This is a genomic window from Streptomyces sindenensis (assembly GCF_014649035.1).
GTDB classification, from domain to species: domain Bacteria; phylum Actinomycetota; class Actinomycetes; order Streptomycetales; family Streptomycetaceae; genus Streptomyces; species Streptomyces sindenensis.
In genome coordinates this window covers 55696-169843 of sequence record NZ_BMSG01000010.1, presented here as the reverse complement: position 1 = coordinate 169843, position 114148 = coordinate 55696, and the positions used below count along the sequence as shown (strand labels likewise).

The window sequence follows — 114148 nt, the reverse complement described above, 5'->3', positions numbered from 1 at the left end:
TGTTCGGCGCGGAATTCATGATGCCCGTCGAAAGACGCCACCACATGATCGAGCACTACACCTCCCCGAAACGCCTGCACCCCCACTTCATCGGCGACTGGGAGGTACTGCTCACCCTGCGCACCACCGAGTTCACCGAGCGGCCCCACGTCGGCCAGCTGCACGACCACACCCACCGCATGGGCCTGCTGCTCGCGGCCCGGACGTCCACCCTCACCGACCACTTCTGAGAGAAGATCCCATGAAGCACGAGTACGAGGCGAAGTTCCTGGCCGTCGACGTCGCCGACCTCCAGACCAAGCTGAGCGCCCTCGGTGCCGTCCAGGCGTTCCCCCGCACTCTCCTCACCCGCAAGATCTTCGAGAACGACTCCCTCGACGGCGGAACCTGGATCCGCCTGCGGAACGAGGGCACCCGCTCGACCCTCACCCTCAAGCAGGTCACCGACGCCACGACGATCGACGGCACCAAGGAGATCGAAACCGAGGTCACCGACCTGCACGCCATGGCCGACATCCTGCGCCGGGCCGGCCTCACCGAGGTCCGGTACCAGGAGAACTACCGCGAGGAATGGCGCCTCGGAGAGGTCGCCTTCGACTTCGACACCTGGCCCGACCTCCCCACCTTCCTGGAGATCGAAGGACCCGACGAGGCATCGGTACGCCAAGCCGCCGCCCTGCTCGACCTCGACTACTCCGAGGCCCGGTTCGGCAGCGTCGATGAGATCTACACGAGCGAGTCCGGCCGCGACATCCTCGCCGAGCCCACGCTCCTGTTCTCCGAAGCCGAGAAGCAGAAGGACGCTTCTCCCACGGCCCAGGACCGTTGATCACGGAGGGAGACAAGCGATGCCGACGGTAGTCGCCCTACAGCACACGGTGATCCCCAGGATCGCCGAGTTCGCCCGAGGAGGACTGCCCGGACCGGCGGCCACCGACAACGGCAACGAGTGGGTCGACGGACCCTGCTCGCTCTACCGCGGACAGCGGTGAACGCGCGTCCTATGGATCAGCCCCGCCGGAGTCGCCACGCCACGGCAACCCGGCCGTGTAACCCGCCATAACCCGAGCAACAGAAAACCCCAGGTCACGGGCTATGTGACCTGGGGTTCAACTGAGCCGCCTTCGGGATTCGAACCCGAGACCTACGCATTACGAGTGCGTTGCTCTGGCCAACTGAGCTAAGGCGGCGCGCCCTGTCGCACTATGGTGCGATCAGCAGCGGGGCCAAGTCTACACAGTTTCCGGGGGTGCTCCGCACACGGCACCCCCGGAGGCGTTTGTGCTGGTCAGCCTGGGTCAGGTGCACTTCTTGCCGTCGGTGGGCGGGGTGCCCTCCAGGAGGTACGTGTTGATCGCCGTGTCGATGCAGTCGCTGCCCCGGCCGTACGCGGTGTGGCCGTCACCCTCGTAGGTGAGCAGGGTGCCGGAGGAGAGCTGCTCCGCGAGGGCCTCGGACCACTTGTACGGCGTGGCCGGATCGCGGGTGGTGCCGACGACGACGATCGGGGCCGCGCCCTTCGCCTCGGTGCGGTGCGGGGTGCCGGTGGCCTTCGTCGGCCAGTACGCGCAGTTCAGGGAGGCCCAGGCGAAGCCGCGCCCGAAGACCGGGGAGGCCTTCTCGAAGTCCGGGACCGCCTTCTCGACCGCGTCGGGGCCGTCGAAGGCAGGCGGCAGGTCGAGGCAGTTCACGGCCGCGTTGGCGAACATCAGGTTCGCGTACTTTCCGTTCGGCTCACGCTCGTAGTAGCTGTCGGCCAGCGAGAGGAGCCCCGAGCCGTCGCTGCGCTGCGCGCCCTCCAGCGCCTCGCGGAGCTGCGGCCAGGCCGCCTCGTCGTACATCGCGGCGATCACCCCGGTGGTGGCCAGGGACTCGGTCAGCTTCCGGTCGTCGCCGGTCGGGATCGGTTTCGCGTCCAGGTCCGTGAAGAGCTGCTTGAGGGCCGTTGCCGCGTCGGCGGTGTTCGTGGTGCCGAGCGGGCAGTCCGGCTGCTTCACACAGTCCGCGGCGAAGGACTGGAAGGCCCCCTCGAAGCCCGCGGTCTGGTCCCGGTTCATGTCGACCGCCTTCAGGGACGGGTCCATCGCCCCGTCCAGGACCAGGCGGCCGGCCCGCTGCGGGAAGAGGTCCGCGTACGTGGCGCCCAGGAAGGTGCCGTACGACGCCCCGACGTAGTGCAGCTTCTCGTCGCCGAGCAGGGCGCGCAGGACGTCCATGTCGCGGGCCGTGTCAACGGTCGAGACGTACGGCAGGATCTCGCCGGACCGCTTCTCGCAGCCCGCCGCGAATTTCTCGAAGGCGGCCGTGAGCTTCCGGACCTCCGCGTCGTCGTCCGGTGTCTGGTCGACCTGGGTGAAGGCGTCCATCTCCTTGCCCGTGAGGCACGCGACGGGCTCGCTGCGGGCCACGCCACGCGGATCGATGGCCACCATGTCGTAACGGGCCCGCACCGGAGCCGGGTAGCCGAGGGCCGCGTACCCCTGGAGATAGCCGATCGCGGAGCCGCCGGGGCCGCCCGGGTTCACCAGGAGGGAGCCGATCCGCTTGCCGGGGCCGGTGGCCTTCTTACGGGAGACGGCGAGCTCGATGTCCCCGTCGTCCGGCTTGTCGTAGTCCCTCGGCGCCTTCATCGTCGTGCACTCGAACCCCTCCACCCCGCAGTCGCGCCAGCTCAGCTTCTGCGTGTAGTACGCCGACAGCCCCTCGGGGGCCGCGGTGCCGGTGGCCGAGGCGTTCGGCGACGAGCCGCTGCCGCTGCAGCCGGAGATGAGCAGGCCGGCAGTGCCGATCCCGATGGCGAAGGTGCGGAACAGCCGCCTGGTAGTCATTCCGGGAGCGTATCCGGCGAATGACGAGTCGTCCGATTCCCTGCTCATTCGGGTGAACAGGACGGAACAGGGGCAGCCGTGCCTAAGTCCTCAGCCCGCCCGCAGCGCCATCGTCATCGCCTCCACCGCGAGCAGCGGCGCCACATTCCGGTCCATCGCCTCCCGGCAGGCGATCACGGACTCGATCCTGCGCAGGGTCTGCGCAGGCGTCGAGGACTCCGCGATCCGGTCGAGGGAGTCCTGCACATCGACATTGGCGATGGCCAGCTTCGAACCGAGCTGGAGCGCCAGCACATCGCGGTAGAACCCAGTCAGCTCGGTCAGCGCCAGGTCCAGGCTGTCGCGCTGCGTACGCGTCTTGCGGCGCTTCTGCTTGTCCTCCAGCTCCTTCATCGCCCCCGCCGTACCGCGCGGCATCCGGCCCCCGGCGACCCCGCCGAGCGCCGCCTTGAGGTCCTCGGTCTCCTTGGCGTCGACCTCCTCCGCCATCTGCTTGGCGTCGTCGGTGGCCGTGTCGATCAGCTCCTGCGCCGCCTTGAGACAGCCGCCCACATCGGCGACCCGCAGCGGAACCTTCAGCACCGCCGCCCGCCGCGCCCGCGCCCGCTCGTCCGTGGCCAGGCGGCGGGCCCGGCCGATGTGCCCCTGGGTGGCCCGCGCCGCCGCGTGCGCCCGCTCGGGGTCGACCCCGTCGCGGCGGATCAGGACGTCGGCCACGGCCTCCACCGGCGGGGTGCTCAGGGTCAGGTGCCGGCAGCGGGAACGGATCGTGGGCAGGACGTCTTCGAGCGAGGGGGCGCACAGCATCCAGACCGTGCGCGGCGCGGGCTCCTCGACGGCCTTCAGCAGCACATTGCCCGCGCCCTCGGTGAGGCGGTCGGCGTCCTCCATGACGATGACCTGCCACCGCCCGACCGCCGGGGAGAGCTGGGCGCGCCGGACCAGGTCACGGGTCTCCTTCACACCGATGGAGAGCAGGTCCGTGCGGATGACCTGGACGTCGGCGTGCGTACCGATCAGGCTCGTGTGGCAGCCGTCGCAGAAACCGCAGCCGGGTGCGCCGCCCAGCGCCCGGTCCGGGCTGGTGCACTGGAGCGCGGCGGCGAAGGCCCGCGCCGCCGTGGACCGGCCGGAACCGGGCGGTCCGGTGAACAGCCAGGCATGCGTCATCTTCGAGCCCTGGTCCAGCGGCTTGCCGTCGGACACGGAGGTGACCAGCGCATCGGCGTCCCGGGCGGCAGCGGCGAGCTGTTCCTGCACTCGGTCCTGTCCGACCAGGTCGTCCCATACGGTCATGGGTCACCGCCCTTCCGGTGGTGTCGTGCACGGCCCGCGGACCGCGGCGTCGTCGCTCTCCATTGTGGAGGACGCCACTGACAGTCCGGCCCGCCCGCCCCCGGAGGGACGGACGGGCCGGGACTTCGCCGTCGGCGGTGGGGCGGGTACGTCAGCCGCGCGGGCGGCGTCCCCGGCCGCCGCGGTCCTCGTCGTCCTGGCCACCGAGCAGTTCGTCCGCCAGGGTCGGCAGATCGTCCAGCGGGGTCTCCTCCGCCCAGTCAGGGCGGGGGCGCTTGCGGCGGCTCTGCTTCCGGTCGGGCGTCGCCCCGGCGTTCGGGTCCTCGACCTGCGGCAGCTCGCGGGTGCGCTCGTTCTCGCTCTCCGCGGGCGCGGCCGCCTGGCTCTCGTCCCGGAAGAAGCCCTGGGGCACCCGGTCGGAGGGCTGGTCGGCGGGCACGGGCGGCAGCACGGCCGTCTCGTCCGCGTCCCGGGCCTGCCGGGGGCCGGCCGGCCGCTGGTCCGTGAAGCGCGGCAGCATCGCCGTCTCGTCGTCCCCGGAAGCAGCACCGGGCACAGCTCCGGAGCCGGAACCGGAACGAGAACCCGTGCCCGTGCCCGTACCGGATCCGGAGGAACGGTCGTCCTCCGGACGCGCCGCCGGGACCGGCTGCGTGATCTCGTTCGGGTTCACGATCGGGGTGGGCACCGTGAGCTCGTTCTCCGGCACCGTCGGACCCGACGCGCCTTCGGAGCGCGAGGACGTCTCCGTACCGAACGCGGGCGACACCCGCTCGGCCTCGGCCCGCGCCGCCTCCGTACGCGCGGCCGCCTCGGCCTCCGCCCGGCGACGGGCCTCCTCGGCGCGCAGCAGGGCCTCTTCGGCCTTGCGCTGCTTCTCCAGCCGCAGCGCCTCGGCCTCCCGGCGCTGGCGAGCCTCCTCCTCGGCCTTCAGACGCAGCCGCTCCTGCTCGGCCGCGCGGACCCGCTCCTCGGCCTCCAGCCGGAGCCGGTCCTCCTCGGCGCGGCGGCGGGCCTCCTCGGCGCGCTGCCGGGCCTCCTCCGCCTGGCGTTCGGCCTCGCGGCGGCGGGCCTCCTCCAGCTCGCGCTGCTTGCGCTCCTCCTCCTCGGCGCGCAACCGGGCGAGCTGCTCCTGGCGCTCCTTCTCCAGGCGCTCCTCCTCGGCCTTGCGGGCGGCCTCCTCCTCGGCCTTGCGCCGCGCCTCCTCCTCGGCCTTGCGCCGGGCCTCCTCGATGGCCTCGATCTCGGCCTCGGAGAGCGGAAGGAGCTGGTCGAGCCGGTGACGTACGACCGTGGTGATCGACTCCGGCTCCTGGCCGGCGTCCACCACCAGATAGCGGGCCGGGTCGGCGGCGGCCAGGGTGAGGAACCCGGACCGCACCCGCTCGTGGAACTCCACCGGCTCCGACTCCAGCCGGTCCGGCGCCTCCGTGAACCGCTCCCGCGCGGTCGCCGGGTCGACGTCCAGCAGCACCGTCAGATGCGGTACGAGGCCGCTCGTCGCCCACCGCGAGATCCGGGCGATCTCGGTCGGGGCCAGGTTCCGGCCCGCGCCCTGGTAGGCCACGGACGAGTCGATGTAGCGGTCGGAGATGACGATCGCGCCGCGCTCCAGCGCCGGGCGGACGACGGAGTCGACGTGCTCGGCGCGGTCAGCGGCGTACAGCAGGGCCTCGGCCCGGTTGGAGAGACCGGCGGAGGACACGTCGAGCAGGATCGAACGCAGCCGCTTGCCGATCGGGGTGGCCCCGGGCTCGCGGGTGACGACGACCTCGTGGCCCTTGGACCGGATCCAGTCGGCGAGCGCCTCGACCTGGGTGGACTTGCCCGCTCCGTCGCCGCCCTCCAGGGCGAGGAAGAAGCCGGTCGCCGCCGGCGCGACGGCCGGTTCGTCGCCGCGCAGCGCCTCGCGCAGGTCCCGGCGCAGCGGCACGCCCGCCCGGTCGTCCGTCCTGGCGAGGACGAAGGCGGCGACGGGCAGCAGCAGCGCACCGAGCAGCATCAGGGTGAAGGCGGCCCCGCCGTGGGCGAAGACGAAGTCGCCGGCGACCAGGCGGTGCCGCCCGATCGCGGCGGCCAGCAGCGGTCCCGCGACCGCGCCGAGCGCGACGAGCACCCGGACGACGGCCTGGAGGTGCTCGGTGGTCCGGGCCTGCCGGAACGCCTCGGTCTCCTGGTCGATCAGGGTGTGCCCGGTGTTCGCGGCGACCCCGGCGGCGTAACCGGCGAGCAGGGCGACGGCGATCCCGGTCGCGGTGTCCGGCACCAGGCCGAGCGCGAGGAGCGCGAGGCCGGTGACGGCCGTGGCCAGCGCCAGCAGACGGCGGCGCGACAGGGTCGGCAGGACGTGGCGTGCGGTACGGATACCGAGAGCGGTGCCGCCGGTCAGTCCGAGGATCAGCAGCGCGAAGGTGGCCGGCCCGCCGCCCAGGTCGTAGGCGTGCAGGACGGAGACGGCCGCCGCGGCGGCGATGGCTCCGGCGACGGAGGCGCAGACCGCGACCAGCAGGGGGACGGCGCCCGTGCGGCCCTTGTCGGGGCCGGTGCCGGTGGCGGGGCGACGCAGGCCCTCCAGCGGGGAGCGCGGCCGGGGCGTCCGGTCGGCGGGGAACTCCAGGAAGTACAGGGTGGAGATGGAGGCGGAGAAGAGCCCCGCCGCGACGTAGGACCCCAGGGCCGCCTGGTGGAAGGAGAACCACTCCAGGCCCGAGCCGAGGAGGTTGCCGACCAGCGTGGCGACGAGCAGGACCGCGGCTGCTGCGGGCACGGCGAGGAAGTTCGTCCGCAGCGACAGCCGGCGCAGGGCGTCGAGGTGGTCGGGCAGGGGGCGTACGGCCGCGCCTTCGAGGGGCGGGCCGGGCAGCAGCGCCGGGGCGGCGCTGTCCTTGGCCACGGCCCACAGGCGCTCACCGGCGCCGGTCACGAAGACGGTGATGAGGATCATCATGAGCGCCTTGTCGGGCGTCCAGTCGATCCACAGCGGGGCGACGACCAGCAGCGCCAGGCGCAGCCCGTCCACCCCGATCATCAGCCATCGCCGGTCCAGCTTTCCGCCGGGCCCCGTGAGGGACGTCAAAGGTCCCAGGAGTACGGCTCCGAAGAACAGGGTGGAAAGGATCCGGGCGCCGAAGACGGCGGCGACGGCGAAGGCCGCCCCGCGGTATCCGGTGCCGAATGAGCCCTCAAGGACCGCCGCTTGCAGCGACAGCAGCACCAGCACGAGAAGGGCGAGTGCATCGCCGATACCGCCGACGAGCTGGGCGCTCCACAACCGCTTCAGCGGAGGAATGCGCAACAGTGCCCGTACGGCGCGCTCGCGTGAGTCTGCGGCAAGTGTGTCGGAGGTGGGGCTCACGACCGTTGGCTGCTCGGCTCGCGTCATCCGCCCAGCCTATCGGCAGCGGCACGGTGACTGTCGGCCCGTCCGAACATATGGACGTGGACGACTTCCGGCCAGATCTCTCACCGGCCTCTGACGCGCCGCCGCCCGGCGCCGGATCACGGGGATCGAGGCGCCGGGCGGGGTGCTGTCCGCTCGGTGCGGCCGTCAGTCGTCCGACGGGGCGGAGGACGAGGCCGTTTTCGTGGCCGTCGCCTTCTTGGCCGCGGTCTTCGTGGCCGTCGCCTTCTTGGCCGTCGTCGTCTTCTTCGCAGCGGTCTTCTTGGCGGCCGTGGTCTTGGTGGCCGTCGTCTTCTTCGCGGCCGTCTTCTTGGCCGTCGCCTTCTTCGCGGGGGCCTTCTTGGCCGTCTTCTTCTTGGCGGGCCCCTTGGCGCGCTTCTCGGCCAGCAGCTCGTAGCCGCGCTCGGGCGTGATCTCCTCGACGCTGTCGCCGGTCCGCAGCGTCGCGTTGGTCTCGCCGTCGGTGACGTACGGGCCGAAGCGGCCGTCCTTGACCACCACGGGCCGCTCGCTCACCGGGTCGGTGCCCAGTTCCTTCAGCGGGGGCTTGGCGGCGGCCCGGCCGCGCTGCTTGGGCTGGGCGTAGATCGCGAGGGCCTCTTCGAGGGTGATGTCGAAGAGCTGGTCCTCGGAGGTCAGCGACCGGGAATCGGTGCCCTTCTTCAGATACGGGCCGTACCGGCCGTTCTGCGCGGTGATCTCGACACCCTCGGCGTCCTCACCGACGACGCGCGGCAGCGACATCAGCTTGAGGGCGTCGGCGAGGGTGACCGTGTCCAGGGACATGGTCTTGAAGAGCGAGGCCGTCCGCGGCTTCACCGCGTTCTTGCCGGTCTTCGGCGTCCCCTCGGGCAGCACCTCGGTGACGTACGGGCCGTAGCGCCCGTCCTTGGCGATGATCTGGTTCCCGGTGACCGGGTCGGCACCCAGCTCGAAGTCGCCGCTGGGCTTGGCCAGCAGCTCCTCGGCCAGCTCGACGGTCAGCTCGTCGGGGGCCAGGTCGTCGGGCACGTCGGCGCGCTGGTGGCCTTCGGCGTCCTTCTCGCCCCGCTCGATGTACGGGCCGTAGCGGCCGACGCGGAGCTTGATGTCGTTGCCGACGGGGAAGGAGGAGATCTCCCGGGCGTCGATCGCGCCCAGGTCGGTGACCAGCTCCTTCAGGCCGCCGAGGTGGTCGCCGTCGCCGTTGCCCGCGTCGGACGCGGAACCCGCACCGGCCGGGTCGTCACCGGAACCGGTCGCTCCGAAGTAGAAGCGCTTCAGCCACGGTACGGACTTGGCCTCGCCCCGGGCGATGCGGTCGAGGTCGTCCTCCATCCGGGCGGTGAAGTCGTAGTCGACGAGCCGGCCGAAGTGCTTCTCCAGCAGGTTGACCACGGCGAAGGAGAGGAAGGACGGGACGAGCGCGGTGCCCTTCTTGAAGACGTAACCGCGATCCAGGATGGTCCCGATGATCGAGGCGTACGTGGAGGGGCGGCCGATCTCGCGCTCTTCCAGCTCCTTGACCAGCGAGGCCTCGGTGTAGCGGGCCGGGGGCTTGGTGGCATGCCCGTCGACCGTGATCTCGTCGGCGGTCAGCGCGTCGCCCTCGGTGACCTGCGGCAGCCGGCGCTCGCGGTCGTCCAGCTCGGCGTTCGGGTCGTCGGCGCCCTCGACGTACGCCTTCATGAAGCCGTGGAAGGTGATCGTCTTGCCGGACGCGGAGAACTCGGCGTCCCGGCCGTCGCTCGCCCGGCCGCCGATCTTGACGGTGACCGAGTTACCGGTCGCGTCCTTCATCTGGGAGGCGACGGTCCGCTTCCAGATCAGCTCGTAGAGCCGGAACTGGTCACCGGTGAGCCCGGTCTCGGCGGGGGTGCGGAAGCGGTCGCCGGAGGGGCGGATCGCCTCGTGCGCCTCCTGCGCGTTCTTGACCTTGCCGGCGTACGTGCGCGGCTTCTCGGGGAGGTAGTTCGCCCCGTACAACTGCGTGACCTGGGCCCGGGCCGCGGCGACCGCGGTGTCGGAGAGGGTCGTGGAGTCCGTACGCATATAGGTGATGAAGCCGTTCTCGTACAGCTTCTGCGCCACCTGCATGGTCGCCTTCGCACCGAAGCCCAGCTTGCGGCTCGCCTCCTGCTGGAGGGTCGTGGTCCGGAAGGGGGCGTACGGGGAGCGGCGGTACGGCTTCGACTCGACGGACCGGACCGTGAAGGCGGAATCGGCGAGCGCGGCGGCGAGCGCGCGGGCGTTCGCCTCGTCCAGGTGCAGGGTCTGGGCGGAGCCGGCCTTGAGCTGCCCGTCGGGGCCGAAGTCGCGGCCCTGGGCGATGCGGCGGCCGTCGACCGCGCTGAGGCGGGCGGTGAGGTTCGAGGGGTCGGAGGCGTCGCCGGTGCGGCCGGTGGCGAATTTTCCGGTCAGGTCCCAGTACTCGGCGGAGCGGAAGGCGATGCGCTCGCGCTCCCGCTCGACGACGAGGCGGGTGGCGACGGACTGGACGCGGCCGGCCGAGAGCTTCGGCATGACCTTCTTCCACAGGACCGGCGAGACCTCGTAGCCGTAGAGGCGGTCGAGGATGCGGCGGGTCTCCTGGGCGTCGACCATGCGCTGGTTGAGCTCGCGCGGGTTGGCGACGGCGGCCCGGATCGCGTCCTTGGTGATCTCGTGGAAGACCATCCGGTGGACCGGGACCTTGGGCCGCAGGACTTCCTGGAGGTGCCACGCGATGGCTTCGCCCTCGCGGTCCTCATCGGTGGCGAGGAAGAGTTCGTCGGACTCGGCCAGCAGCTGCTTGAGCTTCCTGACCTGGGCCTTCTTGTCCGCGTTGACGACATAGATGGGCTGGAAGTCGTGCTCGACGTCCACGCCGAGGCGGCGGACCTCGCCGGTGTACTCGTCCGGGACCTCGGCCGCGCCGTTCGGGAGGTCGCGGATGTGCCCGACGCTCGCCTCGACGACGTATCCGGGGCCGAGATAGCCCTTGATCGTCTTCGCCTTGGCAGGCGACTCGACGATGACGAGTCGGCGGCCGCCCTGTGCGGTCTCGCTGGTCGGGGACAACTTCGCTCTTCTCTCCGGTCGACACTCGGTGGGCATCCGGGGCGGCGTCTGACGCTGCCCGCGGTGCTGTCGCTGCGGAGTGTGACGGTACAACCCGCCCCCGTGTCAAACGGCAAAAGCCCGCAACGGCCACTCGAACGGTAACCCGACTTCCGCCATTCCTGCCGCCCGGACCGCCGGGTCCGCGTCGCGCGGGGCTTCGGCCTGCGGCTTTTCGGAGACGGTCGCGGTGTCCGCCGGGAGACCTGTCGGCCGGGGCCTCGCCCGGCCGGGAGCGGGGATCAGACGTGCGCGAGGACCCACACACCGAGGCCGAGGAAAACTACGCCGAAGAGCGTCGTGAGTGCGGTGGAGGCGACCGGGCTCACACCGTGCGCCACCGGCGCGCGGTGCAGGGCTCGCGCCCCTGTCCAGATCAGGAGGGCGGCGCCGAACAGTGACAGGGCCGTACCCGCGAAGACTGCGGTGGCGCTCTCCATCTCGTACCCCTAGACCCTCGCGTGACCCGTCGCACGACTCGTCGGGGAGCCGCCCGGGACGGGCCGGCCCGGCCCGTCGGAGCCGGACCTGGGCGGTCCGGCACGGGGAGGTTGTCACCCGGGGGCGTCGCCCACACGAACCCCGGGTGAACAGCACTCCCCCGCCGACCGGCAAAACTCCTTCGGCGGTACGCGGGAGGGGTGGGGCCGGGGCGGGACGGGGCCCGGGGCCGGCTCGGTGCCCCGGTGACCGGAATGTGCGGGCCCGGGCGCGCCGCGCGGGGGCGTGGGCACGAACACGCTGGTTAATAAGGAGAGCGCACCCCGGACAACGGCCACCACGGACCGGTACCGGAAGACGCCCGAGCCGCACCGGCGCGGCGGCCGAGCGCTCGTCCCTCCGGCGCGGCCGCCCTACTCCTCCGGCGCGGCCGCCCTACTCCTCCCGCGCCGCGACGCCGGACGCCGGCTCCAGGAAGCCCTCCTCGACCAGCAGCCGGATCGCCTGCGGTGTGCGGTCGCGCAGGAGCACCGGGTCCTCCGCCATCAACTGCGCGATGGCGTCCAGGATCCGCCCGGCGGGCAGCGACCCGTCGCACACGCCCGCGAACCCGGCGGCCACCGCGTCGACCTTGGTCGCCCGCATCATGCCCCGGTGCTGACGCAGCACCACATGCTCGGGGTCCTCCGCCCCCGGCAGGCCGACCTGCTCCTGGACGACCTCGGCGGCAAGGGCGAAGTGCCCGGCGAGCAGAGCCGCGTCGTCCTGGTCGCGGAGGTAGTCCTGGCGGGCGAAGTGTTCCTCCACCGCCCGGCCCAGCGGCTGCTGCACCGCGTGCGGCCACTCCTCCACGACGATCGAGGGATTCCCGGCCGCCGCCGCGGCGGACTTGCGCAGGGTGATCCAGCCGAACCCGACGGAGGTCGTCCCCCGGGCCTCGAACTCGTCGAGCCACGCCTCGTACCGCTCGTCGTACTCGGCGGGGTCGCTGCGGTGGTCGCCGCTGTCCCGCAGCCACAGCTCGGCGTACTGCGTGACGTCCTGGACCTCGCGCTGGACGATCCAGGCGTCGCAGCCGTACGGCACCCAGGAGCGCAGCCGGTCCTGCCACTCCTCGCCCTCCACGTGCTGCCAGTTGGCGAGGAACTGGGCGTAACCCCCCTCGTTCAGATGGTCGCCCGCCTGCTGCACGAGCGTGCGGCACAGGTCGTCGCCGCCCATGCCGCCGTCCCGGTAGGTGAGACGGGCACCGGGCGAGATGACGAAGGGCGGGTTGGAGACGATCAGGTCGAACGTGTCGGAGCCCACCGGCTCGAAGAGGGACCCCTCGCGCAGATCGGCCGGGGCGGCGCCGGACAGGGCGAGGGTGAGCCGGGTGAACTCCAGGGCACGGGGGTTGAGGTCGGTGGCGGTGACCCGGATCGCGTGCTGGGCGGCGTGGAGCGCCTGGATGCCGGAGCCCGTACCGAGGTCGAGCGCCGAGGCGACCGGCGTACGCACGGTGATCCCGGCGAGGGTGGTGGAGGCTCCGCCGACGCCGAGGACGACACCCTCCTCGCGCGAGCCGATCCCGCCCGCGCCGCCGACCGCGCAGCCGAGGTCGGACACGATGAACCAGTCCTCGCCGTCCGGCCCTCCGTACGGCCGTACGTCGACGCACGCACGGATCTCCCCGTCCGCACCGCCTTCGCGGGTCACCCAGCCGTCCGCGACGCACTCGTCCAGCGGAAGGGCTCCGCGGGCCCGCTGCTCGGTGACCGGGCGCTGCAGAAGGAACAGCCGCACCAGCGTGTCGAGCGGAGTATCGCCCCGGGTGGCCCGCAGGGCGGGGACGGTCTCGCTGCGCGCGAGGGCGGCGTAGGCGGGCGCGCCGAGGCGGTCGAGGAGCCCGTCCGCGGTGAAGTCCGCGGCGAGCAGGGCCTCACGGAGGGCGGCGGCGTGGTCGGGTGCGGGAAGGCTGCTCTTACTCACCCTCCCATTGTGTCCGGTCCCACCGACAACGGCAGCGGCCCGGACACCCACCGGGTGTCCGGGCCGTCAGCGGGAGAGCAGCGCTCAGGACTTCTTCTCCGAGGATTCCTTCTCCGCCGACTCCTTGTCCGCGGAGCCCTTGTCCTCGGATTCCTTGTCCGCGGAGTCCTTGCCGTCGGACTCCTCCTTGTCGGGGGCCGAGCCCTCCGGGGACGCGTCGTCGCCGGCGTCGGCCGACCCGGAACCGGAGGGGCCGGTGGAAGCGGTCTGCTTCTGGCAGCCCTCCTGCTTCGACATCGCGACACCGACTTCGCCGGACTGGAGCTTCCTCAGCGCCTTGTCACCACCGGAGCTGATCTTGTTCAGCTCGTCGGCGATGGTCTTCAGTCCGTCGGCGAACTTGCTCTGGTCCTTGGTGTCGAGTGCGTCGACCTGGGTCTTGAGGTCGGCGTACGCCTTGGAGGAGGCGTTGAGCTCCTTCACCGCCGCCTTCTGCGTGGCCTCACCACCGTCGACGGGCGGCGGACCGGCCGAGTCCACAGCCGTACCCAGCGCCTTGTACGCCTCGGACATCTCCTGGAAGGCGACCGAGTCGGCCTTCTGGACGTCGGCGGGCTTGTTGTTGTCGCCGGTCTTCTCGAGGATCGACGCGTTGGCGTTGTTGATCTTCTGGAGTTGCGGCTGAACCTGGTCGCAGACCTTCTTGGCCCAGTCGTTGACCTTGTTGTCGCTGTCGTCGCTGCAGCCCGACAGCGTCAGCACGAGTACCGCACCGCCGGACAGTGCGGCTGCAAGCTTCTTGTTCACCGGATCGGTCCCTTCCAAGGCTCTCGGCCCGGAACTTACACGGCGAGGGAGCGACAGCCGGGTGCCGGTCATCCTTTATGCACCCTTTTGAAGCCATTTGCATCAAGGGAAATGAGGGAGATGCCACTCACGAAGAGAACCGCACGCGCGAGCGGTCACTCATCCGAATGAAGGGTTCCGCGTTGGCGGTGTCCGGCAGAAACGCATCCGCACGCCGAAGGAGGCCGGACGAGGGCGCCCTCTGGGCGGGGACGGCCGGAAGCCCCGGCAGAACGGTGGGCGGACGGTACGTCAGTACGGTCCATCCGCCCACCTTTTGATCACACGTCACCTCGCTGTCACAGTCACCTCGCTGTCACAAGTCACCTCTCTGTCACACGCACACGTCGCCTTACAGCGAGGCCGACACCGGCCCCCGCCCCTCCCCGACCCCCTGCCGGCGGGTCACGGAGCCGCCGCCGGATCCGGCGCGGGGGCCGAGGGGCCACCGCCCGGTGCGCCGTCCCCCGAGGCGTCGTCGTCGCCCACGGCGATGCCCCGCCGCTTGGAGACGTACACCGCGGCGACGATGATCCCGATGGCGACGACGGCCACCAGCGCCCGCACCCAGGGGTTCGCGTCCGCGCCGTAGCTGAACTGCACGATCGCCGGGGCGATGAGCAGGGCGACCAGGTTCATCACCTTGAGGAGCGGGTTGATCGCCGGGCCCGCCGTGTCCTTGAACGGGTCGCCGACCGTGTCGCCGATGACGGTCGCGGCATGGGCCTCGCTGCCCTTGCCGCCGTGGTGGCCGTCCTCGACGAGCTTCTTGGCGTTGTCCCAGGCGCCGCCGGAGTTGGCGAGGAACACCGCCATCAGCGTTCCGGCGCCGATCGCTCCGGCGAGGTACGAACCGAGCGCGCCGACGCCGAGGGTGAAGCCGACCGCGATCGGCGCCAGCACCGCGAGGAGCCCGGGTGTGGCCAGTTCACGGAGGGCGTCGCGGGTGCAGATGTCGACGACGCGCCCGTACTGCGGCTTCTCGGAGTAGTCCATGATCCCGGGACGCTCGCGGAACTGCCGCCTGACCTCGTAGACCACGGATCCGGCGGACCGGGACACCGCGTTGATGGCGAGCCCGGAGAACAGGAAGACGACCGCCGCGCCCAGGATCAGGCCGACGAGGTTGTTGGGCTGCGAGATGTCCAGGCTCAGCCCGAGCTCGCCCGCCCCGGCCCCGACGTCGTCCACCGCCGTCGCGATGGCGTCGCGGTAGGACCCGAAGAGCGCGGCGGCCGCGAGCACGGCGGTGGCGATGGCGATGCCCTTGGTGATGGCCTTGGTCGTGTTGCCGACCGCGTCCAGGTCGGTGAGCACCTGGGCACCGGCCCCCGTGACGTCGCCGGACATCTCGGCGATGCCCTGGGCGTTGTCGGAGACCGGGCCGAAGGTGTCCATGGCCACGATGACGCCCACCGTGGTGAGGAGCCCCGTTCCGGCGAGCGCGACCGCGAAGAGCGCCAGCATGATCGACGTACCGCCCAGCAGGAACGCCCCGTAGACGCCGAGGCCGATCAGCAGCGCGGTGTAGACGGCCGACTCCAGACCGATGGAGATGCCCGCGAGCACGACGGTGGCCGGGCCGGTCAGCGAGGACTTGCCGATGTCCCGGACGGGGCGGCGGTTGGTCTCGGTGAAGTACCCGGTGAGCTGCTGGATGAGCGCGGCCAGGACGATCCCGATGGCCACCGCGACCAGCGCGAAGACTCGCGGATCGCCGCCGTGCGCGGTGATCGCCCCGTCGGTGACCCCGTCCAGCTCGGCGTACGAGGACGGCAGGTAGGCGAAGGCGGCCACGGCCACGAGGCCGAGCGAGATCAGCGCGGAGATGAAGAAGCCGCGGTTGATCGCGGTCATCCCGCTGCGGTCGGCACGGCGCGGGGCGACCGCGAAGATCCCGATCATCGCGGTGACGACACCGATCGCGGGGACCATCAGAGGGAAGGCGAGACCGGAGTCCCCGAACGCGGCCGTACCGAGGATCAGCGCGGCGACGAGCGTCACGGCGTACGACTCGAAGAGGTCGGCGGCCATGCCCGCGCAGTCGCCGACGTTGTCGCCCACGTTGTCGGCGATGGTGGCGGCGTTACGCGGATCGTCCTCCGGGATGCCCTGCTCCACCTTGCCCACCAGGTCGGCGCCCACGTCCGCGGCCTTGGTGAAGATCCCGCCACCGACCCTCATGAACATCGCGATGAGCGCCGCACCGAGGCCGAACCCCTCCAGCACCTTGGGCGCGTCGGCGGCATAGACGAGCACCACACAGGAGGCCCCGAGCAGACCGAGTCCCACCGTGATCATTCCGACCACACCACCGGTACGGAAAGCGATCTTCATCGCTCTGTGCGAGACGGAGGTGAGATCCTTTTCCGGTTCGCCTTCCGCCGGAGTCGCCTCCCGCGCGGCTGCGGCAACCCGCACATTGCTCCGGACGGCGAGCCGCATGCCGATGTATCCGGTCGCCGCCGAGAAAAGAGCACCCACCAGGAAGAAGAGGGAACGCCCGGCACGCTGCGACCAGTTGTCGGCCGGCAACAGGAACAGCAGGAAGAACACGACGACGGAGAAGACACCCACCGTGCGCAGTTGCCGGGCCAGATAGGCGTTCGCACCCTCCTGGACCGCCGCGGCGATCTCCTTCATCCGTTCGGTGCCCTCACCGGCCGCCAGGACCTGGCGTACGAGCAGCTGGGCGACGATCAGCGCGGCGACGGCGACGACCGCCACGACGATGACGATCAGCCGGTTGCCGTCGGTGAGTACCGCCGCCGCGAGGGAAGCGGGTCGGTCGGAAAGTGCGGATTCTTGCGTCAGTACTGCCATTGGGGTGGTGAAGAACTCCGCCATACGTCCTCCTTGACGCTCAGCGCTCAAGTCGTGGACGGATTGTAGGGAGCGGAACCTGATCAAAACAGTGGGTGGGAAGAGAATTGATCGCGCTCCCCCCAACGCCGAAAGATCAGCGGAGTGATTCTGCTCGAATGCAGTAATGAGGCAGAAGCATTACCCGGAAACCTTCGACGGATCCTCGTCGAGCCCTCAAGGAAAAAGGCCCTGCTCAGCAGGGCCCGGAAAACGAAACATCACGCCGCTCGTATAGCTCTCGCGTGGCTCTCGCATGGCTGGAGACGCACGGGCCGAGCTTCGGGAGCGCGGGCCCAGGGGCACGGGTGCCGGCACGGGCACGGCTATCGGCACAGGAACGGATGACGGATGTAGGACGGAGGTAGGTAGACCCGGGCCCGGCCACAGGCAGACACGATCGTGAGCCTCACGACCAGACCGCGGGCTTCAGGAGCGCGAGGCAACCTCGGGGCCAGGCCACAACCTCAGGGCCGGGCTCCACAGCCCGAGCCCGCACCGCGGCCTCAGGGGCTTACCACGGCGGCGGCTGTGGGCCAGCTCATGCGGATCACTCCGCCCCCCGCACCGGAACGAACCTCCACGTCGTCGACGAGTCCGCTGATGACCGCGAGGCCCATCTCGTCCTCGCCCTCACCGTCGGCCTCGGAGTCGGGCCGCGCGGACCCCGCTCCGGACCCACCGGAGGCGTCACCCGCCCCGGACTCGGCCGGATCGGCGCCGGGGCCGGGAACGCTGTCCCCGACCTCGATGGAGAACGCCTTCTCCTCCTCGGTCAGCGCGACGCTGACCGGCGCGGTGATGCCGTGACTGCGGTGCAGTCCGACAGCGCGGCTGCACGCCTCTCCGACGGCGAGCCTGACCTCGTCGAGCACCGCCTCGTCCACGCCGGCCCGGCGCGCCACGGCGGCCGCCACCAGGCGGGCCGTCCTGACATGTTCAGGCTGGGCGCTGAAGCGGAGTTCAACGGTGGCCATGCCATCCCCCTCGAACGTTCGGGCGTACGCCTCAGGGGGCCCGGGCGTGTCGCCCGGCACCCCTGCTCTTCTCCTCCGGAAGCCGACAAGCCGACAGCCGACCCGAGGGGTCGACCGCCTGCCCGTCGCGGCCCATGCGCTGCCGCTGCCGGCCTGTTCACCGCCTGCCGACCGGCCTGGAGGCCGATCCGCTCCGACCTCAGTCGGTGGCGGCGACAGCCTCGTCGACCGTGGTGTGAATCGGAAACACCTTGGTCAGACCCGTGATCCGGAAGATCTTGAGAATGCGCTCCTGGTTGCAGACCAGGCGCAGCGAGCCCTCATGGGCCCGGACACGCTTCAAGCCACCCACGAGCACGCCGAGGCCGGTGGAGTCGAGGAAGTCGACGCCTTCCATGTCGACAACCAGGTGGTAGCTGCCGTCATTCACCAACTCGACCAACTGCTCGCGCAGCTTGGGCGCGGTATACACATCAATCTCGCCACCGACCTCGACGACCGTACGGTCGCCACCAGGCCCGGACACATTGCGAGTCGACAGGGACAGGTCCACGGATCCTCCAGCACCTTGCTATCGAGCGGTCGCCCCTCGGTCTCCCCGACGGAGGCCAGGGGACGGATCGCCAGCCGCGATGGCATTCAATCATTTACCAGCAGCCATGCACGACGCCTTGGGACCATTGTCCGTCACGCCAGTGACACACTCGGTGCCGATGGCCAAGAATCACCGTCCCGGACGACCAGCCGAGAGCAGGGGCTCGCGCCCCTCTCCCGCCATGATCCTCGACCGGCTCGCCGCAGGGGCGGGCCGGGCCGCGCGCATCACTCATACGGAGCACTTGCCCCCGAGATCGGGAACCCATGCCATCTGGCCGGATCGCGTGCGGCCAGAAGTGATCTCGGCGATCGAAGAAGCCGGGATCGACCATCCGTGGGCGCATCAGGCAGCCGCGGCCGAGCACGCTCTGGACGGCGATTCGGTCGTGATCGCCACCGGCACGGCCTCCGGGAAGTCCCTCGCGTACCTGGCGCCGGTCCTGAGCACCCTCCTGGACGGCTCCGAGGCCCCGAACGGCCGCGGGGCCACCGCCCTGTACCTCGCCCCCACCAAGGCCCTGGCAGCCGATCAGCGGCGCTCGGTGAAGGCCCTCGCGGCCCCGCTCGGCAACGCCGTCCGGCCCGCGGTCTACGACGGCGACACCCCGGTCGAGGAACGCGAATGGGTCCGGCAGTACGCCAACTACGTCCTGACCAACCCCGACATGCTGCACCGCGGCATCCTGCCCTCCCATCCCCGCTGGTCCTCGTTCCTGCGCGCCCTGCGGTTCGTCGTGATCGACGAGTGCCACACCTACCGGGGCGTCTTCGGATCCCATGTCGCCCAGGTACTGCGCCGCCTGCGCCGCCTGTGTGCCCGTTACGGGGCCGATCCGGTCTTCCTGCTCGCCTCGGCCACGTCGGCTGACCCCGCGGTCGCAGCCGGACGCCTGACGGGCCTGCCGGTCGTCGAGGTGTCCGACGACGCATCCCCGCGCGGCGAGCTGGTCTTCGCCCTGTGGGAGCCCCCGCTGACCGACCTGCACGGCGAGAAGGGCGCCCCCGTACGCCGTACCGCGACGGCCGAGACCGCCGACCTGCTCACCGACCTGACCCTCCAGGGCGTCCGCTCGGTCGCCTTCGTACGTTCCCGGCGCGGCGCGGAACTGATCTCGGTGATCGCCAAGGAACGCCTCGCGGAGGTCGACCGCTCGCTGCCGAAGCGGGTCGCCGCCTATCGCGGGGGCTACCTTCCCGAGGAGCGCCGGGCCCTGGAGCGGGCGCTGCACTCCGGCGAACTGCTCGGCCTGGCGGCCACCACCGCCCTGGAGCTCGGCATCGACGTCTCCGGCCTCGACTCGGTGGTCATCTGCGGCTACCCGGGCACACGGGCCTCCCTCTGGCAGCAGGCGGGCCGCGCCGGCCGCTCGGGGCAGGGCGCCCTGGCCGTCCTCGTGGCCCGGGACGACCCGCTGGACACCTATCTGGTGCACCACCCCGAGGCGCTGTTCCGGCAGCCCGTCGAGTCGACGGTGCTGGACCCGGACAACCCCTACGTCCTGGCCCCCCACCTCTGCGCCGCAGCTGCCGAACTCCCGCTCACCGAAGCGGACATCGCCCTCTTCGGCCCCGCCGTGCCCGGACTGCTGCCGCAACTGGAGGCGGCGAAGCTGCTGCGCCGACGGGCGTCGGGCTGGCACTGGACCCGCCGCGAACGGGCCGCCGATCTCGCCGACATCCGGGGCGGAGGCGGCCGCCCCGTCCAGATCGTCGAGGAGGGCACCGGCCGGCTGCTGGGCACCGTCGACGCGGCCGCCGCCCATACGGCCGTCCACGAGGGAGCCGTCCACCTCCACCAGGGCCGCACCCACCTGGTCCGGAAACTGGACCTGGAGGACTCCGTGGCTCTCGTCGAGCAGGCCGAACCCCCGTATTCGACGGTCGCCCGCGACACCACCGCCATCACCGTCCTGGAGACCGACACCGAGATCCCCTGGGGCCAGGGGCGGCTCTGCTACGGCTCCGTCGAGGTCACCAACCAGGTCGTCTCCTTCCTCCGCCGCAAACTGATCACCGGGGAGGTCCTGGGCGAGACCAAGCTCGACCTGCCACCCCGCACACTGCGCACCCGCGCCGTCTGGTGGACGGTGACCGAGGACCAGCTCGACGCCGCCCGCATCAATCCGGAGATCCTCGGCGGCGCCCTGCACGCCGCCGAACACGCCTCGATCGGGCTCCTCCCCCTCTTCGCCACCTGCGACCGCTGGGACATCGGCGGCGTCTCCGTACCGCTGCACCCGGACACCCTCCTGCCGACGGTCTTCGTGTACGACGGCCACCCCGGCGGCGCCGGATTCGCCGAGCGGGCCTTCCACACCGCCCGCTCCTGGCTGACGGCGACGCGGGAGGCCATCGCCTCCTGCGAGTGCGAGGCGGGGTGCCCCTCGTGCATCCAGTCCCCCAAGTGCGGCAACGGCAACGATCCCCTGCACAAACGCGGAGCCGTACGCCTGCTCACCGAACTCCTCAGAGCCGCCCCCGCGGATCCGGACGAAGCAACCGCCCCGGAGGACTGACCCGCCGAGGAGGAAGCCAACGGCCCACCACCACCCCACCGACGAGGTGTCAGGGCTCAACACGCGGCTCAGCCAGAGCATCGCCAGAAGGATCTGCCGGAGGGCGGACGGGGGTAACGGGGGTATCGGTCGGAACCCTGCCCGAAGGGCTTGCCGGAGGCCCGGCCCGGGCCCTGACGGTAGGCAGGTAGGGTCCGAACCCCGAGCGGGCGGTCACATCGGCGACCTCCCCCCGCACCGCGCAGCGAACGACCACGGCGTCCTGCGCCAGGGCCACTCCCCGGGCCGCCGCGCACGCGGCCTCCGCCCCCTCCAACGCCCGGTCCGCAGCCGCGAGAGCCGCCAGATCCGCGGCCCCGCCCGCGCGGTGACGGGCAGCCACGGCCTGTCCCAGCGCGAGCACCACGGCGAACACGGTGCACAGGCCGGCCACGGTGACAGCCGCCCAGACGGTCGCCACACCCCGGTCAGCGCCACCACCCGAGCCCCAGACCCAGACCCGACCTCGAACGCGGCCCCGGCCGACGACACCCCAGCCCCGTCTCCCGCCCATGCCCCAACACCAGCCCTCGCCCCGACCCCAGCCTCGGCTCCGGCCAACAGCGCCCCAGTCTCGGTCCGCCTCCCGGCCCCGCCCCCGGAACACACTCCACCGGCGACGCCTGTCCGGCTCCAGCCCCCAACTCCCAGCTCTCCTCGCCCTCATGGTCCGGCACCCCCCACCGTGTCCTCCGCCAGGGCGGCCGCCTCGGCGCTCAACGTCAGGGCCAGCACACCCGGCCCCCGGGTCGGCGCCTCCACCCGGACGCGCCACATGTCCCCCTCCCTCCCCAGCTCGACCCGGGCCCCCTGGGGCGCCGCGTCACGCGCGGTGTCCAGCACCGCCGTCTCCGGCTCCGAACGGGCCGCGGCCCGAGCGCCCGCCCGCGCCGCATCCACGCACCGGATCTGGTCCGCAGCGGCCAGCAACGCCCATAGCAGGGCCAGGACGAACGCCACCAGCACCGGGATCACCACAGCCGCCTCCGCGGTCACCGCGCCCCGATCGCCGACCCGGCCTCCGCCCCCGTCGCCATCCTCGGCCGGGCCCCGGGGCGACCGACGGGCGCGGCCCCGGTCGAGCCACCAGCAGAGACCTCGGTCGAGGCACCGGAGGAGGCGAGGGCCCCGAGCCCTGAACCGGGCTTCAAGGACGGGCCCCGATCCGATCTCAGAACTTCGCATCGAGCGCGTCCTCGACCAGTGACTGCAGTGCCGACAGCACCGGCCCGCTGTTCACCACCTTGTAGAGCACCGCCGCGAAGGCACACGCCGCGATCGTTATCTTCAGGAACCACTGACTCTCTGGCACATAGGTTCTGCGTGCCAGCCATCACATCCCTGAAAGGTATCTGCTAGGTGTCTGGCACCTCTGGTACGTTCATTGTCATGCCTGCCTCGTACGCCGCCGAACGCGCCGTCTCGCCCCGCGATGAGTCTGTTTCGTGGGTGGTGATCTCTTCCGAGTACGAGCTGCACGTGGAGGCGTGCGCCTTCCTGGCGAGCCTTCGAATGGCATCCCGATCAATCAACACCGAGCGCATCTACGCAGGCCGTGTTGCTCTGTATTTGTCGTACTGCGCGGACCACGGTCTGGACTGGAGGAGGCCGGGTCTGCCGTGGCTGGCCCGGTTCCTGCACTGGATGGTGGACGAGCCGTTGCCACCCAAGGGAGTCAAGGCGCAGGCGGAGCCGCGCTACCGGGAGCAGAAGACCGCCGATGCGATCATGACGACGGTCTGCGGGTTCTTGCAGTTCTGTGGCCAGCAGGGGTGGGTGAGCTCCGAGACTGTCTCTCAGCTGTCCGAGCAGAAGTACCTGTCCTACCTGCCGCCGGGCTATGACGCAGGCGAGGATGGCCAGTTCCGTACGGTGCGGGCGAAGGCGATCAAGTTCTCGGTGGCTGTCGAGGGCTACGAGTGGCTGAATGCCGACCAGTTCGCAACTCTCGTCGGCCTTACGACCCGGGCCAGAGACCGCTTCCTGGTGACGTTGCTGGGCGGTACGGGAATGCGGATCGGCGAGGCCCTGGGGCTGCGGCGTGAGGATATGCACCTGTTGTCGAATTCGGTGGGGCTGGGCTGCCAGGTCGCCGGCCCGCACGTCCACGTTCGGCGGCGGGTCAACTCCAATGGGGCTCTGGCCAAGGCCCGGATGCCCAGGTGGATCCCGGTGACGGACGAGTTGGTGACCCTCTACGCGGACTATGTGTTCGAGAGGGACAAGGTGGCCGAGGCTGCCGATGTGGACATGGTGTTCGTCAATCTGTTCCGGGCCCCTTTGGGGCGGGCGATGACGTACCACAATGCGAAGGACTTGTTCGACCGGTTGGCGAGGAGGGCGGGGTTCCCGGTTCGGCCGCACATGCTGCGGCACACCGCGGCGACCACCTGGATCCGCAACAAGACGCCGCGGGACGTGGTGCAAAACCTGATGGGGCACGTCTCGCCGTCCTCGATGGATCCGTATGTCCACGCCACGGATGAGGACAAGCGGGAGGCCGTGGAGCGGGTCGCGGCCATTCGGAAGGGCCAGGTGCAGGCGTGAGCGGGAACCTCGCGAAGGTCTTCGACATATCCGCTGAGTCCGGTGCCGACTTGAAGGAGTGGGAGGTCTGGCTGAGGTCTCAGTTGATCGAGGGCTGGCGGCCGGGCGAGTGGAACGCGGAGTCGCTGCTGTTCACGGGTGATGTCGATAGTCCGCGGACGGCCGGGTGGCTCTGCATCACCGAGGGTTGCTCGGTAGTGCAGAAGGCCCGCGCCGGAAGGTGCACGGCTTGTGCGAACGCGTTCCGGGCGAGTGGGCTGAGCGAGGAGGAATTCAAGGCCGTCTTCCGGCCGGGCCCCAACCGCAGCTACACCAATGTGGACACGTGCTCGGTGGAGCGGAACGGTGTCCGGTGTCCGCGCGAGTACCACAGCGTCGGGCTTTGCCGGGTCCACAGCATCCAGTGGATCAAGGCGAGCCGGGCTGCCTCTCGGCGCAGGCCGTTCGACGGGACGCTGGAGGAGTGGATGCGCGATATCGCCGTCCCCTTTGAGGCCCCTTTGGCCAAGTGTCGGGTTCTCGCCTGCACGCTGGAGCAGGCGGCAGCGCAGACGGGTCTGTGCCGTGTCCACACCCGGCGCTGGCGGGTGCACCAGGAGTCTGTCGACCACGTCCCGGACCTGAGTGACTGGATCGTGCACGAGACGCCGTATCTGTCCGCTCACCAGTTCTCCCTGGCCCCGCTCAGCGAGCTGGGGCGGCTGGAGGTGCTCTACGCCATCCAGCAGCGTGACCTGCGCAACCAGTTCGTGGATCCGGGTTCTCTGCGCAGCGCCATCCAGCGGCTCGTGGGAGTCCCCAGTCTGCTGGCCGGAGGGCCCGAGGTCTTCGTGCCTTCCCAACCGACGGGCAGAAACGTTGAGTCCTTGATCCGGGACATCGGCTGGACGATCAATCATGGCTACGACCAACTCCGGGGTATCGCGCCCACGGACAAGCTGGTCTGGGACATGAAGGCGGTGGGCCATCCGACAAAGTTCCGCAACGAAGGACCGCGGAACCGCAGTGGCACCGTGGACTTCTCGGTGATCAGGCAGCCCTGGCTGCGTGAGGCCGTCATGGAGTGGGCACGCTCGACCCGTCCGGCCAGCGACCGGTTCCGCAGGCATGTGCTTGGTTGCACGGTCGCCTCAAAGGTGCTGAGCCGGCTGCCGGGCGGGGGGATGGAGCCGTCTGAACTTCGGTTCGCCGAGATGAATTTGGTTGTGGACGCTTTCCGTGACCTGCGCAAGGAGGACGGCGATCTCCAGACCAGCAGCAATCGCGGTGCCCAGCTGACGGCGATGTTCACGGTGTTGGACTTCGGTCGCAGTGCGGGTCTTCTGGATGACCTGCACGGGACGTTCTCCCGGCACAGCTCGCACCGGATTGCGCGCGAGGAGCCCAACGAGGACGAGATCGGCAAGGCCATCCCGGAGTCAGTGATCCGCCAGCTGGACCCCCACCTTGAGAGGCTGGGCCGCGACTTCCCCTACCGCGGATACGCGGCGGCCGACATCGAGGCAATGCTCCAGGCCGTATACCGGGTCATGCGGGACACCGGCCGACGCCCGCGTGAGGTGGCGAGCCTGAAGCGAGACTGCTTGGAGTTCGCGGACAACGACTGCTTCCTGGTCTGGAACAACTACAAGAGCAAGCGGCATCGCCGGCGACTGCCGATCACCCGGGAGACTGCCGCGGATCTCCAGGCGTGGGTCGAGCGTCGGGAGAGCCTGGTCGCCGCGCCGGCACGAAGCAGCGCCTACCTCTTCCCGGCCATCTCCGAAACGAGCCGGTATCCGCACATGGAGTCGGGCGTCTTCTCCCGGGCACTGCGACAGTGGGTCCAGTCGCTGGAGGCGATCCATTCGGAGGGCACAGGCCGGGACGGCCTCCCGGTCCCCTTCGACCGGGAGAAGATCTTTCCCTACGCGTTCCGGCACTCCTACGCTCAGCGGCACGCAGACGCCGGGGTTCCGATCGACGTGCTCAAAGAGCTCATGGATCACAAAAGTGTCAATACCACGGCCCGGTACTACAAGGTTTCCCTCAAGCGGAAGCAGGAGGCCGTCAAGAAGATGCGGCTGCACGTCGTTGACCGCGAGGGCAACCCGGCGCCGATGGCGTCGAACAAGGCTTACGAGCTGCGGTCGGTGGCGGTGCCCTTCGGCGGGTGTGTCGAGCCGTCGAACGTGAAAGCGGGCGGCCATGCCTGCCCGATCCGTTTCCAGTGCGCCGGCTGCGGCTTCTACCGTCCCGACCCGTCCTACCTGGCGTCGATCGAGGACCAGATCCGCGACCTGAAGGCGGACAAGGAGACCGCGCTGGCGATGGGCACGGCCGAGTACGTCATCCGCAATCTGCAAGATCAGATCGACTCGTTCAAGCAGGTCGCTGAGAACATGCGCAAGCAGATCGAGAAGCTGCCGGAGCAGGAACGCGAGGAACTGATGGAGTCGGTGAAGGTCTTGAGGAAGACCAGGGCGGCCATGGGCCGCACCATGTTGCCGTTGACCGTGATCAACAGCCGGGAGTCGAGCTCGTGACCGGCAAGCGCACCCCCAGCGAGGTCCTGGCTGCATCTCGCCGCAAAGACAGCCGCGAGAAGCGGGCCAAGGTCCTGGCGGTCGTGGACGAAATGGCTGCCCGCGGCGAGACGGTCACCTTCGCGGGCGTTGCCAAGACCGCCGGGGTCTCGAACTGGCTGGTCTACGCGGAGGGGGTGCGCGAGCACATCGAAGCCGCCCGCAAGAAGCAGGAGGGCCAGCCCCGCAGGACGGCCCGGGCGGGACAGACGGCGAGTGCGGCGAGCCTGCAGACGGACCTGGAGCTGTCCCGGCAGCAGGTCACCACCCTGCGGGCCGAGCGGGACCAGCTCAAGGCCGCTCTGCAGCGGCAGTTGGGACAGCAGCTTGACCAGGTCGGCACCGCAGACCTCGTGGCACGGGTGGATGAGCTTACCCGCCAGAATGATGAACTGGTGGGCAAGACAGCCCGGCTGCGGCGGGAGAAGACCGAGCTGGAGGAGAGCCTGCGGGAGACCGAGGAGGACCTGGCAGCAGCCCGCTCCAGTCTGCGGCGGATGATCCGAGCCGAGAACGCGGGCCCTGCCCCAGCCTGATGCCGAAGTCGGCGGCGCCTAAGCGGGTCCGGACAGCGGCCTCTGGCAGGTCTCGCCGTCAGGCCAGGAGCCCGTTCTCCCCGAGGTCATGGGCCGCCGTGCGCAAAAATGCGTTGTACGCATCGCGGGCCTCCGACTGCAGGCGATCGAGGTCAGGCGTCTCTGGATCCAGACCGTCTTCTGCCAGTAGCTCGATGTAGCCCGGCGAGGGCGGCGTCAGAGGGCCGGTATCCAGGTCCTGCCCCATGTTCGCGGCGATGGCGCGGCCGGTCGCTCTGCTCAGCAGTACGCATCTCTTGGCCACCTCCTGCGCGGCGTCAGCCACTGGGCGCGTAGCGTCCAGGCGAAGGAGGACCCGCTCTCGCTGGACCTCGTTCTGTCGGTACCTGAGCGCCTTCTTCCACCGCTTGTGCGCATCCTCGATCCACTCATTGCGCTGATCTGGGAAACGCTCAACGCGTTCAAGGGGGATCAGCGTGGTGGAGAGCATCTCTAGGTAACGCCCGGATGTCTCGGCGAAGCTGGTGTAGGTGGCCCGCCGAGACTCCCGCAGCGTCCGAAAAGCCTCGGCCTTGACCTGATGGCGGGCCGTGCTGCGGGTGAGGAGGGCCGCGGCGGCACCCGTTACTGCCGTACCGAGGGCTCCGACGGTGGCACCGAGCACGGCGGCGAGTCCTGCGTCCATCGCGTCACTGTCGCGGCCAACGTATGGGCAGCGCGAGACGATGATCGGCCAACTAAGAGCTGCCTGTGCCGTCGCGTGAGTGGCGGCGCCCTACGGCCTCAGCCTTCGTGCACTGGCTGCTGTGGCCCGCGCAGTGGTCCACAACCCCCTGGTCGAGGGCCACGTGGTAGTGCTGGGCGCCGGAGGCGCAATCGACGACGAGCTGGGGGTCGCCGAGGTCCAAGCCCTGGCTGAAGCCGTTCATTACCCAGGTCAGGGGAACTGCGAGGGCCATAAAGTCGGTGGCGCGGGTGTGCTTGCGACGGCCGTCCGCGTTCTTGTGGACACAGCGGTTGGGGCGTCCCCGCAGCTCGTCGCAGATGAAGCTGATCACGCGGGTGAGGACGTCCGGACGGCGCAGGGCCTCATCGCGCAGGGCACGAACCTTGTGCTCGTCGAATTCGGGGTAGTCGCCGTCGAACAGCGTGTGGTGGTTCGGGCAGAGGGGCACGACATTGCCAAGGTGGTGGAACAAGCTGTGGCGGTGTTGCTCGGCGACGTGCGCAAACCGGTCGGGCAGGCCTTCGAGCTTGCCCTCCGCGGTCTGGCGGATCGTCGGCCAGTTGCGAATGTGCGCCATCTCCGGGCGAGGCCGGGTCGTACCGCACTCCAGACACGCCTCGCCGAAGATCTTCCTGACGGCGCGAAGCAGGACGTCGGGGTTGCTCGGCCGGTCTCCGCTTCTCGCCATACGAACACCGTAAGGCGCTGGACTGACAACCCCCATCGGTAGTGGGCGAGATGCCCTGGAGCTCAGGCTGCGGCCTCGAGCAAGTCTGGGCCTCCAGTGAGGTCCAGGAGCTTCGCGGCCAGGCCGTCGGGGCCGAGGTGGGCAAGGGCCCACAGAGCGGTCACGCGCCGGGCGGAGGCCCAGATCCCAGTGGTCGGGGGCAGGAACAGGGCTACGGCGATGCCGCGGGCGGTGAACGGGGCCGGGTCGAGATACGTCATCCCGCCGGTCCCGCACAGATACGCGCCGGCCCCGGCGGCGGTGGTGAGGTCGGCAAGCCGTTCGGATCTCTCGGGCCGGGTGGGCAGCCCGCCGGCGGTGAGGACGCGGCCCGGCCAGCCGAGGAGGTCCAGCAGGATGCGGGTGGAGGTCTCGGCGACGGTGGCGGTCCGGCCGGTGTCGAATGCGGCCCAGACCGGTTCCAGGGCCGCCTGGAGGGCGGGCCAGTGGGGGCTGGTCCGGTATTCCTGTCGGATCATCGCCTCCGTTCGCCGCCGGGCCGAGGCGGGGTCGGCGATCAGGGCGTCCCGGATGGCGGTCTGGCGGCCCTGGGGCAGGTGGGTGGGGATGGACAGCCACCGGGTCCGGTCTGGGTCCGACAGGGCGGCGAGGCGGGTGCGGTGCTGGTAGTCGCGGCGGGTGAACTGGACGTCGTCGAGGACGATCCAGGTGTCCGCCGCGAACAGCTTGGCCAGGGTGGTCAGCCTCGGGAACAGGTTGGGCTGATGCACGGCACACAGCCCGCGCGGGCCGGGCTGGTCAGGAGATGAGGCGGCTGGTGAAGCCGTCACGGATGAGGGACTCGTATGCGGCATGCACGTCCTCCGGGACGTCCTGGGCGATGGCGAAGCCCTGCTTCGGATACTCGATGACCCGCTGGAGATCGCCGACGAGCATGTCCACCACGAGCTTCTCGTCGCCGATGGACTTGAAGTAGTCGTCCAGCTCCAGGGGCTCCGACGCGCACACAATGTCGACGTCGGGCCACAGCTTGCGGGCGGTGGCGAAGGACCGCCTCTCCATATAGGGCTTGGAGACCAACAGCACCGTGGTCGGGACGATGCCGGCCGCGGCCAGCAGGTCGCGGGTGAGGGTGATGTTCTGGCCGGTGTTCGCGGCGTTCGGCTCGACGAGGATCGCGGAGTCGGGGACGCCGAGTTCGAGCGCGTGCTCGCGGAAGTGGACGGCCTCGCCGCGGGGGAAGCGGGCCCTCGTGGTGGGGCTGTTGCCGCCGGTGAACACCAGCGTCGGGAACAGGCCGCGGTGATAGAGGTCAGCGGCGGCCGCGGCGACGCCGAGATCGTGACTGCCCAGGCCGATCGCCACGTCGACGGGCCGGACCTGGTGTTGCATCTGGTGGTAGTCCCAGATCAGCTTGGTCCGGCGCCACTGGTCCTCGGTGATGGTCTGCTGGTTGTCGCCCACGCTTGTTGTCTCCCTGGTCACCGGCTGGCGGGGCCGGACGGCCCCGTGCTCATGGCCTTGATGTTCTCGATGCTGGCCAGCTGGTGGGACAGCCCGAAACGGGCGGCCATGGTCGCGGCCTTGTCGAGGACGTGAAGGCCATCATCGCGGGTCGCGGGGTCGCTCAGCAGGATGTGTCCGTGGGCGGTGTCCAGACGGACCTTCTGCATGGGGGCGTCGGTGGTGGCGGTGCCGCGGGCGACGGTAATGAAGTGCAGGGCGGAGGAGAGGTCGCCGGCGCCGCGGTGGGCCAGGGCGATTTTCTGGTGGGCCACCGACCAGTCTTCCGGTTCGGCGAGGTCCTCGAAGTCGCGGGTCGCGGCCAGCATCACGCGGGTCGCATAGTCGTGCTGGCCGTCCTTGCTCAGCGCGGTCCCCACCCACAGCCGGGACCGGGCCCGGTCCCGGCGGGAGAGCCGGTCGTCGACCGCGAGGTGCTCGTACTGGCGGGCGGCGGTCTCCAGCTTCCCGGACATCTCGGCGACCACGGCGAGGGACAGGTCGAGCTGAGCGATGCGGCGGGGGATGTCGAGCTGGGTGAACAGCGACTTGGCGGTGACATAGGAACGCTGGGCGGACAAGGGTCCGACCACGCTGCCCTGGTCGCGCTGGAGGTCGCCGAGGAGGGCGGTCGAGCGGGCGAAGAGATACAGGCCCCTGTCATCGAGCCGCAGTGGGGTGAAACGGCTGGTCCACCGGCTGATGAGGCTCTCGGCGAAGGTGAAGTCCTGCCTTGCCAGGGCGACCACGGCCCGGTCGAGGTCGTCGGTCCACGACTCGTACTCCCAGGCCAGCGGCCCAGCGGGCGTCACCCGCCGGCCCGGGGCCTCCGTCCCGGGGCGTCCGGCCTCGGACAGGAACGTCTCGAACCGCAGATGGGCGGCGGCGTCCGCGCGGGCCAGGGCCGTGTCGAGGATCGCCTGGGTGTCCGGGCGGGGCTCGGTTAACGCCTGGAGCTTCTCCCACTTGGAGACGGTCCGCACGCCGACACCGAGGTGTTCGGCGAACGCGCGGACGCTCAGCCGCAGCGCGAGCCGGAGTGCCTTGGCCTCCAGCCCGGTCCAGTGGTGCACGGTCGCCACACGTCGCTCCCTTCCCGCCGTCATCGAAGCACGGTCGGGCCGGGTGGGGAGACGCAAGTGCCACGGAAGTGCAACAGGCGGTCATTCCCCGGTGGTTGGGGCGGGGCCAGGCTGACCAGTGACATCAGTTACCGGACCTTTGGATGGTTGCGAACGATGGAGCCCCTCACCGAGCATCGCGGCGTCAGCGGCCCGGTCGTCTATGGCTTCCTGAGGCTGGTGCGGGTCTCCCGGGCCCGTCAGGACGCTCTGCACGACGCTCTGGCCGAGTACTGCCGCCGGCACGAGCTCGCCCTGCACGGGGTCTTCACCGAACGGGCGGCCGGCACCGAGCGGTCGGCCGCGTTCACCGGCCTGCTGGACGTCCTGGAACTGCACGGCACCTACGGCGTCGTCCTGCCCGCCCTCTCGCACCTCGGGCCGAAGGCGATAGCCGCCCCCCGCCAAGCCCGGATCACCACCTCCGGCGCCCGGCTGCTGCTGGTCCGCGGCCCCCGCTCGGACACCTCCGGCCCCGCCGGGGCCAGGCCCGAACGAGCCCGCCGCCGCAGTCCCGCCCCCGCCTTGGACCACGACACGTGAGGCCCCCATGCCTGAAGCGACGCAGAGGTTCTTCGACCACCGGCCCGAGTCGGTCAAAGCGGCACGTGACTTCACCACCCGGACCCTGAGGGCCTGGGGCCTGGACGAAACCGGCGACATCCGCCTGGTCGTCTCGGAACTCGCCACCAACGCGCTCGCCCACGGCAGCGACGCCGAGCACGGCTTCCTCGTCCGTCTGGAGCCCGACGACGGCGGGATCCGCCTGGAAGTCCACGACAGCCGCGACTTGCACCAGCCCCTGACCGGGCCCGCCTTCCCGGACCCGGCGGCGGACGAGACCGGCCGGGGCCTGGTGATCGTCACCGCCCTCGCCGCCCGCTGGGGCATCGATCCCCGCCGGCCGTTCGGAAAGATCGTCTGGTCCCACTTCCCCACCACCCCGTCGGCCACGACCGTCCGGGCCGTTGAAGAGGCCCAGACGTGCTGACCTGCACCGCCCCCGCAACCGGCCCGGACACCGGGCTGCTGGCCTCGCTGGGCGCCTGGACCTGGCCCGGCACCGCCGCCGACGGACAGCAGGTCGCCCACCTCCTGCTGGCCCACCGCCTCGGCCGCACCAGCCACGACACCCCCGCCGCGATCGAGGCCCGCATGCGGCACCTCGCCGAGACCCTCGGCGGTCTCGCCCGGGCCGAGGACCCGGCCCCCGAGACCCTCGGAACCCTGGCGACCGTCGGCTCACACGTCCTGCTGAGGTTCCCCGGCGCCCGCTGGGGCCTGAAACTGCCCGCCCATCCGCAGTGGACCCGACTCGTCCACGACAACGGCAGGGCCGCCCTGGTCCTCGGGCTCGACCCGCTCGCCCAGTGGGCCGACGCACCCCGCGTCGACGCCTACCTCGACGCCGCCCTCGCCCGCGGCCGACTGCTGTTCGGCTTCGCCCGTCGCACCTCCCGCACCGCCTGAACCACCCAGCCCCCATGCACCGCCCGACTCATCACCGGAGAGGGACATCGCCATGGAAATCTTCGAGCGCGCCAGGCTGGACGCCTACTTCACCAAGATCGCCACCGACTTCGCCCCCGACGAGAAGACCGCCGCCTTCCTCGTCACGCACCTGCTGCCCGAGCGGCCCTCCTTCGTCCGCGCTGTCGGGGCGATGACCGCGCTGAAGGCGGTGCTGCCCAAGCCGAAGTCCATCGACGGCGCCGCCCGGCGCGAGGTCGAGCACACCACGGTCGTCGACACCCTCACCCGCGAGCTGTTCGCCGACCCCGACACCGCCCTGGCCTACCTCGAGTCCCGGGCCGCCGGGGAGACGACCTGCCTGCTGGACGTCGGCGGCTACTTCGCCCCCACCCTCGAGATGGTCCACAGCCGCTTCACCGGACGGCTCGCCGGGGTGATCGAGGACACCGAGAACGGTCACCGCCGCTACGAGGAGCTCGACAAACTGCCCTGCCCCGTCGTCTCGGTCGCCCGGTCCCCGCTCAAGGACCCCGAAGACTTCCTCGTCGGCCAGTCCGTCGTCTTCTCCACCGAGGCCGTGATGCGCGGACGCGGCGACATCCTCCACGGCCGACCCGCCCTCGTGATCGGCTTCGGCAAGCTCGGCTCCTCCATCGCCCGACTCCTGCACGCCAAGGGCGTCCACGTCACCGTCTTCGACATCGACCCCGTCCGCCGCACCCAGGCCCTCTCCCAGGGCTTCAACGTCGCCCGCGACCGCGAGGCCGCCCTGGCCGGCGCCGGCCTCGTCCTCTGCGCGACCGGAGCGGTCTCCCTGCGGAGCGAGGACTTCGCCCACCTCCGCAACGGCACCTACATCGCCACCGTCACCAGCAGCGAGGACGAACTCGACCTCGGCGGACTGCCCGACGTCTACACCCGCACCAGTGTCGGTGACCACGTCACTCGCTACCAGACCACCGGCCACTACTTCTATCTGGCGAACGGCGGCAACGCCGTCAACTTCATCCACGGCGCCAGCGTTGGGCCGTTCATCTTCCTGGTCCAGGCCGAGATCCTCGCCGCGATCAGGATGCTCACCCGCGAAGACCTCGCCCCCGGCATCCACGAGGTCCCCGCGGCCGACCGCGCCGCCATCGCGGCGACCTGGCTCAACTACTTCAACAGGTGATCACCATGGCCATCACGGCAGACCACATCCGCACCACCCTCGCCGGCTACCTCGACCAGCACCCCGAGGCCAAGACCGAGCTCGGCGTCGTCCTCGGTCTCCTGGACGACGGCGCCGACCTCACCAGCCGCAAGACGCTGCCCGGACACGTCACCGCCGGCGCGATCCTCATCGGCCCCGACAGCCGCATCCTGCACATTCTTCACAACGCCACCGGCAAGTGGCTGCTGCCGGGCGGCCACCTTGAAGCCTCTGACGGCACCCTTCTCCAGGCCGCCGGCCGCGAGCTCACCGAGGAGACCGGCATCCCGCCCCACGTCGTCACCCCGCACAGCCAGACCCCCCTCCACATCGACGTCCACCCCATCGACGCCAACCCCGCCAAGGACGAGCCCGCCCACCACCACTTCGACTTCCGCTTCCTCTTCCGCACCACCGCCGACATCGGCGAACTCCAGACCGAAGAGGTCTCCGACGCCGCCTGGCGCGATATCGACGAGGTCACCGACCCGACCCTGCGGCACCTCATCGCCGCAGTCCTCCTCGACGCCGACAGCGACGCCGCTATGAACGGCCAGCTCCCCCTCGCGGAACCCTGGCCCATCGCGGGCGAGTGAGGGACTGACAGAACCGAGAGCCGGAGAACGAGGACGCTTCCGGCCAACCGATGAACGGCGCCTTCAGCGAAACGGCCGACACCCGGAGACTTGGGTGTCGGCCGACGGTGCGACTTCCCGGCTTATCAGGAACGCTGGGGAGTCGACTTGAGCGCGGGCTTCCGGTGCCTACTGATCAGCCGACCGGTGGGCACGGATCCACTCCACGGCGGCTTCCTCCTCTGTCGGCAGCAGTGTGTCGACCGCAGGGCCGAGCCAGCCAAACCACTCACGCTGGTCCGGGGTGAGTGGTTCTTCCGGCCGACGCCAGTCGCTCACGAACGCGAGGAGGCGGGCTGCGAGGACATCGGGATCGAAGCCGCCTTCAGGCTCTGCCTCCCACGGGCCGACGCCTGTCACCGTGAACGGCAGATCCCCGCCGAACGGCTCGGCCACGATGACGCCGCCAGAGGCCCGCCGGACCTGCGTTCGCAAGATGTACTTCCAGTTGGTTTCCGGACCGCTGGAGGACCCATTGCTCGCCTGAACGCCACCCCAGGACGGGCTCGGCTCGGCCGTCAACCTCAGCAGCGCAGTTCCGCTGAGCTCCGCACCCTCAGCAGACTCAGCCGGAACCGGAATCTCATACACGTACTCGCGGAGATCCCCCTTGGCTCGGTGGTCATCCCTGATCGTGCGGTTGAGCCAATCGTTCATGGAGCCCCCAACTTGGCGTCACTTTGGTGGTGTTGTGATGCTTTGCCAGGGTGACATACGTTGCTGACCCGCGTGGCTGCCACCGGGATACCGGCGATTCTCATGGAAGGCTCGCGAATCCGGGCCGAGCGGACACCGAACGGTTGGCGCGAGATCCTCATCAAGGACGACGCCCTCCGCCAGCGAATCGCCCCGAGCCTGTCGCGGCGGCGCCCGAGCCGGCCGTCCCGACGCTCCCCAGCAGGGGCGATCCCCCTCCGGCACAGCCACAGCCAGTCATCGGATAATCCGCCACTGCGTTCGGGTCGCCTCCTCTAGGCTCGTGATCGTGACTGGACACCTGGAGCCTCGGACGGCCAGTGAGGTCGTGGCTGAGGCGAGTGAGACGGCCCTTCAGGGACTGCAGACGTTTGAGGATCTCGTCCTCGGCATCATCGCGGAGTCGGGCCTTCCGACGGACGGCATCCTGGTCGAGCTGGGAGAGCGACATGTCCTAATGAAGAGCACCGCCTTCGCGCTCGCCAAGCTCCCCTTCGAGAAGCGGGGGCAAGCCAACTACATCTCCAAGATGATCATCGCAGGATCTGTCGGCCTCTTCGATGCAGCCCTGAACTACCTCTGGGACGAGACTGTCCTCGAGCTTCGCAAGCGTGTCGTGAACTTCGACCTCCAGTACTTCTACGAAGTCGCTGAGAAGTCCGACAACAAGCGCAAGGAGCTCAAGGACGAGGACGACCTCCCCAAGCTCGATGATCAGAAGCTGCTGAGCGGCTGCCGGGAGATCGGGCTGATCAGCGACATCGGCTTCCAGGAACTCGACCTCATCCGCTACATGCGGAACTGGGCGAGCGCGGCCCATCCCAACCAGGTCCAGCTGGACGGTCTCCAGCTGGCCCACTGGCTGGGGGCCTGCATCAAACACGCGATCACGCTGCCCTACGACCAGATCACCGCCCAGGTCAAGAAGCTCCTCGTCAAGGTCAAGGAGAAGCGGCTCGACGACGGCGCGATCAAGGAGATCAGCTCCTTCTTCGTGAACCTCCCGCCGGTCCAAGCCGACCCGCTCGCCTCCGGATTCTTCGGCCGCTACACCGACCTCACCACTGGTCCGGAGACCCTGGACAACATCCGCCGGCTCTGGCCCGAGCTCTGGAACCAGGTCTCGGACGAGGCTCGATACAACTTCGGGTTCCGACTCGGCCGGTTCCGAGCCAACGGCGACCAAGAACAGGCGGACCTCGCCCGACAGCTCATCGACCTGGTCAACGGCGCCACCTACCTCCCGTCCGAGGAGAGGGCCTGGGAGATCGACGCCGCCCTGGACGAGCTGATCGACGCCCACAACAACTGGAACAACTTCTACAACGAGCCGTCGATCGCCCGTCGCCTCCAGGAACTCGTGGGACAGCATGGCGACGTCCCGGAGGGCCTGAGCCGGAAGTACGTTCTTGGCATCGTCGAGGTCTTCCTGACCAACGGCAACGGCGTCGCCGTCAACGCTGACCCCGTCTATCGCGACCTGATCACCAGGTTCGACCCGCAACAAGCGTCACTGGCCCTGAGGGCATTCGCGGACCCCGTGATCGCCAGCAAGCTCCAATGGCCTCTCCCGCAGGAGAAGTGGACCGAGCTTCTCGGACTGATCGGGAGCAAGCTGACTGGCCGCACCGATCGCGAACTATTCGAGGCCGTTCAGGGCTTCCCTGGCCAGCCCCACCTGCTGGCGAAGGACTCGGGAATCAAGGCCCAGCTCAAGCGCTTCGAAGACTGACGAGCCAGCGGCACGTCAGCCTGGCGACCTCCAACCCCGCCCGGCAAGTGCGCGGCACCGCATCTCCGTGGTCCTCCTCGACACGGACCGCGTCGCCCTGATGGACGGCATCAGCTGAACAGCAGGCCCTGGCTGACCATGCGCAGCCGCAGCCAGGGGCCTGCGCATAGTCAGCTATCTGGAAAACCCGTACTCAGGAACAGAGTGATCAAGAGAGTCTCCGCATTGATCACCAGCGCCTGCACCGCTACCAAGTCGCCTTGCGAAGCATGCTTGACGCTCTCAAGACGCCCGCGGAGTCGCCCGAAGGTCTTCGCGAAGGCATCAACCTGACTCACGACGAGGTCGCGGGGCCCAGCGAGGTCGCGGAACAGATACCGCACTCGAAGTGAACGGGGTGGTCTGTCCTGCCCCTCCCACTCCTTGGCCGACCGCCCGTTCTCGGCATGCCAGGCGCGAACAGCATCGTCAGGGGCCGCATGCCGCAGCGCACGGTCCAGAGCCTCGACGGCGCAGTTGGCAGCCTTCTCCGCAGCCGCCGGCCCGTTTCGGTTGATGTCGTCCCACGCACCGTTCAACAGCTCTGGAATTTTGGGGTCAATTCGTCTGAGCACCACATACAAGTCGGCTACGACCTTCTGCCGAGCGGCCATCCACGGTTCGACGATCTCAGACTCGACTCGGTCCGCGCCCTCGGCAATCAGCCCAGGATCTGCATCCGTCGAGGTGAGCAGATCCGTTCCCAACAGCGAGAGATTCGTACGGCCGGTCGCCACCACCGTCGGAAGCTCGTCCTCGTCGTCAACGGCATCTGCGACGAGGTGCCGCCACGCCGCCACCGGCATGCCACTCGTCTCGCTGAGCAACCCTCGGCCAGGAGCGCGGAGAACCGCCCAGTCGGTTAGGTCGACCTGCGTCCGGCTGATCTGCGCCAAATCGGAGAACAGCGGTGAGGGAACTGGCAGTCCTCGGAGCCTGGCCTCGATTCGGCTGTTGGCCTCAAGCGCGGATCGCCAGCTGGTGAGGGCACTGGACACCGCCATCTGCTCAGCCAGCTGTGAGGTCACAGCGAACTCAGATACGGCCCGGTCCAGTGGGGTGAGCTGATCCATCAACCGCATACTCGCAGCGGCAGCAGCGGCAGCGTCACCCTGACCGCGGAACGCGCTCTGGAGCCCCGAATCTAGCCGCGCGGCCGCTTCCGCAGCGCCGGATTGCGCCCAGGCGCCCTGCGCTGAATCGAAAGCAGAATGCACCACATTGATGAACTCACGGGCCTTCGCGAAGGACGAAGCCAGACTGCCTGGTCCCAGCAGAATCCTCTCGACATCGCTGGAGAACGCGGCACCGGTCCCCCGACGAGCCCTGGGCTTCTCCTCGGCTGACTGCTGGTCCTCGCCCTTGGCCTCGTCGCCGCTTTCGGCGTCTGAACCGTCGATGTCCATCAGTGACGACCCTCCGTCTTGCAGGACCTGCCGGTCGCACTCCTCGTGATCCGCAAGGCCACCATAATCTCAACTAGACGTAAATGCGGACACACGGGACTCTCGCTCGCGTCCTCGTGCCTCATGTGACTGAACCATCTAGTGGGCGATGAACTGCGGAAAGACTTGACACCCCTAGATAATCCTCGTTCCCACCGCGTACTCGGAGGTGGTCATCCCCCGGTCGGACCGTTCGAGCCGACCCGCCCACCACGCGGACCACTTCGCCCGCCGGTCCGGCGCCCCCTTGATTGGCCGCCTCCGGCCCAGAGCACCGACGGCGCGGTCCCAGAACTTCGTTCCCATTTCATCCCCCGATGAGCATTGATGACGAGCGGGTGCCCGAACGGAACACCCTCGATTGAAAGCGAAATTGAATGACCGACAAGAACGATCGACCGGCATCCGTCGGCAACTGTCAGCGCCCATCGGCAGCCGTCGGCCACGGACCGCACACAGCCTCACCGGCCCGGGCCGCCGGTCGCGAGCAGGTCGCCGGCCAGGCCGATGATCACCGGCGCCACCCCGACCGCCAGGAAGGCGGGGAGGAAGCAGAGGCCGACCGGCGCGGTGATCAACACTCCGGCCCGTTGCGCCCGCGACACCGCGGCGGCGGCTCGCTCGGCGCGTATCGACGCGGCCAGCCTGGCGATGGGATCCGCCGCCGGGGCCCCCGTCGCGCCCGCCCGGTACAGACAGCGGGCCAGCGGCCCCGCACCCGGTATCTCCCCGAACCGGCCCCACGCCTCGGCCGGTTCGCCACCGAGACGGATCTCGACGGCGGTTCGGGCGAGCCGGTCCCCGACCGGGCCGCCGATGGACCGGCCCACCTCCTCGGCCGCCTCCCGGGGACCGGCCCCGACCGCGACACAGGCGGCCAGCAGATCCGCGGCCAGGGGAAGCTGCCCGGCGATCGCTGCGTGCTCCGGAGGGCTGTGACCGGGGCGGCCACGGGGGCGGGTTCGCTGCCACCGCCACGTCCCGTACGCCGCGGCAACCCCGACCGCGCAGCCCAGCACACCGCCGACCAGGATCCACCCGGTCAGCCAGGCCCCACCCGGAGCCGCCAACCGCCGCACGGCCTCGGAACGGCCCGGATCACCGCTCGACCGGAGCCGCGCGATCAGCCGGTCCCGCCAGCCGGACCGGGAGGCCGCGTCCATCCCCAGCAGTTGCGCGCCCCGCCCACGGACCGCCCGCTTCCGATATCTGACGGCGATCACCGCCGCCACCTGCGCCGCCGCCCCCAACGCCGCCGCCATCCCCAGGCTGTGGAGAACTTCTCCGCCCACCCCGTTCACACCGCCTCGCCTCCCCGCACGATCCGGCGGGCCCAGAACAGCCCGGCCGCCTCCAGGAACGAACCCACCGCCAGACAGGCAAGACCGCCCGGGGTGTGCAGCAGTACGCGCAAGGGCTCGGCGCCGAGGGCCGCACCCAACCCCAGACCCGCGACGGGGAGCAGCGCCAGGACCACGACCGTCGACCACGCCCCCGCCAGCTGGGCGCGCAACTCTTCCCTTCTGCGCCGGTCCTCCCGCAGCGCGGCCTCCAGACGCTCCAGCCCGGCCGCCAGGCCCGCCCCGCCGTCCACGGCCACCCGCCAGCACGCGGCCATCCCGGACAGGCCGCCCATCCCCGGGCCCTCCGCCGCCCGCCGCAGCGCGGCCGGCACATCACCGCCGAACCGTGCCGCCGCCAGCACCGCGGCCTCCGCCTCCCCCAGCCTGCTGCCGGCAGCGGTCGTCGCCGCAGGCCCCTCCTCCGCGATGCCTTCTCGCAGCGCGACCGACAACGCCTGCCCCGGCTCCCGACCGGCCCGTAACTCCCCGACCACGGCTCCGCACAGCGCCACGACCGCGATCGCTCCTCTCTCGGCCTCCCGCGCTCCGGCCCGCCTCCGCAGCCATCGGCGTACCAAAGGGACCGCAACGGCTCCCGCGACCAGAAGCAGCACCGAACTCCCCAGCACCGCGAGCAGGACCGCGCCGGGGACGCACCACCACTCCCGACGCTCTCTGGCCGTCTCGATCACGCGTCCCCAGGCCTTGATCAGACGCGACCACCAGCTCCACGACCGGCGCGGCTCGGGCGGCGCGTCCACGAACAGCACCCGCGCCCGCCGCGCGCCCGGGGCGCGCATCATCGCGAGCCACACCGCTGATCCCGCACAGAGAGCCGCCGCGTGGGCCGCATACGCCGATGTCACCGCTGTCGTAGCAGTCGCTGTCGTCGCAGCAACCGTCGCCATCGCCGTCACAGCGCACCGCCGATCAGCGACCGCAGCCGTTCCCAGCCCCGCTCCGGAACGAAACCGCCGACGCCCCAGCTCAGGGCCGGGACCGTGAAGACGAGCCCCGCGGCATCCCGTTCCAGGACGTGCACCTCGGCGACGCGTCGCTGCCCCGCGCGATCCCGTACGAGATGGACGACGACGGAGAGGGCGGCCGCCAACTGGCTGTGCAGGGCGACCCGGTCGAGGCCGGCCGCGGTGCCCAGGGCCTCCAGCCGGGCGGGGACGTGCTCGGCGGCATTCGCGTGAACGGTGCCACATCCTCCTTCGTGTCCGGTGTTCAAAGCGGCCAGCAGCTCGGTGACTTCAGCTCCGCGCACCTCGCCGACCACCAGCCGGTCGGGCCGCATGCGCAGCGCCTGCCGCACCAGATCGCGCAAGGTCACGCGGCCCGCGCCCTCCTGGTTGGCCGGGCGGGACTCCAGGCGGACGACATGCGGATGGTCCGGTCGCAGTTCGGCGGAGTCCTCGGCGAGCACGATCCGCTCGTGCACTCCGACCGCGCCCAGCAGGCTGGAGAGAAGCGTCGTCTTGCCCGCCCCGGTGCCTCCGCTGATCACATAGGAGATCCGGGCTTCCACCAGGGCCCGCAGGATCCGGTCGCCGCCCGGCGGCACCGTGCCCGCGTCCACCAACTCCGCGAGCGAGAAAGCCCGCGGCCGTACCACGCGCAGGGAGAGGCAGGTCGAGGCGACTGCCACCGGGGGCAGCACCGCGTGCATCCGTGTGCCGTCGGGCAGTCGTGCGTCCACCCAGGGCCGTGCGTCGTCCAGCCGCCTGCCGGCCACCGCCGCGAGACGCTGGGCCAGCCTGCGGACAGCCGCCGCGTCCGGGAAGGTGACGCCCGTCAGCTGGAGCCCGCCGCCCCTGTCCACCCACACCCGGTCCGGTGCGGACACCAGCACATCGGTCACCTCCGGATCCGCGAGCAACGGCTCCAGGACTCCCGTGCCGACGAGTTCACCACGCAGTTCCTCCGCCGCTCCGAGCACCTCGGCGTCCCCCAGCAGCCGCCCTTGGGCCCGCAGGGCGGCGGCCACTCCGGCCGGGGTGGGAGCGGCACCGCTGCGTGCCAGCCGCTGACGTACGGCGTCGAGCATTTCGTCCGTCATGCCGTTCCTCCTCCGGGCGGGCCGGCCACGGGGCTCGTGTCTCCCGCTGCCGCCACCTGGTCCCAGAAGGCCGCGCAGAACCGGGCCAGAGAGCTCCGGGCGTTGCCGCCGGGCGGGGTGCCGTCGTCCTGGGAGTCCAGAAGACCTGGTTCCCAGGGGAGTTCACCGACGAGTGGAAGGCCGATGGCCCGGGAGACCCACCGCCCGTCCAGCCCCGACGCATACGGGCCCCGGGGCACCACCCGCAGGTCGTCCAGCACCATGCCGGCTGTGGACGCGACGCGCTTGGCCGCCGCCACCGCACGCAGTTCGCCCGGCACCACGAGCAGGCCGAGATCGAGTTGGGCCAGGGCTTCGGCGACTCCCTCGTCGACCCGGCGCGGAAGATCCACGACCACCGCTCCGCCGAGCCGACGCGCGGCGGCGAGCACCGCCCGCATCGCCTGCGGCGGGATCACCACCTCGTCGTCGCGTCCCCAGCTCAGCACCCGCAGCCCGTGGAGCGCGGGCAGCGAGTCCTCAAGGGCTCCGCCCCCGAGCCGCCCCTTCAACTGCGCGAAATCCGGCCACCGCAGGCCCTCGGCCCGTTCGCCGCCGAGCAGGACGTCGATGCCGCCTCCCAGCGGGTCGGCGTCGATCAGCATCGTCCGCCGACCGGACCTCGCCGCACTCACGGCAAGGGCGCAGGCCAGCGTCGATGCGCCGGAGCCGCCCCGGCCACCCAGCACGCCGACGGTGAGCGCGGGCCGCCCCACACCCTCCGCGGCGTTGGCGATCTGATCGACGAGCCAGCCCTCGGAATCGGGCAACCGCAGCACGTACTCGGCCCCGATCTCCACCGCCCGGCGCCAGACGTCCGGGTCGTCCTGGTCCCGGCCGACCAGCATCACCCCCTTCCTCCGGCCGGCGCCCCGGCATCGCGCGGCGGCGTCGTCGCCCACCAGCACCATCGGAGCCCGCTCCCAGCTGCCACGACGCCCGGGCGGCCCGTGATGGACCTCCGGCTCGGCACCGGCCGCCGCGCACAGCCGCAGCAGGTCGTCCAGCAGTTCCACGTCCTCCGTCACGATCAGCGGGCCTCCGCGCCGCCCGCCGACGGCCGCCGCCTCTTCTCCTGCGAGGGATCCAGCCACGATCTCCGCCCCCCTTCTCACTGCCCCTTCAGTGCGGTTCGCGGTGTTCTCGGGCGTTTCCGAGATGCGCGATTCCGGCACCCGCGGACTTCGCGGGTGGAATCAACGTGCAGCACCACGGAAAAACATGTGGATCTTGATGAAAAACTGTGGACAACCCCGGGGTTGTGAATAACTTCGTCACCCATACCAGCGACTTCCGGAGCGCAGCCTCTTGGCTACACACTGTGACGAGACGAGTCGCGCGAAGGTCGGCTCACACGATCAGGCCGATGACGGCCAGACGGGAGACATAAGGTGGTTTCCACCCCTAAAACGCGTCCGGACATGCGACGACCCCCGCCGGGGGGGAGAGCGGGGGTCGTCCCCACGGCCGACTCGGGGGGGGAGGAGTCGGACCGGGTTAGCACGGTCGCGAACGATCCGTGACTTCCATGGTGTACCCGAGGCCCTTCTCAGGCAAACCCACGCGCCGGAGTTTACGCCGAATGGTGGGCACCTATGCTCAGCGTTGTGGAAAACTGCTTCTCGCCGCGCACAGCAGCCTTCTTTGACCTGGACAAGACGGTCATTGCGAAGTCTTCGACGCTGACCTTCAGCAAGTCCTTCTACCAAGGCGGACTGATCAACCGCCGCGCCGTACTGCGCACCGCGTACACACAGTTCGTGTTCCTCGCCGGAGGCGCCGATCACGACCAGATGGAGCGGATGCGCGAATACCTCTCCGCCCTCTGCAAGGGGTGGAACGTCCAGCAGGTCAAGGAGATCGTCGCCGAGACCCTGCACGACCTGATCGACCCGATCATCTACGACGAGGCCGCCACCCTCATCGAGGAACACCACACGGCGGGACGCGACGTCGTCATCGTCTCGACCTCCGGTGCCGAAGTCGTCGAACCCATCGGCGAACTGCTCGGCGCCGACCGGGTCGTCGCCACGCGCATGGTCGTCGGCGACGACGGCTGCTTCACGGGAGAGATCGAGTACTACGCCTACGGCCCCACCAAGGCCGAGGCCGTGAGGGCGCTCGCCGTCTCGGAGGGGTACGACCTTTCGCGCTGCTACGCCTACAGCGACTCGGCGACCGACGTACCCATGCTGGAGTCGGTCGGCCACCCGCACGCGGTCAACCCCGACCGCGCGCTGCGCCGCGAAGCGACCCTTCGCGAGTGGCCGATTCTCGTCTTCAACCGCCCGGTCCGACTCAAGCAGCGCCTGCCCGCCTTCTCGATGCCGCCGCGCCCCGCCCTCGTGGCGGCGGCCGCAGTCGGCGCGGCGGCCGTCACCGCCGGGCTGGTCTGGTACGCCAGCCGCCGCCGCACCGTCGGCGCCGCCCTGCCCGGATGAAGCATGGCCCAATCGACAGAACCCGCCCGATTCGCCCTTGATTGAACCTAAAAGTAAAGAAGCGGGGCCAGGGGTTTCCGTTCCCCTGGTCCTGGAGTACAAAGGACATAACGGCCCGCGAGACCAAGGACATCCGCGAGGATGACCTGTTGTACGCAGAACGGCCCCACGGACCGCGCACGAAAGCCGAGCACCCACGCGACGTCGACCCGTCGAATACGGGCCAGCCGCACCAGGTGACGGGCAAAGTACCCGACCTGATGGGCAACTTACGAGGACGCTTGGTAACTGGGCCGACGTGCCAGCGGCGGTACCGCACTCCGGTACCGCCGCAACCCTTGCACCGGGCCAGCGCTTCCAGGCCAGCCGCCCGCACATCATCACCCTGGGCCCGGCCGCGCCCTTGGAACCCGCCGCCCCCTTGAGTGCCCGGCCGCCTCCTTTGCGCCCGGCCGCCCCATTGCGCCCCAGCCATCACCCTCGGCTCAGGCCGCCCTCTTGCACCCCAGCCATCACCCTCGGCCCAGGTCACCCCCTTGCACCCGGACTATCGCCCTTGAACGCGGCCTCTCGCACCGGCCGTCGCCGGAACCTCAGGCGGCGCCGCGCTGGAGGGCCTCGCACACTGCGGTCGACTCGCGTACGCCCAGCTCGATCGAGCGCCCGCAGTGGGTGATCCAGGCGGCCATGCCCTCGGGGGTGCCGGCCGTGTAGCCCTCGAACGCCGCGACGTAGGCCGCCCGGCCCTGTTCCGCGTGACCCACCTCGGCCGGGCAGATCGACTTCGGGTCCAGCCCGCTGCCGATCAACACGATGCGCTCGGCCGTTCGCGCCACCAGACCGTTGTGCGAACCGAACGGGCGCAGCGCCAGCAGTTCACCGTGCACCACGGCCGCCGTGACCAGGGCGGGAGCACTACCGCCCGCGATGACCAGCTGCGAGAGACCTTCGAGCCGTCCGGCGACCTCATCGGCCCCGGGCAGCGGCGCCTCGATCAGCGGCTCGTCGACGGCTTCACCCGCCAGGCGCGGACGCCCCACCGCGTCGTCGGGAGCTGCCCCGCCGGCCGCCACCAGATGCAACCTGGCCAGCACCCGCAGCGGCGACTGCCGCCAGATGGAAAGGAGTTGCCCCGCCTCCGCGGTGAGTCGCAACGCCGCACCGACGGTGCGCGCCTCGTCCTCTCCGCTGAAGTCGGTTCGTCGGCGGACCTCTTCGAGGTTCCAGTCGGCACCGGCCAGTGCGGCCGAACCACGAGAGCCTCGCAGTGCGGCTTCGGCCGTGACCTCATTGCTGCGGCGCCGCATGACGCGGTGGCCGTAGACGCGGTCGACGGCCTTGCGCACGGAGTCCACGGCTTCGGGTACGCCGGGAAGGGAACCGAGCGCGGCAAGCGGGTCTGAGGCAGTCGTACTCATAAGTAGCGAGGCTACGCGCCCACCCCTCCCGGACCACCCTCAAGTGGCCATCTTCACGAACCGTGACTGCGCAAAGCAATCGACCCACTACCCTAGGTGAACATGAAGATCGCTTTCGTCGGGAAGGGCGGCAGCGGCAAGACCACGCTGTCCTCGCTCTTCATCCGCCACCTCGCCGCCAACGAAGCCCACGTCATCGCCGTGGACGCCGATATCAACCAGCACCTGGGGGCCGCCCTCGGGCTGGGCGACGCGGAAGCCGCCGCGCTGCCCGCCATGGGCGCCCACCTCCCCCTCATCAAGGACTATCTGCGGGGCACCAACCCCCGTATCGCTTCCGCCGAGACGATGATCAAGACGACTCCGCCCGGCGAGGGCTCCCGGCTGCTCCGGGTCCGGGAGGACAACCCGATCTTCGATGCCTGTGCGCGTACGGTGCGGCTCGACGACGGTGACGTTCGGCTGATGGCGACGGGCCCCTTCACGGAGTCCGACCTCGGAGTCGCCTGCTACCACTCCAAGGTGGGGGCGGTGGAGCTCTGCCTCAACCACTTGGTCGACGGCCCGGACGAGTACGTCGTGGTCGACATGACGGCGGGCTCGGACTCGTTCGCCTCGGGCATGTTCACCCGCTTCGACATGACGTTCCTGGTCGCGGAGCCGACCCGCAAGGGGGTATCGGTGTACCGCCAGTACAAGGAGTACGCACGGGACTTCGGCGTCGCCCTGAAGGTCGTCGGGAACAAGGTGCAGAGCCAGGACGACCTGGAGTACCTGCGCGCGGAGGTCGGTGACGACCTGCTGATCGGGGTCGGTCACTCCGACTGGGTCCGGTCGATGGAGAAGGGGCGGCCGTCGCGGTTCGAGCTGCTGGAGGCCGACAACCGGATGGCCCTGCAGACACTGCAGGACGCCGCCGAAGACTCGTACGGACTCCGCGACTGGGAGCGCTACACGCGCCAGATGGTGCACTTCCACCTGAAGAACGCCGAGAGCTGGGGCAACGAGAAGACCGGCGCCGACCTGGCTGCCCAGGTCGACCCGGCCTTCGTGCTCGACGAACGGCACGCCCGGGCGGGCGTCGCAGCACCCGCCTGAAGCGGTACGGACGCGGGAGCCGCCGCGGAATGTCGGCTCCCGAACGCCGGGCCCGGACGCCGGGCCCGGACGCCGGGCCCGGACGCCGGCTCCCGAACGCCGGGCCCGAGCGTCGGCTCCCGAACGCCGGGACCGGGCCGCAGCGGCTGCCGAACGCCGCCCCGGACGTCGTTCGCCGACCACCCCGGGCGGCCGGCGAACGATGCGGGGGTGCGGGGGTGCGGCAGTGCGGCAGTGCGGGGGTGCGGGGGTGCGGCGAGGCTCACCCCCTCGGCCCCCGCCGACCACTCCGCAGTCTTCTCCGCCAACTACTCCGCGGGCTTCTCCGCGGGCTTCTCCGGGGACTTCTCCGCGGGCTTCTCCGCAGACTGCGCGGCGCCCGGCTGGTTGCCGAGGTAGGACGACCAGCCTGCCTTGGGCGCCTCGCCGACGCCGAGCGTCGTGAGCTTGGCCAGCGTCTTCGGGTCCTGCGCGTCCAGCCAGTCGACGAGCTGCCGGAAGGACACGCAGCGCACACCTTCCTTGGTGCACACGTTCGCCATGGTCTCCTCGATGGCGCGCATGTAGGTGCCACCGTTCCAGGACTCGAAGTGGTTGCCGATGATCAGGGGCGCCCGGTTGCCCTTGTACGAGCGGTCGAAGGCCTGGAGCAGCCCGTCCCGCATCTGGTTCCCCCAGAACTCGTGCTGGGAGGGGTCCCCCTGGGTGGTCGTGCCGGACTGGTTGACCATGAAGTTGTAGTCCATCGAGAGGGTCTCGAAGGCGCGGCCGGGCATCGGGACGAGCTGGAGCGGAATGTCCCAGACCCCGCCCTTCTTCCGGGGCCAGACCTGGTTGCCGACGCCGCTGGAGTCGTAGCGGAAGCCCATGGTCCGGGCGGCGGCGACCATGTTCTCCTTCCCTTCGAGGCAGGGAGTGCGGGCGCCGATCAGTTCCTTGTCGTAGTCGAAGGGGAGCGGGGCCTCGCCCTTCAGCTCCGGAGCGTTGGTCTTCCAGCCCTTGACGAATGCTTTCGCCTGGCTGATTTCGCTCTTCCACTCATCGACGGACCAGGTCCCGACGCCGCCGTCCGCGCCGCAGAAGTGGCCGTTGAAGTGGGTTCCGATCTCATTGCCGTCCTTCCAGGCGGCACGGACCTCGGTGAGGGTGTCGCGGATGCCCTCGGTGTCGTTGAAGCCGATGTCGGAGCGGCCCGGCGCGTGCTGGGGCGGGTTGTAGAGGTCCTTCTTCTCCTCCGGCAGCAGGTACACACCGCTCAGAAAGTACGTCATCTTGGCGTTGTACTTCTTGGCCACGCCACGGAAGTGCGAGAAGAGCTTCTGGCTGTCCTCTCCGGCACCGTCCCAGGAGAACACCACGAACTGGGGAGGCTTCTCGCCGGGAGCGAGGCGCTCGACGGCCGGCATGTTCGGCTGGACGCCGGTGAAGGCGGTGGACCCGTCCCCGATGAGCTTGACCGCGTTCTTCGGGGCATTGGCCGGCGGATTCTCCTTGGCGCCGTGGACCCCCTTCTCCCCGACGCCCTCCGCGCCCCCGGACGCCGATCCCGCGGCTCCGCTTCCGTTGCCGGATCCGGAGCCGGAACAGCCCGCGAGAACGGCGACCAGGGCCGTGGACATGACGCCCATGGCGATCCTCTTCGTGGCGGCCATCATCCGCCCACCCTCTTCCTTGCAGGTCATTTGCGTCGAAGTGCATCAAAGTGCGTCAAAGAGCACTGAAGTGCGTCGAAGTACTGACGCCGGCGCGGCCAAATTCGCACGCGATCCCGCACAGACAAGGGCGACATACCGAATGAAAAGCTTCTTATTCACCAATAGGAGTTATCAAATAGCCCGAACGCCTCCGACCTGAACCGGCCGGACCCAAGCTCCGTGCCATCAGATGACCCCGTTTCGGATGGCTGGAAATGTCGCGCGCCACGCGTCGTTCGGCGGCTCTCGAACGCGGAGCGGGATCATGGCCCCATACACGAGAACACAGGTCTAAACCAATTCCCGGAAGGCTCTTGTCACCCGGCCTCGCGCCTGATGAGCTATGCCCCGGGACACAACGGACACCCTGGGACTGGGAGAAGTCGTGAGCAACGAGAGCCTGGCCAACCTGCTTCGGGAAGAGCGGAAGTTCGCTCCGCCTGCCGAGCTGGCCGCCAACGCCAACGTCACCGCAGAGGCGTACGAGCAGGCCGAGGCGGACCGGCTGGGCTTCTGGGCCGAGCAGGCCCGCCGCCTGACGTGGGCCACCGAGCCGACCGAGACCCTCGACTGGAGCAACCCGCCCTTCGCCAAGTGGTTCGCGGACGGCAAGCTGAACGTCGCGTACAACTGCGTCGACCGCCACGTCGAGGCCGGCAACGGCGACCGGGTCGCCATCCACTTCGAGGGCGAGCCGGGCGACAGCCGGGCCATCACCTACGCGGAGCTGAAGGACGAGGTCTCCCGGGCCGCCAACGCGCTCACCGAGCTGGGCGTCGGCAAGGGCGACCGGGTCGCCGTCTATCTGCCGATGATCCCGGAGGCCGCCGTCGCGATGCTGGCCTGTGCCCGCATCGGCGCCGCGCACTCCGTGGTCTTCGGCGGCTTCTCGGCCGACGCCATCGCCGCCCGTATCAAGGACGCGGACGCCAAAGTCGTCATCACCGCCGACGGCGGCTACCGCCGCGGCAAGCCCTCCGCGCTGAAGCCCGCCGTCGACGACGCCGTATCGCGCTTCGACACCGTCGAGCACGTCCTCGTCGTCCGCCGTACCGGCCAGGACACCGCCTGGACCGAGGGCCGCGACATCTGGTGGCACGAGATCACCGCCCGGCAGTCGGCCGAGCACACCCCCGAGGCCTTCGACGCGGAGCAGCCGCTCTTCATCCTCTACACCTCGGGCACCACGGGTAAGCCGAAGGGCATCCTGCACACCTCCGGCGGCTACCTCACCCAGGCGTCGTACACGCACCACGCCGTCTTCGACCTCAAGCCCTCCAGCGACGTCTACTGGTGCACCGCCGACATCGGCTGGGTGACCGGCCACTCGTACATCGTCTACGGGCCGCTGGCCAACGGCGCGACCCAGGTCATGTACGAGGGCACCCCGGACACCCCGCACCAGGGCCGGTTCTGGGAGATCGTGCAGAAGTACGGCGTCACGATCCTCTACACCGCCCCGACGGCGATCCGTACGTTCATGAAGTGGGGCGACGACATCCCCGCCAAGTTCGACCTGTCCTCGCTGCGCGTCCTCGGTTCGGTCGGTGAGCCGATCAACCCCGAGGCGTGGATGTGGTACCGGAAGAACATCGGCGCCGACAAGTGCCCCATCGTGGACACCTGGTGGCAGACCGAGACCGGCGCGATGATGATCTCGCCGCTGCCCGGTGTGACGGAGACGAAGCCGGGAAGCGCCCAGCGCGCGCTGCCGGGCATCGCCGCGACCGTCGTGGACGACGAGGCCAATGAGGTGCCGAACGGCGGGGGCGGCTACCTCGTCCTCACCGAGCCGTGGCCCTCCATGCTCCGCACCATCTGGGGCGACGACCAGCGCTTCATCGACACCTACTGGTCGCGCTTCGAGGGCAAGTACTTCGCGGGCGACGGCGCGAAGAAGGACGAGGACGGCGACGTCTGGCTGCTCGGCCGGGTCGACGACGTCATGCTCGTCTCCGGGCACAACATCTCGACCACCGAGGTCGAATCCGCCCTCGTCTCCCACCCGTCGGTCGCCGAGGCCGCCGTGGTCGGCGCCGCCGACGAGACGACCGGCCAGGCCATCGTGGCGTTCGTGATCCTGCGCGGTACGGCGACCGCCTCCGACGAGCTGGTCGCCGACCTGCGCAACCATGTCGGAGCGACGCTCGGCCCGATCGCCAAGCCGAAGCGGGTGCTGCCGGTCGCCGAGCTGCCGAAGACCCGGTCCGGCAAGATCATGCGCCGGCTGCTGCGCGATGTCGCCGAGAACCGCGAGCTGGGCGACGTCACGACGCTGACCGACTCCTCGGTGATGGACCTGATCACCACCCAGCTCCCGTCCTCCTCGTCCGACGAGGACTGACGGCACCAGCCCCTTTCCGGCGTACGACACCGATGGGCATCCGGCCACGCGCCGGGTGCCCATCGGGCATGTAAACCGACGATCACCTCGTACGATCACTCCCCGCGCTCCCAGGTAGGCTGGGCGCTTCACCGACACATTCGGACAACTTCAGAGAACATCTCCACAGGGGCGCCGGGAAGTCTGGTCGGCACGTCGATCGATCATGCCCGCACGCCGTCCCGATCTGGAGGTCTCTTCCGTGGCACCGCCCACCCAGAACACCCCACCGCCCACCCCCACACCACCCCAGCGCCCCCTGCTCGGCAGGCTCTCGCTCCCCGAGCGGAACTACGTGGCGGAGGCCCTCCGTACCGAGACGGTCGGCGGGGTGCTGCTGCTGGTGGCGGCGGTCGCCGCACTCGTCTGGGCCAACACCTTCGGCGGCTCCTACAAGGAGGTCAGCGGCTTCCACTTCGGTCCCGGAGCCCTGGGCCTGGACCTCTCCGTGGCGCACTGGGCGGCGGACGGGCTGCTGGCCGTCTTCTTCTTCGTCGCCGGTGTCGAGCTGAAGCGCGAACTGGTCGCGGGCGAGCTCCGCGATCCGAAGGCCGCGGCCCTCCCCGTGGTGGCGGCCCTGTGCGGCATGGCGGTGCCCGCTCTCGTCTACTTCCTCACCGTGGTCGTCGGCGGCGGCTCGACCGACGGCTGGGCGGTCCCCACAGCGACCGACATCGCCTTCGCGCTCGCCGTACTGGCGGTGATCGGTACTTCGCTCCCGTCCGCGCTGCGTGCCTTCCTGCTCACCCTGGCCGTCGTCGACGACCTCTTCGCGATCCTGATCATCGCGGTCTTCTTCACCTCGGACCTGAACTTCCTGGCCCTCGGCGGAGCCGTCCTCGGCCTGGTCGTCTTCCACCTCCTCCTGCGTTTCGACGTCCGGGGCTGGTACATCTACGTTCCGCTCGCCCTGGTCATCTGGGGCCTGATGTACAACAGCGGCATCCACGCGACCATCGCCGGTGTCGCCATGGGCCTGATGCTGCGCTGCACCCGACGCGAGGGCGAGAAGCACTCCCCCGGCGAGCACATCGAGCATCTCGTCCGCCCGCTGTCGGCCGGGATCGCCGTCCCGCTCTTCGCCCTGTTCTCGGCCGGCGTCGCGCTGAACGGGGAGTCGCTGGCAGGCGTTTTCACCCGGCCGGAGACTCTCGGCGTCGTCCTCGGTCTCGTCGTCGGCAAGACCGTCGGCATCTTCGGCGGCACCTATCTCGCCGCCCGCTTCACCAAGGCGGAGCTGAACAAGGATCTGGCCTGGGCCGATGTCCTGGCACTCGCCTCCCTCGCCGGCATCGGGTTCACCGTCTCGCTGCTCATCGGCGAGCTGGCCTTCGAGGGCGACACGGAGATGATCAACGAGATCAAGGCCGCCGTCCTGATCGGTTCGCTGACCGCGGCCCTGTTCGCCGCCGTGCTGCTCAAGCTCCGGGTGCGCAAGTACAAGGAGTTGTACGAGGCCGAGGAGCTGGACGAGGACGAATCCGGGGTACCGGACGTCTACGAGCAGGATGATCCGGAATATCACCTGCGGATGGCCGCCATCCTGGAGCGGAAGGCGGCCGAACACCGCCGTATCGCCGAAGAGCGGGCGGGGGCAGCGAGCGACAAGCCGAACAGTCCGGCATGATCTGACATCGGATGTGTCGAAGACGGAGAGGGAGTCAGGGATGAGCGACCCCGGCAACTACGCGGGCAGCACGGACCGCAGCATCGGACAGCTGGTCGCCTCGGCGACGGCCGAGATGTCCGCGCTGGTGCACGACGAGATCGCCCTGGCCAAGGCGGAGGTGCGCCAGGACGTCAGGCGCGGGGCGATCGGCAGTATCGCGTTCGTCGCCGCGGGCGTGTTCGCGCTCTTCTCCATCCCGGTGCTGAGCTTCGCCGCGGCATACGGCATCCACAACCTGGGCCTCGGGCTCGCCTGGTCGTTCCTGATCGTCGGCGTGGCGTTCATCGCCCTGGGCGGGCTGCTGGCGTTCCTCGGCATCCGGAAGTTCAAGAAGGTCAAGCCGCCGGAGAAGTCCATCGCCTCCGCCAAGCAGACCGCCGCCGTCCTGCAGAAGGCCAAGCCGCACCCGCGTCCGTCGATCGAGGCCGCCGCGATCATCGAACGCTCCGCCGTCTCCGGCAGCTCGCTGGCGAAGAAGGGCGTCGAGGGCGGCTCGGGCCAGGAGAAGGCCGGGTCTGTGGCACGCTCGTCCACATGACCGTTTCCGATTCCAGTGCATTCGGTCCGACGGGTCCCGCGGACCCGGAGGGCCCGGCGGCCCCGTCCGCCCCGGCCGCGGCCTCCTCCGGCCGGGCCGTGGCCGGGGCGCCGGTGCGGATCGGCGGCCCCTGGACCCACCGCGACGTGGCGGCCAACGGTGCGCGCTTCCACATCGCCGAGCTGGGCGAGGGGCCGCTCGTGCTCCTGCTGCACGGCTTCCCGCAGTTCTGGTGGACCTGGCGCCACCAGATGACCGCGCTCGCCGACGCGGGCTTCCGGGCGGTCGCGATGGACCTGCGCGGGGTGGGCGGCAGCGACCGTACGCCGCGCGGTTACGACCCCGCCAACCTGGCCCTGGACGTCACCGGCGTGATCCGCTCCCTCGGTGAGCCCGACGCGGCCCTGGTCGGCCACGACCTCGGCGGCTACCTCGCCTGGACGGCCGCCGTGATGCGGCCCAAGCTGGTCCGCCGGCTCGTCGTCTCCTCGATGCCGCACCCGCGCCGCTGGCGCTCCTCGATGCTGTCCGACTTCGCCCAGTCGCGGGCCGGTTCGTACGTCTGGGGCTTCCAGCGCCCGTGGCTGCCGGAGCGTCAACTCCTCGCGGACGACGCCGCCCTGGTGGGCAAGCTCATCCAGGATTGGGCGGGCCCCCGCACCCCGGAGTTCCCCGACGAGGAGACCCTGGACGTCTACCGGCGGGCCATGAGCATCCCCTCGACCGCGCACTGCTCGATCGAGCCGTACCGCTGGATGGTGCGGTCGATGGCGCGCCCCGACGGGATCCAGTTCAACCGGCGGATGAAGCGCCCGGTCCGGGTCCCCACGCTGCACCTGCACGGATCGCTCGACCCGGCGGTCCGCACCCGCAGTTCGGCCGGGTCCGGCCAGTACGTCGAGGCGCCCTACCGGTGGCGACTTTTCGACGGTGTCGGGCACTTCCCGCACGAGGAGGACCCGATCGGCTTCTCCACCGAACTCATCAACTGGCTCAAGGATCCCGAGCCGGACCGGTAGCCGACCGACCCGCCCGGGCACAGGCGTCGGACGAACAGCCAATTGCCTGCCGCATAGGCCAATTGGCTGACGCGCGCACGATTACCGACCTTGGGTCACGGGCAGACGTCGGGGTATGGGCTGGACGCACGACTTCACTGACGAAGCACGCAACCGCCGCTCCGCCGCCTCGACCGGTGTGAGCACTCATGAGGGGAGCGGCCCTCGGGGCCGGGTGCACCACGTGCATGACCTTCGCCGTTCCCGTCTCGGGATTTCCCGCATCCTCCGCCGTCGGGCCCGCTGGGTCTCGGCACGGCTCCGACACCCCCGTAACTGACCCTCGCCAAAGGCCCCCGGGGGCTCGTGGAGCTCCCCGGGGCACGGAAGGACGCGCGGGCCGCCCGGCTGCGGCGTCCGGCGGCACCAACCTCCCCGAACAGCACGCCTAGGTCCTGTCGTCAAACTGCCGTCGTCGCCCGGAGGGCGGCCGCGCGGCGTCCGGTGCGTGCGATCGCAAGGCGCCTGAATGGTCTTGTAGCGGAGCTACCAGGGCATTCAGGCAACGCCGCGAGCGTGCGTGCCGGGCGTCGCGCGGCAGACGGCAGTTTGACGACAGGACCTAGAGGGCGCAGCCCTGACTGTCGACCTGCTGGTCGGCGGTGCGGCCGATCTCGATGTCCTCGCGGATCTCGTCCGCCGTCAGCGCGTAGCCGGTGTCCGGGTCGTCGAGCGACTTGGCGAACACCACTCCGTACACCTTTCCGTCCGGAGTGAGCAGCGGGCCGCCCGAGTTGCCCTGGCGCACCGTCGCGAAGAGCGAGTACACATCGCGGCGCACCGTGCCCCGGTGGTAGATGTCCGGGCCGTCGGCGTTGATCCGGGCGCGGACACGGGCCGAGCGGACGTCGTACGCGCCGTTCTCGGGGAAGCCCGCGACGATCGCGCTGTTGCCGGTCTCCGCGTCGTCGTCCGGGCCGGTGAACTGCAGGGGCCTGGCCCGGAGGTCGGGGACGTCCAGGACGGCGATGTCGCGCTGCCAGTCGTAGAGGACGACCTTCGCGTCGTACAGCCGGCCCTCGCCGCCGATCTGGACGGTGGGCTCGTCCACGCCGCCGACCACGTGGGCGTTGGTCATGACCCGGCGCTCGGCGAAGACGAAGCCGGTCCCTTCGAGGACCTTGCCGCAGCTCGGGGCCGTACCCACGACCTTGACGATCGACTTCTTGGCGCGGGCGGCCACCGGGCTGCCCACCAGGGCCGGGTCCGGGGCCTTGACCTCGGTGATCGGCTCGTTGGCGAACGGGCTGAAGACCTGCGGGAAGCCGTTCTGCGCGAGGACGGAGGAGAAGTCCTGGAACCAGGTGGGCGCCTGGTCCGGCATCACCCGGTCGACCCCGAGCAGCACCGAGGAGTTGCGGACCTCCTTGCCGAGGGTCGGCAGCGAGGTGCCCGCGAGCAGCAGGCCGATCATCCAGGCCACCAGCAGCATGGCCACCACGTTGACCAGGGCGCCGCCGGTGGCGTCCAGGGCGCGTGCGGGCGACCAGGTGATGTACCGGCGGAGTTTGTTGCCCAGGTGGGTGGTGAACGCCTGGCCGATCGAAGCACAGATGATCACGACGACGACCGCGCCGATGGCGACCGCCGTGGAGACCTCGGCGTCCTCGGTCACCCGGTCCCAGATGACCGGCAGCAGATAGACGGCGACGAGGCCGCCCCCGAGGAAGCCGATCACCGACAGGATGCCGACGACGAAACCCTGGCGATAGCCGATGACCGCGAACCATACGGCAGCCAGCAGCAGCAGGATGTCCAGCACGTTCACCGTCTGTAGCCTCGCAGTTTCGTCACCTGGCCCGTCGGTGGTGACGGGGTCCGGGCCGGGCCCGGAGCAGCGCAGCAGAACAGCCAGCGTGTCATGCGCGCCAGTCGAGCGGCACCTGTCTGGTCCTGTCCCAGGGGCGTTCCCATCCCGCGTAGTGCACAATCCGGTCGATCACTCCGGCCGTGAAACCCCAGACCAGGGCCGATTCGACCAGGAATGCCGGGCCGCTGTGCCCGCTCGGGTGGACGGCCGTCGCCCGGTTCTCGGGATCCGTGAGATCCGCCACGGGGACCGTGAAGACCCGGGCCGTCTCGGCCGGATCGACGGCCCCGACCGGGCTGGGCGCCCGCCACCAGCCGAGCACGGGCGTCACGACGAAGCCGCTGACCGGGATGTAGAGCCGGGGCAGCACGCCGAAGAGCTGCACGCCCCGCGGGTCGAGCCCGGTCTCCTCCTCGGCCTCGCGCAGCGCCGCCCGCAGCGGCCCGGTGGTGGTCTGGTCGCCGTCCTCGGGATCCAGCGCACCCCCGGGGAAGGACGGCTGCCCGGCGTGGGAGCGCAGGGTCCCGGCCCGCTCCATGAGCAGCAGCTCGGGTCCGCGTTCCCCCTCGCCGAACAGGACCAGGACGGCGGACTGCCGGCCCGCCCCGCTCTCGGGCGGCAGGAAGCGGCTGAGCTGCTGCGGCCGGACACTGCGCGCGGCGCTCGCGACGGGGTCGAGCCAGGCGGGCAGGCCGTCGGTGGTGACGTCGACGGCCATGCCGCGAACACGGCTGACGGGGCCGTGGCCCGACGGGCTCTCGGCGGGGCCGTTCCCGGTCTGCGCCGTGCTGTGTGTGTGCGTGTGCGTCATAGGCACCCCCGTCGATTCACAACGCGTGTCGTCGGCCATTTCGTTCCGATCCGCTCCGCCCCGGGGAGGGAATCCGCCCTGAGGGTGAACCTGAGCAATCAGTCGGCCCTAGGGCTGTCCGGCCCCCAGCGCGGGCGCGGGCTTGCCCGGGTAGTCGGCGGGCGGGCTGAGCCGCTGGCCCGGGTAGCCGCCCATCTCGTACTTCAGGAGCTTCCTGGCCTTCTCCGGATCGGTCTCGCCCTCCCCGTACGACGGGCAGAGCGGGGCGATGGGGCAGGCCCCGCAGGCGGGTTTGCGGGCGTGGCAGATCCGGCGGCCGTGGAACACGACGCGGTGCGAGAGCATCGTCCACTCGCTCTTGGGGAAGATCCCGGCGACGACCGCCTCGACCTTCACCGGGTCCTCCTCGTCCGTCCACTTCCAGCGCCGCACCAGGCGGCCGAAGTGCGTGTCGACCGTGATTCCCGGGACTCCGAAAGCGTTGCCGAGGACGACATTGGCGGTCTTGCGGCCGACGCCGGGCAGCTTGACGAGGTCCTCCAGACGTCCCGGGACCTCGCCGCCGAACTCGTCCCGGAGGGCCGCCGAGAGGCCCAGCAGCGACTTCGTCTTCGCCCGGAAGAACCCGGTCGGCCGGATGATCTCCTCCATCTCCTCCGGCACCGCCGCCGCCATGTCCTCGGGCGTGGGGTACGCGGCGAAGAGCGCGGGCGTCGTCTGGTTGACCCTCAGGTCGGTGGTCTGGGCGGAGAGGACCGTGGCCACGAGGAGCTCGAAGGGGTTGCGGAAGTCCAGCTCGGGATGGGCGTACGGATAGACCTCGGCGAGCTCGCGGTTGATCCGGCGCGCCCGGCGGACCATCGCGAGATGGGACTCGGGCTTGGGCGCCTTGCGCGGGGCCGCCGCTCCGGCCGTGGTGGCCGCCTTGGCCCTGGTCGCCGCCTTCACGTTCTTTCCCGTTGTGCCGGACTCCCCGGTTCTGGCCGTCCTGCCGGATTTCCCGGGCGTTGACGATGACACTGCGGACCTCCTGGCCGACTTCCCGAACGTCTTCCCCGGCCCTCCGGGGGACCCGTGCGCGTCTCCGGGAGAGCCGTGCGCGTCTCCGGGGGACCCGTGTGCGCCTCCAGGAGAGCCGTGCGCGTGTCCAAGGGACCCGTGTGCGCTTCCGGAGGGGCCATTCACGGCATTCTTCGGGCACGACCGGGGCTGTTCGCCCACAGCGGAATCGTCGCCCTTCGCCACCCCGTCAGCCCCCTTGGCCTGCGCTCTCCCCGGCGATCCGGGCACCCGTCCAGCCTAGGGCCAGGCGCCGACAACCACCCTTGCCACGGCGTATCCGCCCCCGATCGGCCCCCTGCCGTAGGGTCCGGCACGCCCGTGCGTCAAACTGGTTTGTGATTGATCGCACTGTTTTACCGTCCGGCATGATGGGGACCACGGTTCCCTGAACAGGCCGACAAGGAGAGAACTCGTGGACGACGTTCTGCGGCGCGCCCCGCTTTTCGCGGCGCTCGATGACGAGCAGGCCGCGGAGCTCCGCGCCTCGATGAGTGAGGTGACCCTCGCGCGCGGAGACGCGCTGTTCCACGAGGGCGACCAGGGTGACCGCCTGTACGTGGTCACCGAGGGCAAGGTGAAGCTCCACCGCACCTCGCCCGACGGGCGCGAGAACATGCTGGCCGTGCTCGGCCCCGGCGAGCTGATCGGGGAGCTGTCGCTCTTCGACCCGGGCCCGCGTACGGCGACCGCCTCCGCACTGACCGAGGTCAAGCTCCTCGGCCTCGGCCACGGCGACCTGCAGCCCTGGCTGAACGCCCGGCCCGAGGTGGCCACCGCGCTGCTGCGCGCGGTCGCCCGACGGCTGCGCAAGACCAACGACCAGATGTCCGACCTGGTCTTCTCCGACGTGCCGGGCCGTGTCGCCCGCGCCCTCCTGGACCTGTCGCGCCGCTTCGGCGTCCAGTCCGAGGAAGGCATCCACGTCGTGCACGACCTCACCCAGGAGGAGCTGGCCCAGCTGGTCGGCGCCTCCCGCGAGACGGTCAACAAGGCCCTCGCGGACTTCGCGGGCCGCGGCTGGCTGCGCCTGGAGGCCCGCGCGGTCATCCTGCTGGACGTCGAGCGGCTGGCGAAGCGCTCGCGCTGAGACGGGCCCACGGGGCGCCCCACCGGCGCCCTTACGGCCGCTCGTCCGGCCCCCCGGCACTGATCCCGGGCCCCGGCGCTGATCCAGGACCGAGCACGGGCTGATCCAGGGCTGAGCACGGCGCCGGCCCCGGGCTCAGCCCTGGATCAGCCCGTGCTCGGTCAGGTATTCCAACTGCGCCCGCACGGACAGCTCGGCGGCCGGCCACAGGGAGCGGTCCACGTCGGCGTAGACCGCCGCCACCACGTCCGACGGCGTACGGTGCCCGGCCTCCACCGCCGTCTCCACCTGGGCGAGCCGATGGGCGCGGTGGGCCAGGTAGAACTCCACCGCCCCCTGCGCGTCCTCCAGCACCGGCCCGTGGCCCGGCAGCACCGTGTGGACGCCGTCGTCGACCGTCAGCGACCGCAGCCGCCGCAGCGTGTCCAGGTAGTCGCCGAGCCGCCCGTCCGGGTGCGCGACCACCGTCGTACCGCGGCCGAGGACCGTGTCGCCCGTCAGCACCGCCCGGTCGGCGGGCAGATGGAACGAGAGCGAGTCCGCGGTGTGCCCCGGCGTCGGCACCACGCGCAGCTCCAGGCCGCCGGTGGTGATCACGTCACCCGCGCCGAGCCCCTCGTCGCCCAGCCGCAGCGCCGCGTCCAGGGCCCGTACCTTCGTCCCCGTCAGCTCCGCGAACCGGCCCGCGCCCTCCGCGTGGTCGGGATGACCATGGGTGAGCAGCGTCAGGCCCACGCGCCGCCCGGACCGCTCCACCGCGTCGATCACAGCCCGCAGGTGTACGTCGTCGAGCGGCCCGGGATCGATGACGACCGCGAGACCGGAGTCCGGCTCGGCCACGATCCAGGTGTTCGTCCCGTCGAGCGTCATCGCGGACGGGTTGGGCGCGAGGACATTGACCGTACGGGCGGTCGCCGGCCCGGAGACGACGGCTCCGCGCGGCTGTCCGGGCAGGGCTGCTGCGTCGGTCATGCCCGCCCCCCTTCCCCGCCCACCGTGGGCACGTGTTTGGTGAACTCGTCGTGTCCCGGCCAGGTCAGCACCAGCTCGTCGCCCTCCAGCCGGGCCTGCGCGAGGACCGGGGTCATGTCCTGGGCGTCGGCGGCCTCCAGGGCCTCAGCGGCCGTCCCGTACGGCGCGAGGGCCCGCAGTGTGGTCACGGTGGGCGGCATCATCAGCAGCTCGCCCGCGTCGTAGCGGCGGGCGGCCTCCGCCGGGGCGATCCACACCGTGCGGTCGGCCTCGGTGGAGACGTCCCGGGTGCGCTGCCCCTCGGGGAGCGCGGCGACGAAGAACCAGGTGTCGTAGCGGCGCGGTTCGAACTCCGGGGTGATCCAGCGCGCCCAGGCGCCCAGCAGGTCCGAGCGCAGCACCAGGCCGCGCCGGTCCAGGAACTCCGCGAACGACAGGTCCCGGGCGGCCAGCGCCTCCCGGTCGGCCTCCCACGCGTCCCCCGTCGTGTCGCCGACCACGGTCGTGGCGGTCGGCCCGGCGAGCAGGACGCCCGCCTCCTCGAACGTCTCGCGCACCGCCGCGCAGACGACGGCCTGCGCCTCGGTGACCGTCGCCACGCCGAGCCGGGCGGCCCAGTACTCCAACGGGGGCCCGGCCCACCCGATCAGCCGGTCGTCGTCGCGCGGATCGACTCCGCCACCCGGATAGGCGTACGCGCCTCCGGCGAACGCCATCGACGTACGGCGGCGCAACATGTGCACGACGGGCCCGGGCACCGGCGCCTGCGGCCCGCGGTCGCGGAGCAGCATCACCGTGGCGGCCCTCCGGGGCGTCACGGCCGTCAGCTCACCGGCGGCGAGGGCCCGGATCCGGTCGGGCCATTCCGGGGGGTACCACTGACCTTGGGACATGGCCGGAGGCTATCCGGAACCGCGCCGATGTTCGAGAGGCTCCCTGATCATCACGGCGACCCGACACACCCGTACACACCCGTACAGGCCCGCCCTGCCCCGTACACACGCGATCAGCCCGCTCCGGGCACCCGTACACACGCGATCCCGCCCGGTCGCGGGGACCGGGCGGGATCGGAGACGTACGAGGAACGGACGCACGAGGAACGGACGTACGAGAAGTACGGGAACGGACGGGCAGGGGGTCTCAGGCCTCGACGAGCTCCACCTGGACCTCGACCTCGACCGGTGCGTCCAGCGGCAGCACGGCGACGCCCACGGCGCTGCGGGCGTGCACGCCCTTGTCGCCGAGGACCGCGCCCAGCAGCTCGCTGGCGCCGTTGAGCACGGCGGGCTGGCCGGTGAAGTCGGAGGCCGAGGCGATGAAGCCCACGACCTTCACGACGCGCTTGATCCGGTCCAGGTCACCGGCGACCGACTTCACCGCGGCGAGCGCGTTGAGCGCGCAGGTCTTCGCGAGCTCCTTCGCCTCGTCGGGCGTGACCTCGGCGCCGACCTTGCCGGTGACGGCGAGCTTGCCGTCCACCATCGGCAGCTGGCCGGAGGTGTACACGTACACCCCGGACTGCACGGCCGGCTGGTACGAGGCCAGCGGCGGCACGACGGCGGGCAGGGTCAGGCCCAGCTCGGCGAGGCGCGACTCGACGGCGCCCGCCACTACGCCTTCTCCCGCTTCAGGTAGGCCACGAGCTGCTCGGGGTTGTTCGGGCCGGGAACGACCTGGACCAGCTCCCAGCCGTCCTCGCCCCAGGTGTCCAGAATCTGCTTGGTCGCGTGCACGAGAAGGGGCACGGTCGCGTATTCCCACTTGGTCATGGGCCCGACTGTAACGCCTGGCACGTACGGTCCCGTGCGTAGGCCGGGGCAGGACTGGTTAGGCTCGAATACGTGAGCAGGTTCCAGGTCGTCAGCGGCAAGGGCGGTACCGGTAAGACCACGGTGGCCGCCGCCCTCGCGCTCGCCCTCGCGGCCGAGGGCAGGCGCACCCTCCTCGTCGAGGTCGAGGGCAGGCAGGGCATCGCCCAGCTCTTCGGTTCCGACGCGCTGCCCTACGAGGAGCGCAAGATCGCCGTCGCACCGGGCGGCGGCGAGGTGTACGCGCTGGCGATCGACGCCGAACGCGCCCTCCTCGACTACCTCCAGATGTTCTACAAGCTCGGCAGCGCGGGCCGCGCCCTGAAGAAGCTCGGCGCGATCGACTTCGCCACCACCATCGCGCCCGGCGTCCGGGACGTCCTGCTGACCGGCAAGGCCTGCGAAGCCGTACGCCGCAAGGACAAGCAGGGCCGGTTCGTCTACGACCACGTGATCATGGACGCCCCGCCCACCGGCCGGATCACCCGCTTCCTGAACGTCAACGACGAGGTGGCCGGGCTGGCGAAGATCGGCCCGATACACAACCAGGCCCAGGCCGTGATGCGGGTCCTCAAATCCCCGCAGACCGCGGTCCACCTGGTGACCCTCCTGGAGGAGATGCCGGTCCAGGAGACCGCGGACGGCATCGCCGAGCTGCGCGCCGCCCAACTGCCCGTGGGCAGCGTCTTCGTGAACATGGTCCGCCCGCACCTGCTGGACGAGGACGCCCTGCGCACCGCGGCGGGCGGCCGCCGCAAGGAGATCGCCAAGACGCTGACCCGGGCCGGGGTGACCGGTTCCGCCGCCCTCGTACGCCCGCTGGTCGCGCAGGCGGCCGAGCACGCGGAGCGGGTCGGCCTGGAGCGGGAGCAGCGCGCGGTGCTGGCCGGTCTCGGCCTGCCGACGGCGGAGCTGCCGCTGATGGGCGACGGGGTGGACCTCGCCGCGCTGCACGACCTGGCCACGGAGCTCCGTAAGCAGGGCGCGGGGGAAGAGGGGGACGCATGAGCGCGGACACGGCGGCCGGAGGCGGGCCGGAGGCGGTGACCGGAGCGGGCCTGGACACCGACGATGTGACCGGAGCGGGCCTGGACACCGACGCGCTGCTGGACGACCCGGGCATCCGGATCATCGTCTGCTGCGGCTCCGGCGGCGTCGGCAAGACCACCACCGCGGCGGCCCTCGGCGTTCGGGCGGCCGAGCGTGGCCGGAAGGTCGTCGTCCTCACCATCGACCCGGCCCGCCGGCTCGCCCAGTCCATCGGCATCGACCGGCTGGACAACGTGCCCCGCCGGATCGACGGCATCAAGGGCGAGGGCGAACTGCACGCCATGATGCTCGACATGAAGCGGACCTTCGACGAGACCGTCGAGGCGCACGCGGACGCCGAACGGGCGAAGGCCATCCTGGAGAACCCCTTCTACCAGTCCCTGTCGGCCGGGTTCGCCGGTACGCAGGAGTACATGGCGATGGAGAAGCTCGGGCAGCTGCGGGCGCGCGACGCGTGGGACCTGATCATCGTCGACACCCCTCCCTCGCGCTCCGCGCTGGACTTCCTGGACGCGCCGAAGCGGCTCGGGTCGTTCCTCGACGGGAAGTTCATCCGGCTGCTGATGGCCCCCGCGAAGGTGGGCGGCCGGGCCGGGATGAAGTTCCTCAATGTCGGCATGTCGATGATGAGCGGCACGCTGGGCAAGCTGCTCGGGGGCCAGTTCCTGCGGGACGTCCAGACGTTCGTCGCCGCGATGGACACCATGTTCGGCGGTTTCCGCAGCCGCGCGGACGCCACGTACAAGCTGCTCCAGGCGCCCGGCACGGCCTTCCTCGTCGTCGCGACGCCGGAGCAGGACGCGCTGCGCGAGGCGGCCTACTTCGTGGAACGGCTGGCCGCCGAGGACATGCCCCTGGCCGGCCTGGTCCTCAATCGCGTGCACGGCAGCGAGGCTTCGCGGCTCTCCGCGGAGCAGGCGCTGGCCGCCGCAGAAAATCTTGACGACGCCCGCATTGTGGATCAGAGGGCCGGGAAAGCTGGCCTTGGTGACCGGGTAGCCCCCGACCCCGCGGTCACCGCTTCCGGAACGACCGAGCCGCTCCTCTCCCCCGAGGCCGGGCAGGCGTCCGGCCCGCAGACTTCAGCCGAGCACCAGGACACGACGGAGAACGAGCCGCCCCACGAGAACATCGCGCATGCCGCGACCGCCCCGGAGGGCGACACCGTCGACGCCGCGGACGCAACCGAGACCTCCGACGCGATCGACGTCATCAGCATCGAGGAACTGACGGCGGGCCTCCTGCGCCTGCACGCCGAGCGCATGCAGGTCGTCGCCCGCGAGAGCCGCACGCGCGACCGCTTCACCGTGCTCCACCCGGAGGTGCCGGTGACGGCCGTGGAGGCGCTGCCCGGCGACGTACACGACCTGGACGGCCTCCGGGCCATCGGCGACCGGCTGGCGGGCGGTTGCACCCCGACCCCTGCCGGAGCGGCGTAGCGCCGGCACGGCGTGGAGAACCCGCGCGGCCTGGAGAACCCGCACGGCGTGGAGAGCCCGCGCGGCCCGGAGAAGCGACGTGGCCTGAGCTAGAAGCGACGTGGCTTGAGCCGGAGTCGGCGCGGCCCGAGCCGACGCGCCGCACGGCCTGAGCCGACGCGCCTATCCCACCGCGGCGTACGTCTCGTGCAGCTCCTCGTCCTCCAGCCCGATGACTCCGGGCAGGATGCCGGTGGACCGCTCGTACTCGCTGCGTGCGGTCTCCAGCAGTCGGCGCCAGGACGTGACGGTCGGCCGGCGGCGCAGCAGTGCGCGACGCTCCCGCTCCGTCATTCCGCCCCACACGCCGAATTCGACGCGATTGTCGAGCGCATCGGCCAGGCACTCGGTCCGCACCGGGCATCCGGTGCACACCGCCTTGGCTCTGTTCTGCGCTGCCCCTTGTACGAACAGTTCATCCGGATCGGTAGTGCGGCAGGCTGCCTGCGCACTCCAGTCGGTTACCCAGCCCATGCCGGCGCCGTCCTCTCCCGAATCGAGGCTCCCCCACGGCGGTAGCGGCATATTCACCGCTGCCAGTTGAGGACGTTACGGAAGGTGGGGACAGCACAACACCCCCTTCGGGCCCAATCTTGAATGGTCCGAACGGACTATGCGTATGCGGCAGATCACCCAGGGGAGTGAGCCGAGGACATACGCGACTATCGCCGCGAAAAAGGGATAGTGCACTCAAGTTGCAACGGACTTCTCGTGGCACACGGGGCGATTTCGGGAGCGCCTCGGTGCATACGGGAAGGGCGGTGCGGTGGCACATCGACCGGAGGAAGAATGACCAGAAGATGTGCATCGGGCGGCAGGGGGCTTGATACGGAACCGGACTGCTGTGACAGTTGTGAGCAGCTTAGGCCAACGCCTGCCCGTCTGTCCGGCGAATGGGAACGTAGGCCGTTCACGTCCGCGCGCCCGCCGCCGCGAGCGGTGCGCCGTGTCTCAGCCCGGTGCGCCGCGACGGTACGCCGTCTCTCCGCCCGGCCCGATCCTGCGCCCGGATGTCACGGTCTGGTACGGGAACGCTCCGAGAGCCCCCTGCTCCTACGACACGTTCATCACTACGGATTAGGCTGCCCCCTATGCCAAAGAAGCGCTCGGGCGGCGGTCTCACCACGACTCAGCAGGCCGCCAAGTTCGTCGGTGTCGCCGCGCTCTCCGGAGCTGTCCTGGCAGGTATCGCGCTGCCCGCAGCCGGAGCGCTGGGGCTCGCCGCCAAGGGGACGGTCGAAGGGTTCGACGAGATCCCCTCCAACCTCAAGACGCCACCGCTCAGTCAGCGGACGACCATCCAGGACCGCGACGGCGGCACCATCGCCACGGTGTACTCCCGCGACCGCACGGTCGTCCCGCTCAAGGACATCTCGCCGTACATGCAGGACGCGATCATCGCGATCGAGGACTCCCGCTTCTACGAGCACGGCGCGGTCGACCTCAAGGGCATCCTGCGCGCGATGAACCGCAACGTGCAGGCGGGCGGGACCGCGCAGGGCGCGTCGACCCTCACCCAGCAGTACGTGAAGAACGTCTTCGTCGAGGAGGCGGGCGACGACCCGGAGAAGGTCGCCCAGGCCACGCAACAGACGCTCGGCCGCAAGGTCCGCGAGCTGAAGTACGCGATCCAGGTCGAGGAAGAGCTCGGCAAGAAGAAGATCCTGGAGAACTACCTCAACATCACGTTCTTCGGGCAGCAGGCGTACGGCATCGAGGCCGCGTCCCAGCGCTACTTCTCCAAGCACGCCAAGGACCTCAAGCTGGAGGAGGCCGCGCTGCTCGCCGGCATCGTCCAGTCCCCGAGCCGGTACGACCCGGTCAACGACACGGAGGAAGCGACCAAGCGCCGCAACACCGTGCTGACGCGGATGGCCGCGGTCAAGGCCATCACGCCGGCCGAGGCCGACAGGGCCATGGAGACGCCGATCAAACTGAAGGTGTCCCGGCCGAAGAACGGCTGCATCACCGCCGTCAGCGGCTCCGGCTTCTTCTGCGACTACGTACGCAAGACGATCCTCACCGACCCGGCCTTCGGCAAGACCGACGAGGAGCGGGCCAAGCTCTGGAACCTCGGCGGTCTGACCATCCGGACCACGCTCGACCCGCGCGCCCAGAAGGCCGCCAACGAGGCCGCCACCGCGAAGGTCAACAAGGACGACAAGTTCGCGGCCTCCGTGGTACAGGTCCAGCCGGGCAGCGGCAAGATCCTCTCGATGGGTCAGTCCCGCCCGTACGGCCTCGATCAGAAGCAGAACGAGACGGTCCTGAACCTCGCCGTCAGCAACAAGATGGGCGGCAGCACCTACGGCTTCCAGGTCGGCTCCACGTTCAAGCCGTTCACCGCGGCGGCGGCGCTGGAGAAGGGCATCAGTCCGGCCACGACGTTCACGACGGACTGGAAGCTGACGGTGAAGGAGCAGGACTTCCGGAACTGCTCCGGCTCCCCGGCCGGCTACGCCGACTGGAATCTCGTGAACGAGCTGAAGTCCGAAAAGGGCACCTGGGACATGACGAGCGCGCTCGGCAAGTCCATCAACACCTACTTCGCGCTGCTGGAGCAGAAGGCCGGCCTCTGCGAGACCGTCGAAATGGCGAAGAAGGTCGGCTACGAGCGCGGTGACGGCAAGAAGATCGAGGAGTACCCCTCGATCACGCTCGGCGGCGAGGTGAGCACCCCGCTCTCCATGGCCGGCGCCTACGCCGCGTTCGCCAACCGCGGCACGTACTGCACGCCGATCGCCATCGAGTCCATCAAGGACCCGCAGGGCAAGTCGCTCGACGTGCCGAAGACGTCCTGCTCGCGCGCGATGAGCGAGCGGACCGCGGACACGATCAACCAGATGCTCAAGGGCGTCGTGGAGGACGGCACCGGTACGCAGGCCGGGCTCAGCGACCGGGACAACGCGGGCAAGACCGGTACGACCAATGACCGCAAGGACGCCTGGTTCGTCGGGTACACGCCGAACCTCTCCACCGCGGTGTGGGTCGGTGACGACGTCGGCGAGAAGAGCTCGATGTTCAACGTCACCATCGGCGGCCAGTACTACGACAAGGTCTGCGGTGGCTGTCTGCCCGGCCCGATCTGGCGCATCGCGATGACCGGGGCGCTGAACGCGTCCGAGACTCCCGGCTTCAACCCCGTCTCCGTGCCCCGCGGCAAGGAGAAGGAGGACAAGGAGAAGGGCGACCGCGACCGGGACCGGGGCCGGGGCCGCGACCGTGACCGCGGCGACGAGGACGAGAAGCCCGGCGACGACGGCAACCGGTTCCCCGGTATCGAGCTCCCGGAGGGCGTGATCGGCGGACCGGGCGGCGGCCGGGGCGGCGGTAGCGAAGGCCCCTGAGCGTAGGGCTTTTCACGGAACAGGGGTGGGCGCCCGGTCGAGGACCGGGCGCCCACCCCTTTTCGTGCCCTGCTGCTCCGCTCGGCGACGCCTCAGCCGGCGAGGAGCTTCTTCACCGCGGCGGCGACCCGGCCGCCCTCGGCAAGCCCGGCGACCTTCGGATTGACGATCTTCATGACGGCGCCCATCGCGCGCGGCCCCTCGGCGCCGGCGGCCCTGGCCTCCTCGACGGCGGACGCCACGATCACGTTCAGCTCGTCGTCGGTGAGCTGCTTGGGCAGGTACCCCTCCAGCAGCTCGCCCTCCGCCTTCTCCCGCTCGGCCTGCTCGGTCCGGCCGCCCTGGGCGAAGGCCTCGGCCGCCTCACGGCGCTTCTTCGCCTCCTTGGCGATCACCTTCTGCACCTCGTCGTCGGAGAGCTCGCGCGCCGACGTGCCGCTGACCTCTTCCTTCGTGATCGCGGTGAGGGTGAGCCGAAGGGTGGACGAGGTCAGCTCGTCACGCGCCTTCATGGCCGTGTGGAGGTCTTCCTTGAGCTTGGACTTGAGCGTGGTCATGCCGTGATTGTGACAGGTGCGGGGCCGGGACCGCCCACGGGTTTTCCTCTCGGCTTTTCTCCGGGCGTTCCGCTTCTGCGACGATGGACGCATGCGCGCACGCTACGGAGTACCCCTGAAAGTCACGGCAGTCGGCGCGGCGGTCGGCGCCGCCGGACTGGCCTACGCCGCCGGGTTCGAGGCCCGCTCGTTCCGTCTGCGGCGGGTCACCGTTCCCGTACTCCCGCACGGGGCACGGCCCTTGCGGGTGCTTCAGGTCTCCGACATCCACATGGTGTGCGGTCAGCGCAAGAAGCGCGCCTGGCTCCAGTCGCTGGCGGGCCTGCGCCCCGACTTCGTGGTGAACACCGGCGACAACCTCTCCGACCCGGACGCGGTGCCCGAGGTGCTGGACGCACTGGGCCCGCTGATGGAGTTCCCGGGCGTGTACGTCTTCGGCTCCAACGACTACTACGGCCCCAAGCTTCGCAACCCGGCCCGCTACCTCCTGGAGAAGGTCCAGGGCAAGCACGGCCTCAACGGCAACGCCCCCGCGGTCGGCGTCGTCCACAATCCGTGGGAGCCCATGCGTGACGCCTTCGACGAGGCGGGCTGGCTGGACCTGTCGAACAGCCGGGGCCGGCTGAAGCTGGAGGGCATGGAGCTGGCGTTCACGGGCCTGGACGACCCGCACATCAAGCGGGACCGCTACGCCGAGGTCCAGGGCGGCCCGGAGACCGGCGCCGACCTCTCGATCGGCGTCGTCCACGCCCCGTACCTGCGCTCCCTGGACGCCTTCACGGCCGATGGCTACCCCCTGATCCTCGCGGGCCACACGCACGGCGGCCAGCTGTGCATCCCGTTCTACGGGGCGCTGGTCACCAACTGCGACCTGGACACGGACCGGGTCAAGGGCCTCTCCACCCACACGGTCGGCGACCAGCGCGCCTACCTCCACGTCTCCGCGGGCTGCGGCACCAACCGCTACACCCCGGTCCGCTTCGCCTGCCCGCCGGAGGCGACATTGCTGACGCTGGCGCCGAAGGCCTGAGGGCGGCGGGGGCGCGGGTCCGCGGGTCCGTGGGGGCGGCGGTCCGCAGGACGGCGGGGGCCGGGGGCGGGTCCAAGGGACGGCGGGGGGCGGGTCCGCAGGACGGCGGCCGACGAATCGCGGGGGTCTTCCCACCCCCTTACGGTACGAATCATGACCGCGCCCCGGACCGCCCTGCTCCCCCGCCCCCGGGCGGCAGAGGTGCTCGCGGCCCCCACCGCGCCCCGCCGCCCCTGGGCCACGGCCCTGCGCACACTGGCGTGCGGGGCGGCGGCCGCGGGCCCGGCCGTCACCCTGGCGACCGGCTCCACCCCACCGCCCCTGATTCACTTCACGGTCCTGGCGAACGGGCTGGTCGCGGTGGCCTTCGGCTGGTCGGCGGTACGTTCCTGGCGAGGCGCTCCGCCGCTCCCGCCGCAGGTGACCGGCGGAGTGCTGCTTCTCGCGGCGATCACGGGCCTGATGCACCACCTGGTGCTGGTGAACTACGCGGAGGCCCAAGCCCCCGCAACCGGCCTGCCGCTCGCGGCAACCATCCTGCTCCACACGGTGACCCCGCTGACGCTTGCCGCGGACTGGCTCCTGCTGACAGCACCCCGGACCCTGCGCCTGGCCCACATCCCGCTCTGGCTGACCGCCCCCGCGGCCTACCTGGCCCTGACCCTGACCCGCGGCGCCCTGCTCACCCCCGGCTCCCCGGCCCGCTACCCGTACCCGTTCCTGGACATCGACACGTACGGCTACGCAAGCACCCTCACCCAGGCCCTCGCCCTCGGCCTCCTCTTCACCGCCCTGGCCACGCTGATCACCGCCGCGGACCACCTCCGGCCGAACGTGGCGGGGTGGATCCAGCACCGAAGAAACCGGATTTCGCCTCCGGCCGCGGGTGGGCTAAAGTAATCGATGTCGCCGGGAAACCGGTGGGCATCGGGGTGTAGCGCAGCTTGGCAGCGCGCTTCGTTCGGGACGAAGAGGTCGTGGGTTCAAATCCCGCCACCCCGACAGCTAAGCAGCAGGTCAGAGGGCCGGTACTGATTTCAGTACCGGCCCTCTGGCTTTGCGTGTGTCTCTATCTGCGTGAGTATCGCTCCGGAGGTACAGAAGTGCCGAAGATGCCGTCCATGGCCGTCGCGCCGGTCTGGATCACCGGGCGGATCTGGGTACAGCAGCGCGGTACCGCAACCACAGCAACCGCCCCCGCCCGCCACCGTCTCTCCGGGCCCTCGTAACGGCCGGTATGGCCGTCGTGACCGATCCGGCTAGATCCGGCTAGAGCTACGGATCAGGTGGTACCCCCGAGGGGAGGTGTTGCGCGGTCGGCTCTGGCAGGTCATCCGCTGGTCATCGACGAGGCCCGACCGTCGGTTAGGTCCCGGGCAATTCTCCGGGCCGCCCCCAGACAGGCCGGGGATGCAACCATTCTCTTCAGAGCTGGAACCCCCGGAAGCCGACCGCGCGTTTGAGACCATAGACGCCAGCACTGACAAACCGACTCACCGACGATCAACCGTCGTGACCACGCCGACGGACAACGGCGGGCGAGCGCGAACGTCAGTGGACCTACTCACGTGAGTAGGTTGGACGCCTGATGCGATTGGTGCACGGCCAAGGGGGGTTCGTGGTCATGGCAGAGCTTGTGGTTCCGCCTCGTGTGGGGGTTGCTGAGCGTCTCGCCTTCGAGGCGGGGTTCACGAAGAGCTGCCTGCCCGAGGTGGGCAGGTTGCTCAGGCTGACCGCCGCCTCGAAACCCCGTGGAGTCATTGCGGAGAGCGGTACCGGTTCCGGCGTCGGTACCGCCTGGTTGCACAGTGGGCTTGGTGCCGGTGCCCGGCTGGTGACCGTGGAGCGGGATGAGGTGCTGGCTCGTCGCGCCGCTGAGGTGTTCGCGGACGACGACCGGGTCAGCGTTCTCGCCGGGGACTGGCTGCTGCTCGAACGGCATGCGCCCTTCGATGTCTTCTTCTGCGATGGCGGGGGCAAGCGGGACGACCCCGAAAGAGTCGTCGAGCTGCTTGCCCCCGGCGGGATTCTCGTCCTGGACGACTTCACCCCGTCGCCCCACTGGCCGCCTCGTTTCGAGGGCGAGGTGGATGAGCTCCGGCTCTTCTACCTCACCCATCCCGCCCTGGACGCCAGCGAATTGCTGACGACCTCCACCACTTCCGTGGTTGTCGCGGCGCGCCGCCTCTAGCAGCCGCCTCCACCGCAGCAGGAGGTGGTGCTCGCCGGACGGGCGGGGGTCCGGGCGGGGGTGTCCGTGGCCGTCGTCGGCCTGCTGGCCCGGACCGTGGCGGAGTGCACGCCGTCGGCTACCGCGTGGGGCGGGGTGAGGTCGATGTCCGTGAAGCCGGCTGCCTCCCGGCCCCTCTTCCCCCGCTGGTGGCGGACTTGATGCCCGGACCGGCACTGGCGTTCGTCTCTGCCTTAATTCTCCCGCCGAACCCGCCAGAGATGCGCACCGGTCCGGTCATCGGCAACGCTCGCAGTCAGTGCGCCTGGGTCCGTCTAGACCGCGCGGGCGAACACCACGACGGCGCTGAGGTAGCAGCAGATGCCGAGCACCGTCACCAGCCAGCTCAGCACCGTGTGCCGGGCCGTTCCGCCGGTGGCCATGCCGAGGTGAGCGGCCGCAGCGCCGCTCACGCGAGGTGGTTCATCGCGCCGCGCACCCTGCTCCAGTGCGCGGCGCACGCGGCGCACGTCGGTCCGCACTCTCAGTCCCAGCAACACGCCGTCGCTGTCGCGTATCAGAACGACCCGATCCGAGACTCCGCCGGGGGAGAAGCTCGTCAGCAGCCGGACGCGCCGGATCTGAGACAGGTCGACGGTACGAAGGCCCGTGACGGTCCGTGCCGTCAGCAGACTGCCGCTGGTTTGTCCCCGGTCCAGGCCCGTGGGCATCTCGGTGATCAGAACGAACCCGGCGAGGGCGGCCGGTCCGGTGACGACGAGCGGCACACCGGGATGGAGTCCGGCCGCCGCGGACAGCGCGAGCCCGACGAAGGGCAGGGACAGGAGGCCGACGGTCCAGACGGTTCCGAGGCGGGTGCGTCGACGGCCGAGGGCCGCGTCCACCGCCGGATGTCGCTGCTGCTGTGGCATACGGGGGCAACCCCTATCGACGCGCGCGGCAGGTCGTCGGCCTCCGCCGACCTGGGCCACGCTGACCGGAGCCGGGGATTTCCGCACGGTGAACGTCCATCCGCTCCCGCCCCCGGGCTGTTCCACCGGCAAGTTCCTCTTGCCGCGTGCAACCTTTGCACAGAGGCTCGCACCGACGGAGAGGAGCGGGGCGTCCGGCAGGCCCGCTTCCGGCCTCGCGGGTACGCCTCAGCGGCAGGGCTTGCTCAGGTAGAGCGCGTACTCGCCGGCCGACGCGGTGAACGCGTAGAGCGAGGTGTCCAGCCCGCAGAGCGAGAAGCCCATCCGGCGGTACGCATGGATGGCGGGGGCGTTGATGTTCGTGACCTCCAGCCAGATGTGGCCCGCGCCGCGTTCCCGGGCGAACTCCTCCGCCCGGGACATCAGCGCCCTGCCCACCCCTCGGCCCCGGTGGCCGGGGGCGACCTCGATGTTCTCGATGGTGAGGCGGCGGTTCCAGCGTGCGTACGCGACCGAGACGAAGCCCGCCAGGGAGCCGGCGGGGGCCAGCGCCAGGAAGGTGGGGCGCCCATCCTCCACCCGGCCCTCCTGAGCTTCCGTGTCCTCGTCCTCCGGGAACACCTTGGTCAACGGCGGGTCCACCGGGGTCTCCCGCAGCGTGAAGCCGTTCTCGGCCATCTCCACCCGGAAGATGGTGGCTGTCGTGAAAGAGCTGTCCAGCGCTTCGACGAGCCCGGCGTCCTCCGGGGTCGCGGTGCGGATCTCGTACGTCGTGTCATCGGCCGGGGACATGGGACGAGATTACGACGGGGTGAGTCGGCGTCAGCGGGCCGTCTCCCCAGGGGCCGGGCGCCACGTCGCCCGGACGGCCTGTCTCGGTACGTGAACACCGTAGGGCCGGGCGGCCGTTGGTGCGCATGGAGTGCTCCGGGGCGCGTCCTGAGTCTGCGGCCGGCCCGAGGCCGAGTCCTCTCGGAGTGCCTGGCGGCCGTACACGGTCAGGTCCATCAGCGCGTAGTCGTAGTCCGTCACCGTCACCGTCACCGTCACCCCGCGCGGCGTCCCCATCCGTCTGCGTCTCGAACGCGAACTCTCCGTTCGTTCAGCCTGGTTGGCACACCGGACGCGTGACCGGGGCCGGCCGGCCGACCCCAATGCGCCTCCGCGCCGGCCAGGGCCGCGCTCATCACGTCCGCTCCACCGCCCGGGCCGCATCGGAGTCGCCCGGCTTCGCCCGTATGCCGGGAGCGAGCGGTGCGCGGGAGACTGAATCTCCAGGGAAGTCCGGGCAAGGATGCTGAGCCATCCGGACGAAACCGCCCAGCCCTGAGGCGCACAGAGTTTCCTCTAACTTGCCTGCTCCGTCACCGAGTTGAGGTGTATCTACGCGCGGAGCACGAATCACCGAACGATCATTCGGGCATATCAGACGACTTCTCGCACGGGCATTACCGGCGGGTACCGAGAGCTGCTAGAAACTGCCCATCCCCACATCCCCCCACGCTTCGAAGGGCTGGCAGCCATGTCAGTACGGAGAATTTGGGCATCTCTCTCCACTCTCGCGCTCGCCGCCGCGGCGGCCATCGGTGTCGCCGGGCCGGCTTCCGCGGCCGACTCGGCCGCCGCCGGCGGCTATGTCGCGCTCGGCGACTCCTACTCCTCCGGCGTCGGCGCCGGAAGTTATATCTCCGACAGCGGCGACTGCCGACGCAGCACCGCCGCCTACCCCTATCTGTGGCAGGCGGCGAACTCACCCGCCTCGTTCGACTTCGTCGCCTGCTCGGGGGCGACGACCTCGTCCGTGGCGAGCAGCCAGCTCGGCGTGCTCAGCGCGTCCACCTCGCTGGTCAGCGTCACCGCCGGAGGCAATGACGTCGGGTTCGCCGACGTCATGCAGGACTGCGTCCTCGGCAGCGAGGCCACCTGCCTCAGCAGCGTGGACGCGGCCGTCGGGCAGATGAACAACACCTTGCCCGGCAGCCTGGATTCGCTCTACGACAACATCCGGGCCCGCGCCCCGCAGGCCCAGGTCGTGGTCCTCGGCTACCCCCGCTTCTACCAGCTGTCCGGCAGCTGCTTCGCCGGGCTCAGCGAGGCCGAACGGGCCGCGATCAACAACGCGTCGGACGTGCTGAACGACGTCATCGCCAAGCGGTCCGCCGACGCCGGGTTCACCTTCTCCAGCGTGGTGGACGAGTTCACCGGGCACGAGCTCTGCTCGGGCGACGCCTGGCTCCACAGCGTCACCGTCCCGATCCACAACTCCTACCACCCCAAGGCCGCGGGACAGTCGGGCGGCTATCTGCCCGCCTTCCGCTCGGCGGTGTAGGGCGGGTCGGAGCAGCACCAGGGCGGCGGTTCACCGGGCGACCGGTGAACCGCCGTTCTCGTCGCTCTCGGCGTACCCGGCGTACTCCGCGCTCTCGGCGTACTCGTCGCTCTCAGGGGTACCGCGCGTACTCGTCGCTCTCGGCGTACCCGGCGTACTCCGCGCTCTCGGCGTACTCGTCGTACCCGGCGCTCCCGCCGTTCTCAGTAGCGCTCGACCAGGTGCTCCCGGCCGGCCGGAGGCTCGTACGACTCGGGCCAGAAGTCCGTCACCCCGGTGATCAGACCCGCCTCGTCGAACGTGAAGAAGTGGATGGCGTCCAACTCCTGGGCCGCCTCCCCCTCCTGCTCCCCCGTCACCGTGAACCCGGTCCGCGCCGCTGCCTGCCGGCCCTCCGCGTCGGCGACGATCCGCTCGACCCGGACGTGCCAGTCGCCCGGATACTCCTCGTTGAACCGGAGATACCGCTCCTTGCCACGGATCCGCTCACGCGTCTGCGGCAGTTCGTACACCACGTCCTCGGCGAGGGTCGCCCCGAACGCGTCCCAGTCGCGCGCCTCGGCCGCCGCCCAGTACGTCTCCACCGCTCCGCGCAGCGCAGCCGTCGTCGTTCCCGGGGCGCTGCTTCCGCTCTTGTCGGTCATGGAGAAAAGTGTGGACCCCACCACTGACAATCGACCGGAGAGGCCCTGCGGGGGCGGCGCCGACCTGCGGTTATCCCTGACGCTCCGCCGGGCGCGACGCCTTGACCGAGTACATGAGCGGGATCCTCGGGCGGCCCGCCGGGAAGCGGTAGTGGCCGTCCGCGTGGCGTTCCAGCGTGTCGAACCGCTGGACGAGCGAGACATCGTGCTCGTGGAGGAACTCGATCCGCAGCCCCGCCGCGGCGAGTGCCGTCACCACCCGGCCCACCGGGTGCTGCCACTCGACGCTGCGGTTGTGCACGGTCGGCGCGTCCAGGTCGGCGTACGTGCCCGGCGTCTCGTCGACCCAGGCGTCCCGGCTGAAGTAGTCGTCGGTGACCACCGAACCGGTCGCGTCCATCGAGTCGGTCAGCGGGTGGAACTCCGCCAGGTAGAGGAACCCGCCGGGCGCGACCAGCGACGCCGCGGTCTCGGCCCAGCGGTCGATGTCGGGCAGCCAGCCGAGCGCGCCGATGCCCGTGTAGACGATGTCGTACGCGGAATCGGGGACGGCGGCCGGGGCGTCGTACACGTCGGCCACGACGAACGCCGCCCGGTCCGGGCCCAGCCCCAGCGAACCGGCCAGGCCCCGGGCGGTCTCGACGGCGGGCTCGGAGAAGTCCAGGCCCACGACCTGGGCCGCGCCGTGCCGCGCCCAGGACAGGGTGTCCAGGCCGAAATGGCACTGGAGGTGCAGCAGGGTCTTGCCGGCGACGTCCCCGACCTCGGCCAGCTCGAAGGCGCGCAGCACGTCCTTGCCCGCCAGGAACGCGTCCAGCTCGTAGAACTCGCTCGCCACGTGGATCGGCACGCGTTCGTCCCAGCGCGCGCGGTTGGTCGCATGCCAGTCGTCGGGGGTCGGGGAGTACATGCCCGGGACGCTACCCACGGGCCGGGCGGGGGCGCGAGTGGTTATTCGCGGCTGCCCGGCACACTCGGGAGCCCCATGGGGCATCGGGTTGGATGGGAGCATGACGACGACTGATGCAACAGCCGCGCCCGACTGGGAGAAGCGGTTCCGTGCGCCCCGTGTCTCGCTGCCCGACTGGGCCGAGGACGCCCCCGACCGCTCGCTGTTCGTTTCCAACGCCACGGGGACCTACGAGCTGTACGCGTGGGACCGGGCGAGCGGGCGGCAGCGCCAGGTGACCGACCGGCCCAACGGGACCACCGACGGGGTGCTGACGCCGGACGGCGAGGCCATCTGGTGGTTCAGCGACACCGACGGCGACGAGTTCGGGGTGTGGATGCGCCAGCCGTTCGGCGGCGGGGAGGACGAGCCGGCCGCCCCGGGCCTCGCGCCCTCCTACCCAGCGGGCCTGGCCATCGGGCGGGACGGTTCCGCGGTGATCGGGCGGTCGACCGACGAGGACGGGACGACGGTCCACCTGGTGCGGGCGCCGGGCGCCGAACCCGTGGAGATCTACCGGCACCGGGAGTCCGCGGGTGTCGGGGACCTCTCCTACGACGGGACGCTGATCGCCCTGGAGCACACCGAGCACGGCGACGCGATGCACTCCGCGCTGCGCGTGGTGCGCCCGGACGGCTCGACCGTGGCCGAGCTGGACGACACCGAGGGCGGCACGAAGGAGCTGGGGCTCAGCGTGCTGGGCTTCGCGCCGGTCGCCGGGGACACCCGGCTCCTCGTCGGACACCAGCGGCGGGGCCGCTGGGAGCCGATGATCTGGGACCCGGTCGCGGGCACGGAGACCCCGCTGCCGATCGACCTGCCGGGTGATGTGGGGGCCGAGTGGTATCCGGACGGCTCCGCGCTGCTCATCGAGCACGAGTTCGAGGCCCGCAGCGAGCTGTGGCGGTACGAGCCGGGGGCGGCGGCGCCCGTGCGCGTGGAGACCCCCGCCGGTACGGTCTCCGGCGCCACGGCCCGCCCGGACGGGACGGTGGAGTACCTGTGGTCCTCGGCCGAGCAGCCGCCCGCGGTGCGGTCGACGAGCGGTGCCGTGGTCCTGGACCCGCCGGGGGCGAAGGCCCCGCCGTCGGTGCCCGTCGAAGACGCGTGGGTGGAGGGGCCGGGGGGCCGGATCCACGCCCTCGTGCAGAAGCCCGCGACCGGCGAGGGCCCCTTCCCCACGGTCTTCGAGATCCACGGCGGGCCCACCTGGCACGACAGCGACGCCTTCGCCTCCGGCCCCGCCGCCTGGGTCGACCACGGCTTCGCCGTCGTACGCGTCAACTACCGCGGCTCCACCGGATACGGCCGCGCCTGGACGGACGCGCTGAAGCACCGGGTCGGCCTGATCGAGCTGGAGGACATCGCCGCCGTACGGGAGTGGTCGGTGGAGTCGGGGCTCGCGGACCCGGAGCGCCTGGTGCTGGCCGGCGGCTCCTGGGGCGGCTATCTGACCCTGCTCGGCCTCGGCACCCAGCCCGACGCCTGGGCGCTGGGCCTGGCCGCCGTCCCCGTCGCGGACTACGTCACGGCGTACCACGACGAGATGGAGGCCCTGAAGGCGATGGACCGCACGCTGCTGGGCGGCACGCCGGAGGAGGTGCCCGAGCGCTTCGAGGCCTCGTCCCCGCTGACGTACGTCGACGCGGTGCGCGCTCCCGTCTACATCTCGGCGGGCGTCAACGATCCGCGCTGCCCCATCCGTCAGGTGGAGAACTACGTGGACCGGCTGGCGGCGCGCGGCGCGGTCCACGAGGTCTACCGCTACGACGCCGGGCACGGCTCGCTCGTGGTGGAGGAGCGGATCAAACAGGTGCGGCTGGAGCTGGAGTTCGCCCTGAAACACCTGGGGGGCGGCCCGGTCCTCGGTCCCGCCGCGTGAACCCCGCCCTCGCGCCCGCCGGTGGGCGCAAGGGCCGGACGGCGGGCGTAAGAGCCGGATAAATCACGGACCCCGCCCCGGGTACCCGGGGCGGGGAACCGTACCTTTGAGGGGTGTACCGGTTCCTGCTGACCCCACGGTGGTGGGGGATCAACCTCTTCGTCGTGCTGGCCATCCCGTTCTGCGTGTTCATGGGCACCTGGCAGCTCGGCCGCTTCGAGGACCGCGTCCAGTCGCACGAACAGGCGGAGAAGGCCCCCGATCCGAGCACCCGGGCCGCGAAACCCCTGGACGAGCTGCTGCCCGTCGACAAGGTGACGTCCGGCCGCCCGGCCACCGCCACCGGAACGTACGCCGAACAGTTCCTGGTGCCCGGCCGTGAGCTGGACGACCGGCGGGGCTTCTACGTCCTGAACATGCTGCGTACGGAGAGCGGCAAGGCCCTGCCGGTGGTACGGGGCTGGCTGCCCGGGTCCGCGACCGACGCCCGGGTCCCCGCAGCGCCGAAGGGCGAGGTCACGGTGGTGGGCGACCTCCAGGCCTCCGAGAACACCCGCAGCGCCGGCGTGAACGCCCGGGGCGGGCTCCCCTCCGGCCAGGTCGGCATGATCAGCGCGGCGACCCTGGTGAACCTCGTCCCCTACGACGTGTACGACGCCTGGGTGACGCTGCCCGAGGCCGAGGCGGGCGGCGCGGGCGGCGCGATGAAGCCCGTGCCGGCCGCAGCCCCGGAGGGCAGCGGCCTCGATCTGAAGGCCTTCCAGAACCTCGGCTACACGGGCGAGTGGTTCGTCTTCGCCGCCTTCGTGCTCTTCATGTGGTTCCGGCTGGTGCGGCGCGAGGCCGAGGCCGCGCAGGACGTCGCCCTCGGTCTCGTACCGGAGGAACCAGGCCCGGGTCCGCAGGACGCCCCGGAAGGCCAGGAGGACCCCGCGAAAGGTCCGGAGGACGCCGCGAAGGGCGACCCCGAGGACCCGTCCGCGCCGGACTACGACGTGGCGAGCACGCCCGTCCGGTAGATCGTGCCCGAGCAGGCGTTGGGAATCTCCGTCTGCGCGGTGGGCGCTCCCGACTCCGGGGTGTGCGTCACGGCGACGCTGCCCTCGGCAACGGTGCCGCCGCCGTCCTCGTACAGCGACTGCGGGTCCACGCCGGCCTGGTTCTCGGGGGCCTCGCCCTCCGTACCGCCGGCGCCGTCCGCCGACGGGCTCGGGGTCGGTGAGGGTCCCACGGTCGGACAGGTGTCGGTCGGCACCCAGGCGAACCGCACCTCGTACGCCATGGCCGGCTTCAGCAGCACCGTGCCCGGCTCCTGGGACGGGTCGGGCAGACCGGGGGCCGCGTCGCCCGCCGCGTGCTGGACCACGACGATCTTCTGCGAGTCGGCGGCGCCGAGGGCGGTGTAGCCCACCGTGCCGTTACTGCTCACCGTGCAGTCCGTGCCGGACACGTTGGCGATCCTGAAGCTGCCGTAGACCGTGCCGTCGGCCCCCGGCGCGTCGGTGCTCGCGGACGCGACGCCGAGCTGGCCGGGGTCGCAGGCGGGCCGGGACGCCAGGTCGGCGCTCGGGGAGCCGGTCTCCTCGCCCGTCGCCTCCGCGTCGGGGTCGCTCCCCTCGCCCCGGGAGGGGCTGGGGTCCGGGGCGGCCTCGCCCTGGCCGCCCTCGCTCCGGCGCTCGGTGGGCCGCACGCTCTGCCGGCCCGGCTCCTCGGGACCGGGCTCCTCCCCGTTGCCGCCCTGGGCCTGCTCGCCGTGTCCGGCGATGGCGGGGCGGTGGGTGGCGGAGCCGTCCGAGGTCGCGACGTGGACGAAGGCGGGGACCGCGGTGCCGATCAGCAGGGCCGCCGCGGCCGCCCCGACGACGGCCTGCCGCCGCCGGGCCCGGCGGGCGGGAACGGCGCGGTGGAGATGGTCGAGGGTCCCCTCGGACGGGGTGATGTCGCGGACCGCACCGTGCAGCATGCGGCGCAGGGCCACTTCGTCCAGCTCGCCGGACGGGCCGACGGCGGACCGGTCGGAGGCAGACCGGTCAGCGGCAGACCGGCCGGTGGCAGACCGGTCAGTGGCAGACCGGTCGGTGGCAGCGCGTCTGTCGTCGGCGAAGAGGTCGGTCAGCGTGGCGAGGAAGTCGTCGTCGGCGGCCTCCGTACGCGCACCCGCGCCGCTCTCCGTACCCGTGTCCGCGTTACCGCCCGCCGGGGCCGACGCGTCCGCCGGGTCCGACGCGGTCGACGTGGCCGCCGTCGGCCCCGGGTCCCGTTCGTCGGGGTCCTCGGCCGACTGGCTGTCCCCGCGCGCGGGCGGCGAGTCCGGTTCCGGCGTACCGCTCCCGCCGGGGCCCTTGCCCTCGCCCTGCGGTCGGTCCGGATCGGTGTGCGGGGTCTTCTCCGGCCCGTCGTTCACAATTCCGTTTCCCGTCGGGTCAGTCTCGTGCCTGTGCTCAGAGATGTCGGGACGCTGCTCGGGGCCCTGCCCCGGGCGCCGGTCCGGCCGCCCGCTCATGTCTGGGCCTCCATCACCACACGCAGCGCCGCGATACCCCGCGAACCGTACGCCTTCACCGAGCCCAGCGAGACCCCCAGCGTCTCGGCGACCTGGGCCTCCGTCATGTCCGCGAAGTAGCGCAGCACCAGCACCTCGCGCTGGCGTCGCTGGAGCCCCTTCATGGCCTTGATCAGCGCGTCCCGCTCCAGCTGGTCGTACGCGCCCTCCTCCGCGCTCGCCATGTCCGGCATCGGCTTGGAAAGCAGCTTCAGCCCGAGGATGCGGCGGCGCAGCGCGGAGCGCGAGAGGTTGACGACGGTCTGCCGGAGGTAGGCCAGGGTCTTCTCGGGCTCACGGACCCGGTTGCGCGCGGAGTGCACCCGGATGAACGCCTCCTGCACCACGTCCTCGCAGGACGCGGTGTCGTCCAGCAGCAGGGCCGCGAGGCCGAGCAGGGAGCGGTAGTGGGCGCGGTAGGTCTCGGTGAGATGGTCGACCGTGGTTCCTGCTGCCACCGTCTCGTCAGCACCCCCGCGCTGCGCGGGCAGCGAGGCCGGGCGCGCAGCGGGCATGGGCGCGATCACCGGCATGCCGCCGGGTGCGCGGGGCCGCCGGAGCGGGCGCACCGAAGCGCCTCGCAACGGGCCCACCACTGTGATGTCGAGAACCTCTGCCACGCCTGTTGGACACGCTGCCCCCCGTCAGGGTTGTACGCGGACGGCGCCACGTTCGACGCTGTGCGACATGCCCTCATACGAACCTGCTCTTCCCCAAATGCCCCGTTATGACGTCCGGCCACGCACAAAGTGACGGCATAGACGCAACCCGGCCGACGTGCGGTTGCAGAAGGCCGGGAGATCATCGTCGGACATGACAACGTCCCAGCTCAAGAGGTTCAGACCAGTGAATTCCTCATAGGGCGTTCACAGATCCTACAAAACAGGTTCGATCATCACCGAGGGAATTCGGCGGCGACGGATTCGGCGATCTGCGCCACGTTCAAAGCCGCGCCTTTTCGGAGATTGTCCCCGCAAAGGAACATTTCCAGGACGTGCGGGTCGTCCATCGACCGCCGGACGCGGCCGACCCAGGTGGGGTCGGTGCCGACCACGTCGGACGGGGTGGGGAAGTCCCCGGAGGCCGGGCTGTCGAACAGGACCACGCCGGGGGCGGTCGCCAGGATCTCGTGCGCCTTGGCGACCGCGACCTCGTTCTCGAAGCGGGCGTGGACGGACATCGAGTGGGTGGCGACGACCGGGACGTACACGCAGGTCGCGGTGGTCTTCAGGTCCGGCATGCCCAGCACCTTGCGGCACTCCTCGCGGATGGCGATCTCCTCGGAGGACCAGCCGTCCCCGGCGTCCGTACCGGCCCAGGGCACCACGTTCAGGGCGATGGGCGCGGCGAACGGGCTGTCCGCCGCGGCGGCGTCGTCCCCCAGGGCCCGGCGTACGTCTCCGGGCTGGGTGCCCAGCTCCGTACCGGCGACCAGGGCGAGCTGTTCGCGCAGGGCGGCGACGCCGTCCCGGCCCGCACCGCTGACGGCCTGGTAGGAGGAGACGATGAGTTCGCGCAGCCCGAATTCGGCGTGCAGGGCGCCGACCGCGACGATCAGCGACAGCGTGGTGCAGTTCGGGGACGCGACAATGCCGCGCGGCCGGAGCCGTGCGGCATGGGCGTTGATCTCGGGGACGACGAGCGGAACGTCGTCGTCGAGCCGGAAGGCCGCCGAGTCGTCGATGACGACGACGCCCTTGGCGGCGGCGATCGGGGCCCAGTGGGCGGACACCTCGTCCGGTACGAGGAAGAGGGCGACGTCCACGCCGTCGAAGACGTCCTCGGTGAGGGCCAGCACCTCGCTCTCCTCACCGCGCACGGTCAGCTTGCGGCCGGCCGAGCGCGGTGAGGCGACGAGTCTGACCTCGCCCCAGACGTCCGCGTGCTGCGAGAGGATCCGGAGCATGACACCGCCGATCGCCCCGGTCGCACCGACGACCGCGAGCGAAGGGCGGTGTTCGCTCATCGGCCGGTGCCTCCGTAGACGACGGCCTCGTCGGAGTCGCTGTCGAGCCCGAAGGCGGTGTGCACGGCGCGCACGGCCTCGTTGACGTCGTCGGCGCGGGTGACCACCGAGATGCGGATCTCGGATGTCGAGATCAGCTCGATGTTGACGCCCGCGTCGGACAGCGCCTCGAAGAAGCCCGCGGTGACGCCCGGGTTGGTCTTCATCCCGGCGCCGACCAGGGAGATCTTGGCGATCTGGTCGTCGTAGCGCAGCGAGTCGAAGCCGATGGAGGCCTTGGTCCGCTCCAGGGCGTCGATGGCCTTGCGGCCCTCGGCCTTGGGCAGGGTGAAGGAGATGTCCGTCAGGCCGGTCGACGCGGCGGAGACGTTCTGCACCACCATGTCGATGTTGACCTCGGCGTCCGCGATGGCACGGAAGATCGCGGCCGCCTCGCCCGGCTTGTCCGGGACGCCGACGACGGTGACCTTGGCCTCCGAGACGTCGTGGGCGACTCCGGAGATGATCGCGTGCTCCACCTTCTGGTCCCCTTGCGGTTCGTTGCTGACCCAGGTGCCGCGCAGTCCGGAGAAGGACGAGCGGACGTGGATCGGAATGTTGTAACGGCGTGCGTACTCGACGCAGCGGTGCAGCAGCACCTTGGAGCCGGACGCGGCGAGCTCCAGCATGTCCTCGAAGGAGATCCAGTCGATCTTCTTCGCCTTCTTCACGACCCGGGGGTCCGCGGTGAAGACGCCGTCGACGTCGGTGTAGATCTCGCAGACCTCGGCGTCCAGCGCGGCCGCCAGCGCGACGGCGGTCGTGTCCGACCCGCCGCGGCCGAGGGTGGTGATGTTCTTGCCCTCCTGGCTCACGCCCTGGAACCCGGCGACGATGGCGATGTTGCCCTCGTCGATCGAGGTCCGGATGCGGCCCGGCGTGACGTCGATGATGCGCGCTTTGTTGTGGACCGAGTCGGTGATGACACCGGCCTGGCTGCCCGTGAACGACTGGGCCTCGTGGCCCAGGTTCTTGATCGCCATCGCCAGCAGGGCCATGGAGATCCGCTCACCCGCGGTCAGCAGCATGTCGAATTCCCGGCCGGTAGGCATCGGGGACACCTGCTCGGCGAGATCTATCAACTCGTCCGTCGTGTCGCCCATCGCGGACACCACGACAACCACCTGGTTGCCGTTTCTCTTGGCGTCGACGATTCGCTTGGCGACCCGCTTGATGCCCTCGGCATCGGCTACGGAGGAGCCTCCGTACTTCTGCACGACAAGGCCCACGTGCGCTCCTCGCTCAGTCATTACTGCGGTCGGCTCAGTTTAACGAGCAGCCCGGAATCGACCCGTCCATTACCAGATGGTGAGATGTCCCGCTCAGCACCCGGTACGGCGTGTCGCCCCGAACTGCTCGTACGAGGCTGTTGCCCAGCCGGACCGCGCGCACTCCCTTTTGTGTCCCAGCCCACACGATCCGCGGGGAAAGCGCGAGCCGGGACACGTCCGGTTACGGCAGCCGCAGGACCCCGTTACGGCAGCCGCAGGATCCCGTTACGGCAGCTGCCGGATCTGCGTCTCGGACAGCACACCCGCGTAGGCGTACACGCTGTCCACCACGCCCTTCAGGTGCTCGCCCCAGCCGTCGGCGGTGCGCCCCCGGCCGAGCTGGAGCCCGCCGGTGCTCTTCCAGGCGGCGTCGAAGGCCGCGGTGCCGCCGTCGGACTCCTTCCACCCGTCGACGTAGAGGGACACCTGGTTCGCCGAGGCGTCGTACGTGAGGGTGACGCGGTGGCCCACCCCGGAATCCCCGTCGGGCCACTCGATCCGGCGGAGCACGGTCTCCGGCGCGCCCGGCTCGTCGGCGTGCGCCAGCACGAGGTCCCAGCTGGAGTTCTCCGGGTCGAAGCGGACCTTGAAGGCGTCGCCGTGCTCGCCGCCCTGGGAGATCGCCGTCATCGGCGCCGCCGGCGCGTCGTCGGTGAGCCGGACCCGGGCGCTGACGGTGAAGCTGCCCGAGGTGTCGACCACCGGGGTGTCCGTGGCCGCGTGGCCCGAGACCCCGTCGAGGCGCAGGTGTCCGTCACCCTCCAGCGGCCAGTCCGGAACGCAGTCCGGGTCCAGCAAGTCGCAGGGGTCGTCGTCGAGGCGGAAGACCGAGGCCCCGGCACCCAGCTTCAGCGGCGCTCCGCCGTCCGACTCCGGGGCGAGGCCGTCCGGCGCGGTGTCGAGCGCCCAGTGGCCGACCCGCTGGGCGGCGCGCGTGGCGAGGGCCGTCAGCTCGTCCGGCACGACGATCCGGTCGTACGCCCGTACGTCACCGATCTCGCCCTGCCAGCGGTCCCGGTATCCCTGCGCCCCGCGCGCCCGGCCGATCTGGAAGTCGCCCTCGCCCGCCACGGGGACGGCGGCCGTCTCCTCGCCGACCGCGCGGCCGTTCACGTACAGCCGGGCCGTGCCGGTCCCCGCGTCGTACTGGCCGAGTACGTACGCCCAGTCGCCGGTCTCGGGCAGTCCGCCCGTGACCCGGGCCCCGCCGACGGCGAACGACCAGGCGGGGGCGGAACCGGCCTGCGTCAGCCCCAGGGTGAAGGCGCGGCCCGTACCCGCGTCCTGGGAGAGGACCGTACGGGTGCCGTTCACGCGTGCCGGCCGGACCCAGCGGCCCGGGCCGGTGCGGGGTCATGTTCGGCGCGCCCGCGCCCTCCGGCACCCCGCTCACCTCCACCGCCTCGCTCGACGGCAAGGGCCACGGCTTCCTGACCCCGGGCGCCCCGGTCGTCGCCGACACCGCGAAGGACTTCGCCGTCGGCGGATCGGAGACCAAGAGCTGAGGGAGATTAACAACGGCGTGCGGCAACCGCCCCCGGATATCCGTCCCGGATTCCGCACGCGGGGCCGGCGGCTTCAGTCGGCGTACTCCTTGAGCTTCTCGGTGTCGAGCGCGAAGCCGACCGGCTCGGGCAGCTCGACGACCGCGCCGAAGGGCCGGGTGGTGGCGGAGCGGTACGTGCCCTTCTCCGGCTCGGTGAAGACGGTGACCGAGGACGCCTCGCGGTCCACCAGCAGATACACCGGAATGCCGGCGGCGGCGTAACCGTCGGGCTTCTCGACGCGGTCGCGCCGGTTGGTGTCGGCGTCGTGGGAGGTGACTTCCACGACCATGAGCACGCCGGTGGGGACGGCCCACTCCCCCACCCCGGCGAAGTGCTCGTCGGGCGCGAGAACACCGTCCGGGCGGGCGCGGCCCTTGCGGTACGTCTCGATGGCGAGGCCCTGATCGGGGAAGAGCGACAGTTCCGGACGCCGCTGCATGCACTGCCTCAGCAGCCACATGACGATCGCCCCGTGGTTGCCGTCGGGCACGGGCTTGACCTGGACCTTTCCATGGATGAACTCCAGCCGCACCAGCTCGGGCGCCCGGCGGGCGAGTTCCTCGAACTCTTCGGTACTCATCTGGGGCTGGGCGGTGGTCCTGGGGGTCATGGCGTCGCCTCCTCGCCTCCATGGTGCCCCGACCGGGACCTCCCGCACGCTCATCGGCGCTGCCTCGGGGCCGGAAGGACCGGGCGGGCGGCGGCCGAGCGGAGTTCGGCCATGCGGGCGGCGACGTCGACCTCGGCGCGCGGGCGGGCCAGGAAGGTGTCCGGTACGTCGCCGGTCAGGCCCGCCGCCTCGTCGCGGGCGATCGCCTCCTTGCAGTCGAGGCAGACGCCGTGGTCCAGCGTGGTCGTCGTCTCGTCCTCGTCGCAGAACAGGCACATGATCACGCACCCTGTGATCTGCTCGCTCGGGTGGTCCTTCTCCGGCCGGGGGGCGGGGCTCGGCGGCATCTTGGTCTCCAGTCGCTTACGAAGGAAGTGCCCGGCGGAGTGCACGGGCGTCGGCAGGCCCGATGTCAGGACCTGGGTGAGCTGTTCGCGGCCGACGCCGCGCGCCAGCCACTCCCCGGCCAGGTGTTCCAGCTCCACGCAGTCGCCCTCGGAGAGCTGGAGCCGGGGCTCGCGGCGGCCGAGCGCGGCGAGGACGCCGTACGTCTCCGAGCGCGGGGCGCGGTCACCGGGCTCGGGCTGCGGCTGAGGCTCCACGGCCGCTTCCACGGCGGCGGGAGCCGACGGCTGGCCCGGCGCGTCCAGGCCCCGGACGAACCGCACGTGGGCGGCCCACCAGGCGGCGTCGCGGGCGGTGCGGGAGAAGTACGTACGGGTCACCCAGCGCATCTGGCCGTCGGTCACCGTGACATGGACCTTGACGCGGCGCAGGTGACCGGCCCGGGTCAGCCGGTCCAGCGCGCTGCGGCACGCCTGCTGCCCGTAGTCCGGCAGCTCCTCGGCGAGCACCTTGTAGCCGATCGCCGCGCCTTCGGGGAGCCGGTCGATGTACGCGGCGATGGCCGCCTCACGGGGCTCCAGCCCGGCGAAGTCGGCGGGGCCGGGCGGGGCCTGGTCGGGGGCGACGCGCTTTCCGTACCCGGCTTTCGCCATGGGGTGGGCGGGAGCGCGCAGGGCGGCACTAAGGTTGGCAGCAGCCATGGGGATCGTTCTTTCTAAGGTGGGCGATCTCTGACGGTCAGACCCCGGTCGGTGTTGCGAGCACCACCGGGGTTGTCCGTTTTACGGATAGTGGGTTGCTGATCGTGAACCTAGAGCGTGCGTACGCTCCGACGCAACCCGATCACCGATCGTCACTAGTGGTCGATTTCGGGCAGGCTGAAAGGCAGTTCGGAAGGCCGTCCGGACCGGTGCACAAACAGGGGGGTGGGTGGGTTGAACCCAACCACCCATGCCTACAGAAAGAGCTCGGGGCCCGGAGCTCGGCGCTCGGGGCTTGAGCCCCGGGCGGACCTGCGGAACCGCCGCCGGGCCGGGGGGGGAACGCCGACGCGATCCGGTGAGCCGGGGCGCGTCGGGGGACGGCGGGCGGCAGGCGGTCGGTTACTTCACCGGCCGCAGCCCCAGCGGGCCCGCGATCTCCTGGAGCATCACGCGGCCGGCCTCCTCGGCGAGGTTCTCCTCGCTCGGGTCCTGGTCGGTGTCCAGGCCGTCCAGCTCCGCCAGGGGCTGGCCGAGGCGGATGTGGGCGACCAGGGACTGGAGGGCGCGGAGGGTGGCGGAGGCGGTGGAGCCCCAGTTGGAGAAGTACGAGAACTGCCACCACCACAGCGCCTCGGCGGTGCGGTCCGCCTCGTAGTGCGCGAGGCCGTGGCCGAGGTCGGTGACCAGGTCGGCCAGGTCGTCGGAGATGCGGTGCGGGACCGGGGCCTTGCGGGGCTCGTACGGGTCGAAGACCTCGGAGTAGACGTCGATCGGCTCCAGCAGCGCCGCGAACCGCTCGCGCAGGCCGTCCGCGTCCGGCTCCGCGCCGAGGTCCGGCTCGTACCGCTCGTCGGGCAGGACGTCCTCGTACGCGCCGAGGCGGCCGCCCGCCAGCAGGAGCTGCGAGATCTGGAGGAGCAGGACCGGGACGGCCTCTTCCGGCTCGTCGACCTTGGACACCTCGGTGACCGCGACGATGAACGTCTTGATCTGGTCCGCGATCTGGACGGCGAAGTCGCCCGGGTCCTGCGTGACGGAGTTCAGCGTGGCGTCAGACATCGAGGGGACCTCCCGTGGGCGCGGTCACAGACGGTGGAGCGGACGGCTGTACGTGCAGGGGTCCGGGCGCGCGCCCGGACCCGGGGCCTGCGGCGGCGGTTCCGACGTCGGTGCCGGTCTCGGTGTCCTCGGCGTCAGACATCCAGCAGCCGCCTCCCCTCGAAGGCGCGGCCCAGGGTGACCTCGTCGGCGTACTCCAGATCGCCGCCGACCGGCAGACCACTGGCCAGCCGGGTCACCTTGAGGCCCATCGGCTTGACCATCCGCGCCAGGTACGTCGCGGTGGCCTCGCCCTCCAGATTGGGGTCGGTCGCGAGGATCAGCTCCGTGATCGAGCCGTCCGCGAGCCGCGCCAGCAGCTCGCGGATGCGCAGGTCGTCCGGGCCGACGCCCTCAATGGGGCTGATCGCCCCGCCCAGCACGTGGTAGCGGCCCCGGAACTCGCGCGTCCGCTCGATCGCCACGACGTCCTTGGGCTCCTCGACCACGCAGATGACGCTCGGATCGCGGCGCGCGTCCCGGCAGATCCCGCACCGCTCCTGCTGCGCGACATTGCCGCACACCTCGCAGAACCGGACCTTGTCCTTGACCTCCAGGAGGGCGTGGGCGAGCCGGCGTACGTCGGTGGGCTCGGCCTGCAGGACGTGGAAGGCGATCCGCTGCGCGCTCTTGGGACCGACGCCGGGCAGCCTGCCCAGTTCGTCGATGAGGTCCTGAACAACGCCTTCGTACAACGGAACGCCTTTCTTCGCTTCCTGCTCCGTACCGTAGTGGGTACGGGTCGGTACCAGTAGGCCCTGGAGGGCCCGCGGAACCTGCGGGGCCCACGGGCGCCTACGGCCCCGCGGCCGGCCGGGTCAGAACGGCAGACCCGGGATGCCGCCCCCGCCGCCCAGCCCCTGCGCCAGCGGGCCGAGCTTCTCCTGCTGGAGCGCCTGCGCGTTCTCGTTGGCCGCCTGGACGGCCGCGACGACGAGATCGGCCAGCGTCTCGGTGTCCTCCGGGTCCACCGCCTTCGGGTCGATCACCAGGGCGCGCAGCTCGCCGGAGCCGGTCACGGTGGCCTTCACGAGACCGCCGCCCGCCTGTCCGTCGACCTCGGTCCTGGCCAGTTCCTCCTGGGCCGCGGCGAGATCCTGCTGCATCTTCTGGGCCTGCTGGAGCAACTGCTGCATGTTGGGCTGGCCACCACCGGGAATCACGGTCACTCCTGGCATTTCGACGACAAATGTTTCGGTAAGCCGAGCCTACGTGCTCCCCGGTCACCGCGCTTCACCCGCCGGGGACCAACTCTTTCGAGTGAGATCTGCGAACCGACGTGAGGGCTCCTATACCTGACCAGGGGCCCTGCCCAGGCGGGAATCCCGCGATTTCGACCCCACGGCCCACCATTCGGCGGTAGGAAGGGCATGCACCTCGGCACACGAGCGTGCATGTGCGGTGACGCAGAGTTACCCCCTACGCGTCCGTCCCGTCCGTCAGAGTGCAGAGGAGTGCCCCGGTGAGTCAGCCGGAGATGCAGCCCGAGGGGCCGCCCCGCAAGGAGTCCGATGCGGGATCCGGTGAGAACGGAGCTGAGCATTCCGCTACGGGAGCCCCGGCCGGGGATCGCACCGCCGGACGCACCGGCGACCGTGCCGGATGGCGCGGCGGCGGCGGGCGCGATCTGACCGGGCGCCCGTTCCCCCTCGGTGACTGGGGCGAGCCGGCCGAGCGGCTCGACGAGCTCTACCGCTGGGTCGAGACCGGCGCCCTGGACACCGCCGACTGGTATCTGAACGACCGGGTCTGGAAGCGCCGGGCCGCCCGGGGCCTGCGGTTCGGCACGGCCGCCGGGGTGGTCGCCGGTGCCGCCCTCCCCCTGCTCGACCTGACCGGCACGCTGAGCGGCTCGGCGGGCTGGGGCTATCTGTCGCTGCTGCTGGGGGCCGCCTGCATGGCCTGCGACCGGTATTTCGGCCTCACCTCCGGGTGGATAAGGAACCTGGCCACGGCCCAGGCCGTGCAGCGGCGGCTCCAGGTGCTCCAGTTCGACTGGGCCTCGGAGTGCGTACGGGAGATGCTCGGGCCGACCGAGGGCACGGCCAGCGAGGCGACCGAGCGGTGCCTGGGAGTGCTGCGGAGATTCTCCGAGGACGTCACCGAGCTGGTGCGGTCGGAGACGGCGGACTGGATGGTGGAGTTCCGGGCGGGGCCCGCGCCGATGGGGATGCAGGCCCTGGCGACGGGGAGCGCGGGCGGGCGGGGGGAGCCGGGGGCGGCGCCGGGGCGGTTCTCGATGCCGTCGGTGGCGGCGCGGCCGAACATGCCGCGGCAGCGGCCACCGGAGTCGCCGCCGCGGTGAGTGTTCCCGGGGCACGCCCATGCCCCCGGGTGACGCTTCGGGGCCCGCCCCCGGGCCCCCGGGCCCAAACGCCGGACGGGCTGGATCCGGGCGCCCCGGTCCATGAGGCGCGGGGGCCGACTGGATCCGGGCGCCCCGGTCCGTGAAGCGCGGGGGCCGACTGGGTGCGGGCACCCCGGTCCGTGAGGCGCGGGGCCGGCTGGGTGCGGCTCAGCTGAAGATGATCATTGAGCCCTGGGCCAGGCTGCGGGTCGCCGCCGCGTGCAGGCCCAGCCAGACGTGGCGTTCGCGGGCGAAGGGACTGTCGTCGTAGGGCATCGGGTGCGCCGGTTCCTCCAGCGCGGTGGGGCCCGACGGAGGCTGCGGGGCGGCCGGCGGGTTGGCCGGGTCGATACCGATGGCCGGGGCGACGAACTCCAGCTCCCGCAGCAGCCCGTGGGCGGAGCCGAGGGGGCCGCCGCCCGCCAGGAGGGCGTCGTCGGAGAGCGGGACCGGGAAGTCCACCGGGACGTACGCCCCGGCGTGGTCGTAGTGCCAGACCAGGTGCGACTGCTGCGCCCCCTGCTCGAACATCTCCAGGAGCTGCTCGTAGTCGCCGTCGAGACCGGCGACCGGGGTGACGGCCAGCCCGCTCAGCTGGAGCAGATAGGCGCGGCGCAGGAAGTGCAGGGCGTCGTAGTCGAAACCGGCCACGGGGGCGACATCCCCGGTGAGGCCCGGCATGTAGGCGTAGACGGGGACGGACGGCAGCCCGGCGTCGTTCAGCGCCTTGTCGTAGACGGCGATCTCTTCGGCGAAGGGGTTGTCGGCGCTGTGGCACAGCACGTCGACGAGGGGGACCAGCCACAGGTCACAGGCCACGAAGTCTCGCTCTCGGAAGGGTTCGGGCGGTCGTCGGGACAGCGTAATGCGGGGCGAACCTCACGCACAGTGCCCCGGGGATCCCGTACCCCCCGGGGACTCCGAAGGCTCCGGAGCCATCGCGGAACCGGTGCCCGGCGGTCCGCAGGTGTCCCCCTCCACGCCCCCCTCCACCTCGTGCCCTTCTCCGCTCCCCTTTGCCTCCCGCGCTTCCCGCGCCTCCCGCGCCTCCAGGCGGTCCGCCCAGGCGAGCGCGTGTCCGTAGTAGGAGCGCATCTCGGCATGTACCTGCTCGCGGTCGCCGCGGGCGATGGCCTCGACCAGCTTTTCGTGGCCGAACCACAGCACGTTCTCGTCCATGCCGTCGCGGCGCAGCCGGTGCACGGCGAACACCCAGGCCTGGACGCGGAGCCGGGTGAGGAAATCGGCGATGTACGGGTTGAGGACGAACTGCCCCAGCTCCCGCCAGAACCGCAGGTCATACCCGATCAGGACGTCGAGGTCGCCGCCCTTCGCCGCGCGGACCGCCTCCGCGGCCCGTCGGCGGATCGAGGCCAGCCCCTCGGGCCGGACGGCGACCCGTTCGGCCGGGTCGCGGAAGAGGCCCTCGACGACGAGCGCCCGGGCCTCGGCCATCGCGCGGTAGTCGGCGACGGTGAACTCCCGTACCTGGAAGCCCCGGTGCTGGTCGGAGGCGAGGAGCCCCTGCGCGGAGAGGTCGAAGAGCGCCTCGCGGACGGGCGTCGCGGAGACCCCGTACTGCTCGGCGATCTGCTTGACGGTGAACTCCCGGCCCGGCGGCAGACGTCCCGCGAGCACCTCGTCGCGCAGCGCGTCGGCGATCTGCTGGCGCAGGGTACTGCGCGTCACACCTGCGCTCGGACTCATGCCGACCTCTTCCGTCCGTCCCGTACGTACGCGCGTACCCGTCGTGGTTCGGGTCACCCTAAGCCAGGGCCACCGCCGTGCCCGATTCCGGGCACGGCGGGGAGACGTACGGAGCCGATCGCATACGGAACCGGATGACCCGGTCACTCCGTGTACGGATCGGAAGGGGACACGGGCCGCTCTACGCGCCCTGCACCGTGTAGGTGTCGGCGACGGAGAGCGCCACGTCCAGGGCCGCGAGCCCCTCCTTGGCCTCGGCCTCGGAGACGTTGCAGGCGGGGACGGCATGGGTCCGGTTCATGTTGATGAACGGCCACAGCCCCTGCTTCTTCGCTGCGGCACCGAAGGCCGCCATCGGGGCGTTGGCCTCGCCCGAGGCGTTGTACGGGACGAGCGGCTCGCGGGTCTCGCGGTCACGGACCAGTTCCAGCGCCCAGAACGCGCCGAGGCCGCGCACCTCGCCCACCGAGGGGTGGCGTTCGGCGAGTTCGCGCAGCCCGGGTCCGAGAATCGTCTCGCCGATCCGGGCGGCGTGCTCGACGACCTTCTCGTCCTCCATCACGCCGATGGTGGCGACGGCGGCGGCGCAGGCCAGCGGGTGCCCGGAGTAGGTGAGGCCGCCGGGGTAGGGGCGGGTCTCGAAGGTCGCGGCGATCTCGGCGCTGATGGCGACGCCGCCGAGCGGTACGTAACCGGAGTTGACGCCCTTGGCGAAGGTCAGCAGGTCCGGCACGACGTCGAAGTGGTCGGCGGCGAACCAGGCGCCGGTCCGGCCGAATCCGGCCATGACCTCGTCGAGGACGAAGACGATCCCGTACCGGTCACAGATCTCGCGAACGCCCGCCAGGTAGCCCGGCGGCGGGGTCATGATGCCCGCCGTGCCCGGAACGGTCTCCAGGATGATCGCGGCGATGCTGGACGGCCCCTCGAAGGCGATCGTGTCTTCCAGGTGCTGGAGCGCGCGGGCGCACTCCTCGGCCTCGGTCCGCGCGTAGAAGGGCGAGCGGTAGAGGAACGGCGCCCAGAACCGGACGACGCCCGCCGAACCGTTGTCGGAGGGCCAGCGGCGCGGGTCCCCGGTGAGGTTGATCGCGGTGGAGGTGGCGCCGTGGTACGAGCGGTAGGCGGAGAGCACCTTCGGACGGCCGGTGTGCAGCCGGGCCATGCGGATGGCGTTCTCGACGGCCTCGGCCCCGCCGTTGGTGAAGAAGATCTTGTCCAGGTCTCCGGGGGTGCGCTCGGCGATGAGGCGTGCGGCCTCGGAGCGCGACTCGACGGCGAACGCGGGCGCGAAGGTGGCGAGCCTGCCCGCCTGCTCCTGGATCGCGGCGATCACGGTGGGGTGCTGGTAGCCGATGTTGGTGTAGACGAGCCCGCTGGTGAAGTCGAGGTAGCGGTTGCCGTCGTAGTCCCAGAAGTAGGACCCCTCGGCGCCGGCGACGGCGAGCGGGTCGATGAGGCCCTGGGCGGACCAGGAGTGGAACACGTGCGCGCGGTCCGCGGCCTTCACGGCCGCACCGGCCGCGGGGTCGGCGTACGGGGCATGAGGGGCATGAGGGGTCATGCGGCCGAGCGTAAGTGCTGGTGGGGGGTGGCCTCCATGGCCACCTTGTACGGCTTGGGCCGGATGGTTCGGCAAGGTGTCGCCCCGCTTCCCCCCTCCTTAATTGACAGCATGCTGTCGACATGACAGTCTTCTGTCATCGAGCCGAGGAGGTCATCATGACCAGCAGCAGCGCCACGACCGTGCATCTCGCCGTCTACGACACCTTCGCCGACTGGGAGACCGGGTACACGACCGCCCATCTCACGCAGAACGGCTACACCGTGCGGACCGTGGGGCTCTCCCGGGAGCCGGTGACGACCATGGGCGGCCTGCGCGTCCAGCCCGACCTGACCTTGGACGAACTCCGGCCGCAGGAAAGCGCGTTGCTGATCCTGACCGGCGCGTCCGGCTGGGACTCGGGCGAGACGCTGGCCCCCTTCGCGCGGGCGGCCCGCACCTTCCTGGACGCGGGGGTGCCGGTCGCGGCGATCTGCGGGGCGACGGCCGGACTGGCCCGGGAAGGGCTGCTGGACGACCGGGCGCACACGAGCGCGGTCTCGTTCTACCTCGCGGCGACGGGGTACGCGGGCGGCGAGCGGTACGTGGAGGTGGACGCGGTCACGGACGCCGGGGCGGACGGGGCCGGGCGCGAGGGTGCCGGTGGTCGGCTGATCACGGCCGGGCCGACGGAGCCGGTGGCGTTCGCCCGGGAGGTGTTCGCGCTGCTCGGGGTGTACGACGAGAAGAAGCTCGACGCGTGGTACCGGCTGTTCCACGACTCGGACGCGAGCGCGTACGAGGTGTTGCAGGGTGAGTAGCGGGGACTCGGGTCGCCTGCCGTCCGAGCAGGAGCTGCTGAGCCGGGCGGCGCTGACGGTGTTCCGGCTGAACGGCCAGTTCCTGTCGGTGGCCGACGAGTTGGCGCGGCCGGCGGGCCTCACGTCGGCCTGGTGGCAGGTGCTGGGGGCGGTGCTGGTGGAGCCGTTGCCGGTGGCGGGGATCGCCCGGACGATGGGGATCACCCGGCAGAGCGTGCAGCGGATCGCCGACCTGCTGGTCGAGCGGGGCCTCGCGGAGTACGCGGAGAACCCGGCCCACCGCCGCGCGAAGCTGTTGCGGGCGACGGGGGCGGGGCGCGACGCGGTGTCCCGGATCGGCCCGCCCCACGCGGAGTTCGCCGCGCGGCTGGCGGGGGAGGTGGGGGCGGAGGACCTGGCGGAGACGGTGTGCGTGCTGGAACGCCTGTCGGAGGCACTGGACCGCCTGGCGACCGCGGACCGGGGTGCCTCCGGCCCGTCCGACGCTCAGGGCGCGGGCCGGGGTGCCTCCAGCCCGTCCGGCGCTTAGGCACTTCGAGCCCGTCGGGACTTCACCCCGCGGGCCGGGCACTTCGAGCCCGTCCGGCGATTGAGGACGGAACCCTTGATCCCACGAGGGCGGTGCGCAGGGCGGGGCGGCACCCCGGAGCTCCCGGGACGTACAGGCCTGGACCCGACACCTCGACGGTTCCGTCCTCGAACGCCGGACGGGCTGGGCAGACGGGCGCCGTCCTCAGCGGGGAGGCCGACGCGGGACGGGCGGAAGACGCGGGACGGGCGGAAAGGGAGGCAGGCGCCGGGCGGGCCGGAAAGGAAGACGAACGCGGGACGGGCTTGAAGCGCGTGCGGGCCGCGGCGTTATTCTCGTGCGGGCCGCACGGGGGAGGAAGCGCAGCATGGACAAGCTCGGGCCCGACGACCCGCACCGCATCGGCGCGTACCGGCTGCTCGGCCGCCTCGGCGAGGGCGGCATGGGCCAGGTCTTCCTCGCCCGCTCCGACCGCGGCCGCACCGTCGCCCTCAAACTCGTCCGGCGTGAGCTCGCCGAGCAGCCCGAGTTCCGCGCCCGCTTCCGCCAGGAGGTCCGCGCCGCGCACCGGGTCGGCGGCGCGTGGACCGCCCCGGTGCTGGACTCCGACACGGAGGCCCCCGTCCCCTGGGTCGCCACCGGTTACGTCGCCGGGCCCTCCCTCCAGCGCATCGTCTCGGGCCGCCCCGGCGCCCCGGTCACGGCCTCGGGGGCGTACGGGCCACTGCCGGCCCGTTCCGTGCGGTTCCTGGGGTCCGGGCTCGCCCACGCCCTCCAGCACATCCACGGGGCCGGGCTCATCCACCGGGACCTGAAGCCCTCCAACGTCCTGATGACCATCGACGGGCCCCGGGTCATCGACTTCGGCATCGCCCGCGCCCTGGAGTCCGTGGCCGACGGCGACCTGACCCGCACCGGGGCCCTCGTCGGCTCGCCCGGGTTCATGGCCCCGGAGCAGGTGCGCGGCGAGCGCGTGACCACCGCGTGCGACGTGTTCTGCCTCGGCTCCGTCCTCGCGTACGCCGCGGCGGGCCGGCTTCCGTTCGGTTCGGCGGAGAGCGGCGGGGTCCATGCCCTGATGTTCCGGATCGCCCAGGACGACCCGGACCTGACCGGGGTCCCGGAGGAGCTGGCCGGCGTCGTCCGGGACTGCCTGGCTAAGGACCCGGCGGCCCGCCCCGGGACGGAGGAGATCCTGGCCCGCCTGGGCGAGGCGGACGCGGACGAGCCCTGGCTGCCCGCCACTCTCCTCGCCCAACTCGGCCGCCAGGCGGTGGGGTTGCTCGACGCGGAAGACCCGGAGGAGCCGGAGGGGCAGGAGGTGCAGCAGGGGCCGGAGGGGCCGGGCAGGCCCGGAGACCCGCGAGGATCGGAGAGCTCACAGGGGCCTGGGATCCCGCAGGGGCCGGTGAACTCACAGCCATCGGGGGCTCCCCACAGGCCGGTGGGCTCACAGCCGTCGGAGCCTCCCCACAGGCCGGTGAGCCCCCAGAGGCCGGCCGGTCCAGCCGTGTCACCCTCGGACCCGCGCACCCTCGCGAGCCCCCCGTGGCCCCCCGCGCCCGCACAGCCCACCCGGCCCGCCTACCCCTCCGCCCCCGTACCCCCGGCCCACTTCGCCCCCACCCCTCCCCCGCCCGCCCGGGAACGCCGCTCCGCCGGGGCCACCGTCGCGCTCATAGCCGTCGCCGTGGTCGTGGCGCTGGGGGCGGGCGGATCGGTGTACGCGTTCATGAAGGGCGACGGGCCGGGCACGACCGCCTCCCCCGGGCCCTCGGACTCCGCCGGCACGGGCAGCGGCGGCAAGAGTCAGCAGGGAAGCGGCGAAGGGGCCGTCCCCGCCGGGTTCCTCGGCACCTGGTCCGGCTCCATACCCGGCGACCGAGGCACCTCCACCCGGACGTTGACCATCCGGCAGGGCGAGGTGGGCGACCAGGTCCTCGCCCTCACCGCCAAGGGCCCCCTCGCGTCCGGCTCCACGTACCACTGCGAGTTCAGCGCCCAGCTCGCCGACAGCCCCGCCGGGAACGGCCCGGTCCGCATCGGCCCCTCCACGGTGTCCTCCGGGAGCCCGGCCTCCTCCTGTTCCCCCGGCAAGCCCACCGAACTCACCCTGCTCCCGGACGGCACCCTGCGCCGCGCCACGACCGGCACGGGCGAGAGCCTGATCTACACCAGGTCGGGCTGATCGGAGCGCACGTCGTCCACCCGGTCGCCCGGCTGCCTGCCTCCGCGACGGCTCCCTGCGGGTACCTCCAGGGCTGCGAGCGCACCCCGTGCTCCCCTTTCGGCGTTCTATGCTGCGCGAGGAACCGAGCCGACCCGAGGACGGAACCGAGGCCGACCCGAGGCCCAGGACCACGGCCGAGACCGAGACCCGCGACACGAGACCCGAGACACGAGACCCGAGACCCGAGACCGACCGAGGAGACACCCGCGTGGCGACAGGGCGTACCGACCCCGAGCGGCGGGACCGCATCATCGACGCGACGCTCGACCTCATCGTCGACGAGGGCGTCGCGGGCGTCTCGCACCGCAAGGTCGCCGCCCGCGCGGGCGTGCCGCTGGGCTCGATGACGTACCACTTCTCCGGCATGGACGAGCTGCTGCACGAGGCGTTCACCCGGTTCTCCGGGACGATCGTCGCCGTCTTCGAGGAGCGGCTCGGCGCGGCGGCCACCCCCGACGAGGCCCGTGAGGCGGTCGCCGATCTCGTCCACCACCTCTCCGGCGGCAACCAGCGCGAGCTGATCCTCACCCACGAGCTGTACACCCTCGCCGCCCGCAGGCCCGCCTACCGCGAGCTCACCCGCACCTGGATGGGCCGCAGCCGCCGCGCCCTGGAATGGCACTTCGACCCGGCCACCGCGCGCCAGCTCGACGCGCTCATCGAGGGGCTGTCCATCCACCGCGCCCTGGAGACCGAGCCCCACGAGCGCGCCCTCACGGTCGAGGCGATCGCCCGCATCACCGCACCGCGCCCGTAGAGGCCGCTCTCGCGACCGGGTTCACCGCACGTCGGCCACCCGGCCCGTCAGGTCACGCCCGTGACGGTGACGACGATCCTGAACTCCCTGCCCGGGTATCCGGCGGCCAGGTGCCGGGGGAGTCGTCGCCCGGGCGGGCCAGGGGTGAGGCGGCACGCAGGGACCGCAGGCGGCTGCGGACGGCGGGCGCGGGTCCGGTGCTCACTCGCCCGCGCGAGCCCCACGCCGACGCCCGAAGCTCGGCACCCGGGACCCGAGCGCCGCAGCGCGGTGTGCACTCTTACGGGGGTACGTGGGTGGGCCCCCGGCCCGAAGCTCGGGTGCCGGGATCCGGGCGTCGGGATGCGAGACCCGGGGTTCGAGCGCCTTCTTTAACCGGGCGGCAGAAGAGGGGGGTTGGGAGAACCTCCCCTCCCTTCCCACCCCGTCACGGCCAGCCGGTATGACTAATCGTGACAGCTTGCGGCGCAGCGTGACGGCCGCTTACGGTGCGAGAACTACGAGAACTAATCGACCCCGACGCGGTGTTGTCGCACCAGGCCGGGGTCTCACCGCAAGATCGATCAGCTGGAAAGGCGATCCCGTGGCTACCCCACACTTTAGCTCCGCCCTGTCCGCCCCCGCAGTCCCCGCCGCGTACCCGCTGGCCAAACCCGGCTACGGCAAACGCTCCACGCCCGGCCAACAGACGCGCACCCGCGACGACTTCGCCGCACTCCCGACCCGTGAGCGGTACGTCGCCGGATTCGTCGACCACCTCCCCGACGGCGCCGCGATGAGCATCAAGCACCTGGCCAAGCAGCTCCCGCTGTACGGACAACAGGCCATCTCCACGGCCCTGAAAGCCCTGTCCGTCGCGGGGCATCTGCGACGCGTACGGTGCGCTGTCGGCGAGGGCGACGAGACCCGGTGGGCCTTCCGGACCTTCTGGTCCCGCACCGCACGCGACAACGAGTGGTGGACCACCTACCTCGCCACCGAGAACGCCACCCGGACCGCAACCCCCGCCGCCGCACCGCGAGCACCCTCAGCGCCTGCGGAGCCCCCGACCGCCTCAGCACCGCCCGCCCCGGCCCCCGCCGCCGTACCGCAGCAGCGCACCGCGCCCGAGCCCCAGCGCGAGCCCACGAGCCCGGCACCGGCACCGTCGGCCCCGCAGACAGCCCCCTCCCCCTCCCCCGCCTACCTCGCCCTCGCCGAACTCGGCCGCAAGGACATCCGGCTGGCACTGTCCGCCGACGACTGCGCCGCCCTCGAAGCACTGGCAGCGGAATGGCTCGACCGAGGCGTGGACGCCGACTACCTGACCGCCGCCCTCACCGCAGGGCTCCCCGCCCAGGTCGACTGCCCGCCCCGCCTCGTCCGCCGCCGCCTCACCGACAAGATCCCGCCCCGACTGCCCACCCGACCCACCACCCCGAACACCGCCCCCGGCCCCGGCACCAGCACCCCTCGCCTCCTCATGGAATGCACCGACTGCGGCCGCCCCGGCCAACCCGAAGCCCTCCCCGACGGCCTCTGCCGCCCCTGCCACGCCGCCCACTCCGAGAACAGGCAGGCCCCCTCCCCCGGCCCCACCGAAATCGCCGCCGTCAAAGCGCACATGGCCAACCTGCGCGGCCTGCTCAGAACACCCTGAAGCAGCCGAAGCGGGATGCCGTCAGGGCGTGACGATGGCGAATCCGGGGTCGGGGTCGTCCAGGACGGACATCAGGACGGTCAGAGCGCCCGGGTCGCCGGTGTGCTCGATGCCGTCGAGCCCCAGGCCGCCCAGGAGGTCCAGGAGTTGGGGCTTGGTGAGAGTGACGGTGAGATCCGCGCTGTCGGCGGAGCCGTCGGCCACCGGGTGGTGCACCAGGACCCCGTTGCGCAGGCTCGTCCGGTACGTCGTGTCCAGGTCGGTGAACCGCCACAGCACGGCCAGGGAGTGGTCCCAGGCCCGGGGGCCGTTGACGCGGATGGCGAGGGAGTCGAAGACCTGCTCCACGGAGAGCGCGGCGGACATGCTGTCGGCAGCGATCGGTGCGGGCTTCACTCCGTGGCGCAACTCCTCCGCACCCATCAGGTAGTTGTTGCGCCAGGTGCCGCATTCGGCGCCGTACCCGAGGCGTTCGAAGGTCTCGGCGAGCAGTTCCTTGGCCCGGCTGTCACCGGGAGCCGCGAAGGTGGCGTGCTTGAGGAGCTGGGCGGCGAACCGCGGATCACCGGCGTCCAGATAGGCACGGGCCCTCGTCAGCACGGCGCCGAGGCCGCCCATGCAGTCGACGTAGCGGTGGGCGGATTCGGTGGGCGGGTGCTCCCAGAGGGAGGCCGGGTGGCCGTCGTACCAGCCCATGTAGCGGTGGTAGATCGCCTTGACGTTGTGGCTGACCGAGCCGTAGTAGCCACGGGCGTGCCAGGCCCGTGCCAGGCGCGGCGGGAGTTCGATCATCTCCGCGATCTCGATACCGGTGTGCCCCTGGTTGAGCAGCCGCAGCGTCTGGTCGTGCAGATACCCGTAGAGGTCGCGCTGCTCGGACAGGAAGGCGGTGAGGCGCTCGGTTCCCCAGGTGGGCCAGTGGTGGGAGGCGAAGAGGACGTCGGAGTCGGCGGCGTACAGGCTGATGGACTCGGTGAGGTAGCGGGACCAGATCCGGGCGTCGCGGACCAGGGCCCCGCGCAGGGTCTGGATGTTGTGCAGGTTGTGGGAGGCGTTCTCCGCCATGCACAGGGCGCGGCGTTCGGGCAGGTGGAAGTTGAGCTCGGAGGGGGCTTCGGTGCCCGGCGTGAGCTGGAAGCGGAACAGGACGCCGTCGAGGCGTTCCTCCTGTCCCGTACGTGTGACCTCCAGGGTCGGCGGCAGCAGGCTCGGCAGTCCGGTGGAGGCCGCGAAACCGAGACCGACGCCGATCAGGCCGCGCGGATCCGGTTCGAGCTGCCAGCCGGTGTGGTAAGCGCCCCGGCGGAGCATCGCGGTTCCGGCGTAGACGTTCTCGGCGACCGAGTTCTCCATGAAGCCGGCGGGGGCGACGATCGGTACGTCGTCGTCGGGGCCGACCACGCCGAGCGTCCCGCCGAAGTGGTCGATGTGGGAGTGGGTGAACACCACGGCGGTGACGGGCCGGTCGCCCCGGTGGGCCCGGTAGAGGGCGAGCCCTTCGGCCGCGCACTCCTGGGAGACGAGGGGGTCGACGACGATCACGCCGCGCTCGCCCTCGATCAGCGTCATGTTCGAGAGGTCAAAGCCCCGGATCTGGTGGACGCCCTCGGTGACCTCGTACAGACCGGCGCGGGCGCAGAGCTGCGACTGACGCCACAGGCTCGGGTCGGCCGTGTCGGGGCAGTCCTCCCGCAGGAACGCCGTGGCGTCGAAGTCCCAGACGACCCGCCCGTCCGCCGCCGTGATCTTGGCGTTCGCGGGACCGGCCACCAGGCCCCGGTCGGCGTCCTCGAAGTCGGTCCGGTCGGCGAAGTCGGGGGCGCTGCTGTCGGGGGCGCTGCTGTCGGGGCTGGTTGCGGCAGTCGTCACGGCGGGGCCTCCTGGCCGGGACGCGGGCACGCCGACGGGCGGACACGTGACCGGTAACGCCATCGTCGGCCGCCGCCGGGTCGCCCGCCCACCGGATGTGAGCCGAACAGGTGAGCACCCCTGAGGGCGGCCGTACCACCGAGGCGGCCCCAAGGCGTCGGACCGGCGCACTCAGCTCAGTAACGCGTACGCCGCGTTGAACAGGATCAACGTGTGCACGAACCGCCCCGCCCGCGACGGCGGATAGCGCCACATCAGCGGCCACGTGTCACCCCCGAGCGCTGGAACGGGTACGTAACTGATCCGGCCCGTCGTCGAGTTGAACGGCGTCACTTCACGCGGCCACGGCCGCCCCGCCGTCGACCCGGGCGGGACGAGGAAGTACACCCCGCGCCGGCCGTTCGACTCGCTGACGACGGGCCCCGGTTCACCCCCGACCAACTCCTCCATCCGATCGGCCAGCCGCCTCCCGGCGTCACCGTCCACGCGGACCGCGTCGAATTGCACGCCGGCCTTGCGGAGATGGAATCCGTACTGCGGAATCCAGTCCGCCGTCACACCACCATTGATTGCGTTCACGGGACGATTGTGACCCCGATCACCTAGCGTTAACCATGCCTGCCGGGGTGCGTCGCAAAGCCGTTGACCTGCGCGAACTCGGCTGGAGCCGGGTTGAGTTCGACGGCATCGAGTAGTGACCGGTTGAGTTCGGTTGAGTCGGAAAGAGATCGCGTGATGGCGAGTGCTGAGAACAAGGAAACCGCGAGCCCGATGGCCCGGATGGTGGCAGAGATGGCCCGGACGCTGCGCATCCAGCGCGGGTGGACGCAGGAGCAGCAGGGCAAGGAGATCGGCTACTCGGCGGCGGCGATCAGCGCGATGGAGACCTGCGCCCAGCCCGCCAGCGACGCCATGCTGGTCGAGCTGCAACGGGTGCACGGCAACGGCACGCGCATCTTCGAGACGGCACGGAAGTACATGCGGATGGAGCGGCTGCCCGAACAGTTCAAGGACTACGCGCTGCTGGAAGAGGCCGCGCTCAGCCTCCAGCTGTTCGCCGCGAACGTCGTCCACGGGCTGTTCCAGACGGAGGCGTACGCGCGGGCGTTGATCGGTGGCGGATACCCCCCGCTTTCCGACGCGCGCGTGGAAGAACTGGTCCAGCTCCGGATGGCACGGAAGGCCCTCTTCGACAGGGACCCGCTGCCGATGATCGAGGTCATCATCGACGAGGCCGTCCTGCGGCGCGTCATCGGCAACGAGGAGATCATGCGGGTGCAGTTGCTCTATCTCGTGGAGTGCGCCCAGCGGCGTAATGTCACGCTGCTGGTGCTACCCCTGGACGCGGGAAAGTACGGGGAGTACGCGGGCGCTCACGGCGAGATGAACCTGCTGGAGACCCCGGAGCACGAGCGTCTCGTCTATCTGGACCCTCAGGACGAGAGCCTGCTGATCAGTGACCCCACAAAGGTGAGCACGTATGCCCAGCGCTATGCGAAGATCCGGTCACAGGCCCTGGGTCCTCGTGAATCGCTGGACCTCATCAAGCGGTTGGCAGGAGTGAAGGAATGAGCAGCACCCTCCGGTGGTTCAAGTCCAGCTACAGCAACTCCAGCGGCGGCAACTGCATCGAAGTCGCCTTCGACTGGCGTACGTCCTCCTACAGCAGTGACAGCGGCGGCAACTGCGTCGAGGTCGCCGCCTGCCCCCACTCCGTCCATGTCCGTGACTCCAAGGTGGCCGACGGGCCCGTCTTCGCCGTCGCGCCCGACGCCTGGTCGGCGTTCGTCACCTGGGCGGAGTGAGCCGAGAGCGCTCCGGCCTGACGTATCCGCTGGTGGCGGCCGTGTTAGCGTCGGCGTCATGGCAGTACAGCGTGCTGGTGACGCGGAACCGGATCCCGAACCCGAACCGGCGCACCCGACGCCGCCCGAGGGGCTCAAGAGCCGGGACCGGATCCTGTGGGCCGCCTCGACCATGCTCGGCGAGGGCGCGGGCTCGGCGCTGAGCGTGCGCGCCGTGGCCGAGCGGGCGCGGGTGAGCACGGGGTCCCTGCGGCACCACTTCCCCACGCAACGCGCGCTCATGGACGCCATGCTGAAGGTCGTCTTCGACCTCGTCCTGCCCGAGGCCGGTTTCCGCGACACGTCCATTTCTCCGCGTGACCGCCTGCTCGGCTGCGTACAGGGCCTCCTCGTACCGCCGGACAGCACGCGGGGCGCCCGCGAGGCGTGGCTGACCGTGCACGAGCGGTACATCGCCTCCGAGCCCACCCAGGCCATGCGCGCGGAGTACCGGGCGATGCAGCGCGAGGTGACCCGCCGGGTCGAGGAGTGCCTGAACGTGCTGGTCGAGGAAGGGGCGCTGGCCGCAGGCGACACCACCCGGCGCGCGCGGTTCCTGCTGACGCTGGCCAACGGCGTAGCGATCGAGCAGGTGCTGCCGAGCGAGGACGCGCACATCGCCACCGAGCTGGACGTCCTGCGCACCGGCGTCGACCTCGTGCTGGACGGCCACGTCTGATCCGGCACCCTGCGTGCGTCAGGTACCCGCACCACCGTCCAGGAGCCAGTGGTAGCGCATCCGCATCGCCCGCTCGGTCGCACCCAGCACCGCGCCGATGCCCAGCGTGACGTTCAGCCACACCGGCAACCGCAACGGCGACTCGAAGGTACCCAACGAGTCCGCTATGGCCGGGATCTCGGAGATCGGCTGCGCCGCCTGGAGCAGGTTGAGGCCGACCCCGATGAGCAAAAGCACCACGGACACGGCCCCGATGAGAGCGCTGGCCCCCGGGTGCTCGCGGGCGAACTTCATGCGTCGCCCTTCCGCCGAGCGGGGGTCAGGGGCGAGCCGCGTCTCCGAACCGTCACCGTCCGCGACGAAGTGGCAGCGGCGCATGCCCACTTCGCTCCTGCGGACCTCGATGGTCCCGCCGGGGACGGGGAAGCGGGCCGGGAGCTTGGACTCGGCCTCGCAGAGCCCGTCGCGGTACAGCCGCGCCCGGACCACGCCCGACTCGGGGTCGCCGCCGTGCTTGACCTCCACCGTGTACGTCGCGGAGAGGCCGCCGCCCACCGGGAGCGGGAGGGAGAGCAGCGAGCGGCGCGTCATCTGCCACCAGCGGAAGGGCTTCAGCGGCTTCCCGTCACCCGGCTTCACCCGGCGCTCAAGTCGTCGGTCGTTCCAGCTCGGCCCCATGGTGACGCCCTCCCCGATCGCGACCAATACGGTGTGCTACTCCAACCTCCCGACTAAACTAACACACTGTACTGGTAACGCAGTGTGATCATAAGGCCCCGCGTGACGGACGCACGAGGGCTCGTGGCTGAATATCCCCACACACAGAAGCAACCAAGGGTGGGGGCACCACAGATGACCGGACACACAGCTCGGACCAGACGTTTCGCCGTACTGGCCGCGACCGCCGCGATGACCGTCGCCGCGACCACGCTGTCCGGGGGGACGGCGGGGGCCACGGCGCTGCCGGTCCCGCACGACATCAACGGGGACGGATACGGGGACATCGTCCTCCCCGCGCCCGGCGCCACCGTCGCCGGAAAGGCGTACGCCGGCGCGATCGTCGTCCTCTACGGGTCGGCCAACGGCGTCTCCGCCGCCAAGCGGGCCGTGATCACGCAGGCATCGCCGGGCGTGCCGGGGGCGGCGGAGGAGGGCGATGCCTTCGGGTCGTCGATCGCCCTCGCGGACCTCGACAAGGACGGGTTCGCCGACATCGTGGTCGGATCGCCGCACGAGAAGATCGGCTCCACGCTGTCGGCCGGAGCAGTCGTGGTGCTGTGGGGCGGGAAACAGGGCCCGGTTTCCGGCGTGGCGCTGCCGACGCTGCTGGAACAGCAGGGGCAGGCAGGGCGGGACGTCGCCGCCTGGTCAGGCCCCGACGGGGCGCAGGTCCTCGTGGTGAACAACAACAACGCAACCCGTCTGAACGGGCCGTTCAAGCGGACCGATCAGGTCGCCGCCTCGTCCTACCTGCACGACGAGACCGGCTACATGAACGCCGCCGCCTACGGGGACCTGAACGGCGACAAGGCCGCCGACCGTGTTCTCGTCAACGGCCGTATGGGCGGCTGGAGCGGCGGGCCGGTGTACGTGAACTCCTCCATGGAGAGGCCGAACCGGCTGCACGGCGGCGACGGGCTCATCGCTGCGGTGGGGGACGTCAACGGGGACGGTTACGGGGACGTCGTGCTCGGCGACCCCGACGACCCGCACCCGGAGGAGGGGCCCATCGGCCACCTCGGCGGGGCGGTGCACGTGTGGTTCGGGTCGAGGACGGGTGTGGCGTACGACAAGGCGCCGATGACCGTGCACCAGGACACGGCGGGCGTGCCCGGCGGCGGGGAGCGCGACGACGCGTTCGGGGCGTCGGTCGCGGTGGCCGACCTGAACAAGGACGGCGCGGCCGAGATCATCGTCGGGACGCCCGGCGAGGCGATCGGCACGAAGGCGGGCGCCGGAGGCGTCGTGGTCATTCCTGGCCGCCGTACGGGTCAACTCGGCTCGGGCTCCTACGCGTTCACGCAGGGCACCGCCGGAGTGCCGGGCGCGGTGGAGGCCGGGGACCGGTTCGGCGCGACGGTCAGCGCCGGGGACCTGAACAAGGACGGACGGCCCGACCTCGTGGTGGGTGCGGCACAGGAGAACGGCCAGGGCGCGGTGTGGGCCCTGCCCGGCGGCACGTCCGGGCTGCCTCTCTACACGTCGTCGGCGTCCTTCGGCCCGGGCTCGCTCGGGCTGTCGGGCGGCGACTGGCTGTACCTGGGTGGCGACCACCGGCACTAGGCGGCCTGGACGAGGCGGCGCGGGATCTCGTGGAGATCCCGCGCCGCCGGTGTCACCCCTCCGGTGTCACCGGACCCGTATCACTCGGCGAGCTTCACGGAGTTGATCGGCGTGAAGTTGTAGTCGTAGTACGTTCCGGCCCGCTGGTTTCCCCCGCAGTCGGTACCGTTGGACCCCTTGCACCGGTATGCCTTCGCGCCGCCCGTCTGGTTGTTGAACCAGCGCTTGGTGCCGTACTGGTCGTAGATCTTGTGCACCCCGTACGAGTAGAACCGGTGACTCGGCTTGTCGCCGTTCCAGCCCGCGCCCGGGTACAGGCAGACGGCACCGGACGGGCAGCCGTGGATCGTGCCGGCGGCCTGCGCCGCACCGGCCGTTCCGCCCATCGTGAGCACGGCGCCGGTGGCGAGCGCGGTGGCCGCCATCGCGGTCCTGGTGATGGTCCCCCGAATCAGACGCATGTGCCTTCATCCCCCTTCAGGTCGCTCCTGCGTTCGTTCATCGCTCGTTTACGAGCTGCTTCGATGATGGGGAGACCCACGCAAACGGGTCGAAAGGTTTTCGGCACACAGAAAACGGATGCGTTCATTTCGGGGGATTCATGACACTCCGTATCCATTTCACAGCGGACGACCTGGCACGCATCACGGTCGCTCCTCGCCCTGACCCCATGTGGGAGCTGGTCAACAGCCTGCACATCCTCCAGAGGCGGCCGACCGTCCCCGCATACGCGCCGTGGCTGCGGCACGTACGGAAACGGCTGGCCCGCAGCGACCTCAGGAGCCCGATCCGGCTGCTCACGACGCTGGTCCCGCCCCGGGGGGACTTCCCGGACTTCCTCACCCCGCCCCACAAGGGCGGCCTGGAGGCCGCCCGTGACCTCGTGCTCGCCACACCGGCGGCCCGCCTCCGCACCGAACTGTCCGGATGCTTCGGGCAGCGCAGGCCGTCCACGTGGCTCCGGCGGCTCGCGGAGGGCGAGCGTGCCGCCCGGCAGGAGCTGGACGGGGCCTTCCTCACGTACTTCCGCGAACTCCTCGCCCCGCAGCTGCACCTGATCGACGACGTGGTGCACGCCGACCGCGCCCACCACGGCCGGGACGTGCTGGCGGGCGGAGCCGAGCGGCTGCTGAACACCTTGTCGCCGTCGATCCGCTGGGAGCCGCCCACGCTGGTCGCCGACTATCCGCGGGACGGGGACCTCCACCTGGGCGGGCGGGGCATCTCGCTGGTCCCGTCCTTCTTCTGCACCGAGCGTCCCGTCACTCTCATCGACCCCGAACTCCCGCCCGTACTCGTCTACCCCGTGAGCCGTCGCCCCGCGTCGGCGGACCCGGCCGACGGCCTGCCCGAACTGCTGGGGCGGACCCGGGCGATGGCCCTGTGCGCACTGGCCTCGCCGTGCGCGACGGGCGAACTGGCCCGGCGCATCGGTGTCTCGATCGGGACGGCGAGCAAGCACGCGTCGGTGCTGCGCACCACGAAGCTCATCACCAGTACGCGCAGGGGCGGCGAGGTGGTGCACGCCCTGACCCCGCTCGGGCGCGAGCTTGCGCAGGGACGGAGGGGCGGCTCGTGGTGCTGCGGCCCGGACCCCGCCCAGGCCGCCTCTAGGCCGCTCCCGCCAGGTCCCGGGACCTCAGCGCCAGCCACAGGTCGTAGCGGGCGGTCGGGGGGCGCAGCAGGGAGCGCTGGAGCACCGTTTCGAGCCGGGTGAGGCGTTTACGGGTGCCGGGTACGGAGATGCCCAGCTCGGCGGCGGCCGGGCCGAGGCGGCCCTCGCACCGCAACCAGGTGCGCAGGGTCTCCTCCGCACCCAGGACGGGGGCCAGTTGCTGGTCGGCCCAGTCGCGGACGGCCGGGCGGCCCAGGACGCGGTCAAGGCCGCGCACCCCCTCCGACGTATCGGAGCCGGGGGCGTACGGAGTCGACGGGACCGGGGGCACCGGCTGCGTGTTCTCGGGGGCGCACGCCGGAGCGGGCTCGGGGATGCACGCCGGAGCGGGGGCGGCCCGGACGCGCAGGGCCAGATCGAGGGCGGACTGGTCGGCCAGCCGGTGCAGGTCGAGGCCGAGCAGCTCGCCGATGAGCCGCAGCCGGGCGGCGAGGGTGTTGCGGTGGATCTTGAGATGGTCGGTCGCGTGCGACGAGAACGCCAGCCAGGAGGCGGCCGTGGCCAGCAGCTCCTGGCTCCCGGGGTCCTGCGCGCGGCGCGGGACATGGGTCAGGAGCGGGTTCAGCAGCTCGTTCGCCCACCGGCGGCCGGCCGGTCCGACGACGAGCGCGGGATCCTGCGAGGCCCCGAACCGGGCGTGCCGGGACGGCAGTTCGCGGGCGACGGGCAGGGCGTGGAAGGCCTGCCGGTAGCCGGTCGCGGTGTCGGCCAGCGGCACGGGCTCGCTGACACCGACCACGCAGTCGCCCACCCGGGCGGCGACGGCCTCGTCGGTCGACACGGCCCCCGGCTCCGGCGCCTCCTCCTCCGCGGGCATGACCAGGATGAGGTGGCGGGCGTAGACGGGGCACCGCACGATCCAGGAGCGGCCGCCGTCCGCGTCCACGCAGACGCGGGCCACCTCGTCGCGCCCGCCGCCCGAACACTCCACGACGCACACCCGCACCGGGTCGGGGAGCCGGGGGCGCAGCGCACCGGCGACCTGCTGGGCGATGGAGAGCTGACCCGTCATCAGCAGGTGCAGCACCGCCTCGCGTCCCCGGGACTCGGCGAGGTCCACCCGGCGGCGCCTGCGCTCCAGCGTCTCGGTCTGGAGGCACAGGGACAGCGGCAGGACGACGTCCGCCAGCAGCACGGCGAGCCCGGCGGCCACCGGCCGCGGCGTGACGACGGCGAGCACGGGAGCGGCGGGGGCGGCCACGCCCGGAGGGGAGGCGGCCAGAGGGAAGAGCAGGGCGGTGTACGCGCCCGTGTCCACGGAATACGCCTGGACCCCGCGCTCGGTGAGGGCGCTCGCCCCCTCGGCGACGAGTCCCGCGACATCGGGGACCTTCGCCCCCTCCGTACGGGCCGCGGCGTGCAGCACCGTCCCGTCCTGCCCGACGAGCCCGGCCCAGCCCTCGGCCCGCCCGGCCAGCCAGCGCAGCAGCTCGGCCGTTCCGCCGGTGCGGGCCAGCCGGTGCATCCGCAGAAGATCGTCCGCACGCTCCCCTGAACGCATCAGTCCCCCGTTCCGTCCGGGACACGACCGTGTCCCCGGTGATCCGGCCATTGTGACTGTGCGGACCGATACCCCGGCGGCGGCCCCATTGGGCGCATTGAACCTCCCGGTGCCCCTACCCCCCGATCTATCGTCCGAACGTGTTCCGGCACGTCCGGGGAGGACGGGACGGGGGAAGCCGGAACACGGGAACGCGGGAACGCGGCGGCAGGGGCTCACGGGGGTGGTCGCTGTCGCCGGTTGCCGCGTTCCCGCGCGTCGGGGCGGGCCTGGGCCGCGCACGAGCCGCGCCGGAGCCGCGCCCCTCATCGCTGTCAGTGGTGCCTCGTAACGTCGTACGGAGGAGTCGGCCGACGGCTTCGACGTCCGAGGAAGGCGCCCCATGGAGTTCCGCATCGAACGCAGTGTCCTGACCGAGGCCGTGTCCTGGGCGGCCCGTGTCCTGCCCGTGCGCTCGCCCGTCCCCGTACTGGGCGGACTGCTGCTGGACACGGAAGCCGGGGCCGGGCACGGGTCCGGATCCGGGGCCGGGCGGCTGCGGATCTCCGGGCTGGACTACGAGGCGTCCGCGCGCATCGACGTGGCGGCCGAGGTCCTGCGGCCCGGGAGGGTGCTCGTCATGGGGCGGCGGCTGCTGGACATCTGCAAGGTGCTGCCCGAGGGCCCCGTGGAGTGCGCGGTGGAGGGGTCGCGGTTCACGGTCTCGGGCGACGGGGCCCGGTTCGGCCTCTCCGTGCTGCCGCTCGACGACTACCCGGCGCTGCCCCCGCTCCCGCGGGTGCGGGGCGCGGTGGACGCGGAGCTGTTCGGGGCGGCGGTGGCCGATGTGGCGGTGGCCGCCGGACGTGACGACACCCTGCCCGTGCTCACCGGGATCCGGCTGAGCCTCGACGGCGACACGATGACGCTCGCCGCGACCGACCGCTACCGCTTCGCCGTGCGGACCGTCCCGTGGAAGGCCACCGCTCCCGGCGAGAGCGCCGACGTCCTCGTCTCCGCCCGCCGGCTCACCGAGATCGCCCGCTCGCTGGGCCGCTCCGGGCTGGTGAGCCTGGCCCTGGACACCGGTTCGGCGGGCTTCGAGCACGCGGGCATGCGGACCACCGTACGGCTCCTGGAGGGCCGGCTGCCGCGCCACGAGAAGCTGTTCGCGCTGGAGGACCCGGCCGTGGCGGTGGTGGACCGGGCCCGGCTCGCGGAGGCGGTCAAGCGGGTCTCCGTCGTCGCCGACGGGGACAGCCCGGTGCAGATGACGTTCTCCCGCGCCGACGCCTCCGTGGCGCTCCGGGCGGGCTACGAGGACGACGTGGCCTCCCAGCGGCTGCCGGCCGCCCTGGAGGGGGCGGAGGAGCTGACGGTGGCCTTCAACCCGGCGTATCTGGCGGACGCGCTGGCGTCGTTCGCGGGGCCGGCCCTGCGGATCCAGCTGCTGGGGGCGGGCCAGCGGGCGCTGATCACGGACGGGGCGGGACCGGACGCCCATCGGCATCTGCTGATGTCGGTGCGGCCGCAGTTGGTGTGACGGGGGCCGGACGCCGGGACGGGGGGTGCGCTCCGGCTCGCGCCGGACACACCCCCCGCTCGGGTGGGGTTCTCGGGTCCCGTCGAGGACCCTGAGTCAGCAGCTCAGGTTCAGCGGGTCAGGTTCAGCAGCTCAGGTTGGAACCGGTGGTGGTGCCGAGAAGCTGGGTGAACTGCGTGAACTTGTTGATCCGGCTCTGGACCTGGGCCGGGTTGCCGCCGTTGCACTCGATCGCACCGTTGATGGAGCGGATCGTCTCGCCGAAGCCGGCGTTGTTCACGATGGCGTTGTGGCCGGTCATGGCGCCGGGGCCGGACTGGGTGTTCCAGTACCAGAGGGCGGTCTTCCAGGCGATGGCGGCGTTCTGCTCGACCAGGTAGGGGTTGTTGAGCAGGTCGATGCCGAGCGCGTCACCGGCCGCCTTGTAGTTGAAGTTCCAGCTCAGCTGGATGGGGCCCTTGCCGTAGTACGCGGACTGGCCGGCCGGGCAGCCGTAGGGCTGGCTCGTGTCGCAGTAGTGCGGGTAGTTCGCCTCGTTGACTTCCTTGATGTAGTACAGCCCGCCGGTCTCGTGGCTGACGTTGGCGAGGAAGGCGGCGGCCTCGCGCTTCTTGATCTCGTCGCTGCCGGTGTTGGCGAAGGCCGGGTAGGCGCTGAGGGCGTCGGTCAGGCCCTGGTAGGTGTAGAAGGGGTTCCGGTTCGGGAACATCTGGTTGAACTGGGCCTCGCTGACGACGAATCCGTTGCCCTGGCCCGGGTCCTCACCGCCCCCGCCGGTGCCGCAGGCGCCCTTGTCGGCCCACACGTCCGACGAACCCGGGCGCTCGTTCTGGGTCCACCACTTGGCCGTGTAGTTACGGCCGTTGTACGAGACCGTGCCACCGTTCGTGTACACGGCGGAGGAGCTCCAGGCCGTGGCGCAGGTGGCGGCCTGGGCGGTGGCGGCGGGAAGGACGACGAGCGCCGCGACGACCGCGACGAGCGCGACCAGCAGGCTCATGACACGTCGGATCACGTGATCACACTCCTTGGACGCGGCGCTACGTCCGGCCGTGCGCCGCTGTGGGGGTGCCCGACACCCAAGCGAAGATGGTCTGGACCTGTCAAGGTCTAGACCAGCTTTCGTGACACGGGCGCTTCCGCCCCGCCCGGCCCCGCCACTGCCCTGCGATCACGCCGCCCCACCCCCCAACTGGCCCGATCCCGGCGGGCATCCCCCCGGTCCGCGCCGCGACCGAGGCCGAGCCGAGGGCAGAAAATTTCCGGGCCGTCCACCATGCGGGACGCCATCGGGCCTCCCGCACGGGACACCCGGACTCCCTCCCGGCGGGGAGCGACGGACTTCCCGAAGTCGCCGGCCGCCCGACTTTCCGAAGTCGTCGAAGGTCGGCAAGTAGGAACGGAATGCTGTGCTCCGGCTGCTCGGACTGCTGCCATGAGGGGGTCACATTCCTCTGTGGAGAAGGGGGTTCGCCCGGGATGCGGACCACAACGATGGGCAGGGACGGACCGGTCGTCGGCCGGCTGGGACTGGGAGCCATGGGCCTCTCGTACCGCTACGCCCCCGGAACGAGGGACCGGACCAAGGCGGTGTCCCTCGTCCAGGAGGCGGTCGACCTCGGGGTCAACCTGGTCGAGACGGCCGACGCCTACGCGGACGGCGAGAACGAGCGGCTGATCGGCGAGGCCATCCGCGGCCGACGGGACGAGGTGGTGCTCTGCACCGGCGGCGGCCTGCTGGGCAACCCGGACGGGGTGCTGCGGCCCGCGGGCGGACCGCAGGCGCTGCGGGACGCGGTCGACGCGAGTCTGCGCCGGCTGGAGGTGGATCACATCGACCTCTATCTCCTGCGCCGGATCGACCCCGCGGTCCCGCTGACGGAAAGCTGGGGGGCGCTGGCCGAGCAGGTCTGGGCGGGCAAGATCCGCATGCTCGGACTGCCCGTCGTGACCGTGGAGCAGGCCCGGGAGGCCGAGGCCGTGCACGAGGCGGCGGCGATCGGCGCCGAGGTCTCCCTGTTCACCCGGTGCGGTCTCGACGACGTCGTCCCGTACGCGGTGGAGCGGCGGATCGCCCTGCTGGCCGGCGCCCCGCTCGGGCGCGGTCTGCTGACCGGCACGCTGTCCCGTCCCGAGGACCTGCCGCCGGGCGACTGGCGGCACACCCAGCCGCGCTTCGCCCCGCGGGCCATCCGCCACAACCACGCCCTCGCGCAGGCCGTCGCCCAGGTGGCGGCCCGGCACGAGGCCACTCCGGCCCAGGTCGCCCTGGCGTGGCTGCTCCGGCTCGGTGACCACGTGGTGCCGCTGCCCGGCACCCGGGCGTCGTACCACCTCGCGGAGAACCTCGGCGGGGCCCGCCTCCGGCTGACCGAACAGGACCTGACCGACCTGGAGTTCCTGCCCTATCCGGCGGGATCCGCCGAGGTGTGAGCCCGGCCCGGGCCACCCGAGCACCGCTGCCCCGACTCTCCACCACTTCTGGAGTTCCTGACATGACGACCTCACTGGTACGGCAGGTCCTCCCGCGGCCCCGGCCGCGGGCGGCGACCGCCGACGTCCACGGCACCACGGCGTCCGGGTTCGCCTCGGTGCGCCACTCCTTCGAACGGGCCTGCAGGGAAGCCGGCCCCCCGAGAACCCGGGGAGCCGCGCTCGCTGTCGTACAGGACGGTGAACTGGTGGTCGACCTGTGGCAGGGCACCGCCGATCCGGTCACCGGGGCCGCGTGGAGCGGCGACACCCTCGTACCGCTGCTGACGGGCTCCCACGCCGTTCTGGCCACGACGGTCCTGCTCCTCGCCGACATGGGCGCACTCGCCCTGGACCGGCCGGTCGCGGAGTACTGGCCGGAGTTCGCGGCGCGCGGCAAGAGCGCGGTGACCCTGCGGGACGTGCTGACCTTCACGGCCCGGCTCCCCGCCGTGGAGGCGGGGCTCGACCAGCGGGACGTGGAGAACCCGCGCATGATGGCCGCACTCCTCGAACTGCACGGCCTGGAGGACGATCCCCGGGCCGGGGGCGTGCTGCACGGCCCGTGGACCGCGGGGTGGATCGTCGCGGAGGTGGTCCGCCGGGTCGACGGCCGCGATCTCGACCTGTTCTTCCTGGAGGAGATCGCCGGCCCCCTGGGCCTGGACGTCCACTTCGGTCTCGTACCCGACCAACTGCCGCACACCGCCCGCATCTCGTACGGGGCGGACTTCCGCTCCCGTTTCCCGGCGCCGGACGGCGGGGAGGACAGCGGCGCGGCGGAGCTGTCGGGGCGGGTGTGGAACAACCCGTGCCCGTTCCCGGCGGACGCCGGGGTGTGGAGCGAGAGCCGGCGGCGCTACGCGGTCATCCCCTCCCTGGGGGCGTACGCGTCGGCCCGCGGTCTCGCCCGGCTTCAGGGCGTCCTGGCCGCCGACGCCGTACGGGCTCCGGGCGAGGAGCCGCTGCTGCTGTCGCGGCGCACGCTCGACCAGGCGCGGAGCTTCTGGGCCGAGGGCCTGGACCCGCTGCTCGGCGGGGTCAGCGCCTACGGCGAGGGCGGCCTCCAGCTCCTCGACGACGGGCTGCACCCGGCCGTCCGTTCCGGCGCCTTCGGCCACCAGGGCCCCGGGTCGGTCACCTACCAGGCCTGGCCCCGGTCCCGGACCGGCGCCGCCTGGGTGCGCGGCCGGCTGAC

General features: G+C 71.1%; 102 protein-coding genes, 2 tRNA genes and 2 pseudogenes (2 of these 106 running past the window's edge). 46 read left to right on the top strand and 60 right to left on the bottom strand.

Features of this window, described 5'->3' with window-relative positions:
* The 3 genes in view from IE145_RS14450 to IE145_RS14440 are tightly spaced (at most 19 nt apart) and all read left to right on the top strand, a layout consistent with a single transcriptional unit that may run on beyond the window.
* Positions 1–230, top strand: partial view of a class I SAM-dependent methyltransferase gene (locus tag IE145_RS14450; RefSeq protein WP_189525452.1) — the 3' end only. 433 nt of this gene lie to the left of the window's left edge; 230 of the gene's 663 nt are visible here — the last part of the coding sequence; the start codon falls outside the window, past its left edge; it ends in the stop codon at positions 228–230.
* Positions 231–241: 11 nt separating this feature from the next.
* A complete protein-coding gene (locus tag IE145_RS14445; RefSeq protein WP_189525451.1) occupies positions 242–829 on the top strand; it encodes a class IV adenylate cyclase in 588 nt (195 codons plus the stop codon).
* Positions 830–848: 19 nt separating this feature from the next.
* The gene (locus IE145_RS14440; RefSeq protein WP_189525468.1) at positions 849–992 is read left to right on the top strand and encodes a hypothetical protein; all 144 of its coding nucleotides are present in this window, start codon (positions 849–851) and stop codon (positions 990–992) included.
* 124 nt (positions 993–1116) lie between these two features.
* Here the strand turns inward: IE145_RS14440 and IE145_RS14435 are convergent.
* From IE145_RS14435 to IE145_RS14385, 11 genes are all read right to left on the bottom strand, one after another.
* A tRNA-Thr gene (locus IE145_RS14435) sits at positions 1117–1190 on the bottom strand.
* A gap of 108 nt (positions 1191–1298) precedes the next feature.
* On the bottom strand, positions 1299–2828 hold the full coding sequence (locus tag IE145_RS14430; RefSeq protein WP_189525450.1) for an alpha/beta hydrolase: 1530 nt from the start codon (positions 2826–2828) through the stop codon (positions 1299–1301).
* Between the two features lie 90 nt (positions 2829–2918).
* Positions 2919–4124 (bottom strand): DNA polymerase III subunit delta', encoded by a 1206-nt coding sequence (locus IE145_RS14425; protein ID WP_189525449.1) that lies wholly within the window; start codon positions 4122–4124, stop codon positions 2919–2921.
* 151 nt (positions 4125–4275) lie between these two features.
* Entirely contained in the window at positions 4276–7506 is a 3231-nt protein-coding gene (gene tmk / locus IE145_RS14420) for a dTMP kinase (protein ID WP_189525448.1), read from the bottom strand.
* Positions 7507–7671: 165 nt separating this feature from the next.
* Positions 7672–10563 (bottom strand): type I DNA topoisomerase, encoded by a 2892-nt coding sequence (topA, locus tag IE145_RS14415; RefSeq protein ID WP_189525447.1) that lies wholly within the window; start codon positions 10561–10563, stop codon positions 7672–7674.
* A gap of 281 nt (positions 10564–10844) precedes the next feature.
* The gene (locus IE145_RS14410; protein ID WP_189525446.1) at positions 10845–11042 is read right to left on the bottom strand and encodes a hypothetical protein; all 198 of its coding nucleotides are present in this window, start codon (positions 11040–11042) and stop codon (positions 10845–10847) included.
* Between the two features lie 436 nt (positions 11043–11478).
* Positions 11479–13014: a DUF7059 domain-containing protein gene (locus tag IE145_RS14405; protein WP_189525445.1), complete on the bottom strand. Its 1536-nt coding sequence runs from the start codon at positions 13012–13014 to the stop codon at positions 11479–11481.
* Positions 13015–13098: 84 nt separating this feature from the next.
* Complete coding sequence (locus tag IE145_RS14400; protein WP_189525444.1) at positions 13099–13821, bottom strand: dynein light chain family protein; 723 nt, start codon at positions 13819–13821, stop codon at positions 13099–13101.
* A gap of 444 nt (positions 13822–14265) precedes the next feature.
* Positions 14266–16707 carry a sodium-translocating pyrophosphatase gene (locus IE145_RS14395; RefSeq protein WP_189525443.1) on the bottom strand — a complete coding sequence of 814 codons (2442 nt, stop codon included), beginning with the start codon at positions 16705–16707 and terminating at the stop codon, positions 14266–14268.
* A 521-nt stretch (positions 16708–17228) separates the two neighbouring features.
* On the bottom strand, positions 17229–17699 hold the full coding sequence (locus tag IE145_RS14390; protein WP_189525442.1) for an ATP-binding protein: 471 nt from the start codon (positions 17697–17699) through the stop codon (positions 17229–17231).
* Between the two features lie 199 nt (positions 17700–17898).
* Positions 17899–18252 carry an STAS domain-containing protein gene (locus tag IE145_RS14385; RefSeq protein ID WP_003967428.1) on the bottom strand — a complete coding sequence of 118 codons (354 nt, stop codon included), beginning with the start codon at positions 18250–18252 and terminating at the stop codon, positions 17899–17901.
* A 79-nt stretch (positions 18253–18331) separates the two neighbouring features.
* Between IE145_RS14385 and sftH the strand changes: the two genes are divergently transcribed.
* Positions 18332–20812, top strand: a complete 2481-nt coding sequence (gene sftH / locus IE145_RS14380; protein WP_189525441.1) for a DEAD/DEAH box helicase — start codon at positions 18332–18334, stop codon at positions 20810–20812.
* Positions 20813–20861: 49 nt separating this feature from the next.
* Here sftH and IE145_RS14375 read toward each other — a convergent pair whose 3' ends face one another.
* From IE145_RS14375 to IE145_RS14365, 3 genes and pseudogenes are all read right to left on the bottom strand, one after another.
* Positions 20862–21365, bottom strand: coding sequence for an Rv3654c family TadE-like protein (locus IE145_RS14375; protein ID WP_229825551.1), 504 nt, complete (start codon positions 21363–21365; stop codon positions 20862–20864).
* A gap of 149 nt (positions 21366–21514) precedes the next feature.
* On the bottom strand, positions 21515–21847 hold the full coding sequence (locus IE145_RS14370; protein ID WP_189525439.1) for a TadE family type IV pilus minor pilin: 333 nt from the start codon (positions 21845–21847) through the stop codon (positions 21515–21517).
* Between the two features lie 175 nt (positions 21848–22022).
* Positions 22023–22133, bottom strand: a pseudogene (locus tag IE145_RS14365) (DUF4244 domain-containing protein); the annotation flags it as partial.
* Between the two features lie 107 nt (positions 22134–22240).
* Here IE145_RS14365 and IE145_RS14360 point away from each other — a divergent pair.
* From IE145_RS14360 to IE145_RS14350, 3 genes are read left to right on the top strand one after another with little or no spacing between them, the layout of a single operon-like run.
* Positions 22241–23398: a tyrosine-type recombinase/integrase gene (locus IE145_RS14360; RefSeq protein WP_189525438.1), complete on the top strand. Its 1158-nt coding sequence runs from the start codon at positions 22241–22243 to the stop codon at positions 23396–23398.
* A complete protein-coding gene (locus IE145_RS14355; protein WP_189525437.1) occupies positions 23395–25923 on the top strand; it encodes a tyrosine-type recombinase/integrase in 2529 nt (842 codons plus the stop codon). The genes IE145_RS14360 and IE145_RS14355 overlap by 4 nt, the downstream gene beginning before the upstream one ends.
* Positions 25920–26498, top strand: a complete 579-nt coding sequence (locus tag IE145_RS14350) for a DUF6262 family protein (RefSeq protein ID WP_189525436.1) — start codon at positions 25920–25922, stop codon at positions 26496–26498. Before IE145_RS14355 ends, IE145_RS14350 begins: the two co-directional genes overlap by 4 nt.
* A gap of 58 nt (positions 26499–26556) precedes the next feature.
* On the opposite strand, the gene IE145_RS14345 is transcribed toward IE145_RS14350, so the two are convergent.
* From IE145_RS14345 to IE145_RS14325, 5 genes are all read right to left on the bottom strand, one after another.
* Positions 26557–27183: a hypothetical protein gene (locus IE145_RS14345; RefSeq protein WP_189525435.1), complete on the bottom strand. Its 627-nt coding sequence runs from the start codon at positions 27181–27183 to the stop codon at positions 26557–26559.
* A gap of 52 nt (positions 27184–27235) precedes the next feature.
* On the bottom strand, positions 27236–27913 hold the full coding sequence (locus IE145_RS14340; RefSeq protein ID WP_189525434.1) for an HNH endonuclease: 678 nt from the start codon (positions 27911–27913) through the stop codon (positions 27236–27238).
* A 62-nt stretch (positions 27914–27975) separates the two neighbouring features.
* A complete protein-coding gene (locus tag IE145_RS14335) occupies positions 27976–28692 on the bottom strand; it encodes a WbqC family protein (RefSeq protein WP_229825555.1) in 717 nt (238 codons plus the stop codon).
* A gap of 19 nt (positions 28693–28711) precedes the next feature.
* Positions 28712–29377 (bottom strand): YdcF family protein, encoded by a 666-nt coding sequence (locus IE145_RS14330; RefSeq protein ID WP_189525432.1) that lies wholly within the window; start codon positions 29375–29377, stop codon positions 28712–28714.
* 17 nt (positions 29378–29394) lie between these two features.
* Positions 29395–30498: a helix-turn-helix domain-containing protein gene (locus IE145_RS14325; RefSeq protein ID WP_189525431.1), complete on the bottom strand. Its 1104-nt coding sequence runs from the start codon at positions 30496–30498 to the stop codon at positions 29395–29397.
* Positions 30499–30654: 156 nt separating this feature from the next.
* On the opposite strand from IE145_RS14325, the gene IE145_RS14320 reads away from it, so the two are divergent.
* The 5 genes from IE145_RS14320 to IE145_RS14300 are packed head-to-tail and all read left to right on the top strand — an operon-like array spanning position 30655 to position 33798.
* Positions 30655–31080, top strand: coding sequence for a hypothetical protein (locus tag IE145_RS14320; RefSeq protein ID WP_189525430.1), 426 nt, complete (start codon positions 30655–30657; stop codon positions 31078–31080).
* A gap of 7 nt (positions 31081–31087) precedes the next feature.
* Positions 31088–31528, top strand: a complete 441-nt coding sequence (locus IE145_RS14315) for an ATP-binding protein (protein ID WP_189525429.1) — start codon at positions 31088–31090, stop codon at positions 31526–31528.
* The gene (locus tag IE145_RS14310; RefSeq protein ID WP_189525428.1) at positions 31522–32007 is read left to right on the top strand and encodes a hypothetical protein; all 486 of its coding nucleotides are present in this window, start codon (positions 31522–31524) and stop codon (positions 32005–32007) included. The genes IE145_RS14315 and IE145_RS14310 overlap by 7 nt, the downstream gene beginning before the upstream one ends.
* 52 nt (positions 32008–32059) lie before the next feature.
* Positions 32060–33181: an adenosylhomocysteinase gene (locus IE145_RS14305; protein WP_189525427.1), complete on the top strand. Its 1122-nt coding sequence runs from the start codon at positions 32060–32062 to the stop codon at positions 33179–33181.
* A gap of 5 nt (positions 33182–33186) precedes the next feature.
* A complete protein-coding gene (locus IE145_RS14300; protein WP_189525426.1) occupies positions 33187–33798 on the top strand; it encodes an NUDIX hydrolase in 612 nt (203 codons plus the stop codon).
* Between the two features lie 168 nt (positions 33799–33966).
* Here IE145_RS14300 and IE145_RS14295 read toward each other — a convergent pair whose 3' ends face one another.
* Complete coding sequence (locus tag IE145_RS14295; protein ID WP_189525425.1) at positions 33967–34494, bottom strand: hypothetical protein; 528 nt, start codon at positions 34492–34494, stop codon at positions 33967–33969.
* Between the two features lie 328 nt (positions 34495–34822).
* On the opposite strand from IE145_RS14295, the gene IE145_RS14290 reads away from it, so the two are divergent.
* Positions 34823–36265 (top strand): hypothetical protein, encoded by a 1443-nt coding sequence (locus IE145_RS14290; RefSeq protein ID WP_189525424.1) that lies wholly within the window; start codon positions 34823–34825, stop codon positions 36263–36265.
* 170 nt (positions 36266–36435) lie between these two features.
* Here the strand turns inward: IE145_RS14290 and IE145_RS14285 are convergent, their stop codons facing one another.
* The 5 genes from IE145_RS14285 to ssd all read right to left on the bottom strand — a co-directional run bounded on the left by IE145_RS14285 (position 36436) and on the right by ssd (position 42287).
* Positions 36436–37710, bottom strand: coding sequence for a pPIWI-associating nuclease domain-containing protein (locus IE145_RS14285; protein ID WP_189525423.1), 1275 nt, complete (start codon positions 37708–37710; stop codon positions 36436–36438).
* A gap of 500 nt (positions 37711–38210) precedes the next feature.
* Positions 38211–39050: a type II secretion system F family protein gene (locus tag IE145_RS14280; RefSeq protein ID WP_189525422.1), complete on the bottom strand. Its 840-nt coding sequence runs from the start codon at positions 39048–39050 to the stop codon at positions 38211–38213.
* Positions 39047–40000 (bottom strand): type II secretion system F family protein, encoded by a 954-nt coding sequence (locus tag IE145_RS14275; protein ID WP_189525421.1) that lies wholly within the window; start codon positions 39998–40000, stop codon positions 39047–39049. Before IE145_RS14275 ends, IE145_RS14280 begins: the two co-directional genes overlap by 4 nt.
* 5 nt (positions 40001–40005) lie before the next feature.
* Positions 40006–41154, bottom strand: coding sequence for a TadA family conjugal transfer-associated ATPase (locus IE145_RS14270; RefSeq protein ID WP_189525420.1), 1149 nt, complete (start codon positions 41152–41154; stop codon positions 40006–40008).
* Complete coding sequence (gene ssd / locus IE145_RS14265) at positions 41151–42287, bottom strand: septum site-determining protein Ssd (RefSeq protein ID WP_189525419.1); 1137 nt, start codon at positions 42285–42287, stop codon at positions 41151–41153. The genes IE145_RS14270 and ssd overlap by 4 nt, the downstream gene beginning before the upstream one ends.
* A 501-nt stretch (positions 42288–42788) precedes the next feature.
* Here ssd and IE145_RS14260 point away from each other — a divergent pair.
* Positions 42789–43634 carry an HAD family hydrolase gene (locus IE145_RS14260; protein WP_189525418.1) on the top strand — a complete coding sequence of 282 codons (846 nt, stop codon included), beginning with the start codon at positions 42789–42791 and terminating at the stop codon, positions 43632–43634.
* A gap of 593 nt (positions 43635–44227) precedes the next feature.
* On the opposite strand, the gene IE145_RS14255 is transcribed toward IE145_RS14260, so the two are convergent.
* Positions 44228–45052 (bottom strand): Fic family protein, encoded by an 825-nt coding sequence (locus tag IE145_RS14255; protein ID WP_189525417.1) that lies wholly within the window; start codon positions 45050–45052, stop codon positions 44228–44230.
* Between the two features lie 102 nt (positions 45053–45154).
* Between IE145_RS14255 and IE145_RS14250 the strand changes: the two genes are divergently transcribed.
* Complete coding sequence (locus IE145_RS14250) at positions 45155–46150, top strand: ATP-binding protein (protein WP_189525416.1); 996 nt, start codon at positions 45155–45157, stop codon at positions 46148–46150.
* Positions 46151–46458: 308 nt separating this feature from the next.
* Here IE145_RS14250 and IE145_RS14245 read toward each other — a convergent pair whose 3' ends face one another.
* Entirely contained in the window at positions 46459–47805 is a 1347-nt protein-coding gene (locus IE145_RS14245; RefSeq protein ID WP_189525465.1) for a polysaccharide deacetylase family protein, read from the bottom strand.
* A 382-nt stretch (positions 47806–48187) separates the two neighbouring features.
* On the opposite strand from IE145_RS14245, the gene acs reads away from it, so the two are divergent.
* The 5 genes from acs to IE145_RS33385 all read left to right on the top strand — a co-directional run bounded on the left by acs (position 48188) and on the right by IE145_RS33385 (position 53772).
* Positions 48188–50188: an acetate--CoA ligase gene (gene acs, locus IE145_RS14240; protein ID WP_189525415.1), complete on the top strand. Its 2001-nt coding sequence runs from the start codon at positions 48188–48190 to the stop codon at positions 50186–50188.
* 241 nt (positions 50189–50429) lie between these two features.
* Positions 50430–51854 carry a Na+/H+ antiporter NhaA gene (gene nhaA / locus IE145_RS14235; protein WP_189525414.1) on the top strand — a complete coding sequence of 475 codons (1425 nt, stop codon included), beginning with the start codon at positions 50430–50432 and terminating at the stop codon, positions 51852–51854.
* 40 nt (positions 51855–51894) lie between these two features.
* Positions 51895–52434 carry a phage holin family protein gene (locus tag IE145_RS14230; RefSeq protein WP_189525413.1) on the top strand — a complete coding sequence of 180 codons (540 nt, stop codon included), beginning with the start codon at positions 51895–51897 and terminating at the stop codon, positions 52432–52434.
* Positions 52431–53453 carry an alpha/beta fold hydrolase gene (locus IE145_RS14225; RefSeq protein ID WP_189525412.1) on the top strand — a complete coding sequence of 341 codons (1023 nt, stop codon included), beginning with the start codon at positions 52431–52433 and terminating at the stop codon, positions 53451–53453. Before IE145_RS14230 ends, IE145_RS14225 begins: the two co-directional genes overlap by 4 nt.
* A 115-nt stretch (positions 53454–53568) precedes the next feature.
* Positions 53569–53772 carry a hypothetical protein gene (locus IE145_RS33385; RefSeq protein ID WP_075265043.1) on the top strand — a complete coding sequence of 68 codons (204 nt, stop codon included), beginning with the start codon at positions 53569–53571 and terminating at the stop codon, positions 53770–53772.
* A gap of 282 nt (positions 53773–54054) precedes the next feature.
* Here IE145_RS33385 and IE145_RS14220 read toward each other — a convergent pair whose 3' ends face one another.
* The 3 genes from IE145_RS14220 to nth all read right to left on the bottom strand — a co-directional run bounded on the left by IE145_RS14220 (position 54055) and on the right by nth (position 56974).
* Positions 54055–55260 carry a MarP family serine protease gene (locus IE145_RS14220; RefSeq protein WP_189525411.1) on the bottom strand — a complete coding sequence of 402 codons (1206 nt, stop codon included), beginning with the start codon at positions 55258–55260 and terminating at the stop codon, positions 54055–54057.
* A gap of 91 nt (positions 55261–55351) precedes the next feature.
* Positions 55352–56113 (bottom strand): NUDIX hydrolase, encoded by a 762-nt coding sequence (locus IE145_RS14215; RefSeq protein WP_189525410.1) that lies wholly within the window; start codon positions 56111–56113, stop codon positions 55352–55354.
* 108 nt (positions 56114–56221) lie between these two features.
* Positions 56222–56974 carry an endonuclease III gene (gene nth, locus IE145_RS14210; protein WP_189525464.1) on the bottom strand — a complete coding sequence of 251 codons (753 nt, stop codon included), beginning with the start codon at positions 56972–56974 and terminating at the stop codon, positions 56222–56224.
* 613 nt (positions 56975–57587) lie between these two features.
* Here nth and IE145_RS14205 point away from each other — a divergent pair.
* A complete protein-coding gene (locus IE145_RS14205) occupies positions 57588–58262 on the top strand; it encodes a Crp/Fnr family transcriptional regulator (protein WP_003967450.1) in 675 nt (224 codons plus the stop codon).
* 135 nt (positions 58263–58397) lie between these two features.
* Here the strand turns inward: IE145_RS14205 and IE145_RS14200 are convergent, their stop codons facing one another.
* The 4 genes from IE145_RS14200 to sp36 form a co-directional block, all read right to left on the bottom strand.
* Positions 58398–59234, bottom strand: a complete 837-nt coding sequence (locus IE145_RS14200; RefSeq protein ID WP_189525409.1) for an MBL fold metallo-hydrolase — start codon at positions 59232–59234, stop codon at positions 58398–58400.
* Entirely contained in the window at positions 59231–60127 is an 897-nt protein-coding gene (locus IE145_RS14195) for an NUDIX hydrolase (RefSeq protein WP_189525408.1), read from the bottom strand. The genes IE145_RS14200 and IE145_RS14195 overlap by 4 nt, the downstream gene beginning before the upstream one ends.
* A 247-nt stretch (positions 60128–60374) precedes the next feature.
* Positions 60375–60845, bottom strand: a complete 471-nt coding sequence (locus IE145_RS14190) for a RidA family protein (RefSeq protein WP_189525407.1) — start codon at positions 60843–60845, stop codon at positions 60375–60377.
* Complete coding sequence (gene sp36, locus IE145_RS14185) at positions 60845–61003, bottom strand: Sp36 family protein (protein WP_003967454.1); 159 nt, start codon at positions 61001–61003, stop codon at positions 60845–60847. Before sp36 ends, IE145_RS14190 begins: the two co-directional genes overlap by 1 nt.
* A 72-nt stretch (positions 61004–61075) precedes the next feature.
* On the opposite strand from sp36, the gene bagA reads away from it, so the two are divergent.
* The gene (bagA, locus tag IE145_RS14180; protein WP_189525406.1) at positions 61076–62050 is read left to right on the top strand and encodes an ATPase BagA; all 975 of its coding nucleotides are present in this window, start codon (positions 61076–61078) and stop codon (positions 62048–62050) included.
* On the top strand, positions 62047–63531 hold the full coding sequence (gene bagB / locus IE145_RS14175) for an ATPase BagB (RefSeq protein ID WP_229825547.1): 1485 nt from the start codon (positions 62047–62049) through the stop codon (positions 63529–63531). Before bagA ends, bagB begins: the two co-directional genes overlap by 4 nt.
* A gap of 162 nt (positions 63532–63693) precedes the next feature.
* Here bagB and IE145_RS14170 read toward each other — a convergent pair whose 3' ends face one another.
* Positions 63694–64044: a WhiB family transcriptional regulator gene (locus IE145_RS14170; RefSeq protein WP_006126397.1), complete on the bottom strand. Its 351-nt coding sequence runs from the start codon at positions 64042–64044 to the stop codon at positions 63694–63696.
* A 617-nt stretch (positions 64045–64661) separates the two neighbouring features.
* Here IE145_RS14170 and IE145_RS14165 point away from each other — a divergent pair.
* Positions 64662–66917 (top strand): transglycosylase domain-containing protein, encoded by a 2256-nt coding sequence (locus IE145_RS14165; protein WP_189525405.1) that lies wholly within the window; start codon positions 64662–64664, stop codon positions 66915–66917.
* 92 nt (positions 66918–67009) lie between these two features.
* On the opposite strand, the gene IE145_RS14160 is transcribed toward IE145_RS14165, so the two are convergent.
* Complete coding sequence (locus IE145_RS14160) at positions 67010–67474, bottom strand: GatB/YqeY domain-containing protein (protein ID WP_189525404.1); 465 nt, start codon at positions 67472–67474, stop codon at positions 67010–67012.
* Between the two features lie 91 nt (positions 67475–67565).
* Here IE145_RS14160 and IE145_RS14155 point away from each other — a divergent pair, with 91 nt between their 5' ends.
* From IE145_RS14155 to IE145_RS14140, 4 genes are all read left to right on the top strand, one after another.
* Complete coding sequence (locus tag IE145_RS14155) at positions 67566–68504, top strand: metallophosphoesterase (RefSeq protein ID WP_189525403.1); 939 nt, start codon at positions 67566–67568, stop codon at positions 68502–68504.
* 153 nt (positions 68505–68657) lie between these two features.
* Positions 68658–69404 carry a Pr6Pr family membrane protein gene (locus IE145_RS14150; protein WP_189525402.1) on the top strand — a complete coding sequence of 249 codons (747 nt, stop codon included), beginning with the start codon at positions 68658–68660 and terminating at the stop codon, positions 69402–69404.
* A 28-nt stretch (positions 69405–69432) separates the two neighbouring features.
* Positions 69433–69506: transfer RNA gene (locus tag IE145_RS14145), tRNA-Pro, on the top strand.
* A gap of 622 nt (positions 69507–70128) precedes the next feature.
* A complete protein-coding gene (locus IE145_RS14140) occupies positions 70129–70695 on the top strand; it encodes an O-methyltransferase (RefSeq protein ID WP_229825546.1) in 567 nt (188 codons plus the stop codon).
* 314 nt (positions 70696–71009) lie between these two features.
* On the opposite strand, the gene IE145_RS14135 is transcribed toward IE145_RS14140, so the two are convergent.
* Complete coding sequence (locus IE145_RS14135) at positions 71010–71606, bottom strand: hypothetical protein (protein WP_189525400.1); 597 nt, start codon at positions 71604–71606, stop codon at positions 71010–71012.
* Positions 71607–71834: 228 nt separating this feature from the next.
* Positions 71835–72398 (bottom strand): GNAT family N-acetyltransferase, encoded by a 564-nt coding sequence (locus IE145_RS14130; RefSeq protein ID WP_189525399.1) that lies wholly within the window; start codon positions 72396–72398, stop codon positions 71835–71837.
* Between the two features lie 730 nt (positions 72399–73128).
* Here IE145_RS14130 and IE145_RS14125 point away from each other — a divergent pair.
* The gene (locus IE145_RS14125) at positions 73129–73935 is read left to right on the top strand and encodes an SGNH/GDSL hydrolase family protein (protein WP_189525398.1); all 807 of its coding nucleotides are present in this window, start codon (positions 73129–73131) and stop codon (positions 73933–73935) included.
* 203 nt (positions 73936–74138) lie between these two features.
* On the opposite strand, the gene IE145_RS14120 is transcribed toward IE145_RS14125, so the two are convergent.
* The gene (locus tag IE145_RS14120) at positions 74139–74579 is read right to left on the bottom strand and encodes a nuclear transport factor 2 family protein (protein WP_189525397.1); all 441 of its coding nucleotides are present in this window, start codon (positions 74577–74579) and stop codon (positions 74139–74141) included.
* Between the two features lie 70 nt (positions 74580–74649).
* Positions 74650–75489, bottom strand: a complete 840-nt coding sequence (locus IE145_RS14115) for a class I SAM-dependent methyltransferase (RefSeq protein WP_189525396.1) — start codon at positions 75487–75489, stop codon at positions 74650–74652.
* Between the two features lie 100 nt (positions 75490–75589).
* On the opposite strand from IE145_RS14115, the gene IE145_RS14110 reads away from it, so the two are divergent.
* Together IE145_RS14110 and IE145_RS14105 are read left to right on the top strand one after the other, a co-directional pair.
* The gene (locus tag IE145_RS14110) at positions 75590–77410 is read left to right on the top strand and encodes a S9 family peptidase (RefSeq protein ID WP_189525395.1); all 1821 of its coding nucleotides are present in this window, start codon (positions 75590–75592) and stop codon (positions 77408–77410) included.
* A gap of 113 nt (positions 77411–77523) precedes the next feature.
* On the top strand, positions 77524–78429 hold the full coding sequence (locus tag IE145_RS14105) for an SURF1 family protein (RefSeq protein WP_189525394.1): 906 nt from the start codon (positions 77524–77526) through the stop codon (positions 78427–78429).
* Here the strand turns inward: IE145_RS14105 and IE145_RS14100 are convergent.
* The 6 genes and pseudogenes from IE145_RS14100 to IE145_RS33745 all read right to left on the bottom strand — a co-directional run.
* Positions 78399–79814 carry a hypothetical protein gene (locus tag IE145_RS14100; protein ID WP_189525393.1) on the bottom strand — a complete coding sequence of 472 codons (1416 nt, stop codon included), beginning with the start codon at positions 79812–79814 and terminating at the stop codon, positions 78399–78401. The two genes, IE145_RS14105 and IE145_RS14100, sit on opposite strands and share 31 nt — an antisense overlap.
* A gap of 95 nt (positions 79815–79909) precedes the next feature.
* Positions 79910–80485 carry a SigE family RNA polymerase sigma factor gene (locus IE145_RS14095; protein WP_032766995.1) on the bottom strand — a complete coding sequence of 192 codons (576 nt, stop codon included), beginning with the start codon at positions 80483–80485 and terminating at the stop codon, positions 79910–79912.
* Between the two features lie 362 nt (positions 80486–80847).
* Complete coding sequence (locus IE145_RS14090; protein WP_189525392.1) at positions 80848–81918, bottom strand: aspartate-semialdehyde dehydrogenase; 1071 nt, start codon at positions 81916–81918, stop codon at positions 80848–80850.
* Positions 81915–83186 (bottom strand): aspartate kinase, encoded by a 1272-nt coding sequence (locus tag IE145_RS14085; RefSeq protein ID WP_189525391.1) that lies wholly within the window; start codon positions 83184–83186, stop codon positions 81915–81917. Before IE145_RS14085 ends, IE145_RS14090 begins: the two co-directional genes overlap by 4 nt.
* Before the next feature lie 267 nt (positions 83187–83453).
* On the bottom strand, positions 83454–84197 hold the full coding sequence (locus IE145_RS14080) for a LamG-like jellyroll fold domain-containing protein (protein ID WP_373296588.1): 744 nt from the start codon (positions 84195–84197) through the stop codon (positions 83454–83456).
* Positions 84192–84548, bottom strand: a pseudogene (locus IE145_RS33745) (LamG-like jellyroll fold domain-containing protein); the annotation flags it as partial. The gene IE145_RS14080 and the pseudogene IE145_RS33745, both read right to left, overlap by 6 nt.
* Before the next feature lie 35 nt (positions 84549–84583).
* On the opposite strand from IE145_RS33745, the gene IE145_RS14075 reads away from it, so the two are divergent.
* Positions 84584–84733, top strand: coding sequence for a hypothetical protein (locus IE145_RS14075; protein ID WP_189525467.1), 150 nt, complete (start codon positions 84584–84586; stop codon positions 84731–84733).
* 73 nt (positions 84734–84806) lie between these two features.
* Here IE145_RS14075 and IE145_RS14070 read toward each other — a convergent pair whose 3' ends face one another.
* The 5 genes from IE145_RS14070 to IE145_RS14050 all read right to left on the bottom strand — a co-directional run bounded on the left by IE145_RS14070 (position 84807) and on the right by IE145_RS14050 (position 88695).
* The gene (locus IE145_RS14070; protein ID WP_189525390.1) at positions 84807–85385 is read right to left on the bottom strand and encodes a Uma2 family endonuclease; all 579 of its coding nucleotides are present in this window, start codon (positions 85383–85385) and stop codon (positions 84807–84809) included.
* Between the two features lie 50 nt (positions 85386–85435).
* Entirely contained in the window at positions 85436–86383 is a 948-nt protein-coding gene (locus IE145_RS14065; protein ID WP_189525389.1) for a hypothetical protein, read from the bottom strand.
* 450 nt (positions 86384–86833) lie between these two features.
* The gene (locus IE145_RS14060) at positions 86834–87493 is read right to left on the bottom strand and encodes a DUF5063 domain-containing protein (protein WP_189525388.1); all 660 of its coding nucleotides are present in this window, start codon (positions 87491–87493) and stop codon (positions 86834–86836) included.
* A gap of 134 nt (positions 87494–87627) precedes the next feature.
* Positions 87628–88227 carry a recombination mediator RecR gene (recR, locus tag IE145_RS14055; protein ID WP_065487966.1) on the bottom strand — a complete coding sequence of 200 codons (600 nt, stop codon included), beginning with the start codon at positions 88225–88227 and terminating at the stop codon, positions 87628–87630.
* A gap of 123 nt (positions 88228–88350) precedes the next feature.
* Positions 88351–88695 (bottom strand): YbaB/EbfC family nucleoid-associated protein, encoded by a 345-nt coding sequence (locus IE145_RS14050; protein ID WP_003967515.1) that lies wholly within the window; start codon positions 88693–88695, stop codon positions 88351–88353.
* A gap of 299 nt (positions 88696–88994) precedes the next feature.
* Here IE145_RS14050 and IE145_RS14045 point away from each other — a divergent pair, with 299 nt between their 5' ends.
* Complete coding sequence (locus IE145_RS14045; RefSeq protein WP_189525387.1) at positions 88995–89837, top strand: SLATT domain-containing protein; 843 nt, start codon at positions 88995–88997, stop codon at positions 89835–89837.
* A 210-nt stretch (positions 89838–90047) separates the two neighbouring features.
* Here IE145_RS14045 and IE145_RS14040 read toward each other — a convergent pair whose 3' ends face one another.
* The 3 genes from IE145_RS14040 to IE145_RS14030 form a co-directional block, all read right to left on the bottom strand.
* Positions 90048–90698, bottom strand: coding sequence for a putative DNA-mimic protein (locus IE145_RS14040; protein ID WP_189525386.1), 651 nt, complete (start codon positions 90696–90698; stop codon positions 90048–90050).
* A 60-nt stretch (positions 90699–90758) separates the two neighbouring features.
* Positions 90759–91586, bottom strand: coding sequence for a GntR family transcriptional regulator (locus IE145_RS14035; protein WP_189525385.1), 828 nt, complete (start codon positions 91584–91586; stop codon positions 90759–90761).
* Positions 91587–91767: 181 nt separating this feature from the next.
* Positions 91768–93150 (bottom strand): aspartate aminotransferase family protein, encoded by a 1383-nt coding sequence (locus IE145_RS14030; protein WP_189525384.1) that lies wholly within the window; start codon positions 93148–93150, stop codon positions 91768–91770.
* Positions 93151–93308: 158 nt separating this feature from the next.
* Here IE145_RS14030 and IE145_RS14025 point away from each other — a divergent pair, with 158 nt between their 5' ends.
* From IE145_RS14025 to IE145_RS14005, 5 genes are all read left to right on the top strand, one after another.
* Complete coding sequence (locus tag IE145_RS14025) at positions 93309–93950, top strand: DJ-1/PfpI family protein (RefSeq protein ID WP_189525383.1); 642 nt, start codon at positions 93309–93311, stop codon at positions 93948–93950.
* Positions 93943–94479, top strand: a complete 537-nt coding sequence (locus tag IE145_RS14020) for a MarR family winged helix-turn-helix transcriptional regulator (RefSeq protein ID WP_189525382.1) — start codon at positions 93943–93945, stop codon at positions 94477–94479. Before IE145_RS14025 ends, IE145_RS14020 begins: the two co-directional genes overlap by 8 nt.
* A gap of 367 nt (positions 94480–94846) precedes the next feature.
* Positions 94847–96667, top strand: coding sequence for a serine/threonine-protein kinase (locus tag IE145_RS14015; protein ID WP_189525381.1), 1821 nt, complete (start codon positions 94847–94849; stop codon positions 96665–96667).
* 250 nt (positions 96668–96917) lie between these two features.
* Positions 96918–97466 (top strand): TetR/AcrR family transcriptional regulator, encoded by a 549-nt coding sequence (locus IE145_RS14010; protein ID WP_189525380.1) that lies wholly within the window; start codon positions 96918–96920, stop codon positions 97464–97466.
* Positions 97467–98049: 583 nt separating this feature from the next.
* Positions 98050–99105 (top strand): MarR family transcriptional regulator, encoded by a 1056-nt coding sequence (locus tag IE145_RS14005; protein WP_189525379.1) that lies wholly within the window; start codon positions 98050–98052, stop codon positions 99103–99105.
* A 21-nt stretch (positions 99106–99126) separates the two neighbouring features.
* Here IE145_RS14005 and IE145_RS14000 read toward each other — a convergent pair whose 3' ends face one another.
* Positions 99127–101037, bottom strand: a complete 1911-nt coding sequence (locus IE145_RS14000; RefSeq protein ID WP_373296587.1) for an alkyl/aryl-sulfatase — start codon at positions 101035–101037, stop codon at positions 99127–99129.
* Between the two features lie 108 nt (positions 101038–101145).
* On the bottom strand, positions 101146–101553 hold the full coding sequence (locus IE145_RS13995) for a hypothetical protein (protein ID WP_189525377.1): 408 nt from the start codon (positions 101551–101553) through the stop codon (positions 101146–101148).
* Positions 101554–101709: 156 nt separating this feature from the next.
* Between IE145_RS13995 and IE145_RS13990 the strand changes: the two genes are divergently transcribed.
* The 3 genes from IE145_RS13990 to IE145_RS13980 are packed head-to-tail and all read left to right on the top strand — an operon-like array spanning position 101710 to position 103497.
* Entirely contained in the window at positions 101710–102546 is an 837-nt protein-coding gene (locus IE145_RS13990; protein ID WP_189525376.1) for a helix-turn-helix domain-containing protein, read from the top strand.
* On the top strand, positions 102543–102779 hold the full coding sequence (locus tag IE145_RS13985; RefSeq protein ID WP_189525375.1) for a DUF397 domain-containing protein: 237 nt from the start codon (positions 102543–102545) through the stop codon (positions 102777–102779). Before IE145_RS13990 ends, IE145_RS13985 begins: the two co-directional genes overlap by 4 nt.
* Positions 102780–102837: 58 nt before the next feature.
* Positions 102838–103497, top strand: coding sequence for a TetR/AcrR family transcriptional regulator (locus IE145_RS13980; protein WP_189525374.1), 660 nt, complete (start codon positions 102838–102840; stop codon positions 103495–103497).
* An 18-nt stretch (positions 103498–103515) separates the two neighbouring features.
* Here IE145_RS13980 and IE145_RS13975 read toward each other — a convergent pair whose 3' ends face one another.
* Positions 103516–104175: a hypothetical protein gene (locus IE145_RS13975; protein ID WP_229825542.1), complete on the bottom strand. Its 660-nt coding sequence runs from the start codon at positions 104173–104175 to the stop codon at positions 103516–103518.
* 174 nt (positions 104176–104349) lie between these two features.
* Here IE145_RS13975 and IE145_RS13970 point away from each other — a divergent pair, with 174 nt between their 5' ends.
* Positions 104350–105780: an FG-GAP repeat protein gene (locus tag IE145_RS13970; RefSeq protein WP_189525372.1), complete on the top strand. Its 1431-nt coding sequence runs from the start codon at positions 104350–104352 to the stop codon at positions 105778–105780.
* 80 nt (positions 105781–105860) lie between these two features.
* On the opposite strand, the gene IE145_RS13965 is transcribed toward IE145_RS13970, so the two are convergent.
* On the bottom strand, positions 105861–106241 hold the full coding sequence (locus IE145_RS13965) for a hypothetical protein (protein WP_189525371.1): 381 nt from the start codon (positions 106239–106241) through the stop codon (positions 105861–105863).
* A 140-nt stretch (positions 106242–106381) separates the two neighbouring features.
* On the opposite strand from IE145_RS13965, the gene IE145_RS13960 reads away from it, so the two are divergent.
* Positions 106382–107497: an ArsR/SmtB family transcription factor gene (locus tag IE145_RS13960; protein WP_229825540.1), complete on the top strand. Its 1116-nt coding sequence runs from the start codon at positions 106382–106384 to the stop codon at positions 107495–107497.
* On the opposite strand, the gene IE145_RS13955 is transcribed toward IE145_RS13960, so the two are convergent.
* Entirely contained in the window at positions 107391–108920 is a 1530-nt protein-coding gene (locus tag IE145_RS13955) for a helix-turn-helix domain-containing protein (protein WP_189525462.1), read from the bottom strand. The genes IE145_RS13960 and IE145_RS13955 overlap by 107 nt on opposite strands.
* Positions 108921–109338: 418 nt before the next feature.
* On the opposite strand from IE145_RS13955, the gene dnaN reads away from it, so the two are divergent.
* Positions 109339–110478 (top strand): DNA polymerase III subunit beta, encoded by a 1140-nt coding sequence (gene dnaN, locus IE145_RS13950; RefSeq protein ID WP_189525370.1) that lies wholly within the window; start codon positions 109339–109341, stop codon positions 110476–110478.
* Between the two features lie 124 nt (positions 110479–110602).
* Here dnaN and IE145_RS13945 read toward each other — a convergent pair whose 3' ends face one another.
* Positions 110603–111493, bottom strand: a complete 891-nt coding sequence (locus IE145_RS13945) for a glycoside hydrolase family 19 protein (RefSeq protein WP_189525369.1) — start codon at positions 111491–111493, stop codon at positions 110603–110605.
* A 464-nt stretch (positions 111494–111957) separates the two neighbouring features.
* Between IE145_RS13945 and IE145_RS13940 the strand changes: the two genes are divergently transcribed.
* On the top strand, positions 111958–112911 hold the full coding sequence (locus IE145_RS13940) for an aldo/keto reductase (protein WP_189525368.1): 954 nt from the start codon (positions 111958–111960) through the stop codon (positions 112909–112911).
* Positions 112912–112973: 62 nt separating this feature from the next.
* Positions 112974–114148 carry the 5' portion of a serine hydrolase domain-containing protein gene (locus tag IE145_RS13935; protein WP_189525367.1) on the top strand. Its footprint extends 70 nt past the window's final position, so the window shows 1175 of its 1245 coding nt (coding positions 1–1175); its start codon is at positions 112974–112976; the stop codon falls past the right edge of the window.

Excerpts from the sequence above, each read along its gene's own strand:
- IE145_RS14445 (WP_189525451.1), top strand. The coding sequence starts at position 242 with ATGAAGCACGAGTACGAGGCGAAGTTCCTGGCCGTCGACGTCGCCGAC.
- IE145_RS14440 (WP_189525468.1), top strand. The coding sequence starts at position 849 with ATGCCGACGGTAGTCGCCCTACAGCACACGGTGATCCCCAGGATCGCC.
- IE145_RS14430 (WP_189525450.1), bottom strand. The coding sequence starts at position 2,828 with ATGACTACCAGGCGGCTGTTCCGCACCTTCGCCATCGGGATCGGCACT.
- IE145_RS14425 (WP_189525449.1), bottom strand. The coding sequence starts at position 4,124 with ATGACCGTATGGGACGACCTGGTCGGACAGGACCGAGTGCAGGAACAG.
- tmk (WP_189525448.1), bottom strand. The coding sequence starts at position 7,506 with ATGACGCGAGCCGAGCAGCCAACGGTCGTGAGCCCCACCTCCGACACA.
- IE145_RS14410 (WP_189525446.1), bottom strand. The coding sequence starts at position 11,042 with ATGGAGAGCGCCACCGCAGTCTTCGCGGGTACGGCCCTGTCACTGTTC.
- IE145_RS14395 (WP_189525443.1), bottom strand. The coding sequence starts at position 16,707 with ATGGCGGAGTTCTTCACCACCCCAATGGCAGTACTGACGCAAGAATCC.
- IE145_RS14390 (WP_189525442.1), bottom strand. The coding sequence starts at position 17,699 with ATGGCCACCGTTGAACTCCGCTTCAGCGCCCAGCCTGAACATGTCAGG.
- sftH (WP_189525441.1), top strand. The coding sequence starts at position 18,332 with ATGGCATTCAATCATTTACCAGCAGCCATGCACGACGCCTTGGGACCA.
- IE145_RS14375 (WP_229825551.1), bottom strand. The coding sequence starts at position 21,365 with ATGGGCGGGAGACGGGGCTGGGGTGTCGTCGGCCGGGGCCGCGTTCGA.
- IE145_RS14360 (WP_189525438.1), top strand. The coding sequence starts at position 22,241 with ATGCCTGCCTCGTACGCCGCCGAACGCGCCGTCTCGCCCCGCGATGAG.
- IE145_RS14345 (WP_189525435.1), bottom strand. The coding sequence starts at position 27,183 with ATGGACGCAGGACTCGCCGCCGTGCTCGGTGCCACCGTCGGAGCCCTC.
- IE145_RS14340 (WP_189525434.1), bottom strand. The coding sequence starts at position 27,913 with ATGGCGAGAAGCGGAGACCGGCCGAGCAACCCCGACGTCCTGCTTCGC.
- IE145_RS14320 (WP_189525430.1), top strand. The coding sequence starts at position 30,655 with ATGGAGCCCCTCACCGAGCATCGCGGCGTCAGCGGCCCGGTCGTCTAT.
- IE145_RS14315 (WP_189525429.1), top strand. The coding sequence starts at position 31,088 with ATGCCTGAAGCGACGCAGAGGTTCTTCGACCACCGGCCCGAGTCGGTC.
- IE145_RS14305 (WP_189525427.1), top strand. The coding sequence starts at position 32,060 with ATGGAAATCTTCGAGCGCGCCAGGCTGGACGCCTACTTCACCAAGATC.
- IE145_RS14300 (WP_189525426.1), top strand. The coding sequence starts at position 33,187 with ATGGCCATCACGGCAGACCACATCCGCACCACCCTCGCCGGCTACCTC.
- IE145_RS14295 (WP_189525425.1), bottom strand. The coding sequence starts at position 34,494 with ATGAACGATTGGCTCAACCGCACGATCAGGGATGACCACCGAGCCAAG.
- IE145_RS14285 (WP_189525423.1), bottom strand. The coding sequence starts at position 37,710 with ATGGACATCGACGGTTCAGACGCCGAAAGCGGCGACGAGGCCAAGGGC.
- IE145_RS14275 (WP_189525421.1), bottom strand. The coding sequence starts at position 40,000 with ATGGCGACGGTTGCTGCGACGACAGCGACTGCTACGACAGCGGTGACA.
- IE145_RS14270 (WP_189525420.1), bottom strand. The coding sequence starts at position 41,154 with ATGACGGACGAAATGCTCGACGCCGTACGTCAGCGGCTGGCACGCAGC.
- IE145_RS14260 (WP_189525418.1), top strand. The coding sequence starts at position 42,789 with ATGCTCAGCGTTGTGGAAAACTGCTTCTCGCCGCGCACAGCAGCCTTC.
- IE145_RS14255 (WP_189525417.1), bottom strand. The coding sequence starts at position 45,052 with ATGAGTACGACTGCCTCAGACCCGCTTGCCGCGCTCGGTTCCCTTCCC.
- IE145_RS14250 (WP_189525416.1), top strand. The coding sequence starts at position 45,155 with ATGAAGATCGCTTTCGTCGGGAAGGGCGGCAGCGGCAAGACCACGCTG.
- IE145_RS14245 (WP_189525465.1), bottom strand. The coding sequence starts at position 47,805 with ATGATGGCCGCCACGAAGAGGATCGCCATGGGCGTCATGTCCACGGCC.
- acs (WP_189525415.1), top strand. The coding sequence starts at position 48,188 with ATGCCCCGGGACACAACGGACACCCTGGGACTGGGAGAAGTCGTGAGC.
- IE145_RS14230 (WP_189525413.1), top strand. The coding sequence starts at position 51,895 with ATGAGCGACCCCGGCAACTACGCGGGCAGCACGGACCGCAGCATCGGA.
- IE145_RS14225 (WP_189525412.1), top strand. The coding sequence starts at position 52,431 with ATGACCGTTTCCGATTCCAGTGCATTCGGTCCGACGGGTCCCGCGGAC.
- IE145_RS33385 (WP_075265043.1), top strand. The coding sequence starts at position 53,569 with ATGGGCTGGACGCACGACTTCACTGACGAAGCACGCAACCGCCGCTCC.
- IE145_RS14215 (WP_189525410.1), bottom strand. The coding sequence starts at position 56,113 with ATGACGCACACGCACACACACAGCACGGCGCAGACCGGGAACGGCCCC.
- nth (WP_189525464.1), bottom strand. The coding sequence starts at position 56,974 with ATGGTCCGCCGGGCGCGCCGGATCAACCGCGAGCTCGCCGAGGTCTAT.
- IE145_RS14200 (WP_189525409.1), bottom strand. The coding sequence starts at position 59,234 with ATGACCGACGCAGCAGCCCTGCCCGGACAGCCGCGCGGAGCCGTCGTC.
- IE145_RS14195 (WP_189525408.1), bottom strand. The coding sequence starts at position 60,127 with ATGTCCCAAGGTCAGTGGTACCCCCCGGAATGGCCCGACCGGATCCGG.
- sp36 (WP_003967454.1), bottom strand. The coding sequence starts at position 61,003 with ATGACCAAGTGGGAATACGCGACCGTGCCCCTTCTCGTGCACGCGACC.
- bagB (WP_229825547.1), top strand. The coding sequence starts at position 62,047 with ATGAGCGCGGACACGGCGGCCGGAGGCGGGCCGGAGGCGGTGACCGGA.
- IE145_RS14170 (WP_006126397.1), bottom strand. The coding sequence starts at position 64,044 with ATGGGCTGGGTAACCGACTGGAGTGCGCAGGCAGCCTGCCGCACTACC.
- IE145_RS14165 (WP_189525405.1), top strand. The coding sequence starts at position 64,662 with ATGCCAAAGAAGCGCTCGGGCGGCGGTCTCACCACGACTCAGCAGGCC.
- IE145_RS14160 (WP_189525404.1), bottom strand. The coding sequence starts at position 67,474 with ATGACCACGCTCAAGTCCAAGCTCAAGGAAGACCTCCACACGGCCATG.
- IE145_RS14155 (WP_189525403.1), top strand. The coding sequence starts at position 67,566 with ATGCGCGCACGCTACGGAGTACCCCTGAAAGTCACGGCAGTCGGCGCG.
- IE145_RS14150 (WP_189525402.1), top strand. The coding sequence starts at position 68,658 with ATGACCGCGCCCCGGACCGCCCTGCTCCCCCGCCCCCGGGCGGCAGAG.
- IE145_RS14140 (WP_229825546.1), top strand. The coding sequence starts at position 70,129 with ATGGCAGAGCTTGTGGTTCCGCCTCGTGTGGGGGTTGCTGAGCGTCTC.
- IE145_RS14135 (WP_189525400.1), bottom strand. The coding sequence starts at position 71,606 with ATGCCACAGCAGCAGCGACATCCGGCGGTGGACGCGGCCCTCGGCCGT.
- IE145_RS14130 (WP_189525399.1), bottom strand. The coding sequence starts at position 72,398 with ATGTCCCCGGCCGATGACACGACGTACGAGATCCGCACCGCGACCCCG.
- IE145_RS14125 (WP_189525398.1), top strand. The coding sequence starts at position 73,129 with ATGTCAGTACGGAGAATTTGGGCATCTCTCTCCACTCTCGCGCTCGCC.
- IE145_RS14120 (WP_189525397.1), bottom strand. The coding sequence starts at position 74,579 with ATGACCGACAAGAGCGGAAGCAGCGCCCCGGGAACGACGACGGCTGCG.
- IE145_RS14115 (WP_189525396.1), bottom strand. The coding sequence starts at position 75,489 with ATGTACTCCCCGACCCCCGACGACTGGCATGCGACCAACCGCGCGCGC.
- IE145_RS14110 (WP_189525395.1), top strand. The coding sequence starts at position 75,590 with ATGACGACGACTGATGCAACAGCCGCGCCCGACTGGGAGAAGCGGTTC.
- IE145_RS14095 (WP_032766995.1), bottom strand. The coding sequence starts at position 80,485 with ATGCCGGTGATCGCGCCCATGCCCGCTGCGCGCCCGGCCTCGCTGCCC.
- IE145_RS14090 (WP_189525392.1), bottom strand. The coding sequence starts at position 81,918 with ATGAGCGAACACCGCCCTTCGCTCGCGGTCGTCGGTGCGACCGGGGCG.
- IE145_RS14075 (WP_189525467.1), top strand. The coding sequence starts at position 84,584 with ATGTTCGGCGCGCCCGCGCCCTCCGGCACCCCGCTCACCTCCACCGCC.
- IE145_RS14070 (WP_189525390.1), bottom strand. The coding sequence starts at position 85,385 with ATGACCCCCAGGACCACCGCCCAGCCCCAGATGAGTACCGAAGAGTTC.
- IE145_RS14065 (WP_189525389.1), bottom strand. The coding sequence starts at position 86,383 with ATGGCGAAAGCCGGGTACGGAAAGCGCGTCGCCCCCGACCAGGCCCCG.
- IE145_RS14060 (WP_189525388.1), bottom strand. The coding sequence starts at position 87,493 with ATGTCTGACGCCACGCTGAACTCCGTCACGCAGGACCCGGGCGACTTC.
- IE145_RS14035 (WP_189525385.1), bottom strand. The coding sequence starts at position 91,586 with ATGAGTCCGAGCGCAGGTGTGACGCGCAGTACCCTGCGCCAGCAGATC.
- IE145_RS14030 (WP_189525384.1), bottom strand. The coding sequence starts at position 93,150 with ATGACCCCTCATGCCCCTCATGCCCCGTACGCCGACCCCGCGGCCGGT.
- IE145_RS14025 (WP_189525383.1), top strand. The coding sequence starts at position 93,309 with ATGACCAGCAGCAGCGCCACGACCGTGCATCTCGCCGTCTACGACACC.
- IE145_RS14015 (WP_189525381.1), top strand. The coding sequence starts at position 94,847 with ATGGACAAGCTCGGGCCCGACGACCCGCACCGCATCGGCGCGTACCGG.
- IE145_RS14000 (WP_373296587.1), bottom strand. The coding sequence starts at position 101,037 with ATGGCGTTACCGGTCACGTGTCCGCCCGTCGGCGTGCCCGCGTCCCGG.
- IE145_RS13990 (WP_189525376.1), top strand. The coding sequence starts at position 101,710 with ATGGCGAGTGCTGAGAACAAGGAAACCGCGAGCCCGATGGCCCGGATG.
- IE145_RS13985 (WP_189525375.1), top strand. The coding sequence starts at position 102,543 with ATGAGCAGCACCCTCCGGTGGTTCAAGTCCAGCTACAGCAACTCCAGC.
- IE145_RS13980 (WP_189525374.1), top strand. The coding sequence starts at position 102,838 with ATGGCAGTACAGCGTGCTGGTGACGCGGAACCGGATCCCGAACCCGAA.
- IE145_RS13975 (WP_229825542.1), bottom strand. The coding sequence starts at position 104,175 with ATGGGGCCGAGCTGGAACGACCGACGACTTGAGCGCCGGGTGAAGCCG.
- IE145_RS13970 (WP_189525372.1), top strand. The coding sequence starts at position 104,350 with ATGACCGGACACACAGCTCGGACCAGACGTTTCGCCGTACTGGCCGCG.
- IE145_RS13965 (WP_189525371.1), bottom strand. The coding sequence starts at position 106,241 with ATGCGTCTGATTCGGGGGACCATCACCAGGACCGCGATGGCGGCCACC.
- IE145_RS13960 (WP_229825540.1), top strand. The coding sequence starts at position 106,382 with ATGACACTCCGTATCCATTTCACAGCGGACGACCTGGCACGCATCACG.
- IE145_RS13955 (WP_189525462.1), bottom strand. The coding sequence starts at position 108,920 with ATGCACCGGCTGGCCCGCACCGGCGGAACGGCCGAGCTGCTGCGCTGG.
- dnaN (WP_189525370.1), top strand. The coding sequence starts at position 109,339 with ATGGAGTTCCGCATCGAACGCAGTGTCCTGACCGAGGCCGTGTCCTGG.
- IE145_RS13940 (WP_189525368.1), top strand. The coding sequence starts at position 111,958 with ATGCGGACCACAACGATGGGCAGGGACGGACCGGTCGTCGGCCGGCTG.